Genomic DNA, 115,343 nt, shown 5'->3' with positions numbered 1-115,343 from the left:
TAAACTTCCGCTAGATTCAACGCCAATAGTATCGCTTATTCTTGGAGGCATATTTTTTCCTTATTCATCCAAAATTGAAACTTGAGTGCTTGCATCACGATCGTTGAGTTCAACATCATAGCAACGTTCGCCTTCAAAGTTTTCTTCGCTTCCAGTTGGATCACACATCCAGCCATTGAGAACGAAGAAGTTCATGACATCATTAAAAACAAAAGTAAGTTCTGGTGATGATTTGAAACGAACGGCAGTGACAAAACTAATTTTGTGTGTATCAGGGTCTAACGGGAGACCGTGTAAAAATGCGGTTCCGCCGGCATAGTTTTCTCCAGGTTCGGATGGACATCCCGCTGGTTTTTCGCCTTCCTCATCAAGAGAAATGTAAGGTTTCAAGTATTTCCAGCTGCTGGCGGTGATATTTCCATAACGTCTATTGCTGACGTTGTTATTGCAAATGGGTGGATTCACATGTTTTTTGTCATCCAAGTTAATCTTGTACATTTTTTTACTGATATCGATGTGCTCATCAGGAAGTACGTTTGGCTCTTCAGCATTTTCCTGTGGTTTCAACGTTCCCGTTGTGAACGCAGTGTGGAAAATTTCATCTAACTCCTTTGCGCCAGGAACAGGTCCGTAGGGAGCTGGTATATGCACAAAATTTGGACCGAATAACCTAAAGCCAATTTCTTCAAATGTTATTTGTCCGTTGAGTTGATAGCGACCAGTGTTTACATCTAGAATATTTTGTTTTTGATTTACTTGATTGCACATGCGTTGGTACATGCCGCCCGGTAATTCATCTGCAGCATGGAATGCAGGGCTGTCAAACTTTCCAGCGCTTGCATAGAAAAACGCGCAAGCACCTTTCCCATCGCTGCCAATACCAGCTTTAGTGTATTTTATAAATCCTTCTTTTGAACAAGGATCTACTATTTCACATTCGGATGGATAGTTTGGCAAGTCTTCTCTTTCTGCAAGAGGACCCGGATAGGAAAGGGCAGAAGTGAAAATGCGCCAGCCATTCACTTTTGTGTCTTCAGGAACATTTGGATAATCTTCAAAAATACCTTTTTGTCCTTCAGGTCTGGAAGCATCAAAAGGAAAATTAATATAATCGTACAAAAATTCATTTCCATATTTTGAATCAACCACATGATTGTCAACGGCGCGAAATACAGCAGTAATGCCGTCTTGCGGGATGGAAAGAATTTCTTCTCCAGAACTGTCTTTCATTGTTATTTCATCGAAAGGGTCCAAGAGAACAGAGCTGAGAAAAACTTGTGTATCACTTTTTTTGGCGCGACCAGCATCAATGTTTTTTTTCATTTCTTTATAAGCATCAATTCCAGTTACAATTGAATTGTCACCTGTCAAAATCACTGAAAGAGTTTGCGTAATTCGAAAAACCATTTTTCCCTTCAGAGGATTTACAGCAGCCATTAACTTGATGACGAGAGTAGATTCTTTTGGAGATCCATCTGCATTTCTTGCTGGCTGTTTGCTATTATCAAGTTCAATTGCGTTTACCGTAAGTTCTGCCTCAAAAGATTTTTGAGTTGAATCACTTGTTTTTTTGAAACGAATGCATCCAAAGAGCGGCATGTTTTCTGTTGTATATTCCCCAGGGCTTAGATCGTAGCCAGGCGCATTGATTTTTACTGGCTTGAGATCGAAGGACTCACTCATAAGTTCACCAGAATTTGGATCGAAAGAAGGGATGGAACAATGCAGTTTTTTTCCCGCCACTGTTTGAACGGAATCAATTTTTTCTTTTGTATCTAATAATTCAAAATGATCAGCATCATTTCCACTGATAGTAATAGACGTGATGCGAGTGGGAGAAGCTGCAGCGTCCGAAAGTTTTAGAAAAAGTGGTACTGAAATATCTTCAATCTCTTGAGTAATGCCTGAAAAGGGATAGGCCTGATTATGAGCAATTTGCTTAAGAGAAAGTGGATCTTTAATGTAAAGCTCAAGCGCGGGGATAGAAAAAAGAGAAGTACTTCCTTGAACAATGACGGATCTATTTTTGTCTTCTTCAGTTTTGATGGTAATTTTTGCTTTATCAATAGTGCTGCTTCCAATTCCAGCTTCACTTCCGTTGCTTCCGCGAAGATCTTTTGGATGATACAATATAGCTATGTAAGCGGTTACTTCATTTCTTCCCTTTTCATAAGGAGGAAGAGAGAGTGGAAGTGCAGATCGTACATTGCTTTGCTGGGTGAGCTCATTTATTTTTTTCTGCGCTTCGGCATATTCGGAAGCAAGAAAAATGGATCCGGGAAGAAGAGTAAATTCGCCGTTTGCATGTGTTCCACTAAGGGCTTCAACGGTTACTTCTGTAATCGTAATACTTTTTGTTCCAAGATTTCTTACGGCAACAATACTTTGCTGAGAAGAAAGAGATATTTTTCCAGTTTCATTTATGTCAATTACAGTGAGTGGTTTTTCCAGAGGTCGTAAGGGTTTGCAGTCTGCATCTACTTCTCCCAGAGGTGTTTGTTCTGTGCTTATAGGCAGAAGTTCACATGCTTCTTGAGAAGGATCTCCGCAGGTGGTGCACTGATGTATAATTTCAGTGTCATTGCAGGTTATTTTTTCACATTTAAAAAATCCACGTTGTGGACTCGTAACCACATCAACATTTCCAAGCTCAAGTTCCTGAACATTTTCTCTTCCAATTGAACCATCATCATTTACTTCGGCTAAACTGAGATCACCACTTTCTTCCAAGGCAATACCAGTAATTTCAAAAAGCTCGGTGCCAATGAGAAGGGTTTCTTTATTTTCGCCCGGAAGAGCAACGTTTTGTTTTGGTCGAAAGGTGACATCAAGAAAGAGAGATTTTTTTGATGCAAGCTCTGTAGTTAAGCTGGAATCTGAATGAAAAAGAAAACTTCCTTTTCTTGCAGGAATTTTTATGGCCACCGACTTTGAACTTGTATTTCGAATTCTAAAATGAGCTGAGCTTTCATATTTTGATCCTACTTGGTGTGTATCTGAAGAGAGGTATGTTCCGTTTGAAATATTTAATTTGTTTCCGTCTGGAAGAGCTGCTTCAGTTTTACTGCCATCAGTATTGAAAGTGATTTGCTTTACCTCAAGTGCTTTCGGAGCATCTTTATCACCGCATTCACCTAAAGATGGGTTCACCGTTCCTGTAAAACTTGCTTGCATTGAAGCTCCAAGCAAAAACTCATCGGCCGCATCTATAGTGTGGCCAAGGGTTTTAGCCATGACAAGCTTTATCGCTCCACTACCATCGGTAGAATGACCAGAAATGGCAGGAAGATAATCAAGGGCCGATGTTGAACCTGTGGTGAGCGTGAATCCTGGAATTTCAACCGAAGCATTTAAGACGTTAATGTAAAATGAAAAGTTGTTGATGGTGATATTCCCAGCATTATCAATGGTACCTTCGCCAATATTATTTTCTCCAGAGTCACTGCCTTTCCCATTGAGGGTGATTGGGGCGGGAAGGCCGTGGCCAGAAACTTCAACATCCGGAAATTCACTTCCCTTTAAACTGATTTTTCCATTTCTGATGTGCAGTGGGAAACCAGCAACCTCGGCGCACAATTCCTCGCCTTCATCAACACCAACAGAAATGTTCTCACCCAAAATACTCACGCAAAGCTGAGAAGTGAAGGTAACATCGCACGATTTTTCACTGGCAGCGCTAGCGCTAGGCGGCGCAGGTGTTTCCAGCACAGGTGGCGGAAAAAAGAGCAGGTCTTTGTCTTCGCCAGCACATGAAGTGAAGAGTGAAAGGGCGAAAAAAAGACCAGTTAAATTATAAAGATACAATTTTTTCATAGGTATTTCCTTGCTACGATACCTGTCCTTATCGGCAGCTGATTTAAAAAGTTGCTACAATTTCATTTTTCTTTCATGGCCAAGGTAAGGGAAGCGTTTAAAGATGAGAACGCACAGACAAGCAAGCCGCACCCCGCTAATGCTGTGCGTTATGGATCTTGATGCAGGCGCTCTTTTTTTACGCAACTTTTTTGAGTAGGGGACGAAAAAGAGGTGCTATGAAACTTCGGAAGGTTTTTCTTATTTTTGTGCTTTGCCTCCTTTCATTCTTTCAGTTGGAACGAAAGGCTTTGGCGTTGGACGCTTTTTCCACTTTGAAACAATGGTGGAATCAGCATGCTATTGGTGATGAGGTGAAAACATCGACAAGCAGCTTTTCACTTTTAAGCGAAGAGATAGAAGTGGATAATGAAGTTGGCACAAATGAAAATGTGGAAAATGAAGACCAGCCGGAAACGAGCAATGATGAAGCGTTTGTGCGCGATGCAAATTGTATTGTGCCAAGTGCTCTACCGATAGTTGACTGTCAAAACAGTAGCGATCAGTTATGCGTAGAATACCTTTCAGGCGGAACCACTCAGAGTGTGTATCTGCTGAAGGGAAAGGTAGATTTAACGCAACGGTTCTCTGGTCTTTCCATTTCACTCCAAAATGCTTACACCCGTGAAACATCAACTTTTGATAAGCTTGAATCTCGTGATGTCTGCGATGAGAGTAGAGCTCAGGATCAAGAAATTTGCCTTACTGATGATGGATATTTTTTACTTCCGCTTCAGCTGGATACGTTTGGTCCTTATACTGTCGTGGCTCATGCTAGCTTTTCTGATGGGGGAGATGTTCAAAAGCAAATCCGAATCAGCCGAGTTATTCCGATTGAGAAAGAGAAAGTGGAGCTTTCTTTTTCACCCTCTTTGCAGAGTGAAGCTTTAAAGCAGTCAACTCATTTAAATATCACAGCGGATCTTTTGGGGTCTTGTGCGAACTGTGATTTTATTGGAGCAGCAACTGCTGGTGTAAGAGTTGTAGCACGAAATACAAATTATCAGGATGATCAACAAAGTAAAAATATAGAGTGTGTTCATCAAGCCGCTCAATCAGACGGGAAATACATAATTGGTGTGCCTCTGCAGGCTGGTGAAAATAATATTACCCTCAATATTTGTAACGCTGCATTGGAAAAAGAGAATGCCTGTTTAAGCTTTGGCCCGTTTGTGGTGAATAGAGAAGCGGGTGCAAAAGAGTTTGAACTTATTTCTCCAGAAGAAAGAGATTTTTATGCATCAAATTTGTTTCCTGAAATAAAATATGAATTTCGTTTTGCAGATAAAAATATTCCTGTCACAGTTCAGGTGAATCATGAAGAAGAAAAAGAAATTCGCGCGAACAGTAACGGTGTTTATCATCTTACTGTTACACCACAAGTTGGGGTGAATGTTCTTTCCTTTGTTCAGGGAAATAAACGAAAAACAATTACCTTTACGTGGGGAGAACTTGTGCTTCCTCACTCCAAGACAAATCGATATGAAATTGAAAATGCTGCTTCGTTGTTTGTTAAATCCAACTTTATTGAAACAGAACTTCAGCCACTTTTAAGCAATTATTTTCGTTCAGATGAATTTAAAACACTTTTAGGATCGCTTGTTCAAAACGATGTTGATGGTGACGAAGATCTGCAAGACGAAAATGAGACTCAGCAGGAAATGCCCATGATTCCTCGTTGTGCGACTGGCGATAAAGAAAGTCCTTATGTCTTTTCGTTGCGTGAAGCTCCGGAAATGGAAAAGATTGAAATTCAAAATATAGATTTTTCAGAAAATGAATTTTCTTTTCGAGTAAATATCGATCGCTTGCGAGTGCGTGTAAACATGAGTGTTGATAACAAGGGGAAACAAATCACCTTGCCCATGCTTATTTCATTTCGAAAGATTATCTTAGATTTGCAACTTGAAAACAAAAAAGACAGCAATGGACAAGCGTATGTGTTGGTGAATGCTCCTCAAGACGATTGTGATTTTAGAAGCAAACTTTATTGCGACAATCGACCTTCTTCACTTACACCAGATCACTATTTGGGCGATGCAACAAAATATAGGCATATAATCAGATGCGAAGAAGAAAAAACTTCAGGGAACACGTTGAAAATATGTAGGGCTTTAAATGCGCTTGATTCGCAGACAGCTGCTATAAGTACCCAAGTGTTTGAAACAATCAATGAACAAATGTATTGTAGTGGATCACAATTAATGACGGGTCTTATGTACAACGGAATTAATTCAAACATTTCTCTACCGCTTTCATTTCTTGAAGAAAACTTTTCAATTCCTCTCAACTTTCAATTGGGAAAACAATTTGCTTTCCATGCAAATGGTATTTATGTGCCGGTTGATCTTTCACTTGAAGCAAATGGAAAAAATAAAAAGGGAATTCTTATTTCTTCTGCAAAAAATGTGTCTGAGGGAAAACACGAAAAAGCTCTTTCAGCAAGTGTTGGTTTCGATCTCATCAATGCACTTCTCTTTTCCTTCACTGCACACTATCCTGAAGATACGTTGAATCTTCACAATGATGTTTTGACAAATGCAGATGGAGTAATGCTTTCCGAGAGATGTGGTGATACGGGTTTAGAAATCAAAAAAGAAGATGCAATCCTCTGTCAACTGAGACCTCGTGTTTTAGAATTGCTTGGCACTTCACTTTCTGAAGGAAACTACCTTGAAAAGGATCAACCACTTTTGTTGCGATTTAGAATGGACACAAGACATGTTCCACGGTTACAGGCAAAAGATGAACACCGTTTTGAACTCCAACTTTCTGGACTTCGTGTAGATTTTTACGCGCTTGAATATGATAAAAATGAAGATGGATCAGTGAGCTTGCGTTACGATAGCCATGGCCAGCCAATTATAAAATCAATGCGGCCGGAAATTTCTTCTGTTGAAGAAGGGCAGATTATCAGTGCAGAACTTTCGCTATTGATGGGAATTGAACTTGGCGATCTTTCGATTCATCCAGAAGATGCATCAAGTTTAACAATTCCTCTTAAAATTATGCAGGAGAAAACAAAAATCTTTTTGGATCCCATTCCCGGCACGAATGCTACACAGATTCCAGGGGAACTCCTTACAGGAACGGTGTTAGGTAAACTGCAGATTGGATTAGATTCCTTTTCTAAAGAATGGCTTTATGTTCCAGGTAAGGGGGTTCTGAAAAAACAACTGGATGTTTCAGCTGCAGTCCGTGATCTTTTGTTTGGAACTTCGCGTATTGGTTTTGTTTCGGACAGCGTTGCTACGAAACTTGATACTTCTAGCAACAGAATAGAAATTGGAATTAATCCTGTTTTGTATCAGGTTTTACATTATGAAGGCAAAAGAGAAGAATTTCGCTACGAATAAATGCATGCACTAAAAACGAAGTACATTTTCAACGATTTCGTTGTCATCAATTTTTAAGTTGATCCATTTTTTCAACACAACTGAATTTTCTTTATCTACGTAAGCTGCCTCAAGATAATAACGGCCAGGATCAATTTCGAAGGTTTTCCAATCGTCGCCTGTTTCGCCATTAATCAATTCTCTGTCTGCGCCATACTGAAAAACCTTGAAGGTACAGTTGATGAGCTTTCCATTTGGGCCTCTGCCGATGATGCGAAGTTTTCCAGCAGTGAAAATAGCTTCGTGGCTAATGGATTTTGCATCTTCTACGTTTACGTCTCGAAGCCAAACATGGCGTTTTTCATTTGTGTCATCTTCTTTGGCATTGAAGTCTACAGCTTTTACATCGTAGGTGCCTGGCACAAGGGCAAGGGTTACCCAAGCCTCACTTGCAGGAGTTTCGAGTACAGCTTCAGTTTCGGTGCTGTTAAAAAGAAAAAACTTTGTGGTAACGGTTTTGCCTTTTGAAGTTTCACCGCGAAGTCGTAGTGTTCCTAGAGTGAAAAGTGCTTTTACATTTGCTGGTTGTTCAACGGAAACCGTAACATTTTTTAAACGAACGCTTGGCTTTGGCTCAAGAAAATCTCCCGTAAGGGTAGAAAGAATATCATAATTTCCAGGAGGGATGGCAATCGTGGTAGTTTCTTTTCCGTTGTAATCTACGCTGGTAAGAAGTTCGCCACTATCTTTTTCGTAAAGCTTAAAGCTTGCCTTTAAATTTTCATTTTGAGTGTTCTGCGCGTGAAGTTGCAAGATTGCCATTTGGAAGAGCGCATTTACTTCAACTGTTTTTGCAGGTTCCACCAACACATTTGTAATGCGCGTTCTTGGATTTGCCGGAAGCTTTGGATCTTGCCCAATCAGTAAAAGAGAGTACTTCCCCGGAGCCACTTGTATGGAGCCGCCTTCAGCGGGGAGGGCACCGGAGCCAATGAGGTGATCAGGTTTTTCTTGATCATAAATACGAAAGAGAAAAGGAAGAGAGGTTTGTTGAGAAGTGATGTTTTTCAGAGCAATGCTTCCACGTTGAAAGCGGAAAACTTTTTCAACCGGGTTCATGAGAGCAAGGGAAACATTTTCTTCGGAGAGCAGAAAATGCTCGGGTCCGCTGTCTTGTTTCATGGCTACAATATTATAATTTCCAGGGGTAAGAAAATAGGTTTTGCTTTGAGCGGGTGCAGTTATTTGAGCAACGGGACTTTTTTGCCCAGATTTAAAAAATTCGTAACGAGCTGCAACGGGTTTGTCATCATCAGAAACCGCTGAGAGGGTAATGGGTGCCAAATCAAAATTGATCATTTGCTCAATTTTTGAATTTGCTAACACTTCTACTCCCTTAATAAGTTTTGAAGGCAGTTTTGCTTCGGAGGATTGTGAGTATTCGATGAGAAGATCGTAGGTGCCTGGATTCAATTCCAAAAGTTTTGTTCCAAAACTTGTTTCTTCGCGCAATGGAACTTCCGAGCCAGCCTTGAAAACAGTGATTTTGCCGGGAAGAGCTGTTTCTCCAGCCTTGACGGAAATTTTCAAATTGTAAGGAACGTTAAAATTAATCGCTTGATCTAAAGATGAAATGAGTTCGCTTTCGTTTCGGACAAGTGAAAAACTTCCGTCTGCTTTAGAGGCGATGCACTCAAGTTGCTTTTGATCGTCAGTGGAGAGGTCGAAGCCAACGACGTTTATTTGAAGATTGCCATATTTTTCTTTAAACTCTGCAACCGACTCGCAAATATTTTGATTGCAGGTGTCAGCCCCGTCGGCAATGAGCACAATGACTTTGTCTACGCCATCGCTTGGAAACGTTTTTAAAGTTTCTTCAAGCGCATGAGAAATGGGAGAGATGCCTTGTGGTTTAAGAGAGAGCAGTGATTGCTGAAGAACGCTTGTGTCAATTTTTCCAAGTGGAAGCAAAGTGCCAAAATCTTTACAGTTGTTTTCATCGGCACTGCTTTTATTTCCAAAGCTGGAAATAGCAATGTTTCGCGGGAAATCATTTTGTTCGGCTTCTACCTCTGAAAGAACGCTGAGAAGCGAGGCATTTAAAAGTTCCAATTTTGAACTCGAGCTAGAAGTGAAGGGTGCAACCATGCTTCCCGAGGCATCAATGAGAATTGCCAGGTGTGTTTTTGCTTCGAGCAAAATGGGAGTGGAAGGAACTTCGACAGGCGCAGTGATTTCTTGTGTGGTATCGATGTCTAGACGTGGTGCTGAGATGGAGCCAATTTCTTTAGGGTCTGCCATTTTTTTTTCGGGTTCAAGCGTAGCCACTGGAGTTTGTTCTAGTTCGCTGGGTTCTGCTTTTTCTTGCGGGGCAGGTGGAGTTTGTTCCGCCGTTTCTTGAGGCGATGCCGGAGCTGGCGTTTCTTCAGCTTGTTCACGTTGAGCTTGAGGGGTTGCGGCCGTTTTGTTAGCCGAACCTTTGCTTTCTTGTGGATTTTTGAGGCTTGGCGCAAACTCAGATTGTTCTACGCTGATGGGGCCTTGCGGTTTTTCTGCACTTGTTTTCTCTTCTGAGGCGCGTGAACAGCTGAACAGCACCGAGCAAAGAATGACAAAAAAGAGACTAAAAAGAGGAGTTTTTTTCATAGCTTTGTATGCCTAGCATAGTTCTTTCCCTTTGAAAACACTGAACTTTTTAAATATTTGCTTTTTCCATAAGAAATCCAAGAAAAACTTCACAACTTTTTTGATTTTCAGCCGATGACTCTCTTTTTGAGGGCCCTGTTCTGACAGCGCCTCGGAAAGAGATTTTTTTTGCATGATTTCAAATATTTTCCACTTTCTTCCCCGTGTATTGGCTCAGCTTGCCGGCGGAGGCGACGAAGACGCTCCGTCTCCGGCTGATGCTGGTGCAGCAGAGGGAGATGCGTTTGTTCCAGCAGAAGCTAATGAAGCGCAACCGGGCCAAAGTGAAATTTTTCCAGAAATGAAAGCTGTGAGTCTTGCGAATCTTCGTGAGATTCTTGATCCGCGCGAATCAATTTGGCTTTTTGTAGGAATGCCTGCGCAATTGCAGGCTAAAATTGACGATGGCTCCATTGTTCCTACAAAAAATATTCCAACTTATTTTCTTGATAGCAAAGCTCAATCTTCTTTGGCAACCATCGTGCTGAGAAAATTGAAGGTAGAAACAAAACATGAAGGCATTTCATTTTCACTTGAGCCAAAAAGTCCTAACCAAAAAAGTTTTGATGCCTTTCAAGAATTAAGCCTTTCGAACTTAAAGCAATTTTTTCAAGATTTGGAAAAAGATGGTCTCATTCTTTTTGTAGGATCCGAGAAAGAATTAAAAACTGCGATTAAAAATGGAAATATAAGTAATTCAAAGCACTATTATCGTATTGATCCCAAAGCATATAGTGCGTTGCTGAAGATTGTGAAGAAACGAATTGGACTTGCCGAAGGCAGCCCAAAAGTTCATCATCTGCAGCCAAGAGTTTTGGAAACTCCGCGGCACTTTGAAGAGTTTGGCTTGGCACAACTAAGTCTTCTTCGCAAACCAAGTGATGATGATATTATTCTCTTTGTGGGAAGTACTGATGACTTGAGAATTCATGAAGATAAAATTTTTGGACGAGCGCCAAGAAAAGCGAAATTTTATTTTTTAAATCCAAATGAACAAGCCACACTCACTCAAATACTAGGTAAAAAATTTAAAGATGTTTTTCCGCATTATGATGCCACTCATCCTTCTCAGTACATAAGATCTGCTCATGGAACACTGTTTGTTCAAACGGCTCCAGGTTCAGGTGTGCCTCTCGCGCGGAAATATACTCCAGCACTTCATGATGAAATGATTACTCCCAAAGAGGGAACCACAGCTGTTATTCTGATGGTGAATGGCATTAGTGAGATAGGTCTTACTGATGCATTGTCTCTTCTCCAGCATGAATTACTTTACCCTAACGCCCTTTATTACATTGTGGAGAAAAGCACGCATAAAGCGATGTTTGATGAATTAGCACGATTGCATGTGCTTACTAAAGTTCCGGAAAAGGAAAAGGGTTTTGTTCTTATTCGTTATCATCAAGGTGGTGATGCAGGAATTGTGTTTCCTGAAATAACTGACCTTAAGAGAAAGAAAGTTGATGAGGTGGAAACGCTCACAGAACCAGTTGTTCTTCCTACAGCGTTAAATGAACGAAGCATAAAAGATGTTTTGGCGAGAGGCGTTTCATTTGTGGTTATGGGATCGTCAGCAAAGCAAGATGAGATTATCAAATCGCTAAAACCTGAGAACGCAGAGGAAATTCCTTATTTGGTTTTAGACAAAGCTGGCAGAAAACTTGCCGCGCGTTACAACATTCCTGAGCTTCCCGTTGCGGCTAAAGCGGTTTTGTTTCGGCAAACCATTAAGGGAGTAGAAATTCTAAAAAGCGTTGCATATCCAGATACTGCTTTAGTGAATCAATATCAGAACTACCCAGATGTGAATGGTTATTTGCACATGGATGCGAAGGCCTTAAGAAAGTTTTTGGAAGTGGAAGGAAATGCGCATCGACGAGGTATGGATACAAGCCATTATCTTTTCTTTGGAGATGCTGCTTCGCAGGATTATGTTGATATGGTGCGGCGCAATAAAGACGAATTTGAAGTGTATGGAAAAACTACCGAACGCAAATATATTTGGTTTCACGGAACAAAAGATGAGCTCAAACCCTTTGTTGAAAAAGCTGACCAAATTTCAGCTGGCAGTTTTCAGCTTAGGTTCACCTATAAACTTGGTGCTTGGAATACTTTCGTGCACGAACCCTTTCGATTTGTGCACATCACCAGTATGGCTGAAGCGAACGAGTATGTTCATAGCGGAGAAAAAACTCCAAGCCTTGTCCTTGCGGGAAGCAAAGCGAACCTAAACAGCAAAAGAATGCGAGTACTTTTCAATGCGCTTATCGAACGTTTTTATAAAAACAATGAAAAAATAAAACCCGTTATCGTTTTGATGGATGATAAGTTTGTTCAGAAAAATTACGGTACATCTGAGGTTGATGCACGAAAAACATTTGCAGGGCTAGTCAAGCATATGCGTGGCGAAGTGAATGTTTATTGGTTTGAACGGGAAAGCTATACAAAAGGTCCTTACAACCAAAAAGCATTGGTGAAAGAAATTGATCTAGTTGAAAAGCAAGTGCAGCAGGTTGAAGTTCCGCAACATAAGTTTTCTGCAGTAGTAAAAAAATATGTCGAAATTCTAGATGAAACAAGCATCCAAGGTTCGACGATTATTACCGATATAAAAAGTATCAGAAAAATGATCCTCATCACCGGCGATGCTAACGACCCTCAGGTTCAGGCATGGTTGGAAGCTGTTGCAAAGCAGAAAGCAGCGCATAACTCAGAGGCGCACGTTTATTTTTATAATGGAAATCTTTTAACCAGTAGTGTGGTGCAGCGATTTGCGATGGTAGAACCAACAGATTCAACCATGGTGACAAGAATGAAAAAAGGCCCTCAGGTAATGGTGTGCAAATCTTCCAGCGATGGAGAATATTGGCAATGCAGTGAAGCCTATCTGCAAAGAATTCGTCCCTATAATAATTCTGCTGTTGCTACGGAGTGAGTGGGTAGATTTCTCCCCATTACCCATACCCTCTAAACCCCTTTCACATATCCCCAAAAACCAAGCTGAAAACAGTACCTTATAAAAAGCGTCAAAATTTTTACTCGTCATTTCTTTTATGATGGGGTAGACTTTTATACTTGTAAGGGAATGGGGGTTCTTTTTTACAGTGCGCGATACCAGATTTTGCTTATCCAGTCTTTCTTTGCGGCTTAACTCCGTCCTTTTTTCTTATCAGAAGGGAATATGCGAATGGGCTTAGCGTTATCATCTCTCACAGCAGAATCACTCTCAACTCTTTCACCTGAGGAGCTCAAAAAGCTTCTTCCTCAGCTCACAAAACGCGTTCAAGAACTTGAAGAACTTGTAGGTATCATTTCACGCGGCAAGTACATGTGGGAATCCACCTTCGACGCCATCACTATTCCGGTGCACATTGTGCGCAGAGATTATACGGTTGAACGGGCAAATACCTCAGCTGCCGCAGTAAGCAATGCCTCCATCAAAACCTATTCCGGGAAAAAATGCTACGAAGTGTTTGCAAGCAGAAAAACACCTTGCCCAGGATGTCCTTTGCAGACTTCGCTTGCAGAGCAGAAGGTGTTTACACAGTCGCTTGAAGAAGCTGTTCATGATCGTGAATTTGAAGTGACGGCTTATCCCTATCAAAGTGAAAACGGAACTCACGATTCAGCCATTGTTTCTTACCGCGACATCACAGAAGAAAAGCGGCTTCAAGGTGAAGTGGTGCAACAAGAAAAAATGGCGGCGATTGGAATTTTGGCAGGTGGAGTAGCGCATGAAATTAATAATCCTCTTGGTGGTATTTTGGCACTCACCCAACTTTTGATTCGTGAACTGAATGATGATGACAACATGAAACCAGATTTAGAAGAAGTTGAAAAAGCTGCAAAACGTTGCAAACAGATCGTTGCAGACTTGCTCGATTTTTCACGTGTTTCCAAAGAAGGTGACAAACGAGAAATAAAACTGGATGCACTTGTTGGTAAAGTGATGCCATTTATTTCCGGCGAAATGAAAGCTTTGAATGTAAGGCTAAAACTTGAAAGTGACGAAAATATACCAAGTGTTTTTGGACATCCCGATAGGCTTCAGCAAGTTTTTTTAAATCTTATGACCAATGCTTGCCACGCTATGACCAGTGGTGGCGATCTTAGTATTCGTTTTGGAAAAAATAAACTGGGTGGAGCTCGCATTCAAATTGCGGATACAGGTTCTGGTATTGCAAAAAAAGATTTGCTTCGTATTTTTGATCCTTTCTTCACCACAAAGGCTCCCGGCAAAGGTACTGGCCTTGGGCTTTCTATCAGTTATCGCATTATTCGTGAGCATGGTGGAGAAATTGATGTGACAAGCACAGAAGGAAAGGGAACGGTGTTTACGCTTTCTTTTCCTCCTCTTCAAGACGTCTAAAAATTCTATTTACGGAGGAAGTTTATGGCAAAAATAATTGTAGTGGACGATGAAGTTTCCATTCGGCGAGCCCTCGAAAAATTTCTGACAGGTTTGGGGCACACTGTTTTTATAGCGGGAAATGGTGAAGATGCTTTGCTCATTTTGGAAAAAGAAGCGGTGGATTTAGCCCTGGTTGATTTGGTGATGCCAAATATGGACGGCACTGAATTTATTCGCCGCCTCAAGCGCGAACAGCCAGAGGCCGTAGCCATTGTACTTACTGGCTTTGGCACCATTACTTCTGCAGTTGAAGCCATGAAAGCTGGCGCCTACCATTATCTCACCAAGCCTTTCGAACTAGACGACATTGCTACCCTTATTGAAACAGCGTTGGAGCATAAGCAATTAAAAGTGGAAAACACCATGCTTAAGCATCAGCTTCAAGAACGTTATCAGTTTGAAAATATTATTGGTACCAGCGAAGGGATGGGCGAAGTTTTTGATCTCATCGAAAAAGTTGCAGAAACTGACAGCACCATTCTTATTTTGGGCGAGAGTGGAACGGGAAAAGAACTCATCGCAAAGGCGATTCACTACAATAGCTTTCGCAAAGGAAAACCGCTTGTAGCTGTGAATTGCGCGGCGATTCCGGGGGAACTTTTGGAATCTGAATTGTTTGGACATGTGAAAGGTTCTTTCACCGGAGCAGTTGCGAACAAATTGGGAAAATTTACGGTTGCTGATAAAGGAACTATTTTTCTCGATGAAATTGGAGATATGGATTTAAACCTCCAAGTAAAAATGTTGCGAGTACTTCAAGAAAAAAGTTACGAGCCAGTTGGATCAAACAAAAATCAGCAAGTTGATGTGCGCATTGTAGCTGCAACAAATCAAAACTTAGAACAAGCTGTTGCCGAAAAAAGATTTCGTGAAGATCTTTTTTATCGTTTAAATGTTATTCCTCTTCAGGTTCCACCACTTCGTGAGCGCAAGTGCGACATTCCGCTTTTGGTGCGTCACTTCATAAAAAAATACAATACTGCAAACGAATCTCACGTTTCAGGAATAAGTGATGATGCGCTCAATCTCATGCTGCAATATCGTTGGCCAGGCAATGTGCGAGAGCTGGAAAATACAATTGAGCGTTCTCTTGTCTTAAGAAGAGAAGGGTCAATTCAAATTGCAGATTTGCCGCCCGCCGTCAGAGCCAACGTTTCGTCATCAGCTTCGGCAGAACTAGGGAATGGCAGCTTCACATCGCCATCTCTTCCAAGTGAAGGCCTTTCCTTTAAGCTCGCGGTGGAAAATTTTGAGAGCAATCTCATTTTGCAAGCATTGGAACGAACAAATTGGAATAAAAATCAAGCAGCAACGTTGTTGCAATTGAATCGAACAACCTTGGTTGAAAAAATAAAAAAGCGCCATATCGAACGAGATGGAATGAAGCTTGATTAGGGTTGGTGGACAATTAAAACTTGTTGTCCACCGTTGTCATCCTGAGTGGAACGAAGGATCTCCTTCAAATAATGTAGATTCTTCGCATGCGCTCAGAATGACAGCGCGTTAATTGTTTACACGCACTAGAACGTGGAGGAATAATGTTGAAGTCTACCAATTTACTTATTGTTGACGATGATCAATCGATGACTCGAGTTTTTGAAAAAATTGCTCAAGAAATGAAACTCACGTTCGAAGTAGCAAAAGATGGAAATGAAGCTGTTCGTCTTTTGGGGGAAAAGCAATTTGAAGTGTCGCTCACGGACATTATGCTTCCAGGTTTTTCGGGCGAACAAATTTTAGATTACATCAAAAAAAATAATATCAAAACAGAAGTTATTCTTGTTACTGGAGTTGGAAGTATTGAGTCTGCGGTTTCTGCCATCAAGAAGGGTGCATACGATTACCTCACAAAACCTTTTGATGATGTAGCACGTGTAAAATTGTTGATTGAAAAAGCATTAGAGCGCCATAGACTTGTTCAGCGAGTTTACGAGCTAGAACTTCAACACACGCACACAGAAAAATTTGAAGAAATTGTGGGCAAAAGCCAAAATATTCGTGAAGTGTTTGCCACGATTGATGCGCTTTCGGGAACGAGTTCTACTGTTCTCATTCAAGGTGCAAGCGGAACAGGTAAAGAGTTGGTGGCACGAGCTATTCACGCGAGGTCCATTCGAAAAACGAAGCCGTTTGTGGTGATTAACTCAGGTGCTATTCCAGAAAATTTGTTAGAGTCAGAATTATTTGGCCACGTAAAAGGTGCTTTTACGGGTTCAGTTTCAGATCACATGGGTCTTTTTGAAGAAGCTCATGGTGGAACCATTTTTCTCGATGAAATTGGAGATCTTCCTCTATCACTTCAAGTAAAAATTTTACGCGTTTTGCAAGAGGGTGAACTGAGAAGAGTTGGTGATGTTCACATTAGAAAAGTTGATGTGCGCATTATCGCTGCAACGCACAAAGACCTTATGCTTCTTGTGAAAAACGGGCAGTTCCGCGAAGACCTCTACTACCGGCTAAATGTAATTAATATTGGCTTGCCCCTTTTGAAAGAGAGACTCGAAGATATTCCTTTACTTGCTTATCACTTTTTAAACAAGTACCGCGAAAAAGTGAAAAAAGATGTTCAGCAAATTTCCATTGATGCGATGCAAGCTTTGCAGGCGTATTCGTGGCCAGGGAATATTCGTGAACTCGAAAATGTGATTGAACGCGCTGTTGTGCTTTGTAGTTCCGATACTGTGAGCATGCAAGAATTGCCTTCAAAGCTTTTGGGTGAATCGTGTTATTTAGTTGCTGGAGCTGCAGATGCCGACCTTGCACAATTTAATTACAAAGATGCAAAAAATCGCGCCATGCATGCTTTCAACAAAGCGTATATTGGAAAACTCTTGAAGGCCAATCGTGGAAACATTACCAATGCTTCTTCAATGGCAGGTATGGACAGAAGTAATTTTAAAAAGCTCATCAAAAAATATGAAATAGATGCGCGATCCTTCAAAAGTAAAGGGGAATTAAGAGATGTCTGAAGCACCTGTTTTTTTGGTTATGCCAAAGGAAAAAATGACACGTGAATTGTCATCCCTTTCTTTTGACTTTCTTCTTGTGCCACCACAACATTTTTCACAGACATTAAAGGAATCTTCTCCTTCATGTGTTTTATTTTTTTGTGATGACGAAAAAGGTGAGGAGTTGGAATCGCTTATAGAACTTGCCAAAGCGTACGACCTCAACTTACCCATTATTGTGTTAGCTTCATCTCAATCTCCAGAACTCGCTGTTTCTATGATGAAGCAAGGTGTGTTCGATTACTTTTTGCTTCCACTCGATCAGAAAAAATTAAAACTTTCAGTCGAAAGAGCTTGTCACTTGTATCAACTGACAAAAAAAGTGTATCTCCTGCAAAATCAAGTATCACCTACACATAAGCTCGATCGCCTTTTAGGACAAAGCGAAAAAATGCAGGAAGTTTTTTCCATGATTCAAATGCTTGCCAAAAGTAAAGCAAGTGTTCTCGTTTGTGGAGAAAGTGGAACAGGAAAAGAATTGGTGGCAAAGGCCATTCACCATTTGGGCCCACGCGCTTCAGAAAATATGCTGGATATCAACTGCGGAGCCATTCCAAAAGAGTTACTTGAAAATGAAATGTTTGGTCACGAACGCGGAGCTTACACAGGTGCAGATAAAAGATATATTGGAAGTGTAGAACACGCTGACAAAGGAACATTATTTTTAGATGAAATTAGCGAAATGGATATTACACTTCAAGTGAAGTTGTTACGTTTTTTGCAAGAGCGTACCATTACCCGCATTGGCGGCACCGAAGTAATACCCGTTGATGTTCGCGTTATTGCAGCCACAAATAAAAATTTAGAGACACAAGTGAAGGAAGGAAAATTTAGAGAAGATCTTTATTATCGCCTGAATGTTGTGCAAATATATTTGCCAGCTCTTCGCGAACGAAGAGAAGACGTTCCCATGCTAGCTCAATTTTTCCTTGATAAATATAGTTCTCGAAACAATAAAATTTTCATCGATTTTTCACCCGAAGCTCTTGAAGCTCTTGTGCAATATGATTGGCCGGGCAATGTTCGAGAACTTGAAAATACGATCGAGCGATTGGTAGTTCTTCATACCGATAGCCAAGTGAAAAAAGAATACCTTCCCAAACACATGCTGCAAACATCAAACGCAAAGTCGAAAATTTTTTCCAGTTCGCACAAAAGTGTAACTGATCAAGTTCTTCCTTTAAGTCTGGTGGAAAAATATGCTATCGAGTCGGCTCTTGTAAGTTGCAGTGGCAGCGTTTCCGAGGCTGCAAAGCGTCTTCAAATTGGGCAAGCTACGTTATACCGAAAAATAAAAGAATATGGACTTCGAAATGAAGAGGGGAAAAAGGAAATATGAAAATAAACGTTGAAGCAAATGGACCTATTTCAATTGTGCATTGCGGAGGAAGTCTCGATGCAGATTCAGTTGGATCATTCAAAAAAATTACCAATGGTTTGATTGAAAATGGGGCAATGTATTTGGTGATGGATTTTCAGCATATGCCATTTATAGACAGTATGGGTTTGGGTGCTTTAATTTCGCTGCAAAGAAAAATCAAACAAGCCGATGGAGTGCTTAAAGTGGCAAGCTTGTGTGAAGATGTAAAAACGATTTTCGAAATCACTCGCTTACATCGACTTTTTGAAGTTTGCCAAGACTTGCAGGCCGCATGTGAAATGCCAGAAGCTTAAGCGAGATGGTCATGCCTTTGTTCCAGGAAAGCCTTACTATATATAGTGATACTGGGTATTTAGAAATGCTAAGAGCGTGGATACAAGATATTGCACGCAAGCTTGGAGATGAAAAATTTCCGCAAAATGCCATTTTAGGCATTACCACTTCTCTCATTGAGGCCGTGAACAACGCCATTTTTCATGCCCATAAAGGAAAAGTTGCTTCACCTGTCATCATTCACCTTAAGGTTGAAGAGGATTATATTTTGCTTGATGTGGTTGACCAAGGGGCTGGTTTTGCTCTAGAAGAAAGAAGTCTGCCTCAAGATGAACAGTCGTCTGGAAGAGGTGTTTTTTTAATTCAGCATTTTATGCACGAAATAGAATCAATCACAGAAGATCACCAGCATACTTTACGGATGAAATATCATTTATGAAAAAAAAGCACTTAGCCCCACTTGATCTTGTTCATAAACTTAGCATGGCTATTGCCGATGCGGTTGAGCTAGAAGAAGTTTACCAACTTGTTCTCGATCAAGTAGTGGAACTTCTTGGCGTTGATAAAGCTTCCATTATGATTTTTGATGAAAACATGGGCGCACTTAAAATTGTTGCAGCACATGGTATGGATGAAAAAGTAATGAAAAAATCCTTTGTCAGAGTCGGGGAGGGCATTAGTGGCAAAGTGTTTGCGAGTCATGAGCCTTTGCTTATTACGGATGTAAAAACAGAATCACTCGGCAGTAATCGAGATCGCTATAAAACAAATTCGCTTATGTCTTCGCCCGTTACTTGTGTGCCCATGAAAATGGGGGTTGAAAACTTGGGCGTCATCAATGTTACCGATCGCTCGGATGGTACTGCGTTTACCGATGATGACTTAACCTTACTTACTACCATTTCAAATCAAGCTGCCTCTTATCTTCATGTGTGTAGACTTTCAGAAAAGTTGCGCGGTTCAGAGAAGTTGGAGCATCAGTTAGAAATCGCGCGCCAAATTCAATTTCGACTCATTCCAACTTTGCCCCCTCAGATTGCGGGCTTAGATGTTGCAGGCAGATTGAATACAGCCGATCGCGTTGGTGGTGATTATTACGATTGTTTTCTTGCGCGAGAAAAACGGCCAGCGTTTGTTATTGCTGATGTTTCCGGTCATTCCATTGGAGCAGCCATTATTATGGCGGCATTTCGTTCGTCTGTGAGAGCGCAGCAAGATTCAGATTATTTGCCTTCAACACTCGTGCAGCGAGTGAATCAAATTTTGTTTGAAGATCTTTATCAATCAGAACAATTTATTTCCATGGTGTATTTGCAGTATTTAGAATCGCGTCAGCTCATTCAATTTACAAATGCTGGTCATCCGCCACCTCTTATGTGGCGCGGAAAAGAGAGACGCTTCGAGTGGCTTAGTACCGAAGATTCATTGTTAGGCATCGATTCTAAATTTCAATTTCACGAGAAAAAACTTGTCGTTTCAAAAGGTGATGTCATCGTGTTGTATACCGATGGAATTACAGAGGCAGCAAATGTAGATGGAGAGCGTTTTGGCGCCGATCGTCTCATGGCTTGTGTGCGAGATGCTATTGGTGGAACTTCGGCTCAAATTGTAGATGTCCTCACTGAAACTGTAAGCGAATTCATAGAACCCAATTCTCCCAAAGATGATATCACAGCACTTGTGTTGAAGGTGAAATAGGAACAACACAATGAATTACTCCGAAGCTCTGCACTATCTTGATCGTTTACGGCCAAAAGAATTTCGCATGGAGCTGGAACCACTTCGAGAAATATGTAGTTTGTGCGAAAATCCTCAACGCAGTTTTTCTACCGTTCATATTTGTGGGACGAATGGAAAGGGTTCAACAGCGGCTTTTCTCACCTCACTTTTGATGAAGAATAAATATAAAGTTGGGCTTTATACTTCACCACATTTAGTTTCGCCTGAAGAACGTATTCAAATAAACAGAGAATGTATTTCATCGTCAGATTTTGCTCGCCTTACACAATTCATTCAATCAAAACTTTCCGATGAAATGTACTTAAGTTATTTTGAGTTTATGACCTTAATGTCTTTCATTCACTTCAAAGAAAAAAAGGTTAATCTTGCTGTTTACGAAACAGGTTTAGGGGGAAGGCTTGATGCCACCAATGTGATTGAACCTTTGGTCGCAATTATTACACCCATTTCATTTGATCATATGCATCACTTGGGAAAAACTTTGGAAGAAATAGCCAAAGAAAAATGTGGAATTATTAAACGTGCTGTTCCTACGGTGACTGCACTTCAAGATGAAAAAGTGATGCGTGTCATCCGCAGATCTTGTGATGATATGGGTTCGCCGTTATTCATTGCATCTCCCGATAAAGTGAAAAGTCCACTTGGTTTGCTGGGCGAACACCAAAAACAAAATGCAGCATGTGCTTTAGAAGCTGCAGAAATTCTTTCAGATCTTGCTTACACCATAGATCATAAAGAAGAAGCGTTGCTCAACACTACTTGGAGTGGACGTTTGGAAATTGTGCAAAAGAATCCTTGTGTCATCATCGATGGCGCTCATAATGAAGCTGGTGCAAAAGTGCTTTCGCAATATCTTAAAACTCACTTTTCGCCCCAGCGCGTGGTGCTTGCCACTTCTATTTTTGCTGACAAAGATGCCAAAGGAATGCTTCGACATATTGCTCCCTGTGTGCGAGAACTCCACTGTTTAGAGCTAGTGGCCGAAAGGGCCAGCTCACCAAAAGATCTTGCTTCTCTTGCCAGATTGTTCCATACAAAGGTGCTTTCATACGAGGGGAAACCCGCAAATGAAGCTCTAAAGGGCATTGCAGCCAACCTTAAAAAAGATGAAGTTTTGGTGATAGCAGGCTCATTGTCACTCGTGGGTGAAGTACGAAAAATGTTTAAGGAGTAAATATGTTTCCAGAAACAAGAATGAGAAGATTAAGACAAACAGAAACCCTTCGCGAACTTGTAGCCGAAACTTCGCTTGAACGCAGACAACTGGTGTGGCCCGTATTTGTCGTCTCTGGTTCAAAACGTCGCGAAGAAATTCCATCGCTTCCAGGTGTTTTTCATTTTTCGCCAGACATGCTTTTGGAAGAAGCCAAAAAAGTTGCTGATCGTGGTGTGAAAACCTTGCTCCTTTTTGGCGTTCCACTTCAAGAAAAAAAAGATGAATTGGGTACGTTTGCCTTAAGTGAGGAAGGTCCTGTGCAGCAGGCGCTTATGTTACTCAAAAAACATTTACCACACCTTACTCTTTTTACCGATGTGTGTCTTTGTGCTTACACCAGTCATGGTCATTGCGGAGTGCTTTCCGAAGACGGCCAAGTATTGAACGATGAATCTTTAGAACTCTTGGCATCCATGGCGCTTTCTCATGCAGAGGCTGGCGCAACAGGAGTTTCACCTTCTGATATGATGGATGGAAGAATTGCGGCCATTAGAAATAAACTCGATGCAAATGGTTTTGTGGATACGCTTGTGATGAGTTATGCCGCAAAATATGCTTCAAGTTTTTATGGACCATTTCGTGATGCAGCTCATTCAACTCCAAGTTGTGGTGATAGAAAAACATACCAAATGAATCCAGCCAATAGCCGTGAGGCGCTAAGAGAGATGCAGCTTGATGTGCAAGAGGGTGCAGATATTCTCATGGTGAAACCAGGTTTGCCTTATCTAGACATTATTGCGAAAGCTCGAAAAACTTTTGATCTGCCTATTGCGGCGTATCATGTGAGTGGTGAGTATGCGATGGTGAAAGCTGCAGCAGAAAAAAAATGGATCGATGAACGTGCCGCAATGCTTGAATCGCTTATGTCGTTAAAACGTGCAGGAGCTGATATTATTATCACGTATTATGCTCCTTATTTTTAATCTTACCTCTTGAGATCATCATGAAAAAAAAGTTTATTGTCGTTGACGGTGCCAACTACCTTTTTCGTGCCTTCTACGCTATTCCACCACTATCGAATGATGAAGGTATGCCCACCAATGCGTTGTATGGTTTTACGCAAATGCTGCTCAGTCTCATTAAACAGGAAAAACCCAACTACATTGCAGTTGCGCTGGATACAAAAGAACCAACATTTCGAAATGAGCTTTATTCGGAATATAAAGCAAATCGAAAAGAACCGCCCGAGGATTTAGTCCCACAATTTCCGTACGTAAAAAAAATTATCGATGCGCTTAATATTTCCATTCTTGAATATCCGGGTTACGAGGCAGATGATATTATCGCAACTGTTGCTCAGAAATTTGCTTCAGCCGATTTGGACATCATGATTGTGTCATCAGACAAAGACTTGATGCAGCTTGTAAATGGAAACGTCTGTATTTTGGACACCATGAAAAAAAAATGTATCAAGAAAAATGAAGTGATTGAAAAGTTTGGTGTTCCACCAGAACGCGTTCAAGATGTTTTGGCACTTTCTGGAGATACTTCAGATAATATTCCTGGCATTCCAGGTGTTGGTCCCAAAACAGCCACAAAACTTATTGTTGAATATGGTTCTTTTGAAAATGTTTTAGAAAATGCAGAAAAAATAAAAGGCGCACTTGGAGAGAAGATCAGAGCAAACATAGATTTGGCGCTTCTTTCCCAGAAATTGGTGTTGGTGGAAAAAGATGTTCCTCTCAAAGAAAAAACTTTAGATATTTTTGAATGCAAAGAGGGTGACGTAAAAAAAATGGGTCCACTTTTTCACGCGCTTGGCTTCAAACGTCTTGCAGATCAAATGGCGCCTAAAACTGTTTTTTCAAATACAAAGTATCAATTACTCAACACTCAAAAAAAGTTTGAAGCTTTTCTTGAGCAAGCAAAAGAATCCAAGGTTCTTTGCCTCGATTTGGAAACAACTTCGCTCAATCCATTCGAAGCCAAAATTGTAGGATTCGCTTTGGCCACAGCATCTGAAAGCGCAGTTTATGTTCCCGTTGGCCACAATCTCCAGCTTGGCGAAGAACAGCTGAGGCTTGATGATGTGATAAAAGCATTGCAGCCCCTCTTGCTTTCAAAAGAAAAAACGCTTGTAGGGCAAAATATTAAATACGATCTTAAAATTCTTTTGCTGCATGGAATGAAATGTGAAAACAAACTTTTTGACACTATGGTGGCTTCGTATGTTTTGAACCCAAGTGAGCGTCACGGGCTTGATGAACTTGCGCATAAGTATTTCAGCCATACCATGATCAGCTTTGAAGAAGTGTGCGGAAAAGGAAAAAAACAAATCACCTTCGATGATGTGCCTTTGCAAAAAGCGCTTGAGTATGCAGCGGAAGATGCCGATCTTACCCTTAGGCTCTATGAGCTTTTTTCACAAAATCTCAAAACTGATAACGCCGAAGACCTTTTCTACACTTTAGAAATGCCCTTGCTTAAAGTCTTGATGCACATGGAATTGCAAGGATTTAAAATTGATGTGGAATTTCTTCAAAAACTCTCACACGACTTTGAAAAACGTTTAACGCATTTGGAAAAAAATATTTATGCTTTAGCGGGTGATGAGTTTAACATTAACAGTCCAAAACAGTTGGGTGAAATATTGTTTGGAAAACTGCAATTGTCTGGCGGGAAAAAAACAAAAACAGGTTATTCTACCAAGCAAGATATTTTAGAAGACCTTGCCTTACAGCATGAACTTCCACGACATGTTTTGGAATATCGTTCATTTTCAAAACTCAAATCCACTTATGTGGATGCGTTACCAAAATTGCTCAATCAAAAAACAAAGCGCGTGCATACTTCGTTTAACCAAACTGTTGCTGCAACTGGGCGGCTTTCTTCTTCCGATCCAAATCTGCAAAATATTCCCATCCGCAGTGAAGAGGGAAGAAAAATTCGAAAGGCGTTTGTAGCGCCAGAAGGCTATGTGCTGATTGATTGCGACTACTCTCAAATTGAGCTTCGCATTTTAGCACAGCTTAGCCAGGATAATGCTTTACTTACTGCATTTGCTGCCAATGAAGATATTCATGCACTTACAGCTTCAAAGCTTTTTGACTGCAATGTCCACGAAGTCACTTCAGAACAAAGGTCGGTAGGAAAAACGGTAAACTTTGGAGTTATTTATGGTCAGTCAGCATTTAGCCTTTCAAAGCAGCTTGCGATTGAACCCGCGAAAGCAAAAACTTTTATCGATCTCTACTTCAAGCAATTTCCAAAAGTGTTGGAATATCGTGAAAAGGTTTTAGATGGTGTGAAAAAAGAAGGCTACACTACAACACTCTTTGGACGACGAAGGTATTTTCCAGATATTGCATCTCCCAATCAAATGGTGAAACAAGCTTCAGAACGCATGGCTTTTAACAGTGTGTTTCAAGGAACTGCTGCGGACATTATTAAAAAAGGTATGGTTGAGATTGAAGAAAAACTTTCTTCAATCTGCAAAGATGCCAAAATGATTTTACAAGTTCATGACGAACTCATTTTCGAAGCTCCCGAAGCTGATGCACAAAATGTGATGAGGTTTGTAAAAGAAAAAATGGAGCAGGCCGTAAAGCTAGATGTGCCGCTGCTTGTAGAAGCAAAGTGTGGAATAAATTGGGATGATGCGCATTAGTTTTTGCTACTGCTCAAACTGCATAAGAGAATCGCCGATTTTGACTTCGTCGCCATCACTTAAAACATACTCATCAATTCGTTGTCCATTGACGTAAGTTCCGTTTGAACTGTTCAAGTCTACCAAAATAAATTCGGCGCCTTTTTTTAGAATTTGAGCATGTTGACGGCTTGACTTAGGATCGTTCAAAGGAATGGTGTTTGACTCGGCTCTTCCAAGAGAGGTTTTTTGCAAGAGCGTGATAGCCTCGCCAGCGTTGCTTCCATTTACATGGACTAATTTTGCTGGACGTACATTGGTGATTTTGGTTGCCTTTGCACTGTGGTCTTCTACAAGTGTTTCACCACTTGCATTTCCTGTTTGCGTACTTGAAGTGTCGGCGAAATAATTGGGAGCATCTTCTTCAAGCACATAGCCCGAAGCGTCTGTTTTGGGTTCGATGCTATCAACTCTGTTTTCAGCAATTTTCTTTGCAGGTTCATCTTGATCGGCAAGAAGATCGATGCCGGTAATATCGCTTTCTTCATCCTCGAGCATGAGTTCACTTTCGCTCGAAAAAATTTCCTCGTACTGATTGATATTGTCTTTGATGCCCTTAATCATGGTGCCAAGGGTAGAGATTTTTTTTCTTACGAGGCCAGATTCTTTTTCAAATTGCTGTTCTTGAAATTCGCCAAGTGAATGTCGAAATTCCAATTCTTCCAAGTTATTTTGGAGCTCTACCATTTGCTCTTGGAGTTTATCGTGCGTGGCTGAAAGGGTAGAAAGCTCTTGGTCAACATCAGATTTGACGATTAAAAGCCTGTCGCGAGCTTCGCCGTATCGATGCTCATAATCGGCAAGGACGCGCTCGTACACAATGGGGCTTAGGCTGTCTTTGCTGGTCTTAATTTTCTCGAGGCGCTCTTTTAAGGAGTACCAGCTTTGCTTTAATTCACTCGCTTTGGCCAAAAGCTCCTCATTTACGGAAAATTCGGGAAGATCGGCAAAAGTAGATTCTAGTTCTTGAGACATGATGTTCAAGCTCCTCAGCATTTAAATCATTGAAGTTCCTATGATAAAAGAGCTGTCCCCTTTGGTCAATAGCTCATATCCTTTAAGGCCAAGGATTTGCGGAGGAATCCCCGGAAAGCAGCAAAAACAGGCCCCAAAAAAACAAAGGCCCGTAGTGCACTATTGCTCTATGGGCCCAAAAGGGGGGTCAAACTCAGTTGCTTTCACTACCATTATCGAGCGAAAGGCAGTAAGAAGTTGCGTGGGAATGAAAAAAAAGACGATATTTTTGTAAGTTGTTGATATTTAAGGTTTTAAATGTTCTTTTTTCCTCTCCCTGCTTGTCCGCCAACGCCTTAGTGGAGGAAGGTGAGGGTGAAATTAAGTAGGCCTCGATTCAACCAGCTGATTGACCACATTGGGGTCGGCAAGGGTTGTGATGTCCCCTAAGTTTTCTGTATCGCCGGCTGCGATTTTACGCAAAATGCGGCGCATGATTTTTCCGGATCTGGTTTTTGGCAGAGCGTCGGTAAAGTGGATGGCGTCTGGGCTTGCGATGGGGCCTATTTCTTTTCTCACGTGCGCTACCAATTCTTTTTGTAAGTCTTTTGAAACTTTGGTGCCGCTGCGCAAGGTGACGTAAGCATAAATGCCTTCGCCTTTAATCGCGTGTGGAAATCCAACCACGGCGGCTTCGGTAACAAGCGGATGCGAAACGAGTGCGCTTTCTACTTCGGCTGTTCCCATACGATGGCCGGAAACGTTGATGACATCATCAACTCTGCCCATAAGCCAAAAATATCCGTCTTCATCTTTTCTGGCGCCATCACCAGTAAAGTAATAACCTGGAAAACGTGAGAAATAAGTCTCTTTAAATCTGCTGTGCTCGCCATACACCGTGCGCATTTGGCCAGGCCAAGGTTTTTTGAGGCAGAGATAACCACCTTCGTTGACGTGAGCTTCACTTCCATCTTCACGCAAAATCACAGGTTCAATTCCAAAGAAGGGTAAGCTCGCCGAGCCTGGTTTTGCGGTGATTGCGCCGGGAAGGCTTGTGATGAGCACACCACCCGTTTCGGTTTGCCACCATGTGTCTACAATTGCGCAGTGCTTGTTGCCCACTGCATTGTAGTACCACATCCATGCTTCCGGGTTGATGGGTTCGCCCACGGTGCCCAAAACTCGAAGATTGGAAAGATTGTATTGCTTCGGAAGTTCAGCACCATCGCGCATAAGCGAGCGCAATGCCGTTGGTGCAGTATAAAAACTATTCACTTTATATTTTTCTACCATTTGCCAAAAACGGCCGCTGTCTGGAAAGGTGGGAATGCCTTCAAAGATGACCGAGCTCGCTTGGTTACACAGTGGTCCGTAGACGATGTAGCTGTGGCCGGTGATCCAGCCAATATCAGCTGTGCAGAAATAAATATCATCAGGGTGATAATCGAATACGTACTTGTGTGTGGTAGCGGCGTAAACCATGTAGCCTGCTGTGGAATGCAGCACGCCTTTTGGTTTTCCCGTCGATCCTGAAGTGTACAAAATAAAAAGGGGATCTTCAGCATCCATAATTTCTGGAGCGCAGTGTTCTTCGCATTCAGTTTTTATTTCGTGCCACCAGATGTCGCTATCTTTGTTCCAGTTTATTTCATTTCCAAGTCGCTTTACCACCAACAGGTGTTGTGCGGTGCAGCCTTGTGCAGCAAGTTTTTCGAGCGCTTCATCTGCAACACTTTTCAAGTCGATTTGTTTTGTTCCTCGCATCACGCCATCTGCCGTAAGGAGATACTGTGATTTTGCATCAAGCATTCTATCTGCAATGGAGTCGGCAGAAAATCCGCCAAAGACCACGGAATGGACGGCGCCAATACGTGCGCAAGCCAGAAGGGCGACCGGAAGTTCAATGATCATCGGCATATAAATGGTAACAATGTCACCTTTTTTCACGCCCATTTTTTTGAGGGCGTTTGCCATCTTGCACGTTTCACTCAAAAGTTTTTTGTAGCTTATGGTTTTTTCTTCGCCGGGATGATTGCCTTCCCAATAAAAAGCAATGCGATCTCCTGCGCCAGCTTCAACGTGACGGTCTAAACAGTTTACAGTGATGTTTGTTTTTCCATCCACAAACCATTTGATGTCAATGTGATTGCCGTAATCGTATTCACAGACTTTGTTCCAGGTTTGAAACCAAGAAAAATTTTTGGCAATGTCTGCCCAAAAGTTTTCGGGATTTTGAATGGATTGTTGATATTGCGTTTCGTATGCCTGAAGAGAGTTGATCCACGTTTTATCTTTTACGTGTTGGGAAGGAGGAAAGGTGCGCTTTTCAGCGAGAAGAGATTCAATGATATTGTTCATTTTTCCTCCTGTATAGTGCGATAGCACAATGGTTCAATGGTTTTTCCCCTCTTAGGTTAAGAGGGGGTCAGGGGGAGTTAGAGTATTGGCAGGTGAGAAACAATACCTCCACAAACTTAAACCCCAACTGGATGCCATGCAGTTTTGTATTCTACCAAGTCTTGAATGAAGTAGGGGCTTTGTGCTTTTTGATCATCAAGCCATTCTTGTTTGCATGGTGTACGTTTAATGTGCACGCGTTTTACATTTTCAGCTCCAAGATTTTGAAGTGAGGCAATCAGTTTTTCATCTTGGCCAGAGTAATCAACTGCATTTACATCCATATGCGAAGCAAGATGTGGTGCAAGTTCACTTGTGATTCCGGTGATGATATTGACAACGCCGCCAGGAACATCAGATGCTACAAGCACTTCCGCAAGGCTGATGGATGAAAGGGGAAACTTTTCTGAAGCGATAACAACGCAAGTATTTCCGCTTACAATGCAAGGTGCAATTTTTGAAACCAAAGCAAGTAAAGGAGCTTCGTTTGGCGCAACAATTCCCACTACACCTGTGGCATCGGGATAAGTGAAGTTCCAGTAATTTCCGGCAACGGGATTGATGGAAGAAAAAATCTGCATGAATTTATCAGACCAACCTGCATACCAAATGAGGCGATCAATTGACTTTGAAATTTCTTGATTGGCTGCAGCTTTTGTGGCGCCAGTTTGTGCCATGAGTTCATGCAAAAAAGTTTCTTTTCGACTCTCAAGAATTTCGGCAATGCGGTACAAAATTTGGCCGCGATTATAAGCAGATTTTTTAGACCAGTCAGGAAACGCCTTTCTAGCAGCTACTACAGCGTCACGAATATCTTTTTTGGAACCGTGACATGCATTGGCTAAAAAGCTTCCATCGGCGGCGCATACTTTTAAAGAGCGCGCACTTTCGGTGCGAGGAAATTTTCCTCCAATGTAAAGTTTATACGTTTTGTTCACGGGAATTCTGCTCATAGTTACTCCATTTTTTTTCAGCAAAAAAGTTATGTAAGCTCCAAGTAGGGAAGCAATCCATGCAAACCACCTTCGCGTCCAAAACCACTTTCTTTGTAACCGCCAAAAGGTGAGGTAGGGTCAAATTGGTTGTAGGTATTTGCCCACACAACGCCAGCGCGCATTTGGTTTGCAATATGGAAAACTTTTGAGCCTTTGTCAGTCCAGATGCCGGCCGATAAACCGTATGGGGTGGCATTTGCCCGTTCGATGACTTCCTCGGGAGTTCTAAATGTTAAAATAGAAAGCACTGGGCCAAAAATTTCTTCCTGCGCCACGCGATGAGCAGGTGACACATCCGTGAAGAAACTGGGCGGATACCAAAACCCTTTTTCAGGAAGCGTGCAGTTTATTTGCTGAAGTTTTGCGCCTTCAGCTTTTCCACTTGCAACCAGTTCTTTAATTTTTTCAAGTTGCATGTGTGAGTTGATGGCGCCCACGTCGGTGTTTTTATCCAGAGGATCACCCACGCGAAGTGTTTGCATTCTGTCCCAAAGTTTTCGCTTTACGGTTTCGTAAATACCTTCTTGCACAAACAGCCGCGAACCAGCGCAGCAGACGTGGCCTTGGTTGAAGTAAATGCCGTTGATGATGCCTTCAATAGCTTGATCGATTGGCGCGTCTTCAAAAATAATGTTGGCTGCTTTTCCACCAAGCTCCAAGGTGAGTCTTTTCTTTGTGCCAGCAATAGAGCGTTGGATGGCTTTACCCACTGAAGTTGAACCCGTGAATGCAATTTTTGAAATATCGTTGTGTTCTACAAGACAAGCGCCGGCATCACCGTAACCCGGAAGAATATTTACTACTCCCGCAGGAAGATCTGCTTCTTGAATGATTTCGGCCAAGTGAAGTGCTGTAAGGGGAGTTGTTTCAGCAGGCTTTAAAACTACCGTGTTCCCGCAAGCTAGAGCTGGAGCTATTTTCCAGGCAGCCATAAGAAGTGGAAAGTTCCACGGAATAATTTGTCCAACCACTCCAAGCGAATGCGTTTTTCTTCCCGGAAAAGCATAATCAAGTTTGTCAGCCCAACCGGCATAATAAAAGAAATGTGCAGCAGCTAAAGGAATGTCGATGTCGCGAGATTCGCGAATAGGTTTTCCGCCGTCCAAAGTTTCCAAAACAGCAAGCTCACGTGAGCGTTCTTGAATGATGCGCGTGATACGGAAAATATATTTTGCGCGTTCACTGCCTTTCATTTTTGACCACACGCTGTCGTAGGCTTTTTTTGCAGACTTCACTGCGAAATCAACATCAGCTTTTTCAGCTTTAGCTACAGTGGCCAAAAGTTTTTCTGTGGCGGGATTAATGCTCTTGAATGTTTTTCCTGATTTTGCGTTTACAAATTTTCCATTAATGAAAAGTTGGTATTCTTTTTTTATCTTAACCGAATCGGTAGATTCAGGTGCAGGTGCATAATCCCACTTGTCACCAAAAAAAAGTTTGCGTGGTTCAACGACTTCGAGTGTGGTGTGTTGATCTCTTGCTGAGGATTGTTTTTTCATTGCAGCACCTTTGTTGTTTTTGTTCGTCTGAGAGAAAATGCTTACGCAACACTAAAGTAATCTAAAGATTGATACTGGCCTGTAACTTCTTTTACAATTTGCATCAGAAGATCATTGGCAAGCGTTGATGCTCCAAAACGGAAATAGTCTGGAGTGAGCCATACATCGCCTAAAGTTTCTTTAATCATGACTAAATATTTTAGCGCATCTTTTGCAGTGCGAATACCACCGGCTGGTTTCATGCCGATCATTTTTCCGGTTTCGTACCAGTAGTCGCGAATAGCTTCTAGCATGACCAAGGTGACGGGAAGTGTAGCATTGACGCCAACTTTACCGGTGGAAGTTTTGATGAAGTCTGCACCATTTTCCATGGCGATGAAGCTTGCGGTTCTTACATTGTCATACGTTTCAAGTTCGCCGGTTTCTAAAATAACTTTCAGGTGTGCATCGCCACAAGCTTCTTTTACTTTTCCAATTTCGTCAGCAACTTTTTTGTACTGGCCAGAAAGAAAAGCGCCGCGATCAATCACCATGTCAATTTCATCAGCTCCCATTTCAACCGCGCTGCGTACATCTTGAAGTTTAAGGGGAAGAGGAAAAAGTCCAGAAGGAAACCCCGTTGCAACAGAAGCAATGTGAACGCCAGATCCAGCTACGCAACGTTTTGCGACGGGAATCATGTTTGGATACACACACACAGCGGCAACATGCGGAAGACCTGCAACACCTTCGTGTGGATGAATGGCCTTGTGGCAAAGAGCCCGTACTTTTCCAGCGCTGTCTTTGCCTTCTAGTGTGGTGAGGTCAATCATGCTGAGCGCAAGACGGAGGCCTTCTTGTTTTGCAGTTTTTTTGATACTGCGGGTGGAGAGGCGTTCCGCGCGTGCCTCTACTCCAACTTGGTCAACGTGGGTCATTTTCATGCCCACCGTCCCTAGTGCTTTTTTGTGCTGGAAGCAAGTAGTTTCAAATGTCTTGCGTTTTCCATTTTTTTTCAGCAAAGGTAGCCAAAATTAAAGGGAGTTTTAAAAGGTTGGAGGGGAATTGTGGCGGGATTTTATAAAGATTATTTTCAGCATGTAAAAGAGTCGGCAGCGTGGTGCGAAAAGCACTTTACGTTGAAGCCAAAACTGTTGGTGGTTTTGTCGGCGGGTCTTGATGCCTTTGCAGAGCAGCTAGATGAGAAGCAAGTAGTGGAAAGTGTTGATATACCTCACTTTCCTGTTTCACGTGCAAAAGGACACAGTGGAAAAATTATTCTTGGAAAATGGAAAGGTGTTCCTGTGCTGGTTCGGCAAGGCCGGCAGCATGTGTATTCAGGATACGCTCCGCAAGAAGTAGTGTTTCCCTACTTTGTTTTTTCCGCTCTTGGTTGCAAAACGATGATCAGCACTAATGCCGTTGGTGGTATTCGTTACGATCTTTGTCCCGGTGATATTGTGGTGACCACCGATCATATTAATATGATGGGGGTAAATCCACTTGTTGGTATTTCGGTGCAGCATGAAGAGAATCAATTTCCCAACATGACGCAAGCGTATGATGTTGCTTTGCGGGCAGTAACTGCTGCGGTTGCAGAAAAACAAGGCGTTCCCCTTAAAGAAGGTGTGTTCATCGCGGTGAGTGGACCTAACTATGAAACGAAAGCTGAAATAAAGGCCTACCGCATTATGGGTGCTGATACCATTGGCATGTCAACTGTGCCTGAAGTGATTGCTGCAAATTATTTAGGCATGAAGGTTTTGGTGTTGAATGTGGTTGCAAATCCTGCTGCCGATAGACACGACGGTGTGATGACGCACGAAGAAGTGTTGAGCGCCATGAACAGTGCTTCACCAAAAGTTGTGAAGTTGTTGCAAGGTGTTGTTGAAGAAATCAAATAAGAGTTTGAGGAAACGATGAACATTGTTTTGGGCACAAGAAAATCAAAACTTGCTCTTTCTCAAAGTAACTGGGTTGCAGGTTTGCTTAGAGCTGCTGGTGCACATGTTCGCTTGAAAGAAATTGTAACAACGGGTGATGTAAAGCTTGAGACAAAACTTGCAGACATTGGTGGCAAAGGTCTTTTTGTAAAAGAAATTGAAGAAGCTATGCTTGCGGGAGAAATTGATTTGGCTGTTCATAGTATGAAAGATGTGCCAGCAGGTTTTCCAGATGGGCTTCAAATTATTGCTATTCCGCAGCGCGAAGATGTGCGAGATGTTTTGGTCTGCACACACGCACATTCTTTTGCATCGCTTGCAAAAGGAGCTGTGGTAGGCACTTCCAGTCCACGTCGTGAATGTTTGCTTCGTGAATATTATCCTCATCTCAAGATTGTAGCTATGCGTGGAAATGTGGATACTCGTCTTAAAAAACTTGAAGCGGGCGAAGTTGATGCTTTAGTTTTAGCAGCAGCAGGTTTACATCGTTTGAATCTTACAGAAAAAATCACGGCATATCTCGATCCGTTTGAAATGATTCCCGCAGTAGGCCAAGGCGCACTTGCGCTTGAAGCACGGCAAGATGATCTCGAACTTATTTCATTTGTGCACACTTGTTTGCACGATGAGCACACAGCGCTTGCGGTTGAATCGGAACGAGCCGTGCTGAGAACAGTGAGCGGAGATTGCCACACGCCGCTTGGAGTTTTTAGTGAGTGCGATGCCGAAGCCATTACACTGCATGCTTTTTTGGGCACGGAAAAAGGCATCGTGAAAAAAAGCGCCAAAGCTCCTCTGCAAGAGGCTTTGCAGCTTGGCGAAAAAATTGGAAAGCAATTACTTGCAGGTTAATCTCACATGCAATCACTTCAAGGAAAAACAATTCTTATTACACGCTCAAAAAAAAGGGCGGAGCATCTTCTTCACCATTACACTTCTCAAGGTGCAAAAATAATTCATATCCCTTTGGTGGAAACAAAAGCACCAAGTGATCACTTTGCTTCTCTTGATAGTGCGTTAAAGCATCTTCACGATTACGATTGCTTGCTCTTCACCAGCCAAACTGCAGTGGAAGCTTTTTTCACCAGGCCAAGTGCTCCATCGGCGGAAGAGCTTTCGTGTAGAGTGTTTGCGGTTGGGCCTCAAACAAAAGCGTTTTTAGAAAAGCTTGGAGTGCAAGATATTGAAATGGGAACTGTTTCAAGTAGCGAAGGCTTACTCCAGCATCTCAAGCAATTTGACCTTGAAGGAAAACGAATTCTCTTTCCGCGCGCAAAAGATGGCAGCGATGTTTTGATTGATGGCGTAAAACGAAAAGGTGGAAACATTATTTTTGTAGAAGCGTATCAAACCGAGTTTCCAAAAGATTTTAATAAAGAGGCTTTTTTAAAATTGCTGCAAGGCGACGATGTAGACTACATCCACTTTTCCAGCCCATCAGCAGTAAATCATTTTTGTGCAGTAGTAAAAGGCCAAGCTTGGAATGAACATCACATCCAATTTTTCACCTTAGGCGAAACAACAAAAGAAGCGCTGCAACAAACTCCTTTCGCACATCTTCTCAAAAATTAATTTTAAGAACTTATTCTTCTGGCGGTTTGATGGTGATGACGCCGGTGCCTTCGAGTTCGGCATTTCCGATGGGGGGATCGGCGAGTTCTGTTTTGTTGATCACAAAGGTGCTGGTGGTTTCTTGATCATTTTCAAGTTTGAGGGCGATGGCGCCAAGTGGCGGCCGTGCTTGCTTCAGCGCTTTGGCAAGCCACAGTTCTGGAGAGCCGGTGGTGACGAAAGGTTTTGAGTTGGCTTCTTTAAAGGTGCATTCAGATTTCCATGTTTCGAAAATATTCGTTTTCCATCTAAGGGCTATGCTGCCTTTGTCTTCGCCAGTTTGACGAAATGCCATTTCGTACGGAACTTTGGGAATGCTGCACGTGAGCTTGCACTCTCCGCCAGGCCACTTGGCCAAAAAGCCTTCGGCTTCGCAGGTGATGGTGGCTTCACCCTTGATGACGGCTGTTGAGCCTGTGGCAATGCCTTCCAGGTGGATGTGATATTTGTTCAAGAAGCTATTGGCAGAATTTTCGAAAACATAATTTAGCGTGACCACACTATCGATAACAACATTTCTTCTTCTGGCGCTTTCTTCGGTGGCTTCTTTATCGGCCTCAGGTTTAGCTTCTGCTGTTTCTTCGTCAGTTTCTTCTTCGTCTTGCTGATCGTCTTCATTTGAAGAGGTTTCTTCATCGGTGTTGCTTGCTTCATCATCGTCAGTTGGTTCTTGTTCTTGGTTTTCTTGATCGAGGCTTTCTTGCTGCACTTCTTCGTCATCCTGCGCAAGTGACGAAAAAGAGAAGGCGGGGGCCAGAAAAAAGAAGGAAAAAGAAGCGAACAAAAAGAATGGGGTTATTTTTTTCATGGGTGGTACAAAGCTCCAAAAAGGCTTTAAGTTTACCTTGCATATGGGCAGCCCATACGTTATAGGCCCGGCCCTGAAAGCGACATTTTGTAATATACCACAACGTTTTTGTACAGTATTTTAAAAGGGTTACTTTATGATAGAACGATATACCCGTGAAGAGATGGGGAGACTTTGGTCAGAGAAAGCAAAATACGATACTTGGCTCGCGGTTGAAGTAGCGGCCTGCGAAGCCTGGGCGCAAGAAGGAAAAATTCCCGCCGATGCCCTTGCTGAAATTAAGCAAAAATCTCCACAGTATGACGTAAATCGCATTCCCGAAATCGAGGCCGAAGTGAAGCATGATGTGATTGCTTTCCTTACCGCCGTTGCCGAAAAAGTTGGTCCAAATTCTCGTTTTATTCACATGGGTATGACGTCGTCAGACCTTGTTGATACTGCGTTTGCGGCTCAGCTTCAAAAATCTTCAGCTCTTATTTCAAGTTCACTTCAGGCATTTCTTGATGTCTTGAAAGAAAAAGCTTTTCAGTACAAAAAAACTCCTACTATTGGCAGGTCGCATGGTATTCATGCTGAACCAACTACCTTTGGCTTGAAGTGTGCTATTTGGTATGCCGAGTTTAAGCGGCATCAAGAACGTTTTGCTTTGGCGCAAAAGCAGATTTCCGTTGGGCAAATTTCTGGAGCGGTTGGAACCTTTGCGCACATTTCTCCAAACATCGAAGCCCATGTGTGTAAGCAATTGCACTTGGAAGCGGCGCCCGTTTCAAGTCAGGTGATTCAACGTGATCGCCATGCTTTCTTTTTCACCACACTTGCAAACATTGGTGCATCGCTCGAAAAAATTGCAGTTGAAATTCGTCACCTTCAGCGCACAGAAGTTTCTGAAGTGGCCGAAGCGTTTGGCAAAGGGCAAAAAGGTTCAAGTGCTATGCCGCATAAACGCAACCCCATTCTTACCGAGAACGTTACGGGTCTTGCGCGATTGCTTCGCGGCTATGCGCTTTCTGCCATGGAAAATGTGGCCTTGTGGCACGAACGCGATATTTCACATTCGTCTGTTGAACGGGTTATTGGCCCGGATGCCTGCATTGTTTTAGACTTTATGTTGGCGCGTATGCATTCGGTGATGAAAAACTTAGACGTGTTTCCTGAAAACATGATGAAAAACTTAGAGCTCACTCGCGGCCTATATGCTTCACAAAGCGTTTTGCTGGCACTGATCGATCACGGCATGACACGTGAAACGGCATATCGTGTAGTGCAGTCTTGTGCATTAGAAGCGTGGAACGAAGGAAAAGATTTTAGAACTTTGCTTGCTGCAAGTTCAGAAGTAAAAGATCTGCTCACACCAAAACAAGTGGATGCACTTTTTGATTTGGAAAAACATTTTCGACATGTCGACACTATCTTTGAAAGGGTGTTTAAATAATATGCGAGCAAAAATTTACATCAGTTTGAAAAAAAGTGTTCACGATCCTCAAGGTGAAGCTGTAAAACATGCGCTAACAGGCCTTGGCCACAGAGGTGTGCAAGAAGTAAGAGTGGGAAAGTTTATTGAACTCAAGCTCAATGAAGAAGATGCAGAAAAAGCAAAAGAGAGTGTCACCCAAATGTGTGAAAAGCTTTTAAGCAATACCATTATCGAATCCTATCACTTTGAATTAGAGCCGTAATAAAAGATGCGAGCCGGTGAACCTTTATGAAATGTGGAATTCTTGTTTTTCCTGGAAGCAATTGCGATCACGATTGTTTGCATGTGCTTAAAAATGTTTTGGGCCAAGAAGCTTTTTTTATCTGGCACAAAGAAACAGATTTGAAAGATGCAGACCTCATTGTAGTGCCAGGTGGTTTTTCCTACGGTGACTACTTGCGCTCTGGCGCTGTGGCAGCAAAGTCTCCGGTAATGCAGAGTGTGCAAGCATTTGCTAGCAATGCTGGTTTGGTGTTTGGTATCTGCAACGGTTTTCAAATTTTGCAAGAAGCGCGACTTTTGCCGGGCGTTTTGATGCGAAATAAAAATCTCAAGTTCATCTGCAAAGACCTTTACGTTCGAGTTGAAAATAACAACACACCATTTACCAAGCAATGTGCAGCAGCAGAAGTGTTGCGTATTCCAGTGGCGCATATGGATGGAAACTTTTTTGAGCAAGACAACGTGATAAAGCAATACGAAAGAAAGAAACAAATTATTTTCCGCTATTGCAACTCTGAAGGTGAGCTGACGGAAACCGATAACCTTAATGGGTCTGTGTCTGCTGTTGCAGGTATTAGCAATGAAGCCGGAAATGTAATGGGCATGATGCCGCATCCTGAACGTTGTTCTGAAAGTATTTTACACAATGAAGATGGACTGAAAATTTTCCAATCACTCATTCGTTCTGTCATGTGATGTTTGGCATGACCCTCATAAAAATATGACGACACCAACAAAAATAACTCCAGAATTAATTGCTGAACATGGTCTCTCTCAAGAGGAATATAAAAAAATCCTCAAGTTTTTGGAAAGAGAGCCCAGCATTACCGAGCTTGGTATTTGCTCTGTGATGTGGTCTGAGCACTGCTCGTACAAAAGCTCGCGTATTCACTTGAAAAAACTTCCCACAAAAGGCCCACAGGTTTTACAAGGCCCGGGCGAAAATGCTGGCGTGGTGGACATTGGCGATGGCAAAGCTGTTTGCTTCAAAATGGAAAGTCACAACCACCCCTCCTACATCGAACCATATCAAGGCGCAGCAACGGGAGTGGGCGGAATTTTACGCGATGTTTTCACGATGGGAGCAAGGCCTATTGCGCTTTTGAATTCACTTCGTTTTGGAAGTGTAGATCATCCCAAAACCAAATACTTGGTAAATGGTGTGGTATCAGGCATTGGCGGCTATGGAAATACGATGGGTATTCCAACGGTTGGCGGCGAATGTAGTTTCGATGCGTGTTACAACGGCAACATTTTGGTGAATGCATTTTGCATCGGCCTTTTGGATAGCGACAAAATTTTCCGTGGATTTGGTTCTGGTGTTGGCAATCCTGTTATTTATGTAGGTTCTAAAACTGGGCGCGATGGTATTCACGGTGCCACCATGGCTTCGGATGAATTTGACGAAAGCTCCGAAGAAAAACGTCCAACGGTTCAAGTGGGCGATCCTTTCACAGAAAAACTGTTGCTAGAAGCTTGCCTTGAGTTGATGAAAGAAGATGCCATCGTTGGTATTCAAGATATGGGTGCAGCGGGGCTCACGAGTTCTTCGTTTGAAATGGCAGACCGTGCGGGCAGTGGCATGAAGCTTAACCTAGACTTCGTTCCGCAGCGCGAAGAAAACATGACGGCGTATGAGATGATGTTGTCAGAGTCGCAGGAACGCATGTTGATTGTAGCGCAGCGTGGAAAAGAAGATATTGTAAAAAATATTTTTGAAAAATGGGATCTTGATGTAGCGGTGATTGGTGAAGTGACCGACAGCGGAAAAATGCACATCGAACATCGCGGCGAAGTTGTGGTGGATATGCCTATCCGGCCGCTGGTGGATGAAGCGCCTCTGTATGACAGACCAGCTGAAAAACCAAGTGATCTTGCTGCAAAGCAAGAATTAAACCTTGATGAAATTCCAGAACCAAAATCATATCAAGAAGCTTTTCTTACCTTGATTGAGTCTCCAAACTTATACAACAAGGCTTGGATTTGGCAGCAGTATGATCATATGGTGATGACAAATTCGCTTGTGCTCCCTGGCGCTGATGCAGCAGTGGTGCGGATTAAAGACACCAAGAAAGCCATTGCGCTGAGTGCCGATTGCAACAGCCGATATTGCTACCTCGCCCCTTACACTGGTGCAGCCCTTGCTGTTGCTGAATCTGCGCGGAACTTAAGTTGCGTGGGGGCAAAGCCACTTGCCATTACCGATTGCCTCAACTTTGGAAATCCTGAGCGTAAAGAAATTATGTGGCAGTTTACACAATCGCTTCGCGGTATGGCTGCTGCGTGCGAAGCTTTTTCAACTCCCATCGTAAGTGGAAACGTAAGCTTCTACAACGAGACTTCAGGTGAAGGTATTTATCCCACGCCGGCAGTGGCCATGGTTGGGCTTTTGGAAGATGCCGAAAAAGTAATGACGCCGTGGTGGAAAGACAGCGGCGACATGATTGTCTTGCTTGGAAAAACAGAGCTTGATCTTGGGGCAAGTGAATACCTGAGTGTGATTCACCAAAAAGTAGCAGGGTTTCCACCATCTTTAAACTTTGAATATGAGAAAGCACTTCAGGCTTTATGCCGAACGCTTATCGAACGCAAAATGATCAAGTCTGCACACGATGTTTCTGATGGTGGCTTGGCCATATGCTTGGCAGAGTCATGCTTGACAAGGTCTGGCAGTCTGTTAGGTGTCAGAGTGAACCTCCAAGAAAACATTCGAATGGATGCGCTTTTGTTTGGCGAAACCGCTTCACGCATTGTGGTTTCTGTTGCGCCGCAAGATCTTGAAAACCTCCAAAACATTGCAAAAGAGTGTGGCGTGAACAGCAGTGTTATTGGCGAAGTAGGTGGATCCTGTTTCTCCATAAACGAGGGTGTGATTAACATTAATGTTGCTGAGTTAAATGATCGTTGGCGAAACGCGTTTGCAAAAAGATTTTCAAATGATGCATAAGTTTTCTGCGAAGAAGGCTTAAGGAGTTTTTATGTGTGGTGTTGTTGGAGTATTTAATCATAAAGAAGCAAGCAAGCTTGCCTATCTCTGCTTGTATGCAGAACAACATCGCGGACAGGAAAGCGCTGGTATTTTCTCATTAGACGGCAAGAGCTTTCATCAGCATTGTGGTATGGGGCTTGTTGCTGATTTGTTTGATCAACCTCTTTTGGAAAAACTTGCTGGCGATGCTTGCATTGGTCATGTTCGCTATTCAACAACCGGTACTTCAGTCTTAGCCAATGCTCAGCCATTTGTGGTGAATGCGAGAGGTGAATCGTATGGCATTGCGCACAATGGAGACATTACCAACTCGAAGTTTTTGAAAACGCAGCTTGAGGAAGATGGTGCTATTTTTAGATCTACCATGGATACCGAAGTGGTGATGCATTTAATTGCACGTGAAAAAAAAGGAAATATTGTTGATCGCATTACAGCAGCACTCAAAAAAGTTGAAGGTGCTTATTCCCTTACTTTTTTGTGCAAAGAAGGCTTGGTAGCAGCGCGTGACCCTTACGGTTTTCGTCCGCTTTCAATTGGAAAAATTGGAGACGGTTACATTGTGGTTTCCGAAACCTGCGCGCTCGATTTGATAGATGCAGAATATGTGCGCGACATCGAACCTGGTGAAATTGTGTTGTTCAATCAAGAGGGTATACATTCGTTCAAGCCATTTGAAAAAGCAAAGAAGAGGGCAAAAAAGTGTATTTTTGAATATATTTATTTCGCTCGTCCCGACAGCCATTTGTTTGGCCGCGATGTGTATCCCATTCGTAAAGGCTTTGGAAAGCAGTTGGCAAATGAGTTTCCGGTTGATGCCGATGTGGTTATTCCCATCCCCGATTCAGGTGTGCCGGCGGCGATTGGTTATGCCGAGGAATCAGGGATTCCGTATGAGCTTGGCTTGATTCGCAACCATTATGTAGGGCGTACGTTCATTGAACCCGTAAGTGAAATTAGACATTTTGGCGTAAAGCTCAAACTCAATCCCGTTCGCGAAGTGCTTGAGGGAAAACGTGTGATCGTTGTAGATGATTCCATTGTGCGTGGAACAACCTCAATGAAAATTGTAAAAATGTTGCGAAAGGCTGGCGCAAAAGAAGTGCACATGCGTGTTTCCTCGCCACCTACAATTGGGCCATGCTATTACGGCATTGATACGCCAGATAAAAAAGAACTCACCGCAGCAAATCACTCCATCGAAGAAATCAGAAAGTTCATCGACGCTGACAGCCTTTCCTACCTTTCCCGCGATGATTTATATTGGTTCGAGGACGAAAAAAACAAAGACGAATACTGCGACGCCTGCTTCACCGAAAATTATCCCATCATGCCTAAAGTGCGTTGAAGAGCTAGTTTTCTAACCCCTTAATATTTAAAGTAAAATACACCAAAATGCGTGAGCAAACTATTCACGCAACTTTTCTGATGAGCCACCGATAAGAGGTTGAGACATTATGCTGCTATGCGTCTCCGGTTTGACACGCTGGCACTAGGCAATGTGGCTCTTTGAAGGTATGGGAACAAAACTTTACGTATGACGAAACGATTGATTACAACTTGTGCTGTGCTTTTGCTTGCTGCGTGCAGCCAAGCGCCGGATCAGTTTACGGCGTGGCAGGATGAAGTGTTTCCGAAAACGCAAATTACGCTGGAGTCAACGCGCAGCATTACCATTGCCAATCCCAGTAAAGATGAAGAGCAGCATCTTCGTTTTGCAGGCTTTGAGCCTTATTCAAATGCAGAAGGTCATTTTCAAGTGACACAAGTTCTTGTGGGTGGGCAAGAGTCGCAGCAGAAAGATATTGTGATTCCTCCCGGCGATGTCTTGAAGGTAAAAGTCACTTACTCGCCACTGAATTTGGAAACGACGAAAGCAAGTTTTGGTGGTTGGGTTACTGGTGAAACAGAACGCTGGACGCCAGTTACCGAAGACCAAGTAGGTGAATATCAGCAAAGTCAGGTAAAAGAATATTCTGCTCTTCATCGCGGGCTTTTACAGTTTATGTTTGATTCTCCGCGTGAAGGACTTGTGTATGTTCAGTTGATTGGTGAAGCAGCACCTGGGCCAAATGGTGAGCTTGCCATTGGTGCAACGCTTGGCGAATGTACGCCGGGTGACCAGCGCGCATGCTACAGCGGCGGGTTTGCGCTTGATATCCCAAGTTTACTTCCAGGTGGACCTACAGATCTGATCATCACGGGAAAAATTCCCATCACCATTTCTGATGAAGGCGCAACCTTAAGCATGGATGAATTTCCGCCAGTTATTATGTATCTGCGCAGTACAGAAATTCCTGATCTTCCTTCAGGCGTAACCGCCACAATGATTATTACTGGAAGCAAAAAAATAGTCGCCGAGGGAAGTTTTGATGGAACGCGTTTAGATTTGGATGGAGTTTCTTTCCGCATTCGCGTTGTGCTTGGTGAACTTGATCCAGAGCAGGTAACACCTGGCTTAGCAGGGATTGTTGATTTTGATATTCCAAACTTAATGCTTGAAACGCTTGAGCCATTATCGGGCGGAAACATTACCTTACGACTGGAAACCACACTTCCAGCAGCTCCCTCTGGGAACGATCTCTTCGACCAGTTTTTGGGAAATGCAAAAATTATTGCCTTTATGAAAGGGCAGTTAGAATTTTAATACTTCCTTCCTTTTCCTCCCTCATTTTTCTTATTGACGAGAGATTTTGCTTTTTCTAGAATCTGCAGAAACTCAGAACAAACCGTTTTTTCTCATAGTGAAAAAAAGCAGTTTGTTGAATCACAAGGGGAACACATGAACAAAAGAACATTAAAAGGTGCTATGGTAGCTGCTGCGGTTGCTGGTCTTTTCATTGCTGGTGCTGCAAATGCCGACAGCGCGCCAAAAGCTGAAAAAGCTGACATGGTAAAATGTATGGGCGCAAATGCGTGCAAAGGTCACAGTGCATGCAAAACTGCAGGCAATGCTTGTGCAGGACAAAATGGTTGTGGCGGAAAAGGCTTCATCAAAACTGCAACTGAAGCAGAGTGCGTTGAAAAAGGCGGAAAAGTTGAAAAATAATGAAGACTGCTGATTCAAAAGCATGTCCGTTTCTAAGTTTCGGGGTAGGGTTGCGAACAAAGCACTACCCCGATATTCTAGAAAAGTGGCCCAAAGAAGTTGACTGGTTTGAAGTGATTTCTGAAAACTTCATGATTCCTGGTGGAAGGCCGCTTTCAGTTTTAGATCAAATTGCAGAACATTATCCCATTGTGATGCATGGCGTTTCGATGTCCATTGGTTCTACAGATCCCCTCGATTTTGACTACCTTAAAAAACTCAAGCAACTTGCAGATCGTTGTAATCCAAAGTGGATTTCTGATCACACGTGTTGGAGCAGCACTGGAAAACATAGCTTGCATGATTTGATGCCCATTCCACAAACAGAAGAGGCGGCAAAGCATGTGATAGCAAGGGTTAGACAGGTGCAAGATTTTCTTGAACGAAAAATTTTACTCGAAAATGTTTCCAGTTATATGGAGTATCATTCTTCGTCGATGACTGAATGGGAATTTGTCAGCTGCATTGCGGAAGAAGCCGATTGCAATATCTTGCTCGACATCAACAATATTTTTGTAAGTGCTGTGAATCACGAATTTGATCCGCATGTTTATTTAAACGCGATCGATCCCAAGCGCGTTGGCCAGTTTCATCTTGCTGGTCATAGTGACATGGGCACGCACTTGCTGGATACGCATGATCACCACATTCGAGATGAAGTGTGGAAGTTGTACGATAAAGCGCTCGAACGTTTTGGAGATGTTTCAACCCTTATTGAATGGGACGATCACATTCCTCCCTTTGATGAGCTCCTCTTAGAACTCACCCGAGCAAAGGAAAGATATCATGCCTTCAAATCCAAGCAGTCAGCTAACGCTTAAAGAGACGCAAGATCTCATCAAAAAACTTGTGAGTTACTCCGGCGGAATTGAAGCTGCGATTGAACATTACCAACTCCATGATTTGCCTGTGTGTTCAACTGAAAAACTTGATGCCGTTCGACGATTAGAAATTTATGCCACTGCTTATTTTATTCGCATCCACAATAGCTTAAAGGAAGACTATGCTACTGTGCATGCAGTATTAGGTGATGAACTTTTTCTTGAACTCATTCGTGAATATTTAAACGTTCATGTTCCACGTCATTTCTCACTGCGTTACGCAGGAAAGCATCTTCCCCCTTTTTTAAAAAGACATTCGCTGCAAGAGCAATATCCTTTTCTGGCAGATCTTGCGGCTTTTGAATGGGAATTGCTTGAGGCCTTTGATGCGGCAGATGCTGTTGCACTTGAACTTTCAGATTTGGAAGCATGTGCTCCAGAAGCATGGCCAAATCTCCATTTGCAGCTTGTGCCATCTGTGCGATTTCTCACGGCGCAGTTTCCGGTGTGGGAAATACGTAAGCATTACCTGGGCTCTCCAGAAACGGTTTTTGCATTTGAACGCTTGAAAGATGAAACGTCTTCAATAGTTTTGTGGCGAAATGAATATGAAGTGATGTATCAAAGCCTTGAAGAAAAGGAAGAGAAGCTCTTACAGCTTCTGAAAGCAGGGAAAAAGTTTTCTACATTGTGTGAAGAAGCAGAAGATCTGATTGGAAGTAGCCAAGAAGAACTTTTGCACCTTACGCAAATGCTGGCAGGGTGGGTGAAGAGCGGACTCTTAAAAAAAGAACTCTGAAGTCTACCAATGCCACGCAACGTTTGCCATCATGCTAAAGGGAAAAAGTGCTGTTCCATTGTTGGAGCCGCTGGTGCTGTCAATGAGGCCAATGGAGCGAAAGATGGCAGCTCCACCAACTGAGAGTTGCTCGCTAACGTAGTAATCAAGCCCAAATCCCAGGTTTGTACCTAAGCCCACTGCAACCGTACCGTTATTTCTTGTTCCTTCACTAATGGCGTAAACACCGGCACCCAAGAGGGCGTAGGGGTCCCAACGAGAATCGTTGGCGAGAAAGAAAAACTTGAGGTCGAATGTAGGAATGCCCAAAAATTCAATGCCATTGTCACCGTTGCTAGATCCGGCACCATCTTGTGTGGAGACCATCACGCTCACCTGGGTTGAAAATTGAGGTGACCAGCGATAGTCGAAATAGAGATAGCCACCAGGCCCTGGATCCAGCGGTGTTTTAGCATCAACAATAAAAATATTTCCCACCGGTCCAATTCCCATTGAAAAATTGCCCACTGCTTTTGCAGATTGCGGCGCGGAAAGAAAAAGTGAAAGAAAGAAAACGAAGACAAAAAGAGTTGATCGATATGAATGCATAATTCCCCCTGGCAAAATTCTCTAGAATGTTTTTTTCTTTTTGTAAATCCCTGCCGCACAAATTTTTTTAAAATGTGCTGAGAGAGATTTTCTTTTCAGCAATGAGTTGAATTACTTTTGGATAGATCTTGTGTTCTTGTTCAAGAATTTTCGCTTTTAGGCTTTCATAGGTATCACTGGCAGTAACTTCCACAGATGCCTGAAGCAAAATGGGGCCATGATCCATAAGTTCATCCACAACATGAACAGTGCAGCCGGCAAGTTTTGCCTTGGCATCATAGGCTTGCTTTACAGCATCAAGTCCGGGAAACGCAGGCAAGAGAGAGGGATGAATGTTGAGAATATGATTTGGAAATGCGGCGAGTAAGTTTTTTCCAATGATGCGCATGAAACCCGCAAGGCAAACGAGCTGTACGCTATGTCTTTTTAAGCAGCTTACAATTTCTTCTTCAAATTCCTTTTGAGAAGCGAAGGCAGTTCTCTTAACGACAAAATGCGGAATGCCAGCTTCCTCTGCACGTTGTAATCCGTAGGCATTTTTGTTGTCGCTTACAACCACAGCAAGTTTAGCATTGATGCGCTTTTCCTGGCAGGCATCGATGATGGCTTGTAAATTACTTCCATTTCCAGAAATAAGAACGCCGAGAATGAGAGGTGAAGAACTCATAAGTTTGTAAATTGAATGGTGGCATCAGCATCACTTGCTTTGATGTCGCCAATAATCCAAGCGTGGTGTTGTGCACTCTGAATAAAATCGCAAACGCTCTGACTTTGTTCTTCAGGAACAATAAGCACTAAACCAATGCCAGCGTTGAAGACCCTCAGCATTTCGCTTTCGTCAATTTTTGCTGTTTCTTGAAGAAACGAAACCACTGGAGGACGTTGCCAAGCGCTGCTGTTTATAGTTGCCATCACACGCGGTGGTAGAATGCGTGGAATGTTATCCCAAAATCCGCCGCCAGTAATGTGCGCAATGCCGGTGATGCAAAATTGTTTTAAGAGTTGAGTGATGAGAGAGCTGTAAATAAAAGTGGGTTCCAGCAAAGCTTCGCCAATGCTTGATGTGCTGTTTGGAAGTGCTGCTGAAAGATTGAGATTGTGATCTTTGATAATACTTCGAACAAGAGAGTAACCGTTGCTATGAAACCCGCTGGAAGCAACGCCAATGATTTTTTGCCCAACACGTATTTCGGTGCCGTCGATTATTTTTGATCTGTCCACAATGCCCACCGCAAAACCAGCCAGGTCGAAGTCTGTGCCTTGATAGCATCCTGGCATTTCGGCAGTCTCTCCTCCGATGAGCGCACACTTTGCTTGCTTGCATCCTTCGGCAATACCTTCTACGACGCGAGCGTGCAGTTCAACATCAAGTTGGCCTGTTGCAAGATAGTCGAGAAAGAAAAGGGGAGTTGCTCCAGAACAAGCTATGTCATTGATGCACATGGCAACAAGGTCGATGCCAATGCGTGAAACATCGCCAAGCTCTTTTGCGAGCATCAGTTTTGTGCCAACGCCATCCGTGCCAGAAACCAAAACAGGTTCCTTCATGTCAGCAAGATCAGGTTGAAAAAAACCTGCAAAGCCACCAAGTTCAGTGAGAACGCCGTGGCGCTTTGTTGCTTGCACAAAGGGTTTAATGCGTTCAACAAATGCATTTCCCGCATCAATATTTACACCAGCTTTTTTGTACGATTCACTCATAGTGGGGCGACCCGTTAGCATTCATTGAAAAAGAAGTCTAGGTGAAAAACTTCTTGGAATGCGGCAAAAATGCGGGGGTTTTTGCTATTTCAAATCTTGACACATGTGTGTGTAAATCTTACAGAAAGCTCCCTTCTTTTTGAGAAAGTTAACGTTATGAGTAAACCCCTTATTCTAGTTTCAAATGATGATGGAATTCATGCCGAAGGCCTTCAATGCCTTGTGGCCGCGTTGAAAAATATTGCAAACGTTGTGGTGGTGGCGCCAGATTACGAGCGAAGTGCTTCAAGCCATTCGCTTACCTTGCACCGTCCGCTTCGCATTGTAGAGCGAGCGGATAATGTCTATACCACAACAGGAACTCCAACTGATTGCGTGATGTTAGGGGTGATGGAAATTCTCAAGCAGAAGCCAGACCTTGTTGTTTCTGGCATCAACCATGGTCCAAATATTGGTGATGATATTCACTACTCAGGAACTGTGGCTGCAGCAAGAGAAGCGGGTTTGCTTGGTATTCCTTCGTTTGCTATTTCGCTCGCTACCTTCGATCATTTTCAGTTTCAACCTGCGGCGCGCTTTGCTGTAAAGCTTGCAGAGCAAATTTTTGAACATTCTCTTCCTGCCGATATTATGCTGAATGTGAATGTGCCTAATGGAAAAACAGACGAAGACTTCGAGTGCGTCATCACGTCGCAAGGCAAACGAACATATGGAGATCACATTATCAAAAAAAGTGATCCGCGCGGAAAACCTTACTACTGGCTAGGTGGAGGGGAGCTTGGCTTTCAAAGTATTCCCGGTTCAGACTGTGACGCTCTTCAGGAGAAAAAAATTGCCGTGACACCACTTAAAATTAATCAAACTGATTTTGATATGTTGAGCCGTTTGAGAACCTGGAAATTGTGAGGAGTTTTGGAAATATGCTGAAGCCTTATTTGCCTTATGAGAGTCAAACGATGAACAAAAGTAAAAGACATGCAGATGGTTACGATTATTATAAAATAGCCAGAAAAAAAATGGTGCAAGAGCAACTTATTGTCGGAGGAATCAAAGACAAACAAGTTCTTTCCGCGATGGAAAAAGTTCCTCGGCATCTTTTTGTGTCTGCGGGAATGGAAGAACAAGCTTACTTTGATCGCTCTCTTCATATTGGTGAGCGGCAAACGATTTCACAACCTATCATGGTTGCTATCATGACGGAGTTGCTTGAGCTGAATAATCAAAAAAGAATTTTGGAAATTGGAACTGGCTCTGGCTATCAAACTGCTGTCCTTGCTGAACTTGCGGGCGAAGTCTATACCATAGAGCGCATTCAAAGTTTGTCGGTGGGAGCGCGAAAAGTTTTATACAAGCTCAAGTACAAAAATATTTTTTTCAGAGTTGGTGACGGTACTTTGGGTTGGAAAGAAAAAGCACCTTTTGATGGTATTATCGTTACCGCTGGTGCGCCCGTTGTTCCCGAACAATTGCGTGAGCAACTTTGCGATGGCGGACGTCTTATTATTCCCGTTGGAGGAGAAGAAACACAAGAACTTCTTTGTATCCAAAAAAATGGAAATGAGTATACTGAGCGAAAAATAAGCAAGTGTCGTTTTGTAAAGCTCATTGGTGAAGAGGGATGGTAATGCCGCAAAAACGAATTGAAAAAATATTTTCTCTTCAAAGCCTTCTTCACTTTTTTTGTTTTTTCTGTCTTTTCTTAAGCCTCAGTTGTGCCACCTCTTATAATAAACAAGGAAAAGTTCACACGGTTAGGCGTGGTGAAAATATTTGGAGCATAGCAAAAGCTTATCGCGTTGAAGTGCAAGATTTGGCCGAATACAATAACATTCAAAATCCCGATGACATGCTGGTGGGAATGGATATTGCCATTCCAGAGCGTGAAAAAAAAGCTGGTTACAAAAAATTGCGCACCGCTTCTTCATCATCCAGACACAAGCCTTCAACTCAAGCAAGAGGAAGTACTGCTTCTGCTGAAGAACCAAAAAAAATTCATGTCGATCACAATCGTTTTTCCTGGCCCATCGGAGGAGTGGTGGTTTCAGGATTTGGCCTTCGTGGAGGCAGACGACATGATGGCGTTGACCTCAAAGCCAGTATTGGCACGCCGATAAAAGCAGCAGGTGAGGGAAGAGTTGCCTTTTCCGGAAAAATGAGAGGATACGGAAATCTCATTTTAATACGACATACTGATGATTATTTTACGGCATATGCGCACAATAAAAATAATGTGGTGAAAAAAGATCAAAAAATTAAATCAGGCCAAGTCATTGCCTATGTAGGAAGAACGGGTCGTACTACTGGCCCACATCTTCATTTTGAAGTGCGAAAGGGAACTGTGGCGAGGAATCCCTTGTTTTTCTTGCCCAAGCGGGATAAGTGAGCCCCACTTTTTGCAAAAGAGCAGAAAATAAAATGAGAAGATGAGAACAAGATGAAACAAAACCAAAAGGAGCAACGCGTGGAACAACTGGTAAAACAACATGTGCGTGATATCCCTGATTTTCCAAAACCTGGAATTGTCTTTAAAGATATTACTCCATTATTGAGTGATCCAAATGTATTTCGATCTATCATTGAAGTGTTTGCGTCGCGTTACAAAGGTGAAAAACTTTCGGCCATTGTTGGCATTGAATCTCGTGGATTTCTTTTTGGCGCTGCGTTGGCGCACAGTTTGGGAATTGCGTTTGTGCCCATTCGTAAAAAGGGAAAACTTCCCTACGAAACCATCGAAGTTTCTTATGATCTCGAATACGGTAGTGCTGTAGTAGAGATGCACACCGATGCTCTTTGCAAAGGTGATAGGGTGGTGATCATCGATGACTTGCTGGCAACCGGTGGCACTGCCGAGGCTGCGTGCAAATTGGTGAAAAAATCTGGTGGCCACATTCACGAATGCGCATTTGTGATAGAACTTGCTTTCTTAGACGGCAGAAAAAATATTCTTGATGCCGCTAGCTTCGCTATTGCTTCCTATAGTTAGTTCTTGTGTTGATTCTTTTCGGAATCAACTCTTGGGCCCGTAGCTCAGTGGATAGAGCGAGCGCCTCCTAAGCGCTAGGTCACAGGTTCAACTCCTGTCGGGCTCACAGGCCGATGCTGAAAAACGCCAATCTCCTTCGTTCCAGATGCATTCGCACTCCTCACGTACGTTTATGTACGCTCCGGGTGCGAATGCATCTGCGCCTCGGGTTTTGGCATTTTTGAGCATCGGCCATTGTTTTTGAATTGAACGCCTCGCATCTGGAGCTTTTTGAAGCTTGGCCTCAATTGTTTTGAATTGGGGGATTTGTTTTAAAAATTAGGATGATCTTTTTCTTAAAAATGGTAAACGTTTCGCTGCGTTTTTGCTCTCAAATGGCCAGCGCTCACTTAATCCGGGGAAAATGATTATGCATACTTTTTTATATCTTCCAAAAATCTTGAAACATCATGTTGTGCTTGAACACGATATCTGGACACTGTTTTTTCCCGAAGATTATCAAGTTTTTTTGTTTGAAGGGAAAACAGAACTCAACGTTCACCATTTAGCTAAACTTTCAGAAGTTGTTTCATCCGCATTTTCTCATGATTACAAAAAAGAAATTACACTCGAAACCATTCCATTTCTCTTGGCCATTCATCCTGAAGAAAAGAAAATTCGTTTTTATTCTAGGCGTGCTCAGTGGGAATCTTTTTTGTGCAAACATTTAAAACAAGTTTCACTCTCTGATCATCAACTGTCTTTGTATACCGATCTTTCGCAACACCTCGAAAAACTCCTTACTATCGATCTCCACCTTGCTCCCACTATCATAGAGCAAAACACAGCTTTTTATGGGGCTCCAGATTTTTTAAAAGAAGATGCTGCAAACCATTTGTTTGAAGTGGCAGCAAAACTTGAACATGATTTATCTCACAAGATTAAAAAATATCGAAAAAGTATTTTTGAAAAACTAACAGATTACGGTTTGAAGCTTTCTGCAGATTTTAGCCTTATTCGCGTACATCTCCTTAAATTTTTAGCCGTTCTTCCTTCTTTAGAGCATGATACCTATGGCCGTGAAATTAAAAAAATGCTCAAAGAAAGTTTGCGACGTCTTGTTGCGGATTCTTCAGCCATTAGGAAAACAGCATCAGCAAAAGAAATCCCCTTGCCGCGTTTCCTAGAAAATATATTTTCACTTGCTTATAAAAACCTGTTTTTTCTTCCAGCTTTTTTCATTTCACAAGGTATTCGATTTAGTGTGCGCCAAGTGGCCAAGCGTTTTATCGCTGGTGAAAATATTGAGACTTCACACAAGGCATACGCTACCCTGCGAAAGACTAAGAGAGATGCAACTCTAGATCAGTTGGGTGAGTTGGTTTTGTCTGAAGAAGAAGCTGATCGCTACGAAAAAAATGTTCTTTCCATTATTGAAGGTTTAGAAAAACATATACATCGCGGCGAAAAAAATTCAGCTGGCATTTACAAAGCCCATGTTTCGGTCAAGCTTTCGGCTTTGTGTTCAGATTATAATTTTGCAGCGATAGACAACACTTACAAAAAAGTGGGTCCAAGATTAGCGCGCATACTTCGAAAGGCAAAAGATAAAGAAGTTTTCATTAATGTCGATGCCGAGCATTACCATTATCGCGATTTATCGTTTGAAATGCTGAAAAAAACTTTGTACGACAACGAAGACTTGAAGCAATATGATCAAGTGGGCATTGTCTTGCAAGCATACCTTCGGGATAGCATCACTCATTTTCAAGATTTGCTCCAGTTTGCCCAAGAACGAAAAGTGCGAATGCCAATTCGTTTAGTAAAAGGTGCTTATTGGGATGCAGAAACAGTTGAAGCCAACGCGCACAATTACGATGCACCACAGTTTTTAAACAAAGAAGAAACTGATATTTGTTTCAGACAACTTGTTTTCCTTCTTTTAACAGAATCAAATTACTTTCAACTCTGTCTTGCTTCTCACAATATTTTTGATCATTGTTTTTCCGAAACGGTGCGTGAGCTTTGTTTTCCTGAATCTCCCGTGATTGAGCATCAATGTCTTCATGGTACTTTCGAAGCTTTGTCGTGTGCCATGGTTGAATTGGGCTGGCCGGTGAGGAATTATATTCCCCTTGGAAAATTGATCGAAGGAATGGGATATTTGGTAAGAAGAATTATGGAAAATTCTTCACAAGTGGGCGTGTTGACTCAAATGCGAAAAGAGAAAAACGTCTCTCAAGAATTTGCTCATCAACTCATTCAAGAAAAAAGAAAAAAAGGAACCCTCTCTTTTGATCACTCTGTTACTCACATAAGCGATACTTTTTCAAATATAGCTCCCATTCAATTTTATAAAAAAGAGGAAAGAGAATGTTTTGATGCAGGTTTTCAACATTACCTCCAGCATCAGCTTGGAAACATCCACGCAACCGGAAATAGAAATGGAAAAATGATTGATGTCTTTTCTCCGTCACATGAAAACTTGAGAGTAGGTTCAGTGCAATTTTCAACTCAAGATGACGTGAATGTTTTGCTTGAAAAAGCCGAGAGGAATTTTCAAGTTCATGCATGGCCTCGTTTGCCGTCAATTGTGAGAACAAGCCTCATCAAAAGAGCCGCAGAACATTTGCTTCTGGCGCGGAGAGAATTTTCGTACCTCATTGCACTTGAATCTGGAAAGCAATTCCGAGAAGCCGTTGCCGATGTAGACGAAGCTATCGATTTTCTCAACTTTTATGCTCAAGAAGAAATGCGAGTTTCACATGGTACAAAGGCCATTTATGCCCGCGGTATTTTTTCTGTTATTGCACCTTGGAATTTTCCGTTAGCAATTCCATGTGGAATGTCGATAGCAGCACTTGTGAGTGGAAATGTGGTTTTGCTGAAATCTGCAGAAAGAACACCTCTTGTCATCGAAGCTTTTACAGATTTGCTCTATAAGGCAGGAATTCCTCGAGAAGTATTTTCGCATGTTCCCGGCAAAGGCTCAGAAATAGGGAATTTGCTGACAGAACACAAAGCGGTTTCAGGCATAGTGTTTACAGGTTCAAAACAAGTTGGCTTGGATATCTCACGAAAAGCTGCAAGCAGATTGTATTTTCATCCAGAGTTACAAGAAGAACTTCCGGTAAAGGTCATTACCGAAATGGGTGGGAAAAATGCCATTATCATCACGAGCAATGCAGAGTTAGATGAAGCGCTTTCTGGTGTCCTTTATTCTTGTTTTGGACATGCTGGCCAAAAATGTTCTGCTGCTTCACGATTGATTGTACACGAATCCATTAAAGATAAATTTGCCCAGCGTTTGAAAGCTGCTTGTATGGATATGCAAGTGGGAAGCGCGGTTGATCATGCTACCTATATGAATCCGCTTGTTTCCGCTCGCGAAAAAGAACGATTGCTTTCACAAATTGCTGAATGCAAGAATGAGTGCAAACAGTTTGGTGGATCAGTTTTGATAGACAGATCACAAGAAAAACTTCCGCCTGCTTATCTTGCTCCAGTTGTATTCGAAATTCCTTACAAAAGAGCGCTTACCAAAGAAAGCTGGTCACAAAAAGAATTATTTGGTCCAGTGATTCATCTTATTTCTTATCGTAGCGCCGCTGAAGCGGTGGCGCTGTTTAATGCAACGGAATATGCGTTAACGGGAGGAGTCTATAGCCAATCCCAAGATGAAATTGATGATTTCTTACAGCATCTGGAAGCAGGAAATATTTATGTGAACCGCGCATGTACTGGCGCAAGAGTTGCTATAGAACCATTTGGTGGCTTTAAGCTTTCTGGAACGGGTCCAAAAGCTGGTGGGAAAACCTACATAGAAGCTTTTCACCTCGAAGAAAAATACCTTGGTCCAAAGCAAACAGAAGATGTTTATTTTTCTGAATCCGAAACTGAAAGACAAAAAATTCACTTTGCTTCTTCATCAATCCCAGACGTAAAAAAGCGAATTGTTTTGCTTTCGGAAGCATTGAATATTTTTGAATACGAAAAAAATATTCTGTTTAGTTTTCCTGAAGATCATCACTATATTTTAAAGGCTTGGAAAACTTGGTTAGAAAAACAATTTTTAGAATATTTTGAAGAAGGGGAAAACAATCTTTCTATTCCTGGCCAGCACAATGTGAATAACGTAAAAATGTCGAAGGAAAAAAGTTTATATGTTGCGGTGAATAAAAAACCACATATGAGTTTTGTTCCTTTTTTGTTTTCATCACTTGCAGCAGCTTGTCCTGTTACGCTTTTATCTCAAACGTTGGCTTCGTACGAAAGTTGGAATTACATTGTAAATGTTTTGTACAAAGTTGGATTCACGTCTGAACAGATAGCCCTTTTCAAAGCTTCTCCAGTACAGGTAAAGGCTGCAGCATGTAATGTTCATCTTCCCGTTGTAATGCTAGAAGGTTCCAATAGAGATATTGCCCTCTATCTTAAAGAGATTTATTCGATTTCAGAAGAAGAAAAATATGTAAAAACGGTTTTGACTGAACTTGATTTTCCATCTTATGATTTCGAAACTTACTTTGCGCCATTTGTTCAAACAAGATCATTTGCCGTGAACACGATGCGATATGGAGCACCACTTGAACTTGGTGTTGAAAGGAAAAGAGAATGAAGAAGCTTGCACTTTTAGGATGTGGAAATATGGGAACCGCTATTGCGCTTGGTGTTTCAAAGCATCAACATGGAATTCACGTTTTCACTTATGATCCCGACCACAAAAAATCCCTTGAACTTGCAGATCGCATTTCGGGAACGGCTGTAAAATCATACGAAGAACTTAAAGAGTGTGATGCTTTTCTTCTTGCGTGTAAACCTCAGCAATTTAAAGAACTGGCAACACAGTTAAAAAAACACCTCTCTTCGGAAAGTCTTGTGCTGTCTATCATGGCTGGCGTCTCTACAAAAACACTTTCAGCAGCTTTGCCAGCAAAAAAACTTGTTCGCGTCATGCCAAACACTCCGTGTTTAATTGGAAAAGGAGTGTGTGGTATTTATGCTTTGGGCTTAAGTGAAAGCGAAGAAAAAGAAGTGCACGCACTTTTTTCTCCCATTTCAAAAACCTACGCCTTTTCTTCCGATGATGAAATCGATAAAGTTACTGCCATTACAGGTTCAGGTCCGGCCTATGTTTTTGAGTTTGCGCGCGTGCTTTCAAAAGCTTTTTCTCAGATGGGCATCGCGGCAGAAAAAGCAGAAGACATGGTAAAACAACTTTTCGTTGGCAGCAGTGCGCTTATGCAAGAGGCAGAAGAAAGTATTGAAACATTACGCAATCAAGTGACTTCAAAGGGAGGAACAACCGAAGCCGCTCTCAACACTTTGCACGAAACACAATTTGAAGACATGCTTACAGCTGCAACACAATCAGCATACAAACGAGCGAAGGAGTTGTCGTAATGGTGAGAGAAATTCCCTTTTTCCCAAATACTGGTGATGGAACGCATTGCTGGCAAGCTGTGCTGATGATGGTGCTTTCTTATTTTGAGCCAGAGCAACATTTTTCCTATGAGGAGCTCGATCGTATTTCAGCAAAGCAAGATGGAAAGTGGACATGGCCAACGGCTTCAATGCTCTGGCTTCACAAAAGAGGATACAATTTAAAGCTGATTGAAGATTTTGATTTTGCAGATTTTGCGCAAAGAGGCGAAGCTTACGTGATTGATCGTTGTGGGGAAGAGGTGGGCAAGATTCAAATTGAGCAAAGCAATATTCTACAAGAGCTTGCCTTTGCGCGCGAATTTTCTCAGTTGTCACCAAATCCACTTGAAGTCAGGCTTCCTGCCCTTGAAGACTTGAAACAGTTGAAAAGCGAAGGATATCTTTCCATTTGTAATGTGAATGCTTCACTTTTGTATCAGCAGCCTGGTTATTCTGCGCACTTTGTTTTGGTGTGCGATGTTGGCGAAACGCATGTAACCCTCCACGATCCTGGTTTGCCACCACAAGCCTCAGTGAAGATAAAACGTGAAGTCTTTGAAAAGGCATGGGCCTTTCCGAGCGAACGAGAAAAAAACGTTTTGGCCCTTAAAAAGGGTTGAGGGGAGTTCTGGGAAAAGCCCTGGTTTTAGGAGCTGTTTTTCTTCTTCCCTTCATGTGAAATCAAGGAAGTTCCTGTAAGCACCTGTTTATGAAGGTGAATAAAAAATGAATCCACAGTCATCTGGAATCGTTCGCTATAATGCCTTTAAAAGGCAGTTTGGCGCAATTCTTCCTTTCTCCAATTTCTTTTTGAAAAGCACGTTGACAGTCGCGGTGGGCAGGTGGTAAAATTCTTAAGTAATTTCAAAACATTACGTGAGGAGGTCGTTATGACCAAGTCTGAGTTAGTTTTGCTGATTTCTGAAAAGGCCAGAATCACCAAAAAAAGAGCGGAAGATGCCATAAACCTTATTTTTGATTCCATGACCAAAGTGATGGCTCGTGGAGGGAGAATCGAGATAAGAGGCCTGGGCAGTTTCATGGTGAAAGAGTACGGCGGGTACAAGGGAAGAAACCCTCGAACTGGCGAGTCTATTCATGTGAAGCCAAAGCGCTTGCCCTTTTTTAAGGTGGGCAAAGAGCTGAAGGAGCGCGTGGATTCTTTAGGTTCGGACAAGCCGTCTTCTGAGTCGTCTTCGGGTTCTTTTTCAGGATCATTTGGACATAAATAAGTAGTTTTTCATTTTCTTATTCACTTTTTTAGTGCCGGTACTGAAAGGGGTAGTATGAATCAGCACCGGCATTTCTGTATCTCTCATCTTTGTCTCCACGCACTCTTATATTCTAGACCAAGGCAGACCAAACGTTTGTTTCAGCGTTATGGCGACGCCAAGCTTATCTGGAATCTTCCACTTGCTACACTTGCGCAAGAACTGCGAATGGAAACAGAAAAACTCAACATTTTAAAATCTGAAATCGAAAAAAGAGAAATGCGATTCAAAGCAGATTCGATTTCACAAGATTTTAAGTTGATTTCATATGCAGATGAAACGTATCCGCACGTGCTTCGAAATATTTTTGATCCTCCTGCTTTTTTGTGGATGCAGCATAAACTCCCTCTTCAAGCTCAGAAGTGTGTGGCTATTGTGGGCAGCAGACGAGCCAGCAAGTGGGCTTTGGATTTTACATATCGGCTTTCTGTAGAACTTTCAGAGCGTGGTGTATGTGTGATCAGTGGACTTGCTTATGGCATTGACATTGCGGCGCACAAGGGAGCTTTGTTTGCTGATGCTTCAACCGTTGCTGTCTTGGGAAGTGGCCTCAAGAAAATGTATCCGCATTCTCATGCAAAATTAGCCGAAGAGATCGCGCACAAAGGTGCTGTGATTTCAGAATTTCCACTCGAGATGGATGCCAATCCGTGGCAGTTCCCGCAGCGAAATCGCATTGTGAGTGCCTTAGCCGATGGTGTTATTGTGATTGAGGCGGCACAAAAAAGTGGAAGCCTCATCACTGCAGACTTTGCACTTCAGCAAGGCAAAGAAATGATGGTTGCTCCTGGAAGGGCTGGCGAAAAAGAGTGCGCAGGAAGTAATGCTTTGCTTCGGGAAGGTGCTGTCCTTATTGAATCTGCTGACGATGTCTTCGAAGCTTTGTCGTGGCAAAGTGAGTTAGATGTGCAGAAAGTAGAAAAAAAACAAAAGTACAAATTAGAGTCTTTGTTTACCGTGGAAGATTTTGCAGTCAAAGAAAAACTGGCCTTGCATCAGGCCAGTTTAGTGTTGATGGAAAAAATAATCGCAGGTGAAATTGAAGAATGCACCGGCGGATTATTTAAATGCAGATAACAAAATTGTCAGATGAGATTCCCGCTTCAATCATGCGGGAATGACAAAAGTTTTGAGAATTATGCATCAGCTTTTTTGCGTCTTCGATATTGCTTTGGTTCAGAAAAAATTTCGAGCGCACGTTTTAAGGTGATGGTGTAAACATCGTCTGGCGCTTTAATTGATCTGAAGTCTTTCTGATGCACCACATATGGTCCAAAGCGGCCGTTGTTGGCCATGATGGTTTCACCTGTTTCGGGATGTGTGCCAAGTGTTCTGGGCAAGCTTAGCCATTTCAGCGCTTGCTCTTGCGTAACATCAGAAATTTTTACTTCTTTTGGAATGCTTGCACGTCGCGGTTTAGGATTGTCATCACTTACTTCGCCCAGTTGAACATAAGGGCCAAAGCGCCCAATGAGGCAGTAAATAGCTTCGCCAGTTTGAGGATCTTTTCCAATCGACTGCGGACCTTGTTTACTGGTTTCAATAATTTCATGAAGGATTTCATCGGTAAGATCTGCTGGAGCGACATCTTCTGGAATAGTTGCTTTCACTTCGTCTTTGCCTTGTTTTGAAACAAGGTAAGGGCCATATTTGCCCACGAACACTTGCGCATTCTTTAACCCTTCCAGAAAGATTTCTTTGCTTTTTTGGGCATCAATTTTTTCTTCTTTTTTTGCAACAGCCGATTCTAAACCTGAGCTGCCAAGATAAAAATCTTTGAGATAGGGAAGATGTTCACGTTTTCCTTCTGCAATTTCATCCAGAGCTTCTTCCATGTGCGAAGTAAAATGATAATCAATAAGATGTGCAAAATGTTCTTCAAGAATTTGAACAACAGAAAAACCAATGAACGTAGGAATGAGAGCGTTTGCTTGTTTGCGAGCGTAGTTACGTTCCAAAATGGTGCCGATAATACTTGCATAGGTGGAAGGGCGACCGATGCCATCTTTTTCAAGTTGTTGCACCAGTGATGCTTCGGTGTAACGTGCAATTGGTTTTGTTTCGTGATTGAGCACTTCAAGGGTTTTGATGTTTACCTTGTCGCCAGTTTTCATTTCGGGAAGAATGACTTCTTTATCCACAAGCGCTGCGTCTGGATTGTCACTTCCTTCTACATAAGCGCGAAGAAAACCTGGAAAGGTGATGCGTGTTCCGGATGCTGAAAACAAGGCGTCACCAACTTCAATTTTTACCGTCATGTAACGCTTTTTTGCTTCGGCCATTTGACTGGCAACAGTCCTCATCCAAATTAAGTTGTAGAGCGCAAGTTCTTTTCCTGTAAGGCCTGCTTCGTCTGGATGCGTAAAGCTATCACCCGCCGGGCGAATAGCTTCGTGGGCTTCTTGCGCGCCTTTGGCTTTTGCTGAAAACTGCCTTACTTCGTCCGAAAGATATTCTTTTCCATAAAGTTTTTCTACGAACCCCCTGGCAGCGTTGATAGCCTGCGCCGAAAGGTGAGGAGAATCAGTTCTCATATAGGTAATGAGACCTTGCTCGTAGAGTTTTTGCGCTACGCGCATGGTGTCGCGCGCTGACAATCCCAGTTTACGGTTTGCTTCTTGCTGAAGCGTAGAAGTGATAAAAGGTGGAGAAGGTTTTTGTGTGGCGTCTTTTTCTTCTACACTTTTTACAATCCAATCTTTTGTGAAAAGATCGTCCTTTAATTTTTTTGCTTCTTCTTCAGTGAGGATAAAAACATTTCCATCACTTTTAAGTTGGCCTGTGTGAGCATCGAAATCTTTTCCGATGGCAAGTTTCTTTTTTTGAAACTCTAAAAGTCTTGCTTCAAATTCTTTTTTATCTTTTTGCAATAAAGCTTTTAGGCTTGAGTAAATGGCTTTCTTGAAACGTCGGCGTTCTCGCTCGCGTTCAACCAAAAGACGAAGACCTACCGATTGCACTCTTCCAGCCGAAAGACCGTAAGCAATTTTTTTCCAGAGAAGTGGAGAAAGGGTGTAGCCATAAAGGCGATCCAAAATTCTGCGTGTCTCTTGTGCTTGAACCAATTTTTCATCCAAGGCGCGGGTGTGTGAAAGGGCATCTTGAATAGCCGATTTTGTAATCTCGTGAAAAATCATGCGCTTGGTTGGAATTTTTGGTTTGAGCAATTCGGTGAGATGCCAGGAAATGCTTTCTCCTTCGCGATCTTCGTCCGTTGCCAGATACAATTCATCTGCATCTTTCATTTTCTTTTTGAGGTCGGTAATGATTTTCGATTTTCCTTTGGGCACTACATATAAAGGCTCGAAGTTATTTTCTACATTTACCCCAAGTTTTGCCCAAGCCTCATCTTTGTATTTTGCGGGAATGGCCGCTGAAGATTGGGGAAGGTCGCGAATGTGGCCCATGCTGGCTTCGACGACATAGTTTTTTGGGAGAAATTTTCGTATCGTTTTGGCTTTTGTGGGAGATTCCACAATCACAAGACATTTGGTGCTCATGTATATACCCTTCGCAAAAGTTAAGAAAAGCAGGCTTGATATAGCCGCTATTTCACTTTTGTAAAGACTTCAAGGTGAGAATTTGTGCTTTGTGCCAGAAGGAAAGAAGAAAGAAGAAGATAAAAGCTTACTTAGAGATGATTTCAACATGAAGGATGTCGGAAGGATTTTTTGGAGAGCTCGTCACCACAAAGCGAAAAGAAGATTCACTTTTTCTCGAAAGAGTGAAGGGTCCTTCCCCAATCTTCACTCCCTTTTCAGAGGAAATGGTGTAGCTCGTTTCCCCTTTAGAGGAGCGCATTATCGCAACCGTAATCTTGGAAATAAAATATTTATCATCTTTCTTTGTGACGAGGGTTAACTCTTGTGGCGAACGTGCGGGGAACGTAAAGCCAAGATCATCAAACGTGAAAACGTCTTTCTTTCCTGCAGACGAAGACTTTGCCGTGGGTTTTCCGTCTTTAGCTTTAGGAGCCGGAGCTTTAGGGCTTGGTTTTGTTTTTTCATCTGGAGCAGCTTTGAAAGGCTTTTCCTTTTTTTGCAGGCTTGGTGCAAGAAGTGCGTGCTGAAGGCACAATGTTTCGGTAGCTGAAAAAAGCTTAGGCCCATTTTTTACCACAAGCACGAAGCTTTTGGCTTTATCTTTGGCAAACTTGCGGCATTGTTTGACGTACTCTTCACAGTCTTTGGCAAGACTTGTGTCGCCATAACGTTGTCCACATATCGAAATTTCACCTGCTGAAAGCATGTTTGCTCCTTCTCTTTTCAGTATCGGCCAAGCTTGCGAAAAGTTGCTTCCTTTTTGGCCTAAAAAAAGTGAGTTATTTCAGCGGTTTAAAAAGTGCCTTTTCTTGGAAAAAGACTTAAAAAAGGACGAAACTTTTTCCTGAAGGTGACGAACATTACTAGGATGAGAGCATTTTCAGTGAAAAGCATTTTTATCTTCTTCGTGGCCTCTTTGTGCTTTTGCACTTCTGCCAAAAGTTTTGCGGCCGTGTGCGTGGTGAAAAATGCTAACGTGTTTACACGTGGTGGGCTGCAAGAGCAAGTGGAGAAGGCCTTGGATGGTGACTGTGCTTCTTCTGACTCCATCTATCGAGAGCGCTATAATAAATACTATCCTGGTGAAACTCGTTTTCATGTCATTACGTTTCAAACCGATATGCAATTAACCGCAGATCATGAACTTGCTGCCATTCAGAATACACTGGGCGAGCCCCTTCTTCTTTTTACCGGCGATAAAAATATTCTTTTTGATGGAGATGAAAAACTGCAGTCGGCTTTTCTCCTTCAAGGGGAAAAGATTATTTTGGATGGAATACGTCTTCAATCTTTTCGTGCTAATGCCATTGAACTCTCTGGCGCAGAGCATCTTGTGATTCGTACAAGCATAAAGCGAAATGGAAAAAATGGAATAGTCGTAAAGGGAAATGATCACCTTCTTTCGCAAAATGAGATCTCTTCAAATGCACTGAATGGCGTCGTGATTGAAAGTGACGAACAGTACGATTGCGCGGGTGCAGCGGAAAAAAGAAAACAGAATATTAGTCTTCGTGGAAACACTATTCACGATAATGGCACGAGAGAAGAAACGTGTACGACTTCACGCGTGCACACTTCTGCAGCATGCGCAATGCTTGCAGCTGAAGGAAAATATTGCGCCCAAATTTTTGCGCGGAACTGTGATGATGAAAATGATGAAAGCTGTAAACAACTTCGCTTTCGGCAAGATCTGTGTAGACAAAACTTAGCTCAGCCAAATGGTGATCTTTCACAGCATGAAGCAACACAAGTTCTTTTTGAGCAAAATCCACAAGCGTATTCTGGAAGTGGAGTATTGGTTCATGCCGATGGAGTTCAATTTTCTGCCGAAAAAATTCAAGGTGAGTTGGTGCTGAATCATGTGGCGAACAATAAAAAAGCTGGAATATACGTGGCAAATGCAAAGCCAAGTTTATTTTGCAACGCTGATATTTCTCCTTCGATAAAAAACATACGAACCGTAGAGATAGCAGGGACAGGCTTCTCAGCTAATGGTGATATTCAACAGAAAAGTGACGATCTCATTATTTCACATTTTCCATTTCCTGGTGTGAAAAGTTTAGTGGGGAGCGCAGAGCGTAATGACAATACCTTGGTGATTTCTGGATATGTGCTGTTGCCTTCTGATCCGCTTGAACCTTTTTCATCCAGACACCTTTCGGCCGATGAGTTAAAGGTTGAAGTCTTCTCCTCTTCCAATGCTGGAAAAAAGATAAAAAGTCTCGGTCATGTTTCGGTTTCACCTGAGAATGGAAGATTTGTTCTTTCTGTTTCCAGTGATGAAATTCCTGAATCTCTTCGTGCCATTGTAAGCAGTACTTACTATCAACATTCCTCTGAACTAAGCCAAGTTTCTTTACTGGGGATGAGCATTGATACGGATGGTGATGGGCTGAACAATGATGAGGAAGATAAAAATGGAAATGGAAAAATTGATGTAGGCGAAGGAGAAACGGATCCCCTCAATCCGGATACAGATGGTGATGGATTAACGGATGCTGAAGAAGTAAAAATGCTTGGCCATGTTCAAGCTTATGTTCAAAGTGAAGAGGGAAGAGGGCTTCAACATCCAAGAATGCTTGATCCTAATAATCCAGACAGCGACGGCGATTGCCTTCCTGACGGGCTTGAGCTGGGTGTGACGAAAGAGGAAGTTGAATTTCTTGCTCGCCGTGCTCCTGTGAAAAAAATGCTCGTCCTTTCTCCTGCATGTTTTGTGCAGCTTCAAAAGATGAATGTTGAAATGAGTAATGTGATTCCATTCAATGTGAATGCAGACGGTGAAACGGTTGTGCAAAGTGAAAATATTGCTTTTTTGTATGACGAAAATCCAACAACGCTTACCGATCCAACACTTGCAGATACAGATAGAGACGGTCTTTCCGATGGAGAGGAAGACTGGGATTTAAATGGAGCTGTTTCTTTGCATCCCGAAACAGAAAAAAATCGTGAAACAGATCCGTTAAAAGCTGATAGTGATGGCGATGACATTTTAGATGGTGATGAAGGTGATAGAAATCGTAACAACGAACTGGATGAACGAGAATCAAATAGTTTGGAAGCCGATAGTGATGGCGACGGCGTTCCAGATGGTATTGAAGAAATTGCGGGAACGAAGTTGAATGATTGCGATAGTGATGGTGATGGACTTTCGGATGGAGTTGAGATGGGCTACAAAAGTTCCGGAGATTTTTCTAGCACCTGCCATGGTTTGAGTGATGGCGGCACCAATTATGCTTTTCCACAACGTTTGGATCCGCTGAATCCCGACAGCGACGGCGATGGCATTAGAGATGGGGAAGAAGATAAAAATGGAAATGGTTGGATTGAAGATGATGATTCTGATCCAAGCAGTGAAGATACCGATAATGATGGCATTGAAGATGGTGTGGAACTCAGGTTAGATTTTAACCACGATGAATATCCAGATTTTGAATTGGATTCCCTTGTTACTGAAGGTGCTTGTACTCCCGAATCTGCAGCTGACATAGATTGCGATACTATTCCGAATTATCTTGATGCAGATTCAGATAATGATGGCTGCCCAGACAAAGATGAACAACTGAGCGACATAAACAATAATGACATTCCAGATGTGTATGATGCCCAAATAAAGCAGTGTGGAGCATCTTCGGGAAGTTCAAGTTCTGCCAGTGCTTCAATTGGAAGTGTAATAAGCAAGCCAGCTCAAGGAAGTAGTGCTGATAAAACAAATGAAGCTTCATCAAAATTAAATTCGTTCTACATTCCTCAGTCATCGGGAGGTACCTGTTCACTTGTTGTTTCTGATGATGCATCACAACGATTCAATGTTGTAACTTTTTTCCTCCTTTTTGCTTTTCTTCCGCTTGGTCTCATCAGATTTGTGTGCCGTAAATAGAAATACCTTTTCAGAATATCTAAACAAAAACTATACCTTGAAAAAATCGGTTGCTTTGTCTGGTGAGCTCAAATATGTGAGGGCCACTTGTTTGGAGCACAGTCTTTATAAAGGGGAGCATATGACGGCAGAAGAAGTTTACAACGCGTTTTCTTCGTATCTTCGTGACGAGAGGCGCATGTCGGTGCATACGCATAAAAATTATCTGGGCGATATTCGGCAATTTCTTGATTTCCTTTTTGCAAAAAATCCTGATGTGAAGAATGATTGTTTGAAAGTTTTTGCTTCCATCGAAAGCAAAGAAGTTCGTGAATATATTCGCACTCTTTTTGACAGCAAATCTGCTAGCTCTGTTGCCAGAAAACTTGCCTCACTCCGTACTTTTTTTCACTATTGTGTAAGGTCGAAATGGATGAGTGTAAATCCAGCTCAAGATGTGGTGAGTCCAAAAATTCCAAAAAAAGTACCAAAATTTCTCACCGTCGATGAAATGTTTTCATTGCTTAAAGCCCCCAACCCAAAAGACTTTCTAGGCCTTCGCGACCAGGCGATGCTTGAGCTGATGTATTCATCTGGTTTGCGCGTGAGTGAGTTGGTATCGTTAAATGCAGACGATTTAGATCTCTCCCTCATGGAAGCCAAAATTAAAGGTAAAGGCGGAAAAGAACGTATTGTTCCTGTGGGCGAAAAGGCCTGTTTAGTTTTACATGACTACAAAGAAAAACGAATTTTTTACTATCCTCACCTCAGCGAAAAAGCTCCGCTTTTTATCAATAGAAGAGGCGGGAGAATTACCGCGCGCAGTGTAGAGCGGATGGTACAAAAATATATTAAGGTTACAGGAATACAAAAAGTGGTCACGCCGCACGTGTTACGCCACACTTTTGCTACTCACTTGCTCGGTGCTGGTGCTGATATGCGAGGAATTCAGGAAATGTTAGGTCACTCGAGCCTCTCAACCACTCAGAAGTATACTCATGTAAGTGTTGAAAAACTGGCCGAAGTTTATGATCGTACGCACCCAAAAGCATAGCTGATTGCCTTTTGTAATCCACTTTTACCGTAAAGGATGAATATGCCAAAACACCTTCGTCACATGTTCGATTTTAGCGCTGATGATATCATGAATCTTTTCGAGAGAACGGCGTGGATGAAAAAAGAACTCAAAGCGGGAAGAAGCCATAGACCGCTAGAGGGAAAAACGCTGGCGATGGTTTTTGAAAAATCCTCTACCAGAACAAGAGTTTCTTTTGAAGTAGGCATGTTTCAACTTGGGGGTCACGCGCTTAACATTACTACAGCAGCATCTCAGCTTGGAAGAGGTGAAACCTATCAAGATACCGCCCGCGTTCTTTCACGATATGTCGATGCCATTATGCATCGCACTTTTGAGCAAAGTCGTTTGGAGGAAATGGTGGAAGGCTCGTCAGTTCCTGTCATCAATGGTCTTTCTGATTTGTATCATCCTTGCCAAGTCTTAACGGATCTTTTTACTGTTTCAGAACATAAAGAAAATATTACAAACCTTAAAATTGCGTACGTTGGTGATGGCAACAACATGTGTAATAGTTGGATTAATGCTGCGCTTATTTTGGGCTTCGAACTTTCTATAGCATGCCCGTCCGGATATGAAGTGCCTCACATGATGAGAGAAAAAATCCAACAACTTGGGAAATCTGAAAAAATTCATATTGGGAATGATGCCGTTGCCGCCGTAAAATCTGCTGATGTAATCAACACAGATACCTGGATTAGCATGGGGCAAGAAGGTGAAGATGTAGAAGCAAAGAAAAAACTTTTCATGCCATATCAAGTGAATGCAGAACTTTTATCTCACGCTGCTAAGGATGCCATTGTTTTGCATTGTCTTCCAGCGCATAGAAATGAAGAAATTACAGACGAAGTGATGGATGGCCCACAATCGCGCATCTTTGATGAAGCCGAAAATCGCTTGCACGTTCAAAAAGCAATTTTAGAAAAACTTATTTTGGCTTAGGGAGTATTATGGCAACGTATGTAATTATCGGTTCTCAATGGGGTGATGAAGGAAAAGGAAAAATTGTAGATCTTTTGTCACCTAAAGTTGATTATGTTGCCAGATATCAAGGCGGCGCAAATGCAGGCCATACCGTTGTTGTAGAAGGGGAGAAAACCGTTTTACATCTGCTTCCTTCAGGCATTCTTCACGATGGGACCGTTTGCATTATTGGAAACGGAGTGGTGTTAGACCCCGATGCTTTGCTGAGTGAAATGGAAATGTTGCAAGAGAGAGGTCGCAGTGTAACTCCAAATCTTCTCGCCATCAGCAACAGAGCGCATCTGCTTTTTTCTTATCACAAACAACTTGATAAATTACGCGAAGAGCATCGTGGGAAAAAATCCATCGGAACAACAGGTTGTGGCATTGGCCCTTGTTATGAAGATAAAGTGGCAAGATTTGGAATTCGAGTTGGTGAACTTTTGAATCTGCCAGCACTTTCCCTTCGGCTTCAAGAAATTCTTATCTACAAAAATAAACAACTTAAAGATTTGGGTGGAACAGCTCTTGGCTTTGATGAGCTTTTTCAATCTTGTACCATGTGGGCCAAGCGTTTGGCTCCCTTTATTCGAGACACAACTTTTCTTCTTGCAGATGCAAAACGTGCGAATAAAAATATCTTACTTGAAGGTGCGCAAGGCACTCAGCTTGATGTTGATCACGGAACCTATCCTTTTGTAACTTCTTCCACCACAATCTCTGGTGGAGCTACAAGTGGTACAGGTCTTGGTCCCACTTCTATAGATGGCGTTTTGGGTGTGGTGAAGGCTTATACCACGCGAGTGGGAAGTGGTCCGTTTCCAACTGAACTTTCCAATGAGATTGGCGAGTACATTGGAAAAAATGGACATGAATTCGGTGCAACTACAGGCAGAAAGCGACGTTGCGGCTGGTTGGATATCAAGTTGCTTAAATATTCGGTGCAAGTAAATGGTATCACTCACATCGCACTTACAAAATTGGATGTGCTGAGCGGCCTAAAAAATCTGCAGATTTGTACCGACTATTTATACAATGGCGAATCGTTTCCAGGTTATCCCGCATCTGAAGATGAGTTTTCACAATGCACTCCGCTCTATGAAGAACATCCTGCGTGGGACGAAGACATTTCAAACGTGCATCGCTATGAAGATTTACCTGCTGCGGCACTTTCTTACATCAAGCGTATTGAAGAATTGCTTGAAGTTCCTATTTCCATTGTCTCTCTTGGCCAAGATCGACACTCAACTCTTATCAGAACTCAACTTTTTGAATGATCCTCTTTTTCTCTGGCAACATGCCGCTTGATTCTTAAGTTTTTTTCTGCTTTGTATGCACTTCCTTATTTAAGCGGAGAAGATTATGAGCGGTGTGCAAAAGTTAGAGCTCCTCGTTGTTATCATCAAACAATCGCGTTACCTCGATGATATCTTAGCTGGCTTTATGGAACTTGGCATCAAGGGTGCGACTGTTATTGACAGTAGGGGAATGGGGCAAATTCTCTCTGCGGATGTTCCCATTTTTGCAGGACTCAAAGGCCTTTTGCCCGGTGGAAATATTGGAAGTAATGTTGTTCTTTCTGTGGTCACCGAAGAACAGGTCCCAGAAGCAGTGAAGCTTATTGAAGAAACGTGCGGTGGACTCAGTGAAAAGGGGAATGGTTTCCTTTTTACCGTTCCCGTCAATACGGTTTCAGGCGCATTTCTGAAGACGCAGTAAACATATTGTTTCTCCCTTATGAAATTTATTGTCTTCTGCCTTAGTCTTGTTCTTCTTTCTTACCTTCTTTCCGAGAGGGCATTTCGCATTCGCCGATTCAAAATTGAATCTTATCTTTTTTTCATTTATGGTCTCGAATTTGTTCTCTTGGGTTTTTTCTTTGGGCCACAAGTGGCGAATATTCTTTCCATCAGCGTATTAAATGATTTTGATGTTTTGATTCACATTCTTCTCAGTTGCGTTGGGCTTTTACTAGGATTGCAACTAAGATTTTCTGATATTAAAATTTTAGCTCCTAGCAATTACGTCATTGCCATCACCCAAAACATTATTACTTTTTTGGTAGTGTCTGTGTTCTTTTTCTTTTCAAGCTATTCGTTCATGACACCAAAACTTTCGCTTATGCAATGCTTGCTGCTGTCGCTTTCCATTGGCGTGGCTTCTTCATGTTCCACACCAAAAGTGGTAGATTCTATTTCGCGAAAGTTTAAAGCTCATGGTCGTGTTTCGCGCATGCTTCGATATGTTTCTACAATTGATTCTATTCCTGCAGTGCTTTTGTTTGGGCTTGTTGTTTCTCTTTTGCACTTTAATCAATTTGTAGGTGATGCTTATATTTCTGGATGGCAATGGTTTCTTACTTCTTTGTTTTTGGGTGCGGTCTTAGGTTTTTTGTTTCATGTGCTTTTCGCATTGCGGCTTTCTGAAAACGAAAGACTCGCCATGATGGTAGCGCTGGTTGTTTTGCTTGCAGGCATATCCACTTTACTTAAGCTGTCGGCACTTTTTTGTGGAACTGTTGCTGGATTGACACTTACAAATCTCAATCTCCAAAGTGACAAAATATACAGAAGTTTAGCTCTTTCTGAAAAACCTCTTTATGGTTTACTGCTTATCATCAGTGGCTCCATTTGGATTCCGCAACTTCCTTTAGTTCTCTTTTCGCTTCTTGTTTTTTTCAGCAGGTATTTGGGAAAAGTAGTGGGAGGAAAATCCGCACTTTCATTAGCCAATGTGCGTTTAGATTATCCCGCTCGTTTTGGAGCTGCGCTGATTACACAAGGAGGAGTGGCTATTGCCATTGCACTAGATTTTTATTCTCTCTATCCAAGTGAATTGGGTTCGGTTTTGGTGACGATTGTTTTAACTACATTTCTTTTCAATGGGCTTGCCAGTATTTTTACGGTAAGGAGTTTTATAAAAACTTTGGGGGAAGGATGAAAAAGATCTTTCTTATTCTTTCCCTCGCTCTTCTTACTTATTTTATTTATCACCTGAGTTACGCCAGTGATGCTCAAAGCGGGAAAGCTGCATTTTCACTTGGTTTGCTGATAGTGATTGGATTTCTTTTTGGTCGCATCGCTGAAAAAATTCATCTTTCTCACATCACGGGATATATTCTGAGTGGAATTGTTTGTGGACCATACCTTCTTGGTTTTATTTCTTTCGATTCTATGCTTTTGCTTCAGCCTATTGACCATCTTGCTCTTGCGCTCATAGCATTTACAGCTGGTGGTGCGTTGAGACTTAAAAATGTAAAAAAATCACTGAGAACAATTTTAACCCTTACGACGTCACAAATTATAATTCATTTTTTTGGAGCTTCTCTTCTTACTTTACTGGGCTTGCATTTTTTTCATCCTCTTGGCCAGTTACCACTGTTCACATCACTTTCCATCGCAATTCTTTTTGGAGTTATTGCTACAGCAAATTCTCCAGCTGCTACGGTTGCAGTTATTGTTGAAACGAAATCGAAAGGGCGACTTACCGACATCGTTCTGGGTGTTACCGTCATTAAAGATGTGTTGGTCCTTCTCCTTTTTGTTTTTTGTATGGCACTTGCGAAAAGTTTGAACAGTGGACAGGCAATTGAATTGGGAGAACTCTCTCATGAGTTGCTCAATATGATCGCATCACTTTTTGCAGGTGGAGTTATTGCAATACTTGTTTCACTTTACCTTCGTTTTATTCGCAGAGAGTTGGTGTTGTTCGTGCTGGGGCTTTCCGTTTTCATTGTTTATTTTACAGAACTTTTACATCTTCACTTTTTACTGACGTGCCTTTCTGCAGGATTTTTGGTGGAAAACTTTACGCCATGGGGGGAAGACTTCATAACTGCAGTTGAGCGGGGATCGCTGTGGGTTTACATCATGTTCTTTTCTCTTGCTGGTGCAAGTATCAATCTTGTTGCCATGCAGGAGTATTGGCATATTGCCCTTTTCCTTGTTTTGATTCGTCTTCTCGTTACGTTTTTTGGAACTTTTGTCGGCACAAAATTGTCTGGTGAAGATGTCTTTATCCGCCGTTTTTCTTGGCTTGGGTTTATTGGACAGGCGGGGGTGAGCATTGGAATGGTTCTTTTAGTTTCTCAAGCATTCCAAGAATGGGGTGGTACCTTTAAAACTATTTGTATTGCGGCTATTGCCGTCAACGAAATTATAGGGCCGGCCTGTCTAAAATTTCTTTTGGAATACGCTGGTGAGACGGCCCAAATGCGCCTAAAAAGGCATTTAGCGCAACTAGAGCAGAAACGTGGATGATCAAAAACCCAAGTATTTACAATGGTTTGAGTTTTTTTTCTTGAAAAAATAAAGTATTTCATCTACAAGCCCCCGCTCATGAACAACCAAAAAAGTAAAGCCTATATCTTTGATCTTGATGGAACCGTTGTGAATCCTGGCACGGCCATCCCACGTTGTATCAACTATGCCCTTAAGCAGCAGGGTGAGAAGACTGTTCCTATTGAGCGTCTTAAACGTTACATTGGGTACTCTCTCGAGGAAATCTTCATTACGGTCACAGGCCGCAAAGATAAGCGCTTCGTAAAGAAGTGTATCGATTCCTACCGCGAGCGCTTTCACAAAGAAGGTATTGCCGAGCACAGGCTCTATCCCGGCATTGTGGGTTTGCTCGACGCCGTCTCTAAAGAGGCGAAGCTGTATGTGGCCAGCAACAAGCCTACAGCTTCATGTGAGATGGTTTTAGATCATTTGGGTATCCGGGGCCTGTTTACCAAAATTTATGGCTCAGCGCTCAAAAAGCCACTCTTGAAACAGGAAGTGCTTCAGCAAGTGATTAAAGATGAAAAAATTATGGAACCTGTCTTTATTGGAGACAGAGCCTCAGACATAGATGCCGCCAAAAAGTGCCAATGCACCTCTATTGGAGTTTCTTACGGCTATGGCACCAGAGAAGAACTCCGAAATGCCGGAGCAGATAGACTAGCCGAAACAGTAGGTGAGTTAAGACAGTGTTTGCTCACCAATCCTTAATAAACTGTATACTTTTCATGCATTCAAAAATGGCCCAATTTGGGTCATTTTTTTTTGCTGCTTTAAAGTTTTCCTTCACTCATCTTTTTTCTCTAGAACAACATTTTTTTTCGGTTTCACTTTCAAAAACGGAAGTGAAAATATTGAAGTTCAACTTTAAACTATTTGAAAAATATTTTGAAATTGAGATTGAAAAGTTGAGAAGGCATGTAATGAAGCTATATCAACCGTTGCCGTTCACTTCATTTTTTTCAAAAAATATTTAAACGCGAAATCACTTTTAGCGTTGATCATTGCTAAGGAAACGTTTCCATTTTTTTAGAAAAAACTACTGAGAAGAAACGAAACGCAACGAACAAAAGCAGAAGAAAAAAAGTAACTATTGGCTACAGAAGTTCGTTTTTTTTCTTTCGCTTCAAAAAAAAATAAAAAAAAATTATCACAAAAAAATCGAAAGAAGTAGCAAGCTCATTTTTTAACGCACTTCTCAAATTCACTCCTCATCATATTCCGCTGTCCGCTGCAAAAATATCCCACAAAAAGAAGACCTATAATTATATATAATTTATATGTAGATTATAAAAATAGTTTGACTATATTTATATAATTCAATAGAATTCTTTATGTCTTAAAGCACAACTAACATTTTTTCCCAAAGGAGGGGAGCTCGTATGAAAAAAAGAAAAACAGTAAAGAAAAAATCAACAGCAAAAAAAGCAACAAAGAAAAAAGTAGCGAAGAAAAAAGCTACAAAAAGAAAAAAAGCTACAAAGAAAAAAGCAGCTAAAAAAGCAGCAAAAAGAAAACCAGCTCGTAAAAAGAAGAAGTAATTAGAGATGTTCTAGGAAAGGGCGGCCTAAAAATGAGGGCCGCCTTTTTTTATGCTTGTCGTGCTTTTGGTGCTGTGTTAGTGAGCGGCCCCAAATTAAAAAAACAGAGGGAGGTTCTATGCCAGGATACGTTCCAAAAAGGTTCTTTTTCACAAAGGGTGTTGGAAGACATCGTGAAAAGCTTCAAAGTTTTGAGCATGCTCTAAGAGACGCCGGGATTGCGCCATTTAATCTTGTGAGGGTTTCAAGTATCCTCCCACCACATTGTAAAATTGTTCAGCGGAATAAAGGTGTGCTCCACCTCAATCCTGGGCAAATCGTACACTGCGTCTTGTCTGACGTTGCAACCAATGAACCTCATCGTCTTATTGCTGCCTCCGTTGGTATTTCGCTTCCCAAGAACGAAGATCATCACGGTTATATCTCGGAGCATCACAGCTCTGGACAAACTGAAAAGCAGGCTGGAGATTATGCCGAAGATCTCGCTGCCGAAATGTTAGCCACAACTTTGGGCGTGCAGTTTGACGCAGAAAAAGATTGGAACGAACGAAAAGGTACTTGGACTATTTCTGGTGAAATCGTGAAAACAACCGCCGTTACTCAATCAGCCGTTGGTGATAAATCAGGTTTATGGACAACTGTTGTAGCTGGCGTTGTTTTTGTTCCTTGAGGTAAGCATGAGTGGACATTCAATTCAATTTTTAGGTCTCAGCGAATCGGAAGCAACTTACGAAAAAGCGAAAGTTGTTTTTTTGCCGGTACCACTTGAGAAGACAACTTCTTATGCAAAAGGTACAGCTAATGGGCCAGAAGCTATTTTGCAGGCGTCTACTCAAGTAGAGTTTTATGATGAAGAAATTGATGATGAGCCTTTTCTTCTTGGGCTTCACACAAAAGCTTCGCTTCAGTTTGAAGATCTTACCTTAGAAGAATCTGTAGCACTGATTGAAAAAGAAGTTGAAGCCATTGTAAAAGATAAAAAACTTCCCTTCGTTTTTGGAGGAGAGCACACCATATCCGCTCCTGTTGTGCGTGCGGTTGGCAAGTTTCATCCAGACCTCACCGTGGTGCAAATCGATGCCCATGCAGACTTACGTCAAGAGTATGAGGGAACTCCGCTTTCCCATGCTTCGGTGATGGCAAGAATTTTGGAAAAATTTCCTGCCGTTCAAATTGGAATTCGTGCTCTTTCTAAGGAAGAAGCTCTTTGGATTAAAAAAGATAAATTGCCAGTCTTTTTTGCTCATCACATTCACCGCAATCCAGAATGGATTGACCAAGCGCTGGCGGCAATCAAAACCGAAAAAGTCTATCTTACCATCGATATCGATGGTTTAGATCCTTCCCTTGTTCCAGATACCGGAACTCCAGAGCCAGGCGGCCTTAGCTGGTTGCACACAAGCTCATTTTTGCGACGTCTTATGCAAGAAAAAGAAGTTGTTGGAATGGACCTCGTAGAGCTGATGCCAAAAGAGGGCAGTCATGGTTCAAATTTTATTGCTGCAAGGCTTGCCTCGAAGTGCATTGGTTACTGGAAAAAAGGAAAACATTTCTAAGAGAGAATGCTGCGGAAGTATTTGATTAAACGTTGCATTTTTTTTTGAGTCCATTAGGGAAACGTGATCGCGAATTCCTTGCCAAGGACCTTGAATGAAGAAAATTTTTATTCCTTTTATTTTTCTTTTCTTTTTTTCATCCCAAGTTTTTTCAGCAGATTTACACCTCAAAGAACAAGTTGAAGCATTTACGCTTCCGAATGGTATGCGTTGGTTGATTATTCAACGTCCTCAAGCTCCAGTTTTTTCTGGTGTCATTATGGTTCGTGCTGGAAGCGTAGATGAGTCGGAAGGAAAAACTGGGCTTGCCCATATGTTTGAACATATGGCCTTTAAGGGTTCGGAAAGGCTTGGTACAAAAGATTTTCGGAAAGAAGCTCCTCTTCTTGAAAAAATAAATCAACTTGAACGTGAACGCACAGAACTCTATCCCGACAAAACTTCAGAACGTTATACAGAACTCACTACAGAGCTTGCGCTCTTGTATAAAAAAATTGCCCAATACCAAGACGCCAAACAAGTATGGGATCTCATGGAAAAAAATGGGGTTGCAGACTTTAACGCCTTTACTTCAAAGGATGTTACAACCTTCCATGCAAGTTTATCTTCCAATCGTTTGGGGCTTTGGATGTATGCGATGTCCGAAATGGTGGGAAGGCCCGTCTACAGAGATTTTTACATTGAACGAAATGTGGTGATTGAAGAGCGAAGAACAAGCTTAGAAAATAATCCTGATGGATTACTCGTGGAACTTGTCTTAAACAATGCCTTTTCCAAGGGGCCATATCATTGGTCTGCTATTGGCTCCGAAGAAGACATTGCAAGACTGACTGATCTTGATGCCAAAAAATTTCACAAGCGCTCTTACGGCGCAAAGAATATGACCGGAGTTTTAGTGGGCAGTCTAGATCTTTCCGAAACGAAAAAACTTATCTCTCGGTATTTTTCTTTTTTACCTTCTGGAAAACTTTCAACTGATCCAGCTCTTCAGTTTAAAAATGGAAATGTGAGCACAAGTTTCAAATCTGAAGCTTCAAACGCTCTTGTGCTGGCGTTTCACAAGCTAACACTTCCTCACGAAGATGAGTTTGTTTTTGATATGTTGCTCACACTTCTGTGCGATGGAAAATCTTCGCGGCTTGAAAAACGACTTATCTTCGATGAAGAAATTGCATCCAGCGTAAGTTGTAGTGGCGACTTTCCAGGTTCTCGCATGGAGAATCTTTTCCTTATTTGGGCAGAGCCGGTTGGAAAAGCTTCACTGGCTCGAGTGGAAGCAAGTATTTTAGATGAGATTGAAAAGCTAAAAAAAAATCCTCTCAGTTCTGAAGAGTTGCTTCTTCTCAAAAAGAGAGTGAAGTCTTCATTTGTCTTCGCGCTTGAAAAAAATATGAATTTAGCTCTGGCACTCGCACGTTTTGAAGTTAATTTTCACAGTTGGGAACTTCTAAATGATTACCCAGACAAGCTATTTGCTGTAACAGCAGAAGACATGAGCCGTGTTTTAAAAACGTATTTTGTTCCTGAAAATATGGTGAAGGTAGAAAGGGTGCACGGGTTATGAAATACGGAAAGTATATTCTTGCAGCATGTTTCATTTTCGTTCTCTTTTCCTGCGCAAGCAAGAAGTACAATCTTGAAGAGCTTCAGAGTAAAAAGTTAAAAAGTTATGCTCCACCGCAAGCACATGTGGTGACATTAAAAAATGGTTTGCAGTGCTTCTTTTTGGAAGATCATACATTACCGGTTGTTCGTGCCTATGCTTTAGTGAAGGCTGGAACACTTCAAGATCCGCAGGATAAAGTGGGATTGAGTGAGATTACCAGCGCCTTGCTTGATTATGGTGGAGCAGGAAATTTAGGTCCGAGTGAAGTTGATAAACGAAAAGACACCTTAGGAATTGAACTGAATTCAAGTGCGGGAAAAGAATTTTCGAGTGTGAGCCTTCATGCCTTAAGCGAAGATCTTCATCCTGCTTTGGAACTTTTTCTCGACACCCTTTTTCAGCCTCAACTCAATGCAAAACGTTTGCAAACCATTAAGAAAAATTTGCTCGAGGAACTGAAACGAGAAAAGGATAACCCGCAAACCTTTGTGGAACGTGAGTTTTCGGCTTTGCTTTTTGGAAGGGATAATCCGTGGGTTCGTCAAGCGAATGCAAAAAGTGTTGCAACTATTTCACAAAAAGATGTTCGTGCCTTTCATCAAAAAGCTTTTGTTCCTTCGCAGATGATGCTTGCTGTTTCAGGAGATTTTCATGAGGAGGAAGTGGTAGACATGTTACAGCGCTACTTTGATCGTTTGCCAGCTTTTTCAGAGGCAGAAGCACTCCCTCAACCGGCTCCACTTGAACTTGCCTTTCAGGCGGAAACCAAGCACCTTGCGCGCCCACTTACCCAATCCTTTATTCGTATGGGGCATTTGGGAATAAAGCGAAGTAACCCTGATAAATATGCTTTACTGCTGCTCAACTATATCTTAGGGGGTGGGGGTTTTAGCAGCCGGCTTATGGCGGATATTAGGGTGAAGAGAGGATTAGCCTATGGGATCTCTTCAGAGTTTTCTCCACAAACGGATTATGGAGATTTTACGATTAGCGTTGCAACCAAGAGTTCGTCCACCAATGAAGTGATTGAGAGAGTGAAGCAGCATTTGGAGGTAATTGTTGAAGAGGGAGTTACTGAACATGAGCTTGCGCTCGCAAAAGATGCCCTTTTGAATCAGCTCATTTTTGCTTTTGATGCACCAGAAAAAATTGTGAAGCACGAAGTGATTTATGCTTTTTATGGCTATCCCAAAAATTATTTAGAAATATATAAAGACGAAATTGGGAAAGTAACTACGGAAAAAATAAAAAAGGTTGCAGAAAAATATCTTCATCCTGAAGCTTTAAAGATTTTGATCCTTGGACCAAAAATGAGTGAACAATGATAGAACAAAAAGTAAGAGAAGCTATTATTCAAGCTTATCATGAAGCGAGATTGGCAAAAGATTTGCAGTGCGCTTGTCCAGACATGATCGATGTTTCCCGTCCAAAGCAAAGTGATCACGGAGATTATGCAAGCAACATCGCACTTGCTCAAGCAAAGGCAGAACAAAAAAAGCCGCGAGAAATTGCAGAAATTCTTCGCACGTATCTTGTGAACAACAGTTTGTTCGCCAATGTGGATGTTGCCGGACCTGGCTTCATCAACTTTTCACTTCATCGCGATGCATATCTCAAGTTTTTAAGTATCATTTCAGAACAAGGCGATTGCTTTGGGTCTTCAGAGTTTGGAAAAGGAAAAAAAATTCAAATTGAATTTGTAAGTGCCAATCCAACGGGTCCGCTACACATCGGACATGGAAGAGGCGCTATATATGGAGATGCGCTTGCAAGCATTTTGAAAAAGGCAGGGTATGACGTTACAAAAGAGTATTATGTGAATGATGCCGGTGTTCAAATGCGTACGCTTGGACTTTCCGTTTTTCTTCGCGCTTTAGAACTAAAAGGACAGAAGATATCTTTTCCCGAAGATTGCTATCAAGGTGATTATATCATCTCTCTTGCTGCTGATGTGTTGAAGCAACAAGCAAATTTATTTTGCGATGAAAAGAAAGAAGAAGCCATTGCCTTTTGTGGTAGCTACGCAGGTGATCTTATTTTAGCCGAGATCAAGCAAGACTTGAAAGATGTTGGCGTTGAGCACGATGTTTATTTTTTCGAAACAGAACTTCACAAAGCAAACAAAATTCAAGAGGCATTAGATTATTTGCAGACCAAAGGTTTTCTCTTCGAACAAGATGGCGCGCTTTGGTTTAAAAGTCAGGAGTTTGGAGACGATAAGGACAGAGTGCTGCGCAAAAGTGATGGGAGTCTCACCTATTTTGCTGCCGATATTGCCTATCATTATCACAAATACCAGCAAGGTTTTGACCGCGTTATCGATATTTGGGGAGCCGATCATGGCGGCTATGTAAAGCGCATGGAAGCTGCCGTTCAGGCCATGGGGTATTCTGCGGATCACTTTCAAGCGGTGTTAATTCAGTTGGTCAATTTGCTGCGGAAGGGTGAGTTGGTTTCCATGTCTACCAGACGTGCTACCTACGAAACCCTGGCAGATGTTACCAAAATGATAGGAAAAGATGTTTGTCGCTATTTCTTTTTAATGCGTTCGCATCAGGCGCAGTTAGATTTCGATCTTGAACTGGCCAGGACTGCATCTCCCGATAATCCCGTGTTTTATATCCAATATGCGCACGCTAGAATTGCCAGCATTTTCCGAAAGGCAGATTCTCTTGGTATCAAGTTGTCTTCGTCTCCAAACCTGCAGCACCTTTCGTTGCCGGCGGAATTAGAGCTGGTTCGCTTTTTGCTGGAGTATCCAAAAGTTCTGCTTGCGTCAGCTACGTACTTGGAGCCACATCGAGTTGCCTTTTATTTGTTAGACCTTGCCCGTAAATTTCAAACGTTTTATAGTCTCGCAAAATCAGATGATCGCTACCGTGTTCTCTCTGACGATAAGGCAATAAGTGAGGCCAAGCTCTATCTCTTGAAAAATATTCAGATTGTGCTACGAAGTGGTCTTACAACCTTGGGGATATCAGCTCCTGAAGAAATGTCGCGTGAGCAAAGCGAAGAAAGCCGGGAGGATGTGTGAGCGAGTACCAACGCCATAAAAAACAGCAACAAGACGATAGCTTTTTTTGCAGATTTACCTTTGGGCAATTTTTTTCCATTCTTTTGCTTGAAGTGTTTACGCTCTTTTTTGTTTTTTATCTGGGAGCGAAATATGGCGCCGATTTTTTAGGTCTTCCCGTTTCTCTTGAAGCTTCACAAACTGTTGCCGATTCACCTTCGGATTATTCACCAAAGCTTACCGTTCAAACCACCGATGATCCTGAAGTTTTAAAGTTGGCTCAAGAGTTAATGGATAAAGCAAAAACACCAGAGCTTAAAGAACGCATAGCAGCGATGTTGCAGGCAAGGCCCACGCAAGATAAAGTTGATGCGATGAAGCAAGAAGCTGTGCAAATTGTAAAAAATGGAGTGGAAGTGAAACAAGAAGCAGCAACAGAAAATATGGTTGCAGAAAAAATTGAAGCAAGCCCAAGTGAAGAAGTTGCTGATAGCCCTGATGCAACACCATCGGGAGTTGTGCGTGTAAAATCTTCCGACTCTGCGCGATATTCAATTCAAGTGGGTTCATACCCAGAGCTTCCAGAAGCAAACGGTATCGTAGAAAAATGGAAAAAGCTTGGCTACCCTGCATATATGATGATTGCTGACATTCCTGACAGGGGCCGTTGGTATCGTGTGAGAATTGGTGGTTTCAATTCAAAAGACGAGGCAAGTGGTTATCTTTCAGATTTAAATAAACGAGAAGGCGTTGAAGCATTGGTTGTTTTAAATGAGCAGTAAGGAATAGACCTCTTGTGAACATTTAAAATAATTGGGTTAACTCTCTTCACATCAGTTACGAATTTCCGTAATCAAGTATTTTCTCTATGGATAAAAATCATATACGAAATTTTTCAATTATTGCTCATATTGATCATGGAAAGTCTACACTTGCCGATCGAATTTTGGACATAACAGGCGCTGTGAGCGATCGTGAAAAGCGAGAACAGTTCTTAGACCAGATGGATATTGAACGCGAGCGAGGGATAACCATTAAAGCGCAAACGGTAACTTTGCCTTACACTTCACTTGCTGGTGAAAAGTATGTGCTCAATCTTATTGATACTCCGGGCCATGTTGACTTTCACTACGAAGTTTCACGTTCACTTCAAGCATGTGAAGGCGCTCTTCTCATTGTTGATGCTACGCAAGGTGTGCAAGCGCAAACTATTGCCAATGCTCTCATTGCCATGGCGGGAAATTTAGAGATCATCCCCGTCATAAATAAAATCGATTTGCCAAGTGCCGATGTTGAACGAGTAAAAGAAGAAATTGAGGAAACCCTTGGTATTGATGCATCTCTTGCCATTCCTGTTTCTGCAAAAACTGGAGCTGGAGTAAAAGATTTGCTTGAAGGCATTGTGAATTTTCTTCCACCTCCAAAAGGAAGTGAAGAAGAACCGCTTCGTGCTCTCATTTTCGACAGCTGGTTCGATGTCTACCAAGGTGTGGTGGTACTGGCCAGAGTAGTGGAAGGAAAAATTGCCAAAGGCATGAAAGTGCACTTCATGCATTTGGGAAAAAGTTTTGAAGTGTTAAAGCTTGGCCAATTTACGCCGCTTCCGAAGGAGATTAATGAACTCACAGCTGGTGAAGTAGGTTTTGTTGTTGCTAATATTAAAGACGTGGTTGATGCGCAAATTGGAGATACCATTACTTCTCTAGATCGTCCCGCTGCAAATCCTTTGAAAGGTTTTCAAGAAGTAAAGTCGATGGTGTTTGCAGGTTTGTATCCCGTAGATTCCGCGCAGTACGAAGATTTGCGCGAGGCACTTGAAAAATTAAAACTCAATGATGCGGCGTTTACCTTCGAGCCCGAAACTTCTTTAGCACTTGGTTTTGGATTTCGTTGCGGCTTCTTAGGTTCACTTCACATCGAAATTGTTCAAGAACGTCTCGAGCGCGAATACAACATCAATCTTATTTCCACTGCACCAACGGTTGTCTACAAGGTGGAAACCCATAGCGGAAAAGAACTTGAAGTTCATAGTCCTGCCAAACTTCCCGATCCTTCAGAAATTAGCCAAATTTTAGAACCATATGTGTTGGTCACCGTTCATACTCCCTCAGAATATTTGGGAGGTATTCTTGGGTTGTGTCAAACCAAGCGTGGCGAGCAGCAGCACATGGAATATTTTGGTCGCGACCGAGTGATGGTTCAGTATCTTTTGCCCTTTAGTGAGCTGATGGTAGATTTTTACGATCAACTCAAATCTGCATCACGCGGATATGCTTCACTGGATTATGAATTAAGAGAATACAGAGCTGCTCCACTTGTAAAATTGAGTGTTCTTATCAACGGAGATAACGTCGATGCCTTGTCCATTATTGTCCACAGAGACGAAGCCCAACGGAGAGGAAGAGACCTTGTTGCAAGAATGAAAGACATCATCCCGCGGCAAATGTATGATGTTGCGATACAAGCCGCTGTCGGTGCAAAAATTATTGCGCGAGAAACCGTGAAGGCAATGAGAAAAGATGTAACTGCAAAATGCTACGGCGGAGATATAACTCGAAAAAGAAAGCTCCTCGAAAAACAAAAAGCTGGAAAGAAAAGAATGAAACAAGTGGGAAGTGTAGAAATTCCACAAGAAGCTTTTCGAAGTGTACTCTCAACCAAAAAGTAAGGATGAACATGAAAAAGAAAAGCAAATTTCGTGAATATGCTGAGGCGCTTATCATTGCCGGCCTTGTAGCCTTTGTGGTGCGTGCGTTTGTGGTTGAAGCCTTCAAAATTCCAAGCGGCTCGATGATTCCAACGCTTTCAATTGGAGATCATATTTTTGTGAATAAGTTTGCTTATGGTGTTCGTGTTCCTTTTACAAAATATCGTCTCATCGATCACGGAGTTCCTCATCATGGAGACGTGATCGTGTTCATTTATCCAGAAGATGAAAGCCTCGACTATATTAAGCGCGTTATTGGTCTTCCGGGTGACAAGATTACACTTCGTGGCAGTGAAGTATATCTGAATGGGCAACAGCTTCAAAGAAAGAAGCTTGAGGTGAGCCAGGCTTTAAGCAGTAAGCGTGTCCTCGAACTCAAAAATGGTGATATCAGACGCATTCCCTATGTTTCCGGATGGAATGATTTTGATTTTTACGAAGAGTACTTCGATGGCAAGAAATACGTTGTGCAATACGAAAAGTATGTTGGCCGGGAAGAGCGCGAAATCACTGTCCCCGAGGGCCATCTCTTTGTGATGGGCGATAACAGGGATAACTCCAGAGATAGCCGAGAATGGGGCTTTGTGCCCATCGAAAACTTGAAGGGAAAGGCGTTGTTTGTTTGGCTTTCTCTCGATCGCGATCAAGGTGGCATTCGCTGGCACGAGTTTGGGCGGATGATTAGATAAAAAGCAGCCTTTTGCCAATTAGCCGTTGACATTCAGCTTCAGATCGACAAGATCAGCACCCGAAAATGTACGAATACGATGGAAAAATCAGCAGCTGTAAGTTTTGCCTCCCTGGCTTGACGAGGGAGGCTTTTTTTTAACTACGTTCATGTTTTTTGGCTTTTGCAAAAAGCCAAAGATGAGCATCACGAAGGAGTTCTTATGACCGCGCGCCTCTTGATGAGCGAAAGCCAGATGGATCAAGCTATCGATATGATAGCCCGTAAAATTGTTGAAGATGGAACAGACAATGTTTCTCTTGTTGGGATTCGAACAAGAGGCGTTCCTCTTGCCACATGGTTAGCAAAAAAAATTGAAGCTGTGCAAGGTAAACCTATTGAAGTGGGAATGCTCGACATCAATCTTTATCGTGATGATCTTTCAGAAGTGGGCGAACAACCCTGCGTAAAAAAGACTGAGCTTCCATTTTCCATTAACGGTCGCGGAATTATTTTGGTTGATGATGTGCTGTACACTGGCAGAACCGTGTGCTCGGCGTTGGATGCCTTGCTTGATTATGGTCGTCCACGTTTTGTAAAACTGATGGTGATGGTTGACCGTGGCTGGCGAGAACTTCCCATTCAAGCAGAGTATGTTGCCAAAAAAATTGAAACCACTTCAAACGAAAATGTAAAAGTCATGTTTCAAGAAACGGACAATATTAACCAGGTGAGCATCAAAACCACATAGGATATTTCATGAGCAACTTATCTTGCCGCCATCTTCTCTCTATTAATAATCTTTCAAACGCAGATGTAGAGCTTATTCTAAGCACTGCAGAAAGTTTTAAAGATATTTCTGAACGTGAAATTAAAAAAGTTCCAACGCTTCGTGGAAAAACAGTAGTTAATTGTTTCTTCGAAACCTCTACACGAACCCGCATGTCTTTTGAGGTTGCGGAAAAACGACTCTCGGCAGATATCTTAAATTTCTCAGCTTCAGGAAGTGCCATGTCCAAAAAAGGGGAAAGCCTCAACGATACTCTGCTGAATATTGAAGCGATGAATCCTGATGTGTGGATTATTCGTCATGGTCAGTCTGGGGCAGCAAAGCTAGCATCAGAGCTTGTTTCCGGCCATGTTATTAATGCAGGAGATGGTGCTCACGAACACCCAACTCAGGCGTTGCTCGATTTGTTTACGATCAAAGAAAAGAAGAAAAAAGTAAAAGGCTTAAAAGTTGCTATTGTGGGCGACATCGCTCATTCGCGTGTTGCACGAAGTAATATGATTTTATTTTCGCGCATGGGAATGGAAGTGTTTGTTTCTGGCCCGCCAACATTGATGCCTCCAGGGTTAGAGCAATACAATGTAACTGTGGTAACAAATACAGAAGAAATAATTCCCGAACTTGATGTGTTGATGGCGCTTCGTATTCAACGCGAAAGAATGGGAGAGCAATATTTTCCAAACGATCTCGAATACGCAAAATATTTTGGAATTGATGATGAAAAATTAAAAGGCGCAAAAAATGATTTAATCATTATGCATCCAGGTCCCGTAAACAGAGGTGTAGAACTTGCCCAGTCTGTCATTGATGGTCCTCGTTCTGTTATCCTTCCCCAGGTAACAAATGGAGTTGCGATTAGAATGGCGCTTCTTTACTTACTCATGGGAACCCATGACGAGACTGCACAATAATATTTTCAGGCGAAAGCTTAGAAAGTGAAAAAAAAATGAAGTGCGTGATTATAAACGGAAAAGTATTTGATCCTTCACAACAATCAGAGAAAAAACTAAATCTTGTGATCGAAAAAGGAAAAATTCTTGCGCTTGAAGAAAAATATACTCCACAAAAATCAGAAAAAATTTTTGATGCAAACGGTTTGCATGTATTCCCCGGATTCATAGATGGATACGCTCATTGCGGCGAACCTGGTTTTGAATATAAAGAAGATCTTCGAAGTTTTTCTCAAGCTGCCAACAAAGCTGGATATACTTCAGTTTGCTGTACGCCAAAAACTTCTCCTGTAAACGACAACGCTTCAACAAATGCTTACATTATTTCAAGAGCAAAGGAGATTGGGCTTGTTGATGTTTTTCCCATTGCAGCTCTTACCAAAAATCATGAAGCAAAACAGATGGCAGATATTGGTGATCTTTCTCAAAGCGGTGCTGTAGCGCTTTCTCACCTGTATACTGCCGAGACACTTTCAAGTGGAATGCTAAGAAGAGCAATGGAATATGCCTTAAGCTTTAATCTTCCCATTCTTTCTACGGGTTACGATAAAACGCTTTGCGTTGATGGTGTGATGCACGAAGGAAATGTTTCTACGCGACTTGGCCTAAAAGGAATGCCGGCCTTAAGTGAAGAAATTTTGCTTTCTCGAGATTTAATGCTTGCTGCTCTCACCGGATCAAAGCTGCATGTTGCACACGTAAGTTCTGCCGCAGGTGTTGATCTGATTCGAAAAGCAAAAAAGCAAGGTGTACAAGTAACTGCAGGTGTTTCGGCTTACCATCTTTTTCTTACAGATGAAGCCTTGTGTGATTACAATCCTAACTCAAAAATATATCCACCTCTTCGCACACAACGAGATCAAGAGGCTTTGCTGGCGGCCTTAAATGATGGAACGCTCGATATTGTAGTGAGCAATCACGAGCCTCATGCTGTTACTGATAAAGAACATGGTTTTGATTTTTCTCCCTTTGGAGCTTCAAGTATAGATGTAGCAAGTCTTATTGTGTTCACCCTTGTGAAAGAGAAAAAACTAAGCCTAAAACGTGCCCTCGATGCCCTCACTGCATCGCCTGCTCGAATCTATGGTTTGAAAGGGAAGGGCAGCCTGCAAGTTGGTGCCAATGCTGACATCTGTCTCATTGATCTGGATGAGGAGTACACCCTTCAAAGTACACATTTTGCATCTCGTTCCAGAAACGCTCCACAGAAAGAGTGGAGATTACAGGGAAAGGTGAAGGGTGTTTTTAAAGCTGGACATCACGTGTGCGAACAGTAATTTTGCGATCATGAAAGACAAAAAGAAAAATCTTCCCACATCTTTTGGTACGTTGGCAAAACAAAGTGAATTGTCAAAGTATCTTCGTGAAGTTCATGCCTATCTCATGCTTACCGAGCAGGAAGAAAAAGATCTCTTCAAACGCTATCGTGAAACTGCCGATGTTGAGGCTGCAAAAAAATTGGTCATGTCACATTTGCGGCTTGTAGCAAAAATTGCTCTTGAGTATCGCTCAGCTTATCAAAATGTTTTGGACTTACTTCAAGAAGGAAATCTTGGTCTTCTCAAGGCTGTAAAAACCTACGATCCAGATAAAGGTGCTAGGCTTGGTTATTATGCTCAGTGGTGGATTAAATCTTATATTCTCAAATACATCGTTGACAATTTTCGTCTTGTAAAAATCGGAACCACCAAAACGCAAAAGAAATTATTTTACAATCTCATTCGTGAAAAAGAAAAAATCGAAGCCATGGGGTTTGCTGCAACGCCAGCGGTGCTTTCAAAGCAGCTTGGTGTAGGTGAAAAAGATATCATCGAAATGGAAAAGCGGCTAACGCAGTCAGAGTATGCCTTAGAGGCTCCCATTGGTTCAAAATCAGGTGATGAAAGCTCCGCGCAATTAAGAGATTTTCTTCCAGCTGAAGAAAAACCTGCCGATGAAGTTTTAGCAGATGAACAGTCGCAAAATATTCTTGAAAATATGTTTAGTGAATTTTCAAAAAATTTAAACGAACGAGAGCTACATATTTTTCAAGAACGTTTATTAGCAGAACTTCCAAAAACACTTCAAGATATTGCAGACGAATATGGAATCACCAAAGAACGTGTGCGACAAATTGAAAGTAAAATGATCAAAGAATTAAAAAAATATTTCGAAGAAAAAGGTTTAAGTTTAGAAACCATCGGACAAACACATCCGTAATTTTTTTTTTTAAAAATGCAGAAAGATACTTTGAACTTCACCATCCAAAAACCCGACGCATCTCACTTAAACAATTTAGCAAAACTTCACTTGAAGGTATGGCAGCAAAGCTATGTAGGCATTGTCTCTGCGGATTACTTGGATAACTTACGTGTAGAGTATTATCTTCAACTGTGGAAAAGTTTTTTTCAGAAAAAGAAACATGATCAAGGTACTTTTGTTGCTCTGCAAAAAAATGAAATCATTGGTTTCGTAAGATATGGAAGTCCTCGAGAAGATCTTGAAGGTGGTGAAATCTACGCGCTCTACATTGACAAAACCTTCCAAGGTCAAGGCCTCGGTAAGGCTTTATTTTTGAAGGCCTGTAGCGAGCTAAAATGCCTTGGATATAATGCGTGCTATCTCTGGGTGCTTAAAGCCAATGAAAGCGGGCGCGGATTCTATACCCGTATGGCGGGAAAACTGGGTGGAACAAGGGTTATAGAGATAGGCTCTCAAACTTTAGAAGAACTTAAATTTACGTATAAACTCTAAATGATAAGCAGAGATATGAAGAGTTCCGATATATTGTTTAACATAATATATATTATGCGACTTAATATATGTTAGAGTTAGGATTCAAGGGTTGACGTCCTTTGCTCATTTTTGGATCTTATACCCCTCATTCCTTGTTCACTTTTCTTCGTCTTTCCCTTTTGTGGATCTCAGCACCCTTTTCTTCTCACTAAGATGAGGGGTGTTATTCCAGTGCTTTAAACTTGTATCTGCAGGTCTTTACGGCCATTTCTTTTCTCGACATTTTCAAAAAATCATGCGAGAAACCCTGACTTCTTGAACCTTTCGTGAGGATTTTTATGCAGGATATTTCTTCGTCTTCCAACCTTGATCGCAAACTTCCCTTAGAGTCCAAAATTGTTTCTGAATATGCACAGTTTGCAGAAAATTTAGACCTTAACACCTCAATCAACCACATGCTTAGCCTTCAACGCAGCGACGGCTATTGGTGGTTTAGCCTTGAAGCCAACGAGCAAATTGGTGCTGAATTTATTATGCTCATGCACTTTATTGAGTGTGTTGATGAAACCACACAGGCAGGTATCGCGCGAAGAATTTTGGATGTGCAGCGTGAAGATGGCTCCTGGTCATTGTCGCATAAAGGGAAAGCAGATCTTTCCACGAGTATCGAATGCTATTTTGCCTTGAAGCTTGCAGGCTTTTCTCCCGATGATCCTGCTTTGCAAAAGGCTCGCGCTTATATTCTCTCGGCTGGTGGCATTGAAAAAGCTAGAATCTTCACCAAAATTCATTTGGCGTGGTTTGGCCAGGTTCCGTGGTGGGCTTGCCCCTCTATGCCTGTAGAGTTAATTTTGCTGCCGGACTGGTTTCCCATTAACATCTACGAATTTTCTAGTTGGGCAAGAGCTTCTATCGTTCCCCTTCTCATTATTTTATCGTTGCGACCACTCAAGGTGCTTGATGAAAAATTTCATGTAGATGAACTTTATGTCAACTCAAGTGAAAACAGAGATTTTAGTTACAAAACAGATAAGGGAAAACTTTCTCCGGAAAATCTTTTCATCTACATCGATAAATTTTTGAAGTTTGTTGAAAAAACACCGCTGAAACCGCTTCGAAAACTCTCACTCAAAAAAGCAAAAACCTGGATCTGGGATCACGTAGAAAAAGTAGAAGATATTTATCCAGCGCTGGCAAATGCAGTAATAGCCTATCATACCCTTGGATATGCAGTGAGCGAGCCTGAAATTCAAAAGCCTCTCGATGCCCTTAAAATGTTTCAGCAACATTATATTGAATCAGAGCTTCCTTCGCTTCCAGATGAAGTGAGAGACGATGGTGAAATACGCCCTTCCGAACTTCGTCAACGCAATGAGCACATTAGCGTAAGTGCAACAAGTAGTTGGAAAGAACACAAAGAGCTCGATCACAAGCTTCGCGTGCACCAACAATGTTGTGTTTCTCCCGTTTGGGATACTCCATGGATGATTGTAGCTTTGTTAGAAGCAGGTGTGCCGTCAGATCATCCGGCTCTTTTAAAAACAGGAAGATGGTTGCTCAAAAAACAAATTACAGAAATTAAAGGTGACTGGGCAGTGAAGTGTAAAAAAGATGTTGAGCCTGGTGGTTGGGCGTTTGAATTTGAAAATGATTTTTTCCCAGATGTAGATGACACTATAGAAGTCCTCCACGTTTTAAAGCAGCTCAAGCTTCCACAAGCTGAGAAAAAAGCGGCCTGTGATCGGGCTTTGAATTGGCTGCTGGCAATGCAAAATAAAGATGGCGGCTGGGGAGCCTTCGATACAAATAATGACTTAGAACTTTTGAACAAAATACCATTTTCAGACCATGGAGCTTGTCTCGATCCTTCTACTCCAGACATTACGGGACGTATGATCGAACTTTTGCTCACTTACGGTTTTTCGCAAGATGCCGAACCTATTCGCAGAGGAGTCGATTACCTCAAAAGAACACAAGAAAGTTTTGGAGCCTGGTTTGCCAGATGGGGTGTAAATTATATCTACGGAACCTGGGCTGTGCTCACGGCTTTTTCGATGATGGACGACCCCAGCTTAACCCCTTTAGTGGAAAAAGCCACCACCTGGTTGCACTCTATCCAAAATGAAGATGGCGGATTTAGTGAATCCACCGAAAGCTACGACCTCAAACAGTTCGTCCCTTGCCCAGAGAGTACCGCATCTCAAACAGGATGGGCCCTCATGGCCTTGATTGCTTCAGACCAGGCTGAAACCCACCGAAAAGATAAGGCTGCACGCTATCTTTCGGAATCACGAAACGAATATGGTGCGTGGGATGAAGAATACCACACTGGGACAGGTTTTCCGGGGCATTTTTACATACGCTATCATGGTTATAGACATTATTTTCCTCTTCTGGCCTTGGCGAAATATAAAAAGTCCAAACAGGAGCAAAAGGTTATTTAGAAATTCTTTTCTTTTTCATGACTTAGCTTCTCTTCCTTGGTGTAAAGCTTGAGTTTTGTTATACTGAACGCAACTTGGGCCTGCAGAGAAACCGATAAGCCTTACAAGGGCTTAGTGTGCCCTGAAGGAGTTTCAAGGTGAAGCAAGAAGAGAGACAAATAAATAACTTTGCGACGCGCTTCAACAAGTACCTCGAGTACCAAAAGAAGCACAAGCCCAGTAAAGCAAGCTCTGGCCAATTTGAGCAAGAGCTCAAGTCTGTGAAAGAAAACAAGACTCAAGACAATCCTTCTCCATCAACTGAGAAAAAAGAATTTGTCTTTTCTGAGCAAGTGGAATCAAAAGATATCAGCCTTTCTTCCGCAAAACGCCTGGCAAAATATGCTTCCCTTATTCAAGATGCAGCAAAACGTCACTCCGTGCCGGTGGAACTTATCTGCGGAGTTATTCTTCAAGAGTCACATGCAAAATCAAACGCCGTTTCCCCAGTTGGTGCAAAGGGTTTAATGCAACTCATGCCCGCAACAGCTCACCGTTTTGGAGTGAAAAACATTCTTGATCCGGCGCAAAATATCGAAGGTGGAACCAAATATCTTTCCTGGCTCTTGAAGCGATTTAAGGGAGATGTGAAGCTTGCTGTTGCTGGTTATAATGCTGGCGAAGGTGCCGTGGAAAAATATGGAAATAAAATTCCCCCCTACCGAGAGACTCAACAATATGTTCCCAAAGTTCTTGGCTATACCCAAGCTATGGTTGAGATTATTTCGCAAGATATTGCTTCAAAAGATGAAGCTTCCCAACTTCCAACTCACGCCCGAAGAGTCTAAAACTTTTTCCTTGCACTTGAGCTCTCTTTTACTAATGAGCTTTGCATGGAACGACTTTTTTACTTCGACTGCAATGCAACCACTCGTATTTTGCCAGAAGCACTTGAGGCGATGTTGCCCTTTTACCGAGATCTTTACGCCAACCCCAACAGCTTGCATGCGTTTGGCCATCAGCTTGAACGGCACCTCGAAAAGGCTCGCGAACAAGTGGCAAAGAGTGTTGGTGCAAAACGTGTGAGTGAACTTGTTTTCACCGGTTCCGGAACGGAAGCAAACAACACCGCAATTCTTTCTGCCTTAGCTCAAGATAAAAAGAAGCAACATATCATCACCACAAAAGTTGAACATTCCTCCATTCTCAAACTTTGCGCATACCTCGAAACAAAAGGTGTGCGCGTTAGTTACCTTTCGGTTGATGCACAAGGTCATCTCGATCTTGCTGAACTTGAGTCACTCATCTCAGAAGACACTGCTCTCGTTTCAATCATGTGGGCAAACAATGAAACAGGAGTTGTTTTTCCCATTGAAAAATTTTCTCAGCTCTGCGAGCGAAAACAAGTTCCTTTGCACGTTGATGCTATTCAAGTTTTGGGTAAACTTGAAATTTCCTTAAGCAATCTTGCTGTAAATTATTTGAGTGTGTCAGCTCACAAGTTTCAAGGTCCAAAAGGTGTGGGGGCTTTGTATGTAAAAAGAGGAACTCCTTTCACGCCACTTCTTTTTGGCGGCGGACAGGAAATGGGCAAGAGGTCTGGAACTCAGGCCGTTCCGCTTATTGTAGGCATGGGAGTGGCTGCAAGCCATGCAGAATCAAAACGAGCTCAAGAAGGAATCAGAATTAAACAGCTCCGAGATTTTTTCGAATCAGAAATACTCAACGCTTTTCCTTCAGCAAAAATAAATGGCGATAAACGCCAACGACTTTGCAATACTTCAAGCATTGGTTTTCCTGGCATCGAGGCCGAGTCATTTCTCTTGGCATTGAGTGAAAAAGGAATCTGCGCTTCTTCAGGCTCAGCTTGTACAAGCGGGAAGTTGAACCCTTCTCATGTGTTGCGGGCCATGGGTGTTTCGAAGGAATATGCAGCAGGTTCCATTCGCTTCAGTTTTGGGCATGAAACCCAAGAAGCCGAGGTAAAAGAGGCTCTTGGCATAATATTTGGGCTTTTAGAGCGTTTTTCAGTTAAATCCTCCTTTTGAGCCCATGTTCCTCATGGCCCTTTTGGCCAAATAACTTACTTTGAAGCAGGTTAAGGATAAATCTTGACTTCATAGGGCTAATTCTATAAACCCCGCAGCCTTGTAGGATGATATTAATTTTTTGAAGAAGAGTGATACCATGAAACAACAAAAATGCTTCTGTGCAAAACCGAATGAAACCAAACGAAACTGGGTTATCGTTGATCTTGAAGATCAAGTCCTTGGACGTGCTGCAAGCAAAATTGCAGATATGCTCCGCGGAAAACATCGCCCAACCTACACTCCTCATATGGATGTTGGTGATTTCGTTGTGGTCTTAAACGCCGCAAAGGTAAAACTTACCGGAAATAAATGGGACCAAAAAATATTGTATCGTCACAGTGGTTTTCCAGGTGGTTTGAAAGAAAGAACTGCTCGCGAAAGCATCGAAAGACATCCAGACGAGCTTATCAAACATGCTGTTTGGGGAATGCTTCCAAAAAACAGTCTTTCAAGAAGCTTGATGACAAAATTAAAAGTTTACGCAGATACAGAACATCCTCACGCATCACAAATGCCTGAGACAGTTACGCTTTAATTAAAGGAGATGGGTATACATATGTCGTTGACTGCAAAAGATAAAAAGAAAACTGAATTCCTTGCAACAGGCAGAAGAAAAACTTCTATCGCTCGCGTTAGAGTTTCTCCTGGGGAAGGAACTCTTATCGTTAATAAAAGACCAATCGAAGAATATTTCGGCAGAAAAATTTTAAGCGTTATTGCAAATCAACCTTTTGTCGTTACTGGCACTACTGGAAAATTTGATGCAATGATCAACGTTGATGGTGGCGGACTTTCTGGTCAAGCTGCTGCAGTTCGTCATGGTATTGCGAGAGCATTGATTAACATGAACCCAGATCTTCGCAAGCCACTTAAAGTAAATGGTTACCTTACACGTGATGCACGTGAAAAAGAGAGAAGAAAAGTTGGACATCGTAAAGCTCGTAAGAGTCCACAATTTTCAAAACGCTAAATTGTTTTTATCCTGTTTCAAAATGGGAGGCACACTTGCCTCCCATTTTTTTTGTTCAGAGTGAAAAGAAATTTTGTCTTGCTTGACGAGTAAAGATGACTTCGTTTATATGGAAAAAACCGAAAGGAAATAAAATGTCACGGCAGAAAAATACAAAAATAATTTTTATCACGGGTGGAGTTGTTTCAAGTCTTGGAAAAGGAATTGCTTCAGCTTCAATGGCCGCCCTCCTCGAAAGCCGTGGCCTCACTGTTTCACTTCAAAAGTTGGATCCTTACATCAATGTTGATCCAGGTACCATGAGTCCTTTTCAACACGGTGAAGTTTTTGTCACTGATGATGGCGCAGAAACTGATCTTGATCTTGGTCACTATGAGCGTTTCACCACTACACGCACTTCAAAATTATCCAACTTTACATCCGGAAAAATTTACGATTCCGTTATTCGAAAAGAACGTCACGGTGATTATCTTGGACGAACAGTTCAAGTGATCCCTCATATTACAGACGAAATTAAAGCTTCTATTATGAAAGCTGCAATCGGCGTAGATGTTGCTCTGGTTGAAATTGGCGGCACCGTTGGTGATATTGAAAGCCTTCCATTCTTAGAAGCAATTAGACAATTTCGTTTTGATATTGGCAGAGAAAACACCTTATATGTTCACCTTACGCTTGTTCCCCACATTAAGTCTGCGGGCGAAGTAAAAACGAAACCGACGCAACACAGCGTTCAAAAGCTGAGAGAAATTGGGATTCAACCAGATTTACTCTTATGCCGCTCTGAAGTTCCCCTCGATCAAGAAATCAAAGCAAAAATTGCCCTCTTTTGTAATATCTCTCAAGAGTGTGTCATTACTGCTATTGATGTTGAACATATTTATGATGTTCCTCTTTGTTTGCATCACGAAGGTCTCGACGAAAAAGTGGTTGAACTGCTTGGTATTTGGACAAAGTCTCCCGATCTTTCGGCATGGGAAGACCTTACCAAAAAAATCAGGACGCTTAAAGATGAAGTGGTCATCGGCATCGTTGGAAAATATGTTCATTTGGAAGACTCCTACAAAAGTCTTAACGAAGCGCTCTATCATGGCGGAATTGCGAACGGGGTAAAAGTTAAATTACAGTTTATCGACGCAGAAGATTTACAAGTTGAGGCTTTTGAACCCCTTCTCGAAAACTTAGATGGAATTCTTGTTCCGGGAGGTTTTGGAGAAAGAGGCGTTGAAGGAAAAATTAAAGCAATTCGTTATGCGCGAGAAAACAAAGTTCCCTTCTATGGTATTTGCCTTGGAATGCAGCTTGCGGTGATAGAGTTTGCGCGAAACGTTTGCGGTATTGCAAAAGCAAATAGCCTCGAGTTTGACAGCAATGCAAAAGATCCAGTGATTAGTCTCATGGAAGAACAAAAAGCAGTATATAACAAAGGCGCCACCATGCGACTTGGCTCTTACCCTTGCAGCTTGAAGAAAAAAACTAAAGCCTCTCTTTCTTACGGAGAATCGCACATAGAAGAGCGCCATCGTCACCGCTATGAATTTAATAATAGCTATAAAGAAGTTTTGGAAAAAAATGGACTTGTTATTTCTGGTGTGTGTGATCCCGCCAATTTGGTAGAAATTGTTGAGCTTGCCGATCATCCTTGGTTTTTGGCTTGCCAATTTCATCCAGAATTCAAATCAAGACCAATGAATCCGCATCCTCTTTTTGTTCATTTTGTTGAAGCCGCAAAGGCAAATGCAGAACGAAAAAACTGGAATGACCAAAAGCGTGGAGTGGATCTAAAGGCTGAAAAAACTCAGGAAGTGACCATCGAAAAAGAAAATGGGATGAAAACTGCGAAATCTTGACTTTGAAGATTTTTGCATTTATCATACCTTAAATGGCACTTGAGATAAAACAGAGTCTTAAATTAGGTCAATCGCTGGTTATAACGCCGCAGCTGCAGCAGGCCATCAAGCTGCTTCAGCTTTCTCGAGTTGAACTTGCAGACCTTATTCAGAAGGAATTGCTCGAAAACCCCATTTTAGAAGAAAATGCCTCAGAAGACCCTCAAGAAGCAAAATCAGAAGAAAATACCAGCGAACGAAGTGAGAAGGCTTTAGAGCAGGAAAATCACCACGATCATACCGTCGATGAAGTAGGCTCCAAAGAAGGTGAATTTAAAGAGCCCGCTGATTTTGATTGGGAAAACTACCTTAATAGCTTCAGTTCTAATGATTATAAGGGTGAAAGGGAAAGCATTGCTTCCTCAGACGAACAGCCCAGTTACGAAAACTTCATTCGCCAGACAGAATCCTTGCAAGATCACCTCTTGTGGCAATTGCATCTGGGAAGTTTTGATAAACGAGAAGTTGCAGTTGGCACCGAGATTATAGGAAATATCAACGAAGACGCCTACCTCACAACGAGTTGCGAAGAAATTGCACAAAAAACCAAAGAAGAACTTCATTTTGTTGAGCATGTTTTAGCTCGCATTCAAGAATTTGATCCAATTGGTGTAGCTGCAAGATCACTTACAGAATGTTTGTTGCTCCAAGCAAAACACTTGGTAAGTGATACCTCCAAAATTGGTTTATTGCTCAACGATTACCTTCTCGACCTCGAACGTCGCGACTATCATAACATTAACAAAAAAACGGGTTTTTCTTTGGAAGAAATTCAAGAACTCGCGCGTCTTATTTCTTCACTCGATCCAAAGCCAGGAAGGCCCTACTCTCCTGACAATGCTCAATACATTACTCCCGATGTTTACATTCAAAATACAGAAGATGGATATTTGATTACACTCAACGAAGATGGTTTGCCGCGTTTGCAAATTAGCAATCTCTACAGAAAAAGTATGATGAAAGGTGCTTCGGTGAATGGAGATACAAAGTCTTATATTCAAGAAAGGCTTAAAGCTGCAACGTGGCTTATCAAGTCTATTCATCAGCGACAACGGACACTTTATCGAGTTACAAAGAGCATTGTAAAATTTCAAAAAGAATTTTTTGATCATGGTGTGCATTGTTTAAAGCCTCTTACGCTTAAAGAAGTTGCAGATGATATTGAAATGCATGAGTCCACTATTAGTCGTGTTACTACAAACAAATATGTTCATTCACCTCGTGGTATTTTCGAACTTAAATATTTTTTCAATAGCTCTATTCAAATGGTTGAAGGCGGCGGAGTAGCTTCTGAAGCTGTTAAGGCGAAGATCAAAGATATGGTTTCAGGTGAAGATGCAAAAAGACCTCTCTCGGATCAAAAAATTTCAGATCTTTTAAAACACCAAAACATTGACATCGCTCGAAGAACTGTAGCAAAGTATCGCGAGGTGCTTGGCATTCAACCATCGTCGAAACGTAAAAGACGTTTTCCTTAAAAAGCCGAAGGGAATAAGATGAAACCACATTATACTTTCCAAAATATAGATGCTACCGAAGGCCTGAAAAAACATACTGCAGAAAAATTAACAAAAATAAATAAATACGTTCATCGTCCCATTAGTGTTCATGTTATTTTTAACGTTGAACACCTTGAGCACATTGTAGAAATAAACCTTGAAGCAGACGGCTCACATTTTCTAGCTACAGACAGACAACATGATATGTATGCTTCCATCGATGGCGCTGTTGAAAAAATTATAACCCAACTTCGTAAGTCGCGCGATCGCATGAAAAAAGCATGCAAAACAGTGGTTCCTGAGCCCCCTATTCTTTGATACGACTTACTTTCCCCAATCCATAAAAGAGGCCATTTCAACGGCCTTTTTTGGTATTCCTAGCTTGACACCGTACCCCATCTTTACTAGCTTCCTGCCCATTCATTTTTAACGCATGCAAACAAAAAAGGGGTTATGATGGCAGAACAATTAGATTATTTATTCACTTCTGAGTCAGTGACTGAGGGACATCCTGATAAAGTTGCCGATCAAGTTTCAGATAGTATTCTCGACGCGATTCTTGAACAAGATCCAAATGCGCGCGTGGCATGTGAAACACTTGTTACCACTGGATTTGCAATGATAGCTGGCGAAATTACTGCAAATGCTCAAATTAGTTATGCAGATATCGTTCGTGGTACTATCAAAGATATTGGCTATTGCCATCATGCCATGGGGTTTGATTGGGAAACGTGTGGAGTGATTGTAAGCGTAGACAAGCAGTCTCCCGATATTTCTCAAGGAGTAACTGCTGGTGAAGGTGTTTTCAAAGAGCAAGGCGCTGGCGATCAAGGTTTAATGTTTGGATATGCATGTAACGAAACTCAAGAGCTGATGCCCATGCCTATTGTGTTTGCACATCGTCTTACAAATCGTTTAGCGGAAGCAAGAAAAAATGGTGACCTTAAATTTCTAAGACCGGATGGAAAAGCCCAAGTGACCATTCGTTACGAAAACGACAAACCAGTTCACATTGATACGGTTGTTGTTTCAACGCAACATGACCCTGATGTTTCTTATGAAGAACTTCAGCAAGCAGTAAAAGAGCAAGTCATTCGAAAATGCATTCCTGCTGAATTGCTTGATGATTCAACTCGATACCTCATTAATCCAACTGGTCGTTTTGTTCTTGGTGGACCACATGCAGATTGTGGGCTTACCGGAAGAAAAATCATTGTTGATACTTACGGTGGTGTTGGAAGTCATGGTGGTGGCGCTTTCTCTGGCAAAGACCCAAGCAAAGTAGACAGAAGCGCATCATATATGGCGCGTTACATTGCTAAAAATATTGTGGCTTCTGAAGTAGTTGATAAATGCGAAGTGCAAATTGCTTATGCTATCGGATATCCAGAACCAGTTTCTGTGATGATTAATGCTTTCGATACATGCAAAGTAGATCCAAAACAATTGCTTGCAGCAATAAAAGAAGTGTTCTGTATGAAGCCCGCAGCTATTATTGAGCAGTTGAAATTGAAGCGCCCCATCTACAGACAAACGGCTTCTGGTGGGCACTTCGGACGAAGCGGAGAAGCATTTACGTGGGAAAACACCGATAAGGTAGCTGATTTGAAAGCTGCTCTTAAAATCTAAGCCCGTTTTTAAGCTGAAAACACAAAACACCGTATAGCGATATACGGTGTTTTTTTTATTTCTCCAGCCTGGAGACTTTACCCCCCTTCTCTTCTTTTTGTTCCCCCAATTCCCTCTTCCCTTCTGTATTATGTCTACGTAAGTATATGAAAGATATAACTTATATTTGATTGTCATACGTGCTAATCTGGCAAGGATGTTGCATTCTCTAATCCCGGAGGAAAATGGATGGTTAAAGTAGAACAAAATATACGCGTTCAGACAGTGGAAGCAAGCGAGAAGTCTGTGCCCACAAAGTCTAGCAATACAGTACCCTCCGCTTTGGACAATTATGCCATCGCAGCTCCAGCTCCTTTGAGAGCTTTGGTGAATCCTGCTCAAGGTGTTTCTGATGTGGATGAAGTGATGAGCGTGCTTGATGCAACCTTGAACATCCAAGATGCAATTACAGACGGAACGTTTACCCTTAATGCTGAAGAGGCACTTATTTCGCGCATGACCTTTGGGGATTTTAATCCGGAGCGAAAAAAACCAAGTTTTTCCCTTCCAGCGATTCCAGATGTTGAAAAAACAATGAGACGTTCTGCTGCAGTGAGAGCAAATCCAAGTGGAATGGTTAAAAATTTGGAAGGTTTGCAAAAAAATTACAAATCCCTTTTCGATGAAGCAAAAAAAATGTGGCATTCATCGTCATTGGGTGCCTCACAAAAAGAAGAATACAAATTGTATATCAATAAGCTAAGTGAAGGCATAAGGCGTGTAGAAAAAGAATTAGCCACAGCAAATTATTATAAAGAGTGGCAAGACTTGAAAGCAGAAGCAAAACAAAAACTCATCGATGAAGCAAGTGATGAAGATCTGTTAACTTCAGCAACAACATAAATGAGTGAGAGAAAAATATGCAAGTAACGAAAACAACACCAACAATCATACTCGAAAAATCTCAAGCGAGATCACAGGGAGTGGAAGGTCAAGAAAATGTGCCTACTTCCGCTGAGGTGCTTGAACAAAGACTTGCACAAGAGTTAGATGCACCAGCGCCTGAAACAAGTTCTGATGCAGAACTTTTAAATGCTTATACGTTTGGTTCATATGCCAACGCTGCTCAAGAATCTGATTTGTCTTCTTTGTCGCTTGATAAACTTCGAAATTTTCCACCCAGCTTTGAAGAACTTGCTACTGAAAATTTAGCACTTGCACAAAGACCAGATATTGGATTGCAAAAATATGAAAGTCTAAGTGACAAAATTGATGTACTGATTGAACGCACAAAAGCTTCGCTTGCAGATCCAAGTTTGAAAAATAGAATCGAACGACAAACCCTAACGGAACGCCTTCAGCTTTTGAAGCAAGCAAAATTAACAACTCAAAATGAAATTGAAAAATTATACAAACGCATAGACGCACAAGAAGATGCGTGGATGCAAGAGCGCATTCAAGGAGCCGATCTCAATCAAGATGGATGGATGGGAAAACCAAACGACGAAAACAGCCTCCGCGTGATTGATGGAAATTATTTTGATAAAGAAGGAAATCCGGTTGATAAACCTTATAATGATATTAATTACACTCCAAGTTTTATAAGTGATAGCAACGTTGAAGTTGTGAATGGGCCTCGAGAGACAGCAAACTCTGATTTCTACGATAACAACGGTGAGTTAAGGAATAAGCTAAAAGACAGTGCGGATATTCATTTTCAACTTAAAGAAACGCCACAATATGCAGGCGAATTTGGAACAGAAGTAAATATAAATGTTCCTCAGTATATTTGGGTTGAAACGGAAGAAGGGAAAAATAAACCAAAGCAAGAAATTTTACCAAATGGAAAGTTAAGATACACTCCCGTTCCTTCTTACGATATTAGTGGAAGAAATGTTTCAGGAAAACTTCCAGAAGATATGTCAAAAGCTAAGCAAGTAGAAGTTGCAAAAGTGATGGTCCATTCTCGAGTAAGCGGAGTGAAAGCTCCTGAAGGTTCACCTCTTTACCATCAAGTAGTTGATTACCTTGACCGCGATGGCAATCTTATTATGCGTATGGAAATTCAAGGCAATGGAACTGATGCAGATCGTGCAGCTTCATCCGTCGCAATGACCTTTAGCGGAAATAGAACTGCAGTTGAATTTGATGCTTCTAAGTGGGAATCAACAGGACGATTTATTACGAAAAATATCGAAAATATTCTTAAGCTTGATAAACCAGAATTAGGAAAAGTAAGAGACACTCTCTTTGATGAGGGCAATTGGGGAAAAGACCCTGGTGCCGTGCTTACTGAGGAAGAACGTGCCGCAATATCTTACCATCAAAACATTAGCCGTTTTCGTGATAAGTCGCCTGGTCTTTTTCTTTACAATCGTGAAGGAAATGCTGGGAAACTTTATTCAGCACCACATTATATTGAGAAAAAATATTATTCAGCTGAAGGAAATGATATTTATAGCGATAGTACAAATATAGATGCTAGAAGATCCGGTACTTTTGATAATAATGAGAGAAGTTACAATGCAATGTTTGGAAATAAAAAAAGTATTTGGCATCCTGAAGCTAATTTTAGATCAGGTCTTTTCATCCATCTTAATAACGGTGGAATTATTACCGGAACAAAATATGACGATGTAATTGTTACAGATAACCTGAAAGGAACTGATGTAAGTACCATTATTGATGGAGGTGGTGGCACAAATATTTACAAAGGTGGAAACGGGAGTGTGGTTGCCAGAAACTTTAGTTTTGTTTCGAAGGAAAATGACGCAAGTGACAAATTTTATCTTTCAACTATTGCTGCTCATGGTTCTCAATCAGATCTCGATAAAGCGCGTGGCAATGTGCGAAATTATGTACAAATAAAGGGCGGCGGTACCAATTATATCGATAATCCAGAAGAAATTGGTTTCGATGCCGCCGCCTCGTACGAAAATGGTGATGCGTCATTACACGATGATTATTATGGAGTAAGTGGTACAACTGCATTTTCAAATATTGATGACGATGATGTTGCGGAAGAATATCGTTCTGGAAAACCTTGGGATGCCAGCGCTCTTGATACTTTACAAGCTGATGCTCAAACTGATCTCCTCAAAATTATCAGGCACGCACCCGGCGGTGAAGGCCTAGCGCCTCAGGTAACCTTCGACAGCTGGAAGGCTCGTTATGGCTCGTACGCTGAGCTTGCGAGTGAAGTAGACCAGACCTTTGATGCCTTCTTTGTCACTATCAATGAGATCGATGGTGATATTGAGGATGCTTATACGGTGGAATAATCCCTTCTCATAATTGGGGAAAGGAGTCCCCAAACGGGTTCAAATCCCCTCTCCTTTTCGTTCTGCTGAAAATAACCATTAAAAATACTGTGGAATATCAATGACTTATGTCTCATGAGAAGGCTGTTTTTTGGCAACCATATTGCACTCTTTAGTCCTGAAGCAATTCCAAGAGGAGAATATGAGCACTACGATTAACAAATACAACCCTTCTATAAGAGCGATTGAAACGCCTGAAGCAGAAGTGCCTGAGAAAGAGGCGTGGCAGAATGCTGCTCTTTCTGAGAATGATGCGTTAATGAAAGAAATTGAGCAGTTTCGCAAGGAAAACGCTGAATGGCTAGACGAGCAGTCCCAGCACGATTTGGATCGTCTTTCGGTTACCCTACGAGCCGAGAATGCAGCTATTTCTGGCTACGGCATCGAAGGTGGTGCTGGTGTAGCTGGAGTCAACCCTGCCGACTTCAACCCTTTTGATGCAAATCCGGAACTTGTTCCTGGTTGGAACGGGCACTTCTTCGACCGTGAAAATGGAGATAACCAGGCCTATATTGAATCAAACCCAGAATATGGCGAGTATGCGGGTACTGTTGCCATGGAAAATAAAGGAAGCGAAAGCGAATCGTTTCTTATTTTTTCCCTCAAGCCAACTGATAGAGAGCTTTATGTAGAAACAAAGGGAAATGATCTTATTTTTACGGTGGTGGGCAAAAATGGAAAGAAAAGATCTTACGTTTTGGAAGATGGAGTCACACATCAAGGTACGATTTCAATAGATGCAACTCAAGCAGGCGCGGGGGTTACCATTGATGCTTCACGAGCAATTCGTATTGGGCAGTCTGATGGGTTTGTGAGCTTCTATATTCATGGATCAGAGTATGATGATACTATTAAAGGCTCACAAGGAAATGATAAAATTGCAGGCTTTGCAGGCAACGACAAGATTGATGGCATGGGTGGTGACAACCTCATTTGGGGTGACGAATATTACAAAAATATTGGAGATTATAATTCTGCTTATGGTGGTTCCGATATCATCAGAGGCGGATCTGGAAACAACATTATTTATGGAGGTGGAGGAGATGATGTTGCCTACACTTCAGGTGGTACCGATAGTGTATCGGAAGTTGAAAGTAAATTATCTGATCAAGCAGGTGCTATTCCTTCTGGAAATGCTTGGGCGCGTACGTCTGATGAATGGTTACGTAAAGATGAAAATGGCAGAGTTGTTTTTTCAAACGCCTCTGGAAACGGCGGCGAAATTAACCTCAACATGCAACAGATGGATGGGTATAACATGGCGTCAGCTCAGATGGATGAACATGGTGATTTGATTATCACTTTTGTAGGCACAGACGAAACTGGAAACACAAAATCTTTTGAAGTGGTCATTACAGATTTTAACGGACCATGGGATACTCCGCTGGTCTTGAATATAAACGGTTCTGCGGCCGATGACATTATTGATTTTAGTAAACTGAAAGATCAATCAAGTCTCGATACTCAAATTATAAATATCAAAGGCGGAGCTGGAAATGATCTTCTTCTTGGAGCAGAAAGCCATCTTCTTCATTTAGGACTTGATCTAGAACGTATCACTACAAGCCAAGGTCAAACAAATCAAACTTTGCATGAAGTTGCTGCTGGAATTGTGGCTGATGGTGAAGGTAATGAAAAACATTTTAGAGTTGATGTAAGTGAAGTAAAAAAAATCATAAGTGTAAGGAGAACGAGTGGTAATAAAGAAGATGGCATAAACCTTGTTGCTCCACGTGGATATAATCAAGCTTATATACTCGAGTCAGGAAATGGCGATCATTATGTTGTTTTTGTGAAGCCTGGAGTAAATGGTGAAAAAGCGCAAACAATTGTCATTCGTGTTGATGAAGATGCAGGCGATATTCATATCACTGGAAAAGATGGCTTTGTTCCTACGGTTCAAAACTTAAGCTTTGCGGTGAAAGATGGCTTTGTACTTGATGGTGGAGTCGGAAATGATGTGCTTGCAGGCCAAAGTGGTTCACGCTTTTCCGATGACGCGCGAGATACCGTTTTGAAAGACCTTGGTTTGAGTGATCTTCCGGCCTATACACCACCACCAGCCTCTCCCGAAGCGCCAGCTAGCGCTTCAACCCCACCAGCTGAAAGTGCTGATGCTCCAGAGAATGAAGAAGATGATCCTATAGCTGCTCCGACAGGGGAAACTGGAAATTAATTAGGCATACAAGGTTTTAATAAGATAAAGCGCGTGCCCAGGTAGACATTTCCCGGCAGCGCTTCTTTTTTTGGCAGAAATAATTTTTTTGATGTCTTCTGGTTTTATTTTTTCTCTTCCCACATCCAATAACGTTCCTACCATTGTTCGTACTTGATTGTGCAAGAAACCATTCGCTTTTACGGTGAAACAGTAAAGTGTTCCTTCAGTGTTTTCTTTGGGCATAAAGAGTGAGTCTTTCACCACTTTAACCTGAAAAGAATGAATGGTTCGTACGCTTGTTTTTGCAGTTGAACGTGAACTTCTAAAGCTTGAAAAATCGTGCTTTCCCACCAGTTGCTTTGCAGCTTTTTTCATGGCTGAAAAATTTAAAGTGTAGGGAAAAAAATAAACGTGATTTTTTGCAATGGGTGAAGAAGTTTTTCCACTTAAAACATAGTATGAATATATTTTTCCTTTTGCATTTCGAAGAGCATGAAAACTTGCATCCATTTCTTCAGCTTTTCTCACTCTTACTTCTGGTACAAGAAAAGTATTGAGTCCTTTTTGAAAAGCTTGAAGTGGCAGTGTGCTTTTTGTTTTAAATGTTGCCACTTGATCAAAAGCGTGAACTCCAGCATCAGTTCTGCTGGAGCCGGCTACTTTTATTTTTTCTTTGCACAGTTGAGACAATGCTTTTTCCACCGCGCCTTGAACAGTAACTCCCCTGCCCTTTGCTTGGTTTTGCCAACCGTTGAAAGAAGTGCCATCATATTCTATGTGCAGTTTAATCGTGCGAGAAAAAGTCATGATGAATTATCGTTCAAGAAAAATATTTGTGGTGTAATAAAAGTTCTGCAATTTGAACGGCGTTTAATGCAGCACCTTTTCTAAGGTTGTCAGCAACAACCCAAAGTGAAAGACCATGAGGAACGGTAGCATCTCTTCGAATGCGACCAACAAAAACGTTATCTTTCTTATCAGCTTCTAATGCAAGCGGGTATTGTCTTTGCGAGGTATCGTCAATTACGGTAAGGCCTTCAGATTGTGAAAGAATTTCTTTTGCTTCTGCAACGGAAATTTCAGTATGAAATTCAACCGTGATAGATTCTGAATGTGCATTGAGTACTGGAACACGAACTGCGGTTGCAACAACTTGAATGTTGTTGTCGTCAAAAATTTTCTTGGTTTCCATCACCATCTTCCACTCTTCTTTTGTAGAACCATCCTCAAGAAAAATATCAATCTGTGGAATGCAGTTAAACGCGAGTTGATGTGGGAAGACATCAACTTTTACGGGTTCATGTTGTAAATGGGCTTGTGTTTGTGCCAGCAATTCATCAACTGCTTTTTTTCCAGCGCCAGAACTTGCTTGATACGTGGAAACAATAATTCTTTTTATCTTTGCTTTGCGATGAAGTGGAGAAAGAGCAACCAACATTTGTATGGTAGAACAATTTGGATTTGCAATAATGTGTGGAGCATTGAGTTGACTTACAAGTTGACCATTTACTTCTGGGACGATGAGGCTCACATTTTTGTCCATTCGGAAGTGGCTGGAATTATCAATGACAAAACAGCCCGCTTTTACCGCCGATGGTGCAAACTCTTCACTCACCTTTCCGCCAGCTGAAAAAAGAGCAATGTCACAGCTTGCAAAAGAGTCATGAGTGAGTTCCTGAACCTTTACTTTTTTTCCGTGAAAAGAAATTTCTTTTCCTGCCGATTTTGCAGAGGCGAGAGGCACAAGTTTTTCTATGGGAAATAATCTTTGCTCAAGCGTTGTAATCATCTCCTGGCCTACAAGGCCCGTGGCTCCTACTACAGCAACGGTATAGCTTTGTTTTTTCATGATTGTTTTGGACTTTTCTCAGGTTTTTCTTCTGCTTGAAAAGGAAGGACGTCTCCGCCAGAAACCAACTTCATTTTGAGTTGAGCGCGTTTATCTTCACGGTGTTTTTTTACTTTTGCCACAAGTTTTCGACTCTCTTTTTGGGTGAAGATTTCCTCTAACAACCCTGAAGAAACATAGGCCAAAACAAGAACAAAAATGGTGATTTCGGGTTCAGTGGCAATAACAAAAATAGAAAGCACCACAAGCACGAGGGCAAAAAAGGAATGTTTCCCTTTAATCTCAAGAGATTTCATGCTGCGATAATTAATGGTGGAGACCATGAGACACGAAAGGAGAATGGTAACCAAAGACAGAAAAAGTGGAGCTGGCGTAGTTATGGAAAAAAAATGATGATGAAAAAGAGTAAAACTTGCCAAAACATAAGCAGCAGTTGGAATGGGCAGGCCTTGAAAAAATGAATTTTCAACGTTGTCATGCTGCACGTTAAATCGTGCAAGACGAAGTGCGCCACAAGCCAGGAAAAGAAATGGCGCAAGCCAGCCGATATGACCAACACCCTGCAGCCCCCAGGTATAAACGAGAATGCCAGGTGCAAGTCCAAAGCTTGCTAAATCAACAAGTGAATCGTACTCAATTCCAAACTCACTTTCAGCTTTAGTGAGCCTGGCAACTCGACCATCTAAAGTATCAAAAATACCGGCAAGCAGAATAGCCCAACTTGCGGCAATGAAATCACCATTCAGAGATTTGATGACTGAGAAAAATCCGCAAAAAAGATTTGCAGTCGTAAAAAGGTTTGGAAGCAAATAAATACCTTTTCTCAACCCCTCCCGTTGGTGGGCATGTTTTTTCATAGTCTTTCACCTATTATGCTGAGACCAGCTTTAAGTTTGTCGCCCGCTTTCGTTGACACCGTATAATTTTGCGGAAGATATAAATCTACGCGAGAACCAAAACGGATGAGGCCTAAGTGCTCTCCGCGTTTTGCCGATGCGCCTGCTTTGAAATAACAAATAATTCTTCTGGCAACGAGACCTGCAATTTGGACAAGTACTATTTCTTGGCCTTGTTCATCTTCCACAAGCATTTGGTTGCTTTCATTTTCCGTTGCTGCTCGTTGATCACTTGCTACTAAAAATTTTCCAGTGTGGTAAACGATCTTTTTTATTTTTACATCTGTTGGGAAGCGATTCACATGTGCATTAAAAACAGACATAAAAATACTGATGCGAGTAAATGTTTCGGTGCTCAATGGATGTTTTTCACCGGGGAAAATTCCAATGACTTTTCCGTCGGCTGGAGAGATGAGATGATTACTGTTTCCTGGAAGGTGACGAGTTGGATTTCTAAAAAAGGAGACAATAAAAATACCGATGCCAAACAGAAAAAAACTCAACAGTGGAACGTGAAAGAAAAGTGAAAAAAAAGCCATTGCAAACGCAATAGAAATGAAGGGAAACCCTTCTTTTGCAACGATGTACTGATGAGGATTTGGCGAGTAAGCGTCTTTAGTTTGTGTCATGAGTTTCCTGTTTTTTACGGTATGAATTCAAAAGTTGTTCGAGCTCATCTCTACCTTTTAGTTTCTTTTTTTGCAGCTCTTTTTTTCTCAAATCTTCATGCGGACTTAAAACATGTTTCCTGTTTATTTTTTTTAATTCATTCTCCAAACTGAGGTGTTCTTCATACAACGAATTGAGGGCTAAATCTGTTTCTCGGTATTCTTGAATAAGCTTTAGGTCTTCTTTCTCCATGACTTCCTCCTTTTTTGGACGATTAAGTGTACGTAATCTTTGTGAGTTCTGTCAAGTAGACAAAATGGAGAAAAAGGGAACACGAGAGATATCAGAAGCTTATAGGGACAGAGTTTTTTCCGCATCAGATGGTCTGATATACAAAGGCAAAATCTTGTTCTGATCCTCTCCGCCGTTTGAAAGTTTTTTCTGAGCAAGTGCAAAAAAGGAATTTACACTTGCTTCCGGTGGAAGGCTTGAAACATCAGTTTCCTCAAGCGAAAGCTGGGAAAGAAATTGTTCTTTGAAAGCATAAAAACCATTTCCACAGAGGAAGAGATTTTCTTTTTGAGCACTTAGTTTTTCAATCCATTTTTCTGGAGTGAGAACCGAGGCTTCTTCTTTTACTTCCCTTTTTTGATGAGGATGAAAGGAGAAAATTTTTCCGTAAAGCTCTCCCCTTCTGGCGTCGATGAGGGGAACTATAAGGGCTTCCTGTGGTAAAGTTATTTGCGCTGCCAGTGCATCGAGGGATGATACTCCGCAAATGGGGATGTTTAAAGTAAATGCCAGCGTTTTTGCAAAGCTGATTCCAATGCGTAACCCCGTGAACGAGCCTGGTCCAATACACACAACAACGCCTTGGAGCTCTTCAATCTTCCACTTCGATTGTTCAAGTAGTTCATGGCAAAACTGAAACACATGCGAGGTTTGTCCATTGTGCGTGGTGCGTTCTTTTTCACAAATGACTTGCGCGTTATCCAAGAGAGCAAGTCGTATGTGAGGCGTACTGGTATCGACGAAGATTACTTTCATGTTAGAAAAATCTTCCCAGCAAACTTCCTACATTTCCCCAAACGCGTTGAACATCGTTGAAGGTAACGGCGAGCATAAGCGCAATGAGCATGGCAAAACCAAGTTGGCTCATGACCATTCTTATTTTGCGGCTGACAGGTCTTCTGATGACAGCTTCAATTCCGTAGAAAAAGAGGTGCCCACCATCTAGCACGGGAATAGGAAAGAGATTGATAATGCCAAGCTGTAGACTCATAAAAGCAAGAAAATAAAGAAAGTGGCCAAGCCCAAGTTTTGCAGCAGCAGCTGTGGTTTGCGCAATCATGATGGGACCGCCTAAAACTTTAAGTGAAAGCTGCATGCTGATCAGTCTCCAAAATACATTGAAGGTTGTGCTTGTAAGTTGAACAACTTCTTCTCCTCCTTTTTGAAGCGAAGCAAGAAAGCCATATTTACGCACAGTGCTTGGAATATCTTGAACTTGTTTTTCGATGCCAACCAAATAACGTTTGAGGTCTTCGTTGTAGTCGGCTTGAATTTCGGTGTTCACGATTGAGTTATTGCGCTGTAGTTTGAGGCTAACTTTTTCACCTTTCGATTTTGCAATGGCTTCGGTGAGATCAATCCAGTCGTCAATATTTTCTCCGTTGAGTGAAAGAATCTGGTCACCAACTTCAATGCCAGCTTTTGCCGCCGGACCGTTTGCGTTTACCTTGCCTATAATGGCTGCCATTCCCAAAAACAGGTTTGGCTCAAATCCGGCGTATCCGCCTTCGGGACTATTGGTAATGGGAACTGTGAATTCTTTTGTTTCACCTTTGTGATCTACCGTGAGATTTACTTTTTGGCCTGTTGCTACAATAATTTGGTTAATGGCTTCTTCCCAGTTGCTAACTTTACTGCCATCGATTTGCGTGATGAGATCTCCCTTTGTAAGTCCAACGCTTGCGGCAGGAGAATCAGCTCTGATCTGTTCAACCACGGGTGCTGCATCAAAAAAAGCTGGAACAGTTCTTCCCAACATAAACACGATGGGCATCAAAAAAAGACATAAGAGAAAGTTCATAACTGGTCCTGCAATAACAACAGCTGCTTTAGTGCTGAGTTTTTTTTCAGAAAAGGCTCTCGCTTTATCAACCGACTCTTCATCTTCAGGATTTTCGCCGTGAAGTTTTACGTAGCCACCCAAGGGAAGAAGGCAGAGTTTATATTCTGTTTCTCCCCATTTTTTTGCAAAAAGTTTTGGACCGAATCCAATAGAAAACTCTTCTACAAACACGCCGGATTTTTTTGCCACAATGAAGTGACCAAATTCGTGAATGAAAACTAAAATGCCAAGCGCGATAATAAAATAAAAAATGGTCATGACTGTTTCCTTTGAATGTATTCTGAACCGCACGTTCTGGCCCAAGCATCGATGGATAAAATTTCATCTAAACTTGAGGCTTCACAGTTGTTATGAGCGTTCATGGTTTCGTGGATCGTAGTGGCAATTTCTAAAAATGCAATTTTTCCCTTTAAAAATGCATCCACCGCAATTTCGTTGGCAGCATTAAGGACAGCTGACATTGTTCCTCCCTCATTTAGCGCATCGTATGCAAGTTGCAAGCAGGGAAAGCGTTTTGTGTCGGGAGCTTCAAACGTAAGCGTAGCAATGGAAGCAAGGTCTAAAGTTTTTACTCCGGATGGAATGCGATGCGGGTAGGCAAGCGCATAAGCAATGGGGGAGCGCATGTCTGGCAAACCTAGTTCTGCGATAACGCAGCCGTCGATATATTCGATAAAGGAATGAACAATACTTTGAGGATGAACTACAACTTTAATTTTTTCAGGTGGAAGCTTAAACAACCACGCAGCCTCAATGACCTCTAATCCTTTGTTCATCATGCTTGCAGAGTCAATGGTGATTTTTGCGCCCATGTTCCAATTGGGATGTTTTAGGGCTTCAGCTGCGCTTACATTGTTAAGCTCAGTTAAAGTTTTTGTGCGAAAAGGACCACCTGAAGCTGTAAGCGTAATATGTGAAATGTCTTCTGCGTTGTGACCGACAAGTGATTGAAAAAGTGCGGAATGTTCAGAGTCGATGGGAAGAAGTTTGAGTTTCTTTTTTTCAGCTGTGGCCGTCACTAAATTTCCCGCTACCACCAGCGCTTCTTTGTTTGCGAGGCCAACATTAATGCCGGCTTCAAGTGCTGCTAAAGTTGGCCGCAAACCGGCCGCGCCCACAATGGCGGATACCACAAGATCAGGACTTCCAGAACTTGCAACGGTACATACCCCTTCTATTCCATAAAGTATTTCCGGGAGATGAGATGTGATTTTTTGTTTTAAGCTTTTTGCAGCTTCTTCAGATGAAACAGAAACGCATTGAGGCTTGAAGGTTTCAATTTGCTTCAACAGCAGTTCAATGTTGTTGCCGCACGCAAGCCCCACCACTTCGAAGGCATCTTGATTTGTTTGAATCACATCAAGCGTGCTTGTACCAATTGAGCCGGTGCAGCCAAGGATAGAAATCTTCTTTTTTGTCATGAGAGAAAAAGGTGATGATAGAGATAAGTGGCTGGGCCAGTAAAAATAAGGGCATCGAGACGATCTAAGAGGCCACCATGACCTGGAATAAGTTTTCCCGAATCTTTCACCCCAGCTTCGCGTTTTAGCATTGATTCAACCAAGTCTCCAAACGGAGACGTAATCCAAATAATGAAGACAAGTGGGAGCATTATTTGCCATGAATACATATCTCGAAAGGCTAAAAACCAGACCAGATATACACCAGCGGCCGAACCTATTAAGGCACCCCAATAGCCCTCCCAAGTTTTATTTGGGCTTACTAAGGGTGTAAATTTTTTCTTTCCACATAATTTTCCCGCTATGAGGGCAAAGGTATCGGTAAGGCAAGCAGGAAGAAGAGCAAGAAATACGAGCGAAGATCCCGAAGGCAAACGGTGTAGCCAATCCCAAAATGGAAGCGAGAGCGAAAGATAAACAAGGCACAAAACGCCCAATCCAAGTTTAGTGGCAGATCGCTCTAATGTTTTGCTGCGATTCATGACTACGAGTGAAAAGAGAAATGTAGAAAAAATAATGGCGGACAAAATATATTCCACACGCCAGAGCATCATACTGGAAAGAAGAGTTGCAACAAGGAGCAACGCCATTTTTTCAATGACGTCATCATAAAACATGTTGGTGAATTCGATAATGCTGAGGACAGTCACAAAAAAAATGAGACACTGGAAAGCTAAATCTGAAAGACGAGCGATAGCAAGCCAAGCAAGCCCTGCTAAAATGATGGCCGAGAAAATTCGCTTCAAGCTTCCCCCTTTGTGAGTTGTTCTCCTGTTAGACCAAAGCGTCTTTCACGGCAAGAAAAAGCTTTTATGGCGTCATCCAAATCTGCGGAACTAAAGTCTGGCCAATACTTCTTCGTGAAATAAAATTCTGTGTACGCAAGTTGCCAGAGCATAAAATTGCTTATGCGATATTCGCCACTAGTGCGAATGAGTAAATCTGGATCTGGAAAATTCGCTGTATCAAGTGATGCAGAAATTTTTTCAGTGGTAATTTTTTTCTCTCCCGCATCTACTAACTTTTGTAGAGCACGTGAAATTTCTTGGCGAGCACCATACGAAAGTGCCATGATGAGGGTCATGCTTTTTCCAGCTTTGGTGCTGTGCTTAATATCGGAAATAACATCTTGAACAGTTTGAGGAAGTTTTGAGATGTCACCGATGGTTTGAAAACGAATGCCATTGGCCATCATTTTTTCTTTTTTTGAGAGCAGGTAAATTTTCAGCAATTCCATGAGACCAGCAACTTCATCGGCGGGACGATTCCAGTTTTCTTCAGAAAAGGCGTAAAGGGTTAAGTATTTTATGCCTCTTTCTTGACAAGCATCGATGATGAGTTCGGAAACTTCTGCGCCTCTGCGATGCCCTTCTAGCCTTGTTTTGCGGTGTTCATGTGCCCAACGGCCACTTCCATCCATGATGATAGCAATGTGCTGGGGAATTTTTTGTGTCATTACACTTCCATGATGTCTTTTTCTTTGTGCACAACGGTTTCATCAACAAGCTTACTGAAGTCGTCGGTGAATTTTTGCATGATATCGAGAGCTTTTTTCTCTTCATCTTCTGTAAGCTCGCCTTGCTTTTGTGCTTTTTTGAGTTGATCGTTTATGTCACGTCGAATATTTCTAATACTTACTTTACACTCTTCGCCGTGTTTTTTTGCTACTTTAACCAAATCTTTTCGACGTTCTTCGTTAAGTGCTGGAAGAGAGACTCGAATAAGTTTTCCATCGTTCATAGGATTTAGGCCCAAGTCAGATTGCATGATAGATTTTTCGATGAGGGCAATAACAGAACCATCCCACGGTTGAATCACAATTGTTCTTGAGTCGCTTACAGAAAGTGTCGCTAGCTGATTCAGCGGAGTGAGAGCTCCGTAGTAATCAACGCGCACAGCATCTAGTAATGCGGTGTTTGCTCTTCCGGTGCGAAGCTTTGCAAGGTCATTTCGCAGGGCTTCAAGTGAGCGTTTCATTTTTTCTTTGGCATCTTTTTGATAAGAATCAAGCATGGACAAGTGTTCCTATTTTTTCTCCAGATACCGCCTTCAGGAAATTTCCTTTTGAGAACATGTCGAAGACTGTAATGGGAATGTTAGCGTTCATACACATAGAAATAGCCGTGAGATCCATTACCGAAAGCTTTTGATTAAGGACATCGAGGTAGCTCAAGTTTTGAAACTTTTTAGCATTTTTGTGTTTCACGGGATCTTTGTCGTAAATGCCATCCACTTTTGTTCCTTTGAAAATAATTTCAGCATGAACTTCAAGTGCACGAAGCGAAGCCGCTGTATCGGTGCTGAAGAAAGGGTTTCCTGTTCCTCCACCAAAAATAACAACGTCTCCTCTGCCTAAATAGCGAAGGGCATCGCGTTGTGAAAAAGGTGTGCCCACTTGATGCATGGGAAATGAAGTGAGAACCCTGGATGGAACGTTGGCTCGGAAAAGCCCGTCCTGCAAAGCTAAGCTGTTGATGACGGTTGCAAGCATGCCCATGTTATCGGCGATAACGCGGTCCATACCTTCGTCTGCTGCTGCCTCACCGCGGAAAATATTTCCGGCGCCAATAACAACTCCAAGCTGAACGCCCAGTTTCACTACTTGCTTTATCTCGGCGGCAATTTTGTCGGCAACAGAAGTTGAAATGCCGTACTTTGAATCGGGCGGCAAAAGAGCTTCGCCTGAAAGTTTTAGCAGAATGCGTTTGTATTTTACTTTGGCCACTGTCCCCCCGCTCTTTGGCTTTTATTCGATGCCCTCACCTACTTGGTAACGAACAAATTCTTTAATTTCGATGCCAGCATCTACACCTTTAAGGTATTTGCTTACGGCTTGTTTTCCTTCGGGATCTTTTACAAAAATTTGTTCTTGAAGACAAACTTCGCTAAAGTATTTTCCAATTTTACCTTCAACAATTTTGTTCAAGATTTCTTCAGGTTTATTTTGACCAGCCATTTGAGCTTTTTGAATTTCTTTTTCTTTCAGCAAAACATTTTCGGGAACGCTGTTACGATCTAAGTATTGAGGATTCATTGCTGCAACGTGCATAGCAACATCGCGGCCCAAATCTGCTGAAAGCTTGTTGCTTGGATCAACAAAACGAACAAGCACTCCAATTTTATTTCCGGGATGAATGTACTGCGCCAACTTTTCACCAGCGTTTGCTTGATAGAGAGCAAAGCGGCGAATACCAAGGTTTTCCCCGATTTTTGCAATCATGTTGGTGAGTGTGCTTGCAACGGTTTCACTTCCAAGTGAAAGTTCCATAAGGGCATCAACACTTGCAGGTTTATTTTTGCTGATAACCTCAACAAGCTTTGCCACGAAGTTTTGAAAATCGTCGTTTTTTGCAACGAAGTCTGTTTCGCAGTTTACTTCAAGCAAGGTTCCGAAGCTGGCATCGTTGCTTAAGTATTCGCCAATGGTTCCTTCGGATGCTTTTCGGGAAGCTTTTTTTGCAGCCAGTGACAATCCGCGTTTGCGAAGAATCTCAATTGCTTTTTCAAAATCACCAGAAGCTTCTGTAAGCGCTTTTTTGCATTCCATCATGCCGGCGCCAGTTTTTTCACGTAGTTCTTTTACTGCTGATGCTGAAATACTCATTACGAACTCCTTTTTAAAATTATTCAGAATATCTCCCCTCTTAAATTAAGAGGGGCTGGGGGAGTTATTGATTTTTGAGAGTGAAAACAATAACCCCACCTAACCTCCCCTTAATCTAAGGGGAGGGATCATCCATAAAATTAGTTTTCTTTTTTCTCAGCACTTGCTTTTGCGAATGTTTCTACTTCTTCAGCGCTTGCGCCTTCTTCGTGTTCAGCTTTTTTCGCGGTGTAGGCTCTGGTTTTGTTTCCAGCCATTTTCTTTTCGCGAACGCGTGGCATAGATTTTTTCTCTTCTTCTTTTCGTTGTGCTGATTTTTCTTGATCGGCGCGGATGCGGACGTCACGTAGTTTTCCGCCTTCGATGCAAGCTTCAGTGAACAAATCCATGAAGTACTGAATAGAACGAATTGCATCATCGTTGCATGCAATTGGATAATCGATGTTATCTGGATCGCAGTTGGTATCAAGCAAGGCAACAACTGGAATGTTGAGACGCATAGCTTCTTTTTTTGCGATGTGTTCGTGGCTTGGATCTACAAGAATAACAGCGCCTGGCGCTTTTTTCATTTCGCGAATACCACCCAAGTTTTCTTCAAGTTTTTCAATGGAGCGCGCCATTTTAAGGCCTTCTTTTTTGATGAGCTTTTCAAATTCGCCATTGTCGCGCATTTCCATCAACTTCACCATGCGGTCGATGGAAGCCTTAATGGTTTTGAAGTTGGTGAGCGTTCCACCCATCCAGCGGTTGATGACGTAAAACTGATCAGCTTTTTTTGCTGCTTCTGCAATAGTTTCACGAGCTTGTTTTTTGGTACCTACAAAGAGAACTCTTTTTCCTGAAGCAACCGTTTCAAGAATAAAGTTTGCAGCTTTTTTGGCTTGCGCAGCGGTTTGATCGAGGTCGATGATGTGGATGCCGTTACGTTGGGTGAAGATGTATGGCCTCATTTTTGGGTTCCAGCGTTTTGTCTGGTGGCCGAAATGCGCGCCTGCTTCTAACATCTCTTTGATGCTTACGGTAATACTCATATTGTGCTCCTTGGTTTGTGGCCTCGAAAAAGATTGGAAAATCTTGTAGCAGGCCCCTCCGCCCTCTTTGACTTCCACATGGAAGCACCAAAGTAGATAAGGGCGTGTGTCGTTAAGTGCGGGCTTGCTATCATAGCTTTATGGGGGCTACAAGAAAAAAATGCTGATATTTAGAGGGATTATGCTAAATGACCAGAAAGTGCCAGACACTTTCTGGTGAGCTGCTCAATTTTTAGGCAAGGGGAAGAGATATGTTTCTATTGTGGCGTCAGTGGCTTGGAATGATTAGTTTTTTTTTGATTGCTTCGCTTTTGCTTGCTAGGCCTAGCTTTGCGGAAGAGGCACCTCTTCCCTTTATGGGGGCTGTAAATGAGCCCCATTCGTCCCCCGGTTCACATGAGACGATACAGCCAGGTTTAAAGCCGACAGCAGAGAAGCAAGCTCACGTGATGATGCATGATGTCCACTACTACCAAAAGTATGGAAAGCATTCCGAAGCTTGGGATGTCTATGCTGTTGGAGGGCTTAATGCCTTCGAGCTTGGAAATAATGCTACTGGCCTTGTATTGCTAAGGACTGCCTATGAAAAAGGCTGCCGCGACCCTTTGGTTTTGCTGCGTTTGGCGCTTTATTTTGAGTTGAAGGATGACTTTAAAAATGCCGAGAAACTCATTGATATTGCAAGAAAAGATTTTGCTTCTGTCTACAGTCTCCATCCCGAAAAAAATGAAGTGATGGTTCACGCTGCGAGAATTTTGTACGAGCAGGAAAAATACACTGAAGCGCTTCCTCTCTTTGAAATTGCCCTCAAGCAGAATCCTCATAATGTGGATGCTATGCTGATGAGTGGCCAAATTTTACGTGAGCAAAAACAGTATGCCCAAGCCAAGTTGCGTTTTGAACGCGCCCTTGGCCAAACGCCAAATACTGCGGACAACACCGACTTGCGCTATGCCCTTTTGCGCGAGCTGCTGGTGACAAGCTACAGCCTTCAAGATTATCCTTCCACCCTCAATGCCGCGAAACAGATTTTGGACATCAACCCCAACGATGAGCTGGCAAAACAATACCAAAGTAAAATCGAGCGTGATGAAAAAAGTAAAAGAGACAACGATGTATTGTATGATTTGGTGAAGTGATGGGTGGTGCAATTTGGCGATAGTTCAATTGTTCAATAGGGCAATGGGACAATGGTTCGATAGTTCGATAGTACTTAGTACTTGGTTGAATGCTTGTCATCCTCTGGCTTGACCAGGGGATCCACAATTCTCACTATTTGCTATCATTGCGATCCGCCTAAGGTGGAGTGGCAATCTCCTCTGGCAATTTGAAGTATTGAGATCACCACGTCACTACGTTCCTCGTGATGACAGGAAAATTGTGAGAATTGTGGATTGTATCTTGAAGTGAAGTTGAATTTGGAAGAGAAAGAAAAGAGAGGAAGTGATGGCGTAAAGTGGATAGGTCATAAAA

At 42.0% G+C, this 115,343-nt stretch carries 96 protein-coding genes and 1 tRNA gene (1 of these 97 running past the window's edge); 69 read left to right on the top strand and 28 right to left on the bottom strand.

The window, feature by feature from the left end; genetic code table 11:
* Together COV43_09670 and COV43_09665 are read right to left on the bottom strand one after the other, a co-directional pair.
* Positions 1 to 51 carry the beginning of a hypothetical protein gene (locus COV43_09670; protein PIR24663.1) on the bottom strand. 1,560 nt of this gene lie to the left of the window's left edge, so only the first 51 of its 1,611 coding nucleotides appear in the window; it begins with the start codon at positions 49 to 51; its stop codon lies off the left edge, out of view.
* A gap of 9 nt (positions 52 to 60) precedes the next feature.
* Entirely contained in the window at positions 61 to 3,813 is a 3,753-nt protein-coding gene (locus tag COV43_09665) for a hypothetical protein (protein PIR24662.1), read from the bottom strand.
* Positions 3,814 to 4,031: 218 nt separating this feature from the next.
* Between COV43_09665 and COV43_09660 the strand changes: the two genes are divergently transcribed.
* Complete coding sequence (locus COV43_09660) at positions 4,032 to 7,208, top strand: hypothetical protein (GenBank protein PIR24661.1); 3,177 nt, start codon at positions 4,032 to 4,034, stop codon at positions 7,206 to 7,208.
* A gap of 9 nt (positions 7,209 to 7,217) precedes the next feature.
* Here COV43_09660 and COV43_09655 read toward each other — a convergent pair whose 3' ends face one another.
* Complete coding sequence (locus COV43_09655; GenBank protein ID PIR24660.1) at positions 7,218 to 9,833, bottom strand: hypothetical protein; 2,616 nt, start codon at positions 9,831 to 9,833, stop codon at positions 7,218 to 7,220.
* Between the two features lie 172 nt (positions 9,834 to 10,005).
* On the opposite strand from COV43_09655, the gene COV43_09650 reads away from it, so the two are divergent.
* The 11 genes from COV43_09650 (at position 10,006) to COV43_09600 (ending at position 25,508) form a co-directional block, all read left to right on the top strand.
* On the top strand, positions 10,006 to 12,807 hold the full coding sequence (locus COV43_09650; GenBank protein ID PIR24659.1) for a hypothetical protein: 2,802 nt from the start codon (positions 10,006 to 10,008) through the stop codon (positions 12,805 to 12,807).
* Between the two features lie 246 nt (positions 12,808 to 13,053).
* Positions 13,054 to 14,241, top strand: a complete 1,188-nt coding sequence (locus COV43_09645) for a hybrid sensor histidine kinase/response regulator (protein ID PIR24658.1) — start codon at positions 13,054 to 13,056, stop codon at positions 14,239 to 14,241.
* Between the two features lie 24 nt (positions 14,242 to 14,265).
* A complete protein-coding gene (locus COV43_09640) occupies positions 14,266 to 15,678 on the top strand; it encodes a DNA-binding response regulator (GenBank protein ID PIR24657.1) in 1,413 nt (470 codons plus the stop codon).
* A 143-nt stretch (positions 15,679 to 15,821) separates the two neighbouring features.
* A complete protein-coding gene (locus COV43_09635) occupies positions 15,822 to 17,252 on the top strand; it encodes a DNA-binding response regulator (GenBank protein PIR24656.1) in 1,431 nt (476 codons plus the stop codon).
* Positions 17,245 to 18,630: a hypothetical protein gene (locus COV43_09630; protein ID PIR24655.1), complete on the top strand. Its 1,386-nt coding sequence runs from the start codon at positions 17,245 to 17,247 to the stop codon at positions 18,628 to 18,630. The genes COV43_09635 and COV43_09630 overlap by 8 nt, the downstream gene beginning before the upstream one ends.
* A complete protein-coding gene (locus COV43_09625; protein ID PIR24654.1) occupies positions 18,627 to 18,965 on the top strand; it encodes a sulfate transporter in 339 nt (112 codons plus the stop codon). The genes COV43_09630 and COV43_09625 overlap by 4 nt, the downstream gene beginning before the upstream one ends.
* Before the next feature lie 5 nt (positions 18,966 to 18,970).
* Positions 18,971 to 19,384, top strand: coding sequence for a hypothetical protein (locus tag COV43_09620; protein PIR24653.1), 414 nt, complete (start codon positions 18,971 to 18,973; stop codon positions 19,382 to 19,384).
* Positions 19,381 to 20,643: a hypothetical protein gene (locus COV43_09615; protein PIR24652.1), complete on the top strand. Its 1,263-nt coding sequence runs from the start codon at positions 19,381 to 19,383 to the stop codon at positions 20,641 to 20,643. Before COV43_09620 ends, COV43_09615 begins: the two co-directional genes overlap by 4 nt.
* A gap of 10 nt (positions 20,644 to 20,653) precedes the next feature.
* A complete protein-coding gene (locus COV43_09610; protein PIR24651.1) occupies positions 20,654 to 21,859 on the top strand; it encodes a hypothetical protein in 1,206 nt (401 codons plus the stop codon).
* Between the two features lie 2 nt (positions 21,860 to 21,861).
* The gene (locus COV43_09605; protein PIR24650.1) at positions 21,862 to 22,824 is read left to right on the top strand and encodes a porphobilinogen synthase; all 963 of its coding nucleotides are present in this window, start codon (positions 21,862 to 21,864) and stop codon (positions 22,822 to 22,824) included.
* A 14-nt stretch (positions 22,825 to 22,838) separates the two neighbouring features.
* The gene (locus COV43_09600) at positions 22,839 to 25,508 is read left to right on the top strand and encodes a DNA polymerase I (GenBank protein ID PIR24649.1); all 2,670 of its coding nucleotides are present in this window, start codon (positions 22,839 to 22,841) and stop codon (positions 25,506 to 25,508) included.
* 6 nt (positions 25,509 to 25,514) lie between these two features.
* Here COV43_09600 and COV43_09595 read toward each other — a convergent pair whose 3' ends face one another.
* From COV43_09595 to deoC, 5 genes are all read right to left on the bottom strand, one after another.
* The gene (locus COV43_09595; protein PIR24648.1) at positions 25,515 to 26,543 is read right to left on the bottom strand and encodes a hypothetical protein; all 1,029 of its coding nucleotides are present in this window, start codon (positions 26,541 to 26,543) and stop codon (positions 25,515 to 25,517) included.
* 339 nt (positions 26,544 to 26,882) lie between these two features.
* A complete protein-coding gene (acs, locus tag COV43_09590) occupies positions 26,883 to 28,859 on the bottom strand; it encodes an acetate--CoA ligase (GenBank protein PIR24647.1) in 1,977 nt (658 codons plus the stop codon).
* Positions 28,860 to 28,975: 116 nt separating this feature from the next.
* Positions 28,976 to 29,851, bottom strand: coding sequence for an aldehyde dehydrogenase (locus tag COV43_09585; GenBank protein PIR24646.1), 876 nt, complete (start codon positions 29,849 to 29,851; stop codon positions 28,976 to 28,978).
* A 29-nt stretch (positions 29,852 to 29,880) separates the two neighbouring features.
* Entirely contained in the window at positions 29,881 to 31,392 is a 1,512-nt protein-coding gene (locus tag COV43_09580) for a betaine-aldehyde dehydrogenase (protein ID PIR24645.1), read from the bottom strand.
* A gap of 41 nt (positions 31,393 to 31,433) precedes the next feature.
* Positions 31,434 to 32,315: a deoxyribose-phosphate aldolase gene (deoC, locus tag COV43_09575; protein ID PIR24644.1), complete on the bottom strand. Its 882-nt coding sequence runs from the start codon at positions 32,313 to 32,315 to the stop codon at positions 31,434 to 31,436.
* A gap of 120 nt (positions 32,316 to 32,435) precedes the next feature.
* On the opposite strand from deoC, the gene COV43_09570 reads away from it, so the two are divergent.
* The 3 genes from COV43_09570 to COV43_09560 are packed head-to-tail and all read left to right on the top strand — an operon-like array spanning position 32,436 to position 34,886.
* The gene (locus COV43_09570) at positions 32,436 to 33,275 is read left to right on the top strand and encodes a purine-nucleoside phosphorylase (protein ID PIR24643.1); all 840 of its coding nucleotides are present in this window, start codon (positions 32,436 to 32,438) and stop codon (positions 33,273 to 33,275) included.
* A gap of 15 nt (positions 33,276 to 33,290) precedes the next feature.
* Positions 33,291 to 34,166, top strand: a complete 876-nt coding sequence (locus COV43_09565; protein PIR24642.1) for a hydroxymethylbilane synthase — start codon at positions 33,291 to 33,293, stop codon at positions 34,164 to 34,166.
* A 6-nt stretch (positions 34,167 to 34,172) separates the two neighbouring features.
* Positions 34,173 to 34,886 carry a hypothetical protein gene (locus COV43_09560; GenBank protein PIR24641.1) on the top strand — a complete coding sequence of 238 codons (714 nt, stop codon included), beginning with the start codon at positions 34,173 to 34,175 and terminating at the stop codon, positions 34,884 to 34,886.
* Between the two features lie 10 nt (positions 34,887 to 34,896).
* Here COV43_09560 and COV43_09555 read toward each other — a convergent pair whose 3' ends face one another.
* Positions 34,897 to 35,733, bottom strand: a complete 837-nt coding sequence (locus COV43_09555; GenBank protein ID PIR24640.1) for a hypothetical protein — start codon at positions 35,731 to 35,733, stop codon at positions 34,897 to 34,899.
* Positions 35,734 to 35,869: 136 nt separating this feature from the next.
* Here COV43_09555 and COV43_09550 point away from each other — a divergent pair, with 136 nt between their 5' ends.
* The 9 genes from COV43_09550 to COV43_09510 all read left to right on the top strand — a co-directional run bounded on the left by COV43_09550 (position 35,870) and on the right by COV43_09510 (position 45,123).
* Positions 35,870 to 37,165: an adenylosuccinate lyase gene (locus COV43_09550; GenBank protein PIR24639.1), complete on the top strand. Its 1,296-nt coding sequence runs from the start codon at positions 35,870 to 35,872 to the stop codon at positions 37,163 to 37,165.
* Between the two features lies 1 nt (position 37,166).
* Entirely contained in the window at positions 37,167 to 37,409 is a 243-nt protein-coding gene (locus COV43_09545) for a phosphoribosylformylglycinamidine synthase (GenBank protein ID PIR24638.1), read from the top strand.
* Between the two features lie 26 nt (positions 37,410 to 37,435).
* Positions 37,436 to 38,125, top strand: a complete 690-nt coding sequence (locus tag COV43_09540; GenBank protein PIR24637.1) for a phosphoribosylformylglycinamidine synthase I — start codon at positions 37,436 to 37,438, stop codon at positions 38,123 to 38,125.
* 25 nt (positions 38,126 to 38,150) lie between these two features.
* Positions 38,151 to 40,376, top strand: coding sequence for a phosphoribosylformylglycinamidine synthase II (locus tag COV43_09535; GenBank protein ID PIR24636.1), 2,226 nt, complete (start codon positions 38,151 to 38,153; stop codon positions 40,374 to 40,376).
* A 31-nt stretch (positions 40,377 to 40,407) separates the two neighbouring features.
* Positions 40,408 to 41,763: an amidophosphoribosyltransferase gene (locus COV43_09530; GenBank protein ID PIR24635.1), complete on the top strand. Its 1,356-nt coding sequence runs from the start codon at positions 40,408 to 40,410 to the stop codon at positions 41,761 to 41,763.
* A 189-nt stretch (positions 41,764 to 41,952) separates the two neighbouring features.
* Positions 41,953 to 43,062, top strand: coding sequence for a hypothetical protein (locus COV43_09525; GenBank protein PIR24634.1), 1,110 nt, complete (start codon positions 41,953 to 41,955; stop codon positions 43,060 to 43,062).
* A 135-nt stretch (positions 43,063 to 43,197) separates the two neighbouring features.
* A complete protein-coding gene (locus tag COV43_09520; GenBank protein ID PIR24633.1) occupies positions 43,198 to 43,464 on the top strand; it encodes a hypothetical protein in 267 nt (88 codons plus the stop codon).
* Positions 43,464 to 44,324 carry a hypothetical protein gene (locus tag COV43_09515; GenBank protein PIR24632.1) on the top strand — a complete coding sequence of 287 codons (861 nt, stop codon included), beginning with the start codon at positions 43,464 to 43,466 and terminating at the stop codon, positions 44,322 to 44,324. The genes COV43_09520 and COV43_09515 overlap by 1 nt, the downstream gene beginning before the upstream one ends.
* The gene (locus COV43_09510; GenBank protein ID PIR24631.1) at positions 44,290 to 45,123 is read left to right on the top strand and encodes a hypothetical protein; all 834 of its coding nucleotides are present in this window, start codon (positions 44,290 to 44,292) and stop codon (positions 45,121 to 45,123) included. Before COV43_09515 ends, COV43_09510 begins: the two co-directional genes overlap by 35 nt.
* 3 nt (positions 45,124 to 45,126) lie before the next feature.
* Here COV43_09510 and COV43_09505 read toward each other — a convergent pair whose 3' ends face one another.
* The 3 genes from COV43_09505 to COV43_09495 all read right to left on the bottom strand — a co-directional run bounded on the left by COV43_09505 (position 45,127) and on the right by COV43_09495 (position 47,412).
* Positions 45,127 to 45,711, bottom strand: coding sequence for a hypothetical protein (locus COV43_09505; GenBank protein PIR24630.1), 585 nt, complete (start codon positions 45,709 to 45,711; stop codon positions 45,127 to 45,129).
* Positions 45,712 to 45,778: 67 nt separating this feature from the next.
* On the bottom strand, positions 45,779 to 46,378 hold the full coding sequence (locus tag COV43_09500) for a phosphoribosylglycinamide formyltransferase (protein PIR24629.1): 600 nt from the start codon (positions 46,376 to 46,378) through the stop codon (positions 45,779 to 45,781).
* A complete protein-coding gene (locus COV43_09495) occupies positions 46,375 to 47,412 on the bottom strand; it encodes a phosphoribosylformylglycinamidine cyclo-ligase (GenBank protein ID PIR24670.1) in 1,038 nt (345 codons plus the stop codon). Before COV43_09495 ends, COV43_09500 begins: the two co-directional genes overlap by 4 nt.
* A gap of 156 nt (positions 47,413 to 47,568) precedes the next feature.
* Between COV43_09495 and COV43_09490 the strand changes: the two genes are divergently transcribed.
* From COV43_09490 to dprA, 10 genes are all read left to right on the top strand, one after another.
* Positions 47,569 to 48,318: a 5'/3'-nucleotidase SurE gene (locus COV43_09490; protein ID PIR24669.1), complete on the top strand. Its 750-nt coding sequence runs from the start codon at positions 47,569 to 47,571 to the stop codon at positions 48,316 to 48,318.
* 50 nt (positions 48,319 to 48,368) lie between these two features.
* Positions 48,369 to 49,037 (top strand): protein-L-isoaspartate O-methyltransferase, encoded by a 669-nt coding sequence (locus COV43_09485; protein ID PIR24668.1) that lies wholly within the window; start codon positions 48,369 to 48,371, stop codon positions 49,035 to 49,037.
* On the top strand, positions 49,031 to 49,795 hold the full coding sequence (locus tag COV43_09480) for a hypothetical protein (protein ID PIR24628.1): 765 nt from the start codon (positions 49,031 to 49,033) through the stop codon (positions 49,793 to 49,795). The genes COV43_09485 and COV43_09480 overlap by 7 nt, the downstream gene beginning before the upstream one ends.
* Before the next feature lie 51 nt (positions 49,796 to 49,846).
* A complete protein-coding gene (locus COV43_09475) occupies positions 49,847 to 50,395 on the top strand; it encodes an adenine phosphoribosyltransferase (GenBank protein PIR24627.1) in 549 nt (182 codons plus the stop codon).
* A 33-nt stretch (positions 50,396 to 50,428) separates the two neighbouring features.
* Positions 50,429 to 50,501: transfer RNA gene (locus tag COV43_09470), tRNA-Arg, on the top strand.
* Positions 50,502 to 50,798: 297 nt separating this feature from the next.
* Entirely contained in the window at positions 50,799 to 54,992 is a 4,194-nt protein-coding gene (locus COV43_09465) for a hypothetical protein (GenBank protein PIR24626.1), read from the top strand.
* Complete coding sequence (gene proC, locus COV43_09460; GenBank protein ID PIR24625.1) at positions 54,989 to 55,777, top strand: pyrroline-5-carboxylate reductase; 789 nt, start codon at positions 54,989 to 54,991, stop codon at positions 55,775 to 55,777. Before COV43_09465 ends, proC begins: the two co-directional genes overlap by 4 nt.
* A complete protein-coding gene (locus COV43_09455) occupies positions 55,777 to 56,418 on the top strand; it encodes a hypothetical protein (protein PIR24624.1) in 642 nt (213 codons plus the stop codon). The genes proC and COV43_09455 overlap by 1 nt, the downstream gene beginning before the upstream one ends.
* A gap of 270 nt (positions 56,419 to 56,688) precedes the next feature.
* Positions 56,689 to 57,030, top strand: coding sequence for an integration host factor subunit beta (locus tag COV43_09450; protein ID PIR24623.1), 342 nt, complete (start codon positions 56,689 to 56,691; stop codon positions 57,028 to 57,030).
* 54 nt (positions 57,031 to 57,084) lie between these two features.
* Positions 57,085 to 58,146: a DNA-protecting protein DprA gene (gene dprA / locus COV43_09445; GenBank protein PIR24622.1), complete on the top strand. Its 1,062-nt coding sequence runs from the start codon at positions 57,085 to 57,087 to the stop codon at positions 58,144 to 58,146.
* A 59-nt stretch (positions 58,147 to 58,205) separates the two neighbouring features.
* On the opposite strand, the gene COV43_09440 is transcribed toward dprA, so the two are convergent.
* Together COV43_09440 and COV43_09435 are read right to left on the bottom strand one after the other, a co-directional pair.
* Positions 58,206 to 60,569 (bottom strand): DNA topoisomerase I, encoded by a 2,364-nt coding sequence (locus COV43_09440; GenBank protein ID PIR24621.1) that lies wholly within the window; start codon positions 60,567 to 60,569, stop codon positions 58,206 to 58,208.
* A gap of 127 nt (positions 60,570 to 60,696) precedes the next feature.
* Positions 60,697 to 61,317 (bottom strand): hypothetical protein, encoded by a 621-nt coding sequence (locus COV43_09435; protein ID PIR24620.1) that lies wholly within the window; start codon positions 61,315 to 61,317, stop codon positions 60,697 to 60,699.
* 162 nt (positions 61,318 to 61,479) lie between these two features.
* Here COV43_09435 and COV43_09430 point away from each other — a divergent pair, with 162 nt between their 5' ends.
* The 34 genes from COV43_09430 (at position 61,480) to COV43_09265 (ending at position 102,305) form a co-directional block, all read left to right on the top strand.
* Positions 61,480 to 64,491 carry a hypothetical protein gene (locus COV43_09430; protein ID PIR24619.1) on the top strand — a complete coding sequence of 1,004 codons (3,012 nt, stop codon included), beginning with the start codon at positions 61,480 to 61,482 and terminating at the stop codon, positions 64,489 to 64,491.
* 121 nt (positions 64,492 to 64,612) lie between these two features.
* On the top strand, positions 64,613 to 65,524 hold the full coding sequence (locus tag COV43_09425; GenBank protein ID PIR24618.1) for a tyrosine recombinase: 912 nt from the start codon (positions 64,613 to 64,615) through the stop codon (positions 65,522 to 65,524).
* A gap of 42 nt (positions 65,525 to 65,566) precedes the next feature.
* Positions 65,567 to 66,487, top strand: coding sequence for an ornithine carbamoyltransferase (gene argF / locus COV43_09420; GenBank protein ID PIR24617.1), 921 nt, complete (start codon positions 65,567 to 65,569; stop codon positions 66,485 to 66,487).
* Between the two features lie 8 nt (positions 66,488 to 66,495).
* The gene (locus COV43_09415; GenBank protein PIR24616.1) at positions 66,496 to 67,785 is read left to right on the top strand and encodes an adenylosuccinate synthase; all 1,290 of its coding nucleotides are present in this window, start codon (positions 66,496 to 66,498) and stop codon (positions 67,783 to 67,785) included.
* Between the two features lie 85 nt (positions 67,786 to 67,870).
* A complete protein-coding gene (locus tag COV43_09410) occupies positions 67,871 to 68,227 on the top strand; it encodes a hypothetical protein (protein ID PIR24615.1) in 357 nt (118 codons plus the stop codon).
* An 18-nt stretch (positions 68,228 to 68,245) separates the two neighbouring features.
* Positions 68,246 to 69,448, top strand: coding sequence for a hypothetical protein (locus COV43_09405; protein ID PIR24614.1), 1,203 nt, complete (start codon positions 68,246 to 68,248; stop codon positions 69,446 to 69,448).
* Positions 69,445 to 70,767: a hypothetical protein gene (locus COV43_09400; GenBank protein PIR24613.1), complete on the top strand. Its 1,323-nt coding sequence runs from the start codon at positions 69,445 to 69,447 to the stop codon at positions 70,765 to 70,767. Before COV43_09405 ends, COV43_09400 begins: the two co-directional genes overlap by 4 nt.
* A gap of 78 nt (positions 70,768 to 70,845) precedes the next feature.
* Entirely contained in the window at positions 70,846 to 71,499 is a 654-nt protein-coding gene (locus COV43_09395) for a phosphoglycolate phosphatase (protein ID PIR24612.1), read from the top strand.
* 17 nt (positions 71,500 to 71,516) lie between these two features.
* Entirely contained in the window at positions 71,517 to 71,765 is a 249-nt protein-coding gene (locus tag COV43_09390) for a hypothetical protein (protein PIR24611.1), read from the top strand.
* A gap of 682 nt (positions 71,766 to 72,447) precedes the next feature.
* A complete protein-coding gene (locus COV43_09385) occupies positions 72,448 to 72,999 on the top strand; it encodes an arginine decarboxylase, pyruvoyl-dependent (protein PIR24610.1) in 552 nt (183 codons plus the stop codon).
* A gap of 7 nt (positions 73,000 to 73,006) precedes the next feature.
* The gene (gene speB, locus COV43_09380) at positions 73,007 to 73,885 is read left to right on the top strand and encodes an agmatinase (protein PIR24609.1); all 879 of its coding nucleotides are present in this window, start codon (positions 73,007 to 73,009) and stop codon (positions 73,883 to 73,885) included.
* 94 nt (positions 73,886 to 73,979) lie between these two features.
* Entirely contained in the window at positions 73,980 to 75,449 is a 1,470-nt protein-coding gene (locus tag COV43_09375; GenBank protein PIR24608.1) for a hypothetical protein, read from the top strand.
* A complete protein-coding gene (locus COV43_09370) occupies positions 75,446 to 76,816 on the top strand; it encodes a hypothetical protein (protein PIR24607.1) in 1,371 nt (456 codons plus the stop codon). The genes COV43_09375 and COV43_09370 overlap by 4 nt, the downstream gene beginning before the upstream one ends.
* On the top strand, positions 76,813 to 78,525 hold the full coding sequence (locus COV43_09365) for an arginine--tRNA ligase (protein PIR24606.1): 1,713 nt from the start codon (positions 76,813 to 76,815) through the stop codon (positions 78,523 to 78,525). The genes COV43_09370 and COV43_09365 overlap by 4 nt, the downstream gene beginning before the upstream one ends.
* A complete protein-coding gene (locus tag COV43_09360) occupies positions 78,522 to 79,286 on the top strand; it encodes a hypothetical protein (protein ID PIR24605.1) in 765 nt (254 codons plus the stop codon). Before COV43_09365 ends, COV43_09360 begins: the two co-directional genes overlap by 4 nt.
* 86 nt (positions 79,287 to 79,372) lie before the next feature.
* Positions 79,373 to 81,172 (top strand): elongation factor 4, encoded by a 1,800-nt coding sequence (locus COV43_09355; protein PIR24604.1) that lies wholly within the window; start codon positions 79,373 to 79,375, stop codon positions 81,170 to 81,172.
* Between the two features lie 2 nt (positions 81,173 to 81,174).
* Positions 81,175 to 81,900, top strand: coding sequence for a signal peptidase I (gene lepB / locus COV43_09350; protein PIR24603.1), 726 nt, complete (start codon positions 81,175 to 81,177; stop codon positions 81,898 to 81,900).
* Positions 81,901 to 82,101: 201 nt separating this feature from the next.
* The gene (locus COV43_09345) at positions 82,102 to 82,629 is read left to right on the top strand and encodes a bifunctional pyr operon transcriptional regulator/uracil phosphoribosyltransferase (GenBank protein PIR24602.1); all 528 of its coding nucleotides are present in this window, start codon (positions 82,102 to 82,104) and stop codon (positions 82,627 to 82,629) included.
* A gap of 8 nt (positions 82,630 to 82,637) precedes the next feature.
* A complete protein-coding gene (locus COV43_09340) occupies positions 82,638 to 83,579 on the top strand; it encodes an aspartate carbamoyltransferase (GenBank protein ID PIR24601.1) in 942 nt (313 codons plus the stop codon).
* 35 nt (positions 83,580 to 83,614) lie between these two features.
* The gene (locus COV43_09335) at positions 83,615 to 84,895 is read left to right on the top strand and encodes a dihydroorotase (GenBank protein ID PIR24600.1); all 1,281 of its coding nucleotides are present in this window, start codon (positions 83,615 to 83,617) and stop codon (positions 84,893 to 84,895) included.
* Positions 84,896 to 84,905: 10 nt separating this feature from the next.
* Entirely contained in the window at positions 84,906 to 85,817 is a 912-nt protein-coding gene (locus COV43_09330) for an RNA polymerase subunit sigma-70 (protein PIR24599.1), read from the top strand.
* A 15-nt stretch (positions 85,818 to 85,832) separates the two neighbouring features.
* The gene (locus tag COV43_09325) at positions 85,833 to 86,351 is read left to right on the top strand and encodes a hypothetical protein (protein PIR24598.1); all 519 of its coding nucleotides are present in this window, start codon (positions 85,833 to 85,835) and stop codon (positions 86,349 to 86,351) included.
* A gap of 320 nt (positions 86,352 to 86,671) precedes the next feature.
* A complete protein-coding gene (locus tag COV43_09320; GenBank protein PIR24597.1) occupies positions 86,672 to 88,777 on the top strand; it encodes a squalene-hopene cyclase in 2,106 nt (701 codons plus the stop codon).
* Between the two features lie 137 nt (positions 88,778 to 88,914).
* A complete protein-coding gene (locus tag COV43_09315) occupies positions 88,915 to 89,604 on the top strand; it encodes a hypothetical protein (GenBank protein PIR24596.1) in 690 nt (229 codons plus the stop codon).
* 45 nt (positions 89,605 to 89,649) lie between these two features.
* Entirely contained in the window at positions 89,650 to 90,804 is a 1,155-nt protein-coding gene (locus COV43_09310) for a cysteine desulfurase NifS (GenBank protein ID PIR24595.1), read from the top strand.
* 139 nt (positions 90,805 to 90,943) lie between these two features.
* Positions 90,944 to 91,381, top strand: a complete 438-nt coding sequence (locus COV43_09305) for a 50S ribosomal protein L13 (GenBank protein ID PIR24594.1) — start codon at positions 90,944 to 90,946, stop codon at positions 91,379 to 91,381.
* 21 nt (positions 91,382 to 91,402) lie between these two features.
* Complete coding sequence (locus COV43_09300; protein ID PIR24593.1) at positions 91,403 to 91,816, top strand: 30S ribosomal protein S9; 414 nt, start codon at positions 91,403 to 91,405, stop codon at positions 91,814 to 91,816.
* Between the two features lie 134 nt (positions 91,817 to 91,950).
* The gene (gene pyrG / locus COV43_09295) at positions 91,951 to 93,663 is read left to right on the top strand and encodes a CTP synthetase (GenBank protein PIR24592.1); all 1,713 of its coding nucleotides are present in this window, start codon (positions 91,951 to 91,953) and stop codon (positions 93,661 to 93,663) included.
* Between the two features lie 32 nt (positions 93,664 to 93,695).
* Entirely contained in the window at positions 93,696 to 95,180 is a 1,485-nt protein-coding gene (gene rpoN / locus COV43_09290) for an RNA polymerase sigma-54 factor (GenBank protein ID PIR24591.1), read from the top strand.
* 18 nt (positions 95,181 to 95,198) lie between these two features.
* A complete protein-coding gene (gene raiA, locus COV43_09285) occupies positions 95,199 to 95,519 on the top strand; it encodes a ribosomal subunit interface protein (protein PIR24590.1) in 321 nt (106 codons plus the stop codon).
* Between the two features lie 138 nt (positions 95,520 to 95,657).
* Positions 95,658 to 96,830 carry a methionine adenosyltransferase gene (locus COV43_09280; protein PIR24589.1) on the top strand — a complete coding sequence of 391 codons (1,173 nt, stop codon included), beginning with the start codon at positions 95,658 to 95,660 and terminating at the stop codon, positions 96,828 to 96,830.
* Positions 96,831 to 97,058: 228 nt separating this feature from the next.
* A complete protein-coding gene (locus tag COV43_09275) occupies positions 97,059 to 97,712 on the top strand; it encodes a hypothetical protein (protein PIR24588.1) in 654 nt (217 codons plus the stop codon).
* 17 nt (positions 97,713 to 97,729) lie between these two features.
* On the top strand, positions 97,730 to 100,090 hold the full coding sequence (locus COV43_09270; GenBank protein PIR24587.1) for a hypothetical protein: 2,361 nt from the start codon (positions 97,730 to 97,732) through the stop codon (positions 100,088 to 100,090).
* A 181-nt stretch (positions 100,091 to 100,271) separates the two neighbouring features.
* Positions 100,272 to 102,305: a hypothetical protein gene (locus COV43_09265; GenBank protein ID PIR24586.1), complete on the top strand. Its 2,034-nt coding sequence runs from the start codon at positions 100,272 to 100,274 to the stop codon at positions 102,303 to 102,305.
* On the opposite strand, the gene COV43_09260 is transcribed toward COV43_09265, so the two are convergent.
* The 14 genes from COV43_09260 to rpsB form a co-directional block, all read right to left on the bottom strand.
* Positions 102,306 to 103,094, bottom strand: a complete 789-nt coding sequence (locus COV43_09260; protein PIR24585.1) for a tRNA pseudouridine(38-40) synthase TruA — start codon at positions 103,092 to 103,094, stop codon at positions 102,306 to 102,308.
* A gap of 13 nt (positions 103,095 to 103,107) precedes the next feature.
* Positions 103,108 to 104,136: an aspartate-semialdehyde dehydrogenase gene (locus COV43_09255; GenBank protein ID PIR24584.1), complete on the bottom strand. Its 1,029-nt coding sequence runs from the start codon at positions 104,134 to 104,136 to the stop codon at positions 103,108 to 103,110.
* A complete protein-coding gene (gene pssA, locus COV43_09250; GenBank protein ID PIR24583.1) occupies positions 104,133 to 104,993 on the bottom strand; it encodes a CDP-diacylglycerol--serine O-phosphatidyltransferase in 861 nt (286 codons plus the stop codon). Before pssA ends, COV43_09255 begins: the two co-directional genes overlap by 4 nt.
* Entirely contained in the window at positions 104,990 to 105,661 is a 672-nt protein-coding gene (locus tag COV43_09245) for a phosphatidylserine decarboxylase family protein (protein PIR24582.1), read from the bottom strand. Before COV43_09245 ends, pssA begins: the two co-directional genes overlap by 4 nt.
* Positions 105,648 to 105,893: a DUF465 domain-containing protein gene (locus COV43_09240; protein ID PIR24581.1), complete on the bottom strand. Its 246-nt coding sequence runs from the start codon at positions 105,891 to 105,893 to the stop codon at positions 105,648 to 105,650. The genes COV43_09245 and COV43_09240 overlap by 14 nt, the downstream gene beginning before the upstream one ends.
* Before the next feature lie 99 nt (positions 105,894 to 105,992).
* Positions 105,993 to 106,688, bottom strand: a complete 696-nt coding sequence (gene tsaB / locus COV43_09235; protein PIR24580.1) for a tRNA (adenosine(37)-N6)-threonylcarbamoyltransferase complex dimerization subunit type 1 TsaB — start codon at positions 106,686 to 106,688, stop codon at positions 105,993 to 105,995.
* Position 106,689: 1 nt separating this feature from the next.
* On the bottom strand, positions 106,690 to 108,033 hold the full coding sequence (gene rseP, locus COV43_09230) for an RIP metalloprotease RseP (protein ID PIR24579.1): 1,344 nt from the start codon (positions 108,031 to 108,033) through the stop codon (positions 106,690 to 106,692).
* Positions 108,030 to 109,196: a 1-deoxy-D-xylulose-5-phosphate reductoisomerase gene (locus COV43_09225; protein ID PIR24578.1), complete on the bottom strand. Its 1,167-nt coding sequence runs from the start codon at positions 109,194 to 109,196 to the stop codon at positions 108,030 to 108,032. Before COV43_09225 ends, rseP begins: the two co-directional genes overlap by 4 nt.
* The gene (locus COV43_09220) at positions 109,193 to 109,981 is read right to left on the bottom strand and encodes a hypothetical protein (protein PIR24577.1); all 789 of its coding nucleotides are present in this window, start codon (positions 109,979 to 109,981) and stop codon (positions 109,193 to 109,195) included. Before COV43_09220 ends, COV43_09225 begins: the two co-directional genes overlap by 4 nt.
* Positions 109,978 to 110,691 (bottom strand): di-trans,poly-cis-decaprenylcistransferase, encoded by a 714-nt coding sequence (gene uppS, locus COV43_09215; protein PIR24576.1) that lies wholly within the window; start codon positions 110,689 to 110,691, stop codon positions 109,978 to 109,980. Before uppS ends, COV43_09220 begins: the two co-directional genes overlap by 4 nt.
* Positions 110,691 to 111,248, bottom strand: a complete 558-nt coding sequence (locus COV43_09210; GenBank protein PIR24575.1) for a ribosome recycling factor — start codon at positions 111,246 to 111,248, stop codon at positions 110,691 to 110,693. The genes uppS and COV43_09210 overlap by 1 nt, the downstream gene beginning before the upstream one ends.
* Positions 111,241 to 111,960 carry a UMP kinase gene (locus COV43_09205; GenBank protein ID PIR24574.1) on the bottom strand — a complete coding sequence of 240 codons (720 nt, stop codon included), beginning with the start codon at positions 111,958 to 111,960 and terminating at the stop codon, positions 111,241 to 111,243. Before COV43_09205 ends, COV43_09210 begins: the two co-directional genes overlap by 8 nt.
* Before the next feature lie 21 nt (positions 111,961 to 111,981).
* Positions 111,982 to 112,839, bottom strand: a complete 858-nt coding sequence (locus COV43_09200; GenBank protein PIR24573.1) for an elongation factor Ts — start codon at positions 112,837 to 112,839, stop codon at positions 111,982 to 111,984.
* 140 nt (positions 112,840 to 112,979) lie between these two features.
* On the bottom strand, positions 112,980 to 113,870 hold the full coding sequence (gene rpsB, locus COV43_09195; GenBank protein PIR24572.1) for a 30S ribosomal protein S2: 891 nt from the start codon (positions 113,868 to 113,870) through the stop codon (positions 112,980 to 112,982).
* Between the two features lie 251 nt (positions 113,871 to 114,121).
* On the opposite strand from rpsB, the gene COV43_09190 reads away from it, so the two are divergent.
* Positions 114,122 to 115,009 (top strand): hypothetical protein, encoded by an 888-nt coding sequence (locus COV43_09190; GenBank protein PIR24571.1) that lies wholly within the window; start codon positions 114,122 to 114,124, stop codon positions 115,007 to 115,009.
* Positions 115,010 to 115,343: the final 334 nt, after the last annotated feature.

This window comes from Deltaproteobacteria bacterium CG11_big_fil_rev_8_21_14_0_20_42_23 (genome assembly GCA_002796345.1).
Classification (GTDB): domain Bacteria; phylum UBA10199; class UBA10199; order 2-02-FULL-44-16; family 2-02-FULL-44-16; genus 1-14-0-20-42-23.
This window is presented reverse-complemented; position numbering and strand designations above follow the sequence as displayed.

Excerpts from the sequence above, each read along its gene's own strand:
- COV43_09665 (PIR24662.1), bottom strand. The coding sequence starts at position 3,813 with ATGAAAAAATTGTATCTTTATAATTTAACTGGTCTTTTTTTCGCCCTT.
- COV43_09660 (PIR24661.1), top strand. The coding sequence starts at position 4,032 with ATGAAACTTCGGAAGGTTTTTCTTATTTTTGTGCTTTGCCTCCTTTCA.
- COV43_09655 (PIR24660.1), bottom strand. The coding sequence starts at position 9,833 with ATGAAAAAAACTCCTCTTTTTAGTCTCTTTTTTGTCATTCTTTGCTCG.
- COV43_09650 (PIR24659.1), top strand. The coding sequence starts at position 10,006 with ATGATTTCAAATATTTTCCACTTTCTTCCCCGTGTATTGGCTCAGCTT.
- COV43_09645 (PIR24658.1), top strand. The coding sequence starts at position 13,054 with ATGCGAATGGGCTTAGCGTTATCATCTCTCACAGCAGAATCACTCTCA.
- COV43_09640 (PIR24657.1), top strand. The coding sequence starts at position 14,266 with ATGGCAAAAATAATTGTAGTGGACGATGAAGTTTCCATTCGGCGAGCC.
- COV43_09635 (PIR24656.1), top strand. The coding sequence starts at position 15,822 with ATGTTGAAGTCTACCAATTTACTTATTGTTGACGATGATCAATCGATG.
- COV43_09630 (PIR24655.1), top strand. The coding sequence starts at position 17,245 with ATGTCTGAAGCACCTGTTTTTTTGGTTATGCCAAAGGAAAAAATGACA.
- COV43_09625 (PIR24654.1), top strand. The coding sequence starts at position 18,627 with ATGAAAATAAACGTTGAAGCAAATGGACCTATTTCAATTGTGCATTGC.
- COV43_09620 (PIR24653.1), top strand. The coding sequence starts at position 18,971 with ATGGTCATGCCTTTGTTCCAGGAAAGCCTTACTATATATAGTGATACT.
- COV43_09615 (PIR24652.1), top strand. The coding sequence starts at position 19,381 with ATGAAAAAAAAGCACTTAGCCCCACTTGATCTTGTTCATAAACTTAGC.
- COV43_09610 (PIR24651.1), top strand. The coding sequence starts at position 20,654 with ATGAATTACTCCGAAGCTCTGCACTATCTTGATCGTTTACGGCCAAAA.
- COV43_09605 (PIR24650.1), top strand. The coding sequence starts at position 21,862 with ATGTTTCCAGAAACAAGAATGAGAAGATTAAGACAAACAGAAACCCTT.
- COV43_09595 (PIR24648.1), bottom strand. The coding sequence starts at position 26,543 with ATGCTGAGGAGCTTGAACATCATGTCTCAAGAACTAGAATCTACTTTT.
- acs (PIR24647.1), bottom strand. The coding sequence starts at position 28,859 with ATGAACAATATCATTGAATCTCTTCTCGCTGAAAAGCGCACCTTTCCT.
- COV43_09585 (PIR24646.1), bottom strand. The coding sequence starts at position 29,851 with ATGAGCAGAATTCCCGTGAACAAAACGTATAAACTTTACATTGGAGGA.
- COV43_09580 (PIR24645.1), bottom strand. The coding sequence starts at position 31,392 with ATGAAAAAACAATCCTCAGCAAGAGATCAACACACCACACTCGAAGTC.
- deoC (PIR24644.1), bottom strand. The coding sequence starts at position 32,315 with ATGAAAATGACCCACGTTGACCAAGTTGGAGTAGAGGCACGCGCGGAA.
- COV43_09565 (PIR24642.1), top strand. The coding sequence starts at position 33,291 with ATGAACATTGTTTTGGGCACAAGAAAATCAAAACTTGCTCTTTCTCAA.
- COV43_09560 (PIR24641.1), top strand. The coding sequence starts at position 34,173 with ATGCAATCACTTCAAGGAAAAACAATTCTTATTACACGCTCAAAAAAA.
- COV43_09555 (PIR24640.1), bottom strand. The coding sequence starts at position 35,733 with ATGAAAAAAATAACCCCATTCTTTTTGTTCGCTTCTTTTTCCTTCTTT.
- COV43_09550 (PIR24639.1), top strand. The coding sequence starts at position 35,870 with ATGATAGAACGATATACCCGTGAAGAGATGGGGAGACTTTGGTCAGAG.
- COV43_09545 (PIR24638.1), top strand. The coding sequence starts at position 37,167 with ATGCGAGCAAAAATTTACATCAGTTTGAAAAAAAGTGTTCACGATCCT.
- COV43_09540 (PIR24637.1), top strand. The coding sequence starts at position 37,436 with ATGAAATGTGGAATTCTTGTTTTTCCTGGAAGCAATTGCGATCACGAT.
- COV43_09535 (PIR24636.1), top strand. The coding sequence starts at position 38,151 with ATGACGACACCAACAAAAATAACTCCAGAATTAATTGCTGAACATGGT.
- COV43_09530 (PIR24635.1), top strand. The coding sequence starts at position 40,408 with ATGTGTGGTGTTGTTGGAGTATTTAATCATAAAGAAGCAAGCAAGCTT.
- COV43_09525 (PIR24634.1), top strand. The coding sequence starts at position 41,953 with ATGACGAAACGATTGATTACAACTTGTGCTGTGCTTTTGCTTGCTGCG.
- COV43_09520 (PIR24633.1), top strand. The coding sequence starts at position 43,198 with ATGAACAAAAGAACATTAAAAGGTGCTATGGTAGCTGCTGCGGTTGCT.
- COV43_09515 (PIR24632.1), top strand. The coding sequence starts at position 43,464 with ATGAAGACTGCTGATTCAAAAGCATGTCCGTTTCTAAGTTTCGGGGTA.
- COV43_09510 (PIR24631.1), top strand. The coding sequence starts at position 44,290 with ATGCCTTCAAATCCAAGCAGTCAGCTAACGCTTAAAGAGACGCAAGAT.
- COV43_09505 (PIR24630.1), bottom strand. The coding sequence starts at position 45,711 with ATGCATTCATATCGATCAACTCTTTTTGTCTTCGTTTTCTTTCTTTCA.
- COV43_09500 (PIR24629.1), bottom strand. The coding sequence starts at position 46,378 with ATGAGTTCTTCACCTCTCATTCTCGGCGTTCTTATTTCTGGAAATGGA.
- COV43_09495 (PIR24670.1), bottom strand. The coding sequence starts at position 47,412 with ATGAGTGAATCGTACAAAAAAGCTGGTGTAAATATTGATGCGGGAAAT.
- COV43_09490 (PIR24669.1), top strand. The coding sequence starts at position 47,569 with ATGAGTAAACCCCTTATTCTAGTTTCAAATGATGATGGAATTCATGCC.
- COV43_09485 (PIR24668.1), top strand. The coding sequence starts at position 48,369 with ATGAACAAAAGTAAAAGACATGCAGATGGTTACGATTATTATAAAATA.
- COV43_09480 (PIR24628.1), top strand. The coding sequence starts at position 49,031 with ATGGTAATGCCGCAAAAACGAATTGAAAAAATATTTTCTCTTCAAAGC.
- COV43_09475 (PIR24627.1), top strand. The coding sequence starts at position 49,847 with ATGAAACAAAACCAAAAGGAGCAACGCGTGGAACAACTGGTAAAACAA.
- COV43_09465 (PIR24626.1), top strand. The coding sequence starts at position 50,799 with ATGATTATGCATACTTTTTTATATCTTCCAAAAATCTTGAAACATCAT.
- proC (PIR24625.1), top strand. The coding sequence starts at position 54,989 with ATGAAGAAGCTTGCACTTTTAGGATGTGGAAATATGGGAACCGCTATT.
- COV43_09455 (PIR24624.1), top strand. The coding sequence starts at position 55,777 with ATGGTGAGAGAAATTCCCTTTTTCCCAAATACTGGTGATGGAACGCAT.
- COV43_09450 (PIR24623.1), top strand. The coding sequence starts at position 56,689 with ATGACCAAGTCTGAGTTAGTTTTGCTGATTTCTGAAAAGGCCAGAATC.
- dprA (PIR24622.1), top strand. The coding sequence starts at position 57,085 with ATGAATCAGCACCGGCATTTCTGTATCTCTCATCTTTGTCTCCACGCA.
- COV43_09440 (PIR24621.1), bottom strand. The coding sequence starts at position 60,569 with ATGAGCACCAAATGTCTTGTGATTGTGGAATCTCCCACAAAAGCCAAA.
- COV43_09435 (PIR24620.1), bottom strand. The coding sequence starts at position 61,317 with ATGCTTTCAGCAGGTGAAATTTCGATATGTGGACAACGTTATGGCGAC.
- COV43_09430 (PIR24619.1), top strand. The coding sequence starts at position 61,480 with ATGAGAGCATTTTCAGTGAAAAGCATTTTTATCTTCTTCGTGGCCTCT.
- COV43_09425 (PIR24618.1), top strand. The coding sequence starts at position 64,613 with ATGACGGCAGAAGAAGTTTACAACGCGTTTTCTTCGTATCTTCGTGAC.
- argF (PIR24617.1), top strand. The coding sequence starts at position 65,567 with ATGCCAAAACACCTTCGTCACATGTTCGATTTTAGCGCTGATGATATC.
- COV43_09415 (PIR24616.1), top strand. The coding sequence starts at position 66,496 with ATGGCAACGTATGTAATTATCGGTTCTCAATGGGGTGATGAAGGAAAA.
- COV43_09410 (PIR24615.1), top strand. The coding sequence starts at position 67,871 with ATGAGCGGTGTGCAAAAGTTAGAGCTCCTCGTTGTTATCATCAAACAA.
- COV43_09405 (PIR24614.1), top strand. The coding sequence starts at position 68,246 with ATGAAATTTATTGTCTTCTGCCTTAGTCTTGTTCTTCTTTCTTACCTT.
- COV43_09400 (PIR24613.1), top strand. The coding sequence starts at position 69,445 with ATGAAAAAGATCTTTCTTATTCTTTCCCTCGCTCTTCTTACTTATTTT.
- COV43_09395 (PIR24612.1), top strand. The coding sequence starts at position 70,846 with ATGAACAACCAAAAAAGTAAAGCCTATATCTTTGATCTTGATGGAACC.
- COV43_09390 (PIR24611.1), top strand. The coding sequence starts at position 71,517 with ATGCATTCAAAAATGGCCCAATTTGGGTCATTTTTTTTTGCTGCTTTA.
- COV43_09385 (PIR24610.1), top strand. The coding sequence starts at position 72,448 with ATGCCAGGATACGTTCCAAAAAGGTTCTTTTTCACAAAGGGTGTTGGA.
- speB (PIR24609.1), top strand. The coding sequence starts at position 73,007 with ATGAGTGGACATTCAATTCAATTTTTAGGTCTCAGCGAATCGGAAGCA.
- COV43_09375 (PIR24608.1), top strand. The coding sequence starts at position 73,980 with ATGAAGAAAATTTTTATTCCTTTTATTTTTCTTTTCTTTTTTTCATCC.
- COV43_09370 (PIR24607.1), top strand. The coding sequence starts at position 75,446 with ATGAAATACGGAAAGTATATTCTTGCAGCATGTTTCATTTTCGTTCTC.
- COV43_09365 (PIR24606.1), top strand. The coding sequence starts at position 76,813 with ATGATAGAACAAAAAGTAAGAGAAGCTATTATTCAAGCTTATCATGAA.
- COV43_09355 (PIR24604.1), top strand. The coding sequence starts at position 79,373 with ATGGATAAAAATCATATACGAAATTTTTCAATTATTGCTCATATTGAT.
- lepB (PIR24603.1), top strand. The coding sequence starts at position 81,175 with ATGAACATGAAAAAGAAAAGCAAATTTCGTGAATATGCTGAGGCGCTT.
- COV43_09345 (PIR24602.1), top strand. The coding sequence starts at position 82,102 with ATGACCGCGCGCCTCTTGATGAGCGAAAGCCAGATGGATCAAGCTATC.
- COV43_09340 (PIR24601.1), top strand. The coding sequence starts at position 82,638 with ATGAGCAACTTATCTTGCCGCCATCTTCTCTCTATTAATAATCTTTCA.
- COV43_09335 (PIR24600.1), top strand. The coding sequence starts at position 83,615 with ATGAAGTGCGTGATTATAAACGGAAAAGTATTTGATCCTTCACAACAA.
- COV43_09330 (PIR24599.1), top strand. The coding sequence starts at position 84,906 with ATGAAAGACAAAAAGAAAAATCTTCCCACATCTTTTGGTACGTTGGCA.
- COV43_09325 (PIR24598.1), top strand. The coding sequence starts at position 85,833 with ATGCAGAAAGATACTTTGAACTTCACCATCCAAAAACCCGACGCATCT.
- COV43_09320 (PIR24597.1), top strand. The coding sequence starts at position 86,672 with ATGCAGGATATTTCTTCGTCTTCCAACCTTGATCGCAAACTTCCCTTA.
- COV43_09310 (PIR24595.1), top strand. The coding sequence starts at position 89,650 with ATGGAACGACTTTTTTACTTCGACTGCAATGCAACCACTCGTATTTTG.
- COV43_09305 (PIR24594.1), top strand. The coding sequence starts at position 90,944 with ATGAAACAACAAAAATGCTTCTGTGCAAAACCGAATGAAACCAAACGA.
- COV43_09300 (PIR24593.1), top strand. The coding sequence starts at position 91,403 with ATGTCGTTGACTGCAAAAGATAAAAAGAAAACTGAATTCCTTGCAACA.
- pyrG (PIR24592.1), top strand. The coding sequence starts at position 91,951 with ATGTCACGGCAGAAAAATACAAAAATAATTTTTATCACGGGTGGAGTT.
- rpoN (PIR24591.1), top strand. The coding sequence starts at position 93,696 with ATGGCACTTGAGATAAAACAGAGTCTTAAATTAGGTCAATCGCTGGTT.
- raiA (PIR24590.1), top strand. The coding sequence starts at position 95,199 with ATGAAACCACATTATACTTTCCAAAATATAGATGCTACCGAAGGCCTG.
- COV43_09280 (PIR24589.1), top strand. The coding sequence starts at position 95,658 with ATGGCAGAACAATTAGATTATTTATTCACTTCTGAGTCAGTGACTGAG.
- COV43_09275 (PIR24588.1), top strand. The coding sequence starts at position 97,059 with ATGGTTAAAGTAGAACAAAATATACGCGTTCAGACAGTGGAAGCAAGC.
- COV43_09270 (PIR24587.1), top strand. The coding sequence starts at position 97,730 with ATGCAAGTAACGAAAACAACACCAACAATCATACTCGAAAAATCTCAA.
- COV43_09265 (PIR24586.1), top strand. The coding sequence starts at position 100,272 with ATGAGCACTACGATTAACAAATACAACCCTTCTATAAGAGCGATTGAA.
- COV43_09260 (PIR24585.1), bottom strand. The coding sequence starts at position 103,094 with ATGACTTTTTCTCGCACGATTAAACTGCACATAGAATATGATGGCACT.
- COV43_09255 (PIR24584.1), bottom strand. The coding sequence starts at position 104,136 with ATGAAAAAACAAAGCTATACCGTTGCTGTAGTAGGAGCCACGGGCCTT.
- pssA (PIR24583.1), bottom strand. The coding sequence starts at position 104,993 with ATGAAAAAACATGCCCACCAACGGGAGGGGTTGAGAAAAGGTATTTAT.
- COV43_09245 (PIR24582.1), bottom strand. The coding sequence starts at position 105,661 with ATGACACAAACTAAAGACGCTTACTCGCCAAATCCTCATCAGTACATC.
- COV43_09240 (PIR24581.1), bottom strand. The coding sequence starts at position 105,893 with ATGGAGAAAGAAGACCTAAAGCTTATTCAAGAATACCGAGAAACAGAT.
- tsaB (PIR24580.1), bottom strand. The coding sequence starts at position 106,688 with ATGAAAGTAATCTTCGTCGATACCAGTACGCCTCACATACGACTTGCT.
- rseP (PIR24579.1), bottom strand. The coding sequence starts at position 108,033 with ATGACCATTTTTTATTTTATTATCGCGCTTGGCATTTTAGTTTTCATT.
- COV43_09225 (PIR24578.1), bottom strand. The coding sequence starts at position 109,196 with ATGACAAAAAAGAAGATTTCTATCCTTGGCTGCACCGGCTCAATTGGT.
- uppS (PIR24576.1), bottom strand. The coding sequence starts at position 110,691 with ATGACACAAAAAATTCCCCAGCACATTGCTATCATCATGGATGGAAGT.
- COV43_09210 (PIR24575.1), bottom strand. The coding sequence starts at position 111,248 with ATGCTTGATTCTTATCAAAAAGATGCCAAAGAAAAAATGAAACGCTCA.
- COV43_09200 (PIR24573.1), bottom strand. The coding sequence starts at position 112,839 with ATGAGTATTTCAGCATCAGCAGTAAAAGAACTACGTGAAAAAACTGGC.
- rpsB (PIR24572.1), bottom strand. The coding sequence starts at position 113,870 with ATGAGTATTACCGTAAGCATCAAAGAGATGTTAGAAGCAGGCGCGCAT.
- COV43_09190 (PIR24571.1), top strand. The coding sequence starts at position 114,122 with ATGTTTCTATTGTGGCGTCAGTGGCTTGGAATGATTAGTTTTTTTTTG.